Genomic DNA, 112,132 nt, shown 5'->3' with positions numbered 1-112,132 from the left:
AACTGATCAGCGAGTATTCTGAAGGCACGCTGCTCGGGTTCCTCGGCGAGCCTCGGGTCAACGTCCTGGCACTGAACCTGGCACTCGACGCCGCACATTGAGCGCTAACACACGGTGAGCTTGATGGCCGAACAACGTCCTGATCCGGACCAGCTACTGGCCCGGATTCGCGAAGAAGAAGCGCAAGCCAAACGCGGTCGGCTGAAGATTTTTTTCGGCGCCAGTGCCGGCGTCGGCAAGACCTACGCGATGCTCGCGGCCGCCCAGACCGCGAAGCTGCAAAACATCGATGTGCTGATCGGCGTGATCGAAACCCACGGCCGCGCCGAGACTCAGGCCCTGACCTCAGGGCTCGAACAATTGCCTCTCAAACAGATTGTCGACAAGAACCGCACGCTGACCGAGTTCGATCTGGACGCTGCCCTCGCGCGTAACCCCGGCTTGATCCTGATCGACGAACTGGCTCACTCCAATGCGGTCGGCTCCCGCCATCCAAAGCGCTGGCAAGACGTAGAGGAACTGCTCAGCGCCGGCATCGATGTCTGGTCGACGATGAATGTTCAGCACCTCGAAAGCCTGAACGACATTGTCGGCGGCATCACCGGGATTCGCGTCTGGGAGACCGTGCCCGACCATGTCTTCGACACCGCCGATGAAGTGGTCATCGTCGATCTGCCGCCCGACGACCTGTTGCAGCGCTTGAAGGAAGGCAAGGTCTACCTGGCGCAACAGGCCGAGCGTGCGGTGCAGAATTTCTTCCGCAAGGGCAACCTGATCGCCCTGCGTGAACTGGCGCTGCGCCGCACCGCCGACCGGGTCGACAGCGACATGTTGCAGTACCGCCAAAGCGGTGCGGTAAAACCGGTCTGGGGAACTCGCGATTCCCTGCTCGCCTGTATCGGCCCCGATGAACAGGCCGAAAAAACCGTACGCTCGACGGCACGCCTGGCCGCTCAGCTCAGCGTGCCGTGGCACGCCGTGTATGTCGAAACCCCGGCCTTGCAGCGATTGCCCGAGGCCAAGCGCCGTCGCGTGCTGGCGACTTTGAAGCTGGCCCAGGACATGGGCGCACAGATCTCGACCCTGGCCGGCCAGGACATTGCCGAGACGCTGATCAAATACGCACGGCAGCACAATCTTTCAAAAGTCGTGTTGGGCCGTGACGAACGTCCGCGGCGCCGACTCTGGCGGCAAGTGCTTGCGGATCGGATTGGCGCGCTGGGCGCCGATCTCGATGTGATTCAAGTCTCGCTGCCGGACAGCCGTCGCCCGAAAGCCGAGGACACCTCCACCGCCGGTGGAAGCCCGATCATCTGGCGACCCTATATCTGGAGCGCAGTGTTGTGCGCGGTGACGACCCTGATTGCCCTGCCTCTGGCCGGGCTACTGGAGCAGGCGAACATCGTCATGCTCTTTCTGCTGGCGGTCGTTGCAGTCGCGGTTCGCTTTGGCCGTGGCCCGGCCGTCATGGCAGCGTTTGTCTCAGTCGGCGCCTTCGACTTTTTCTTTGTGGCGCCGCGTTTTTCATTCGCCATCGCCGATATCCAGTATCTGGTGACCTTTAGCGTCATGCTCGTGGTCGCCCTGGTGATCGGGCAAATGACCGCCAGCCTGACCTATCAGGCACGGGTGGCGCAACGACGCGAAGACCGCATGCGCGGGCTTTACGACATGTCGCGTCTGTTGTCCGCCGCGCTGCTGACCGAACAGGTCGCGGAAATCGGCGCGCAGTTTCTGTCCGCCGAATTTGGCGCCCGGTCGGCGTTGCTGGTGGCCGATGACCACAACAAACTGCTGGCGCCCATGGTCACCGGAGATGCACCGCAAGTCGACGTTGCCATTGCCCAGTGGTCGTTCGATAAAACCGAGCCGGCCGGCTACGGCACCGACACCCTGCCCTCAAGCTCCACGCTTTACCTGCCCTTGTCGGCGCCGATGCGGGTGCGCGGGGTCCTGGCCGTACAACCGCGAGACACCACCCGGCTGGCGGTGCCGGAACAGCGGCGCCTGCTCGACACCTGCGCGTCATTGCTGGCCATCTCGCTCGAACGGATTCACTACATCAACGTCGCTCAGGACACGACCGTTCAGATGGAATCCGAGCGGTTGCGCAACTCGCTGCTCTCGGCCATCTCCCACGATTTGCGAACCCCGCTGTCAGTCATGGTCGGGCTCGCCGAAGCGCTCAAGCTGACCAAGCCGCCCCTGACCGGCGAAGCCGCCGAGATCGCCACGGCGGTGGGTGAATCCGCGCTGCGCATGAATACGCTGGTCAATAACCTGCTGGACATGGCTCGCCTCGAATCCGGCAAGGTGGTGTTGAACCGTCAGTGGCAACCCATCGAAGACGTGGTCGGTAGTGCCCTGAGAGCTGTCCAGCCGATTCTGGGAGAGCGTTCGGTGCAGGTTGAACTGGAGGATGACTTGCCACCGGTGCGCATCGACGCGGTGTTGATCGAGCGCATCCTCATCAACCTGATCGAGAACGCGGTCAAGTACACCCCGCCCGACTCCCCCATCCGTCTGGGGGCGAACGCAACGCCCGAGAGCATCGAATTATGGGTCGCCGATGAGGGGCCGGGATTGCCCCACGGTCACGAAGAGGCGATCTTCAACAAGTTCATGCGCGGCAAAAAGGAAAGTTCGATTCCCGGCGTCGGTCTGGGCCTGGCCATCTGCCGAGCGATTGCCCAGGCGCATGACGGGACCATGCTGGGTATCACCCGCCCGGAAGGCGGTGCGCGCTTCACGCTACGTCTGCCCCGTGAAGAGCCACCGAACATTGAAGCGTTGTCGCAGCAGACTGACGAGGACTCACCATGAGCGAGCCTGTACTGCGTGTCCTGCTGATTGAAGACGAGAAGGAAATCCGCCGTTTTGTGCGCATGGCCCTGCAAGCCGATGGTCTGGAAGTGTATGAAGCCGAGACCTTTCAGCGCGGCCTGATCGACGCGGGAACGCGTCGGCCGGACCTGATCGTGCTCGACCTCGGGCTTCCCGATGGTGATGGTGTTGACCTTATCCGGGATCTGCGGACCTGGTCGGAGGTGCCGATCATTGTCTTGTCTGCCCGTGGCGCCGAGTCCGACAAGATCCAGGCCCTGGACACCGGGGCCGACGATTACCTGGTTAAACCCTTCGGCACCGGAGAACTGCTCGCCCGCGTTCGCGCCCTGTTACGCAGACGTGTGAAAGATGCCGAGAATCGCGCGGTGCTGAGCTTCTCCGACATTCAAATTGATCTGGATCGACGCGTCGTGGAACGCGCCGGCGCCCCTTTGCACCTGACGCCGCTGGAATACCGTTTGCTGGTTCATCTGTGCTCGCACCCGGACCGGGTGCTGACACACCTGCAATTGCTCAAAGCCGTATGGGGGCCTTCGCACACCACCGATACGCCGTACCTTCGGGTGTTCATGGGCGGCCTACGCAAAAAAATCGAAGCAGACCCGTCCCAGCCACGGCACCTGGTTACCGAAACGGGGGTGGGTTACCGTTTTATTCCTTGAATACTGAACGGCACGAGTTGAATTCAGATTTACACGCCGTCATCGGGCCAGTAGAACGTCTGAATATCCAACGCCTACCAGGAGGAAATCAGTGAGTCGTACCAGCCATGTCCGCCTTATGGCGACCTATAACGAGTGGATGAACGCCAAGGTCTATGAGGCTGCCAGAAGCCTGTCTGATGAAGAACTCTCAGCCGACAAAAAAGCATTCTTCGGCTCTATTCTCGGGACGTTGAACCACCTGGCCGCCGGCGACACCGTGTGGCTAAAGCGATTTGCCAGGCACCCAGCGAACCACTCGGCACTGGAGCCTCTGCAGCAGCTTCCTGACCCGAAAAGCCTCAGTCAATTGTTGTTCTCCACTATCCGGGAGCTCTCGGTGCATCGGGAATGGCTCGATCGGATAATCGTCGAATGGGCGTGCTCAATGACAGAGCCGGATTTAGATCACACCCTTCATTATGCAAACATGAAGGGCGTGGTGGCGGATAAGGACTTTTACAGCGTGGTCATGCATTTCTTCAACCATCAGACCCATCACCGCGGCCAGGTTACAACGTTGCTTTCACAAGCAGGAGTCGACGTAGGTGATACCGATCTGGTCCTTCTCATTCCATCCGAGCAACCCGCTCTACAAGGTGACAACGTTAGTAGATCAGACCAACCACACTGAACGATAAGGACATGGAATGTTGCGCATATTGGGTAAGGCATCGTCGATCAATGTACGAAAGGTTCTCTGGGCCTGCGCCGAGATTGGCATCCCCTTCGAGCGGGAAGACTGGGGTTCCGGCTTCCGGTCGACACACACATCTGAATTCCTGGCGTTGAATCCCAATGCAATGGTGCCGGTCATTCAGGACGATGACTTCATTCTTTGGGAGTCAAACTCGATCATTCGCTACCTGGCATCTCGCTACAACGGCGCTCACCTTTACCCGAGTGAAGCAAGAGCCAAAGCGCGGGTGGATCAATGGATCGATTGGCAAGCGTCAGATCTCAACAAGTCGTGGAGTTATGCCTTCATGTCGCTGGTCAGGCATTCGCCTGAACATCAGGACAGCCTCGCGTTGGCAGCCGCGTGCAGCAACTGGTCGAGGTACATGGAGATCCTCAATCGACAGCTCGATTCAACCGGGGCCTATGTCAGCGGCGATGAGTTTTCTCTCGCAGATATACCGATCGGCCTGTCAGTTAATCGGTGGTTTCAAACACCGCTTGCTCATCCGGACCTTCCTGCCGTGAGCGACTATTACGAACGCTTGAGTCGTCGACCAGGCTACCGTCTGTATGGAAGAAACGGGACGCCATGACCCAGTCTCAGCGGGGCGCATTGTGTCGATTTCGGTCAGTCGTAACAGGCAGAAATCGGCCAGAAGCGCACATTCAATGCGGACAAGGATAGAGCGGCATCTCGCTCTCATCTCCAGGAAGCGCAGTAGCAACACAACATTCGTTCCCGCGGTGCGGTCGCCCCCTCCCATCAGCCTTTAACTGGCCATCCAAAACCTGCACAATTGCCGGCTTTTTTCACGACAGGAAGTCCCCATGCAACGGATTGTGATTCTGGGCAATGCCGGTAGCGGCAAATCTACCCTCGCCCGCGCCCTCGGCAAGCGCCTGAGACTCCCCGTGGTCCACCTGGACACGCTGTTCTGGGAACCTGGCTGGGTCGAACCCGACGCTGAACAGTTCCGCGCACGGGTTCGCGAAGCGATCGCAGCGGATGCCTGGGTTTGTGAAGGCAACTATGCGCGGCGAACCTTCGACCTTCGCCTGGCCCGTACCGACCTGATCATCTGGCTCGATACATCCCGGCTCACCTGTTTCGCCCGAGTGATCTTGCGCAGCGTAATGAACCGCCCTCGCCCTGACCTCCCAACAGGCTGTAAAGAAAAGCTCGACCGAGCGTTCCTGACCTTTCTGAATTTCGTGTGGAATTTCGATCGCGGTTACCGCCAAGGTATCGAGAGGGTGCGCCTGTCCATAGGACCGGACATTCCTACGCTGCATTTGCGCGGTAACCGGCAAATTGCCGCATTTCTCGATAGCTTGCCCGCAACGCCTCAAATCTGCCTTGAGTAGAGGGTGACTTTCGCCATCCCGGCAGTCGATCCGCGCATTGAGCATTAACCCAGTGCTTGGGGCTCAAGAGTGGAAAGAACAACTTCACATGCACGTTACAAATAGGTCTGCGAACATGAAAAAACTAACCCGGCTCCCGACATTAGCCCTCAGTGCACTCGTGCTCTGCGCGGGACTATGGGCCGTTTCACAGTGGTGGGAAAAGGCTCTGGCGAAGCCCGTCCGCGCCGCCGAGATCAGCCCCAACGGCTGCTACCGAGTTCAGGAATTCAAACCTTTTTGGTTACTGCCCGGCTCCTTTCACCCCCAGTCGCACCCGGATGAGCCGGAGCAGCTAAAGTGGTTTGTTCGCTGGGAGATTCCGGCCTTTTTTCGCTTGTACGATAATCGCAACGGCCAGCTGATTGGCGAAAGCGCGATCTACGATCTGGTGAGTTATGGGGGGCCTCTGTCTTGGGGCTTCGGCAGCCTCCCCACAGTTTCCGTCGGCATGATCATGATTGGCACCGACCTGCCTGACTGCATCGGTAATCAGCCGGGCTAGCGGGGTCGGAGTAAATCGCCTCCGCGTTTGTATAAACACATTGGAAAGTTTACTTCTGGCCGATAACTGCCGGTGTCGGCCGGTTGAATCCACAACCAAAAACGGTCATTCATTCTTGAAGACCAAAAAATCGACAGGACTGAATATGAGCGAGCTACCGAGATCCGGCACGGGCCATGATGATGCAACACGGAAGAAAATCCATGCTGCCGTAACTGCGAGAAACTTGGCAAGTGCATCGAACAATACCAAGTGGGATGAGCTGATCAACCATTTCCGCCAGCTTCAGGGTTGGCGTCCGTCTTACCGATCCAAGTCCGTCACAGGATATGTCTCAGGGTGGGATGTCGAGTGGTTTTACCATCTGCCGTTTCCATTTGCGTCCGTCGAATGGTTAGACATTGGCTTGTCAGAAGCCGCCCCCTCAAAAGAAAGGCTGCTTGCACGTACAACCATTGACCATACAGACGAAATATCGAAGGTCGTCGCACACATTGGATTCGAGTTTGAGGTGCGCGCTGACGTTCTGAGAATTTGGGGGTACTTCCCAAAATCGTATGAAGATTTTCCGCCTGTATGACAGTCTGAGATCGGCCAAGAGCGACCACTCGAACACATCACCTGATTGACTGTTTTGTAGGACGAAGCGGTCACCCATGTTCCGCTGCCAACATTGACCTGAACTGAGAAATGATCTCTGAAGATAGCCCGGCACCTTCGAACACTGCGCAGGTGAAGCTAACGGGCGCAGGGCCTGGAGCAGTTATGATGCGGTCTGCAACCACAGCTACTGGACTGCTTCGATAAAGGGTGCGCCCTTCATAACCTATGGCATTCTGTTGTAAGAAGTCAGCGCTGTTCGAGGTATGAGGAACCGTGTCGAGAAGCCCGGCCCTCGCAAGTGCCAGCGTTCCCCCACAGATACCGGCAATTGTCGCTCCACTTGAACGACTGGCATGAAGAAAGTCTCGAATATCCGGTGCGTCTGCACGTTCCCAGACCATTCCTCCAATGACGACAACAACGTCCGGTTTCCAGTCCAGACATTGCTGCAAACTGCTATCAACCGTTACAGCCAATCCGCCCTGCGAGCGGAACTGCCCCGTAGCAGAAGCGAAAAACCTGACGTCGATCCCGTAAAACGGGGACGCAGTTCCAGCAATGAAAGCATATTCCCAGTCCGCAAAACCGGGTGTCAGTATCAAACCCACGCGTGCCATCAGTCAGAATCCTCCATGAATGCCAATAACATATGGCGACAACAAACAGACATCAAGGACTGCTTTGGGTTGTGGATTCAACCGGTCGATGCAACAGATTGGCTAAATCGCTCAGTCGTGACAGGCAGAAAACGAAAGCGGAAACTCAACACCAGCAGAACGAAACCCGCACAGACATAGAGTGCCCACGATGAGATCAGAGTCTCAGGCGTTCTTTTTTTGCAGACTTTGCAGACGCACGCTCGCTCGTTGCACGGCGGCCATCTTTTCGGGGCGTTTCATGCGTTTCCATTTTCTGATGTCCTCCTTGGTGCGACCACAACTCACACACAGCTCACCGCGCAGCTGACAAACGGCGATACACGGGTTTTCGATGTCCTTGGCCATGGTTCAACCTCGAGTCGAGCGCGTACGCGCCAAGCGTTGCTGCCAGTTTCCGGCATTCGCGCGCTGGCATTGCTCTTCAGTGTCAAATTGCACGTGGGCCGAAACCGGACTGACGAGAATGTCCGCTTCACTTAACGCCATGGCAGTCAGTTCGACCATGCGTTCAGCTTGCCCAGTGGCCAGGGCCGCGCTTTTGTTGGCCAGCGTATCGAAGACCCAGGTCACCATCAGGCTGGCGGGGAACGCCGTGTAATCCACTTCGTGGGTCAGCCAGGAGAACCCCACTTTTTGCGCTTTGGCCGTCTCACACGCCTCGGTCAGGGTAACCACCAGGCGACGCTCGATTCGCGCCTGATCGCGTTTGCTTAAAAGCATGGGTGATCCTTTTATGAGTATCTAAAGCCGGCCATGGGGGATGCATGGGCCGGCCATGTGTTCTTTTAGCGGATGAATCCGCGCCTACAGATGGTCGCCAGGGGGACCGCTGCGGGAGATCAATGACGGCAACCAGACCGAGACACACAACCCGCGTCTTGCGACCTCATCGCAAAACCCCAGGCGGATCTGTGCCCCGCTGCGCTCCGCTACCGCCTTGACGATGGACAGCCCCAGCCCGGACCCGACCTCATGGCTCCCGAGGCTGCGATAAAACGGATCGAACACCCGCTCCCGTTCCTCAGCCGCAATCCCGGGGCCGGAGTCCTTGACCTGCAACAGCGCCCCGCCCTCCTCCATGCCCACCGAAAGATCTACCCGCCCGCCCACAGGCGTATAGCGAATGGCGTTATCAACCAGGTTCTTGACCATGGCGAGCAAGTCGATCTCGTTGATCAGCACCTGCACATCCTGTTCGTCCTCGACACCGATGTCGATATGCTTGACCTCGGCCAGCGGCAGCAGGTCCTCCAACACGCGACGATAGACGCCATGCACGGAAACCGGGGTTGTGGGCAGCGTCGAGTTCGATTGTGCGGTGGCCAGCGCCAACAGTTGATCAATCAGATTTTTGCCGCGTTCGATCCCCCGCCGCAACGCAAACAGACGCTCCCGGGCCAACGTCGACATGTCTGCGACGGCCAGGCGTTCGGCTTGCAGGGACAGGGCTGTCAGGGGCGAGCGGAGTTCGTGGGCAGCGTCGGCGACGAAGCGGCGCTGGGTTTCCATCGACTGAGCCACACGGTTGAGCAATCGATTGATGGCCAGCACGAAGGGGCGGATCTCGGTGGGCAAATGGTTTTCGTCGATGGGGTGCAGTTCCTGATCGCCGCGCTGGTCGATCTCGGAAGCCAGTACCGCGATCGGCCGAAACAGCTTGTGCACCAGATCGGCAACCACCAGCAAGAGCACCGGAAACAGGATGAGAAACGGCAGCAGGCCGCGCCAGGCGCTCTCGCGGGCGTCCTTGTCGCGCGCGCCGGTTTCCTGCGCGACGGCGATCCGCTCGCCACTGGTCAGGGTCTTGACCAGCACACGAAACGGTTCGCCACCGACCTCAAGCGTCGACAAGCCGTCGGCCAGCGTGGTCGGCAGTGGCAGTGGTGCGCCGGCATCCACGTTGCCCGACGCCTTGTTGCTATCGGTCAGGTACTGAACGATGACCCTCGATTCTTCATCGTCGCCCTCGATACCCTTGCCTTGCGCCGGATAGGCCAGCGTCATCTTCTGACGCTCGAACAGCACGGCGACTTGATGCAGGGTGTTGTCCTGCATTTCCAGAGCTTCATCAAAGGCCGAGACGAAAGCGAAAATACCCGCCACGATAGCGACGATCAGGATGGCCAGCGACAGCGAAACGGACAGCCTGACCTTGACCGACTCGCTCAGTCGCTTTTTGAAACCATCCATCCCATACCCCTGACATTCTTGATGACGTGGCTACCCAGCTTGCGACGCAGCGCATGGATCAGGAACTCCACCGCATTGCTTTCCACTTCATTGCCCCAGCCATAGATACGGTCTTCGAGCTCGCTGCGCGAAAGAATCGCGCCCGGCCTGATCAACAGCGCCTGCAGTAGCGAGAACTCGCGGCTGGAGAGCTGGACATCTGGGTTTTCTTCGGTGCTGGCTTGTTTCGAGATCGGGTCCAGCGACACCACGCCGTTGCTGAACACCGGCAGCGCGCTGCCCCCTTTACGGCGCAGAACGGCACGCATACGCGCCAGCAATTCCGCCATTTCAAAGGGTTTGAGCAGGTAATCGTCAGCGCCGCCATCGAGACCGCGCAAGCGATCGTCAAGGCTGTCGCGGGCCGTGATGATCAACAGCGGAACGCCGTTGTTGCGGCCACGAATGCTGCTCAATACCGCAAGGCCGTCCTTGCCGGGCAGGCCGAGGTCAAGCAGCACCAGATCATAATGTTGGGTGTCCAGCGCTGTCAGGGCGGTCAAACCATTCGTGACCCAGTCGGCGGCGTAACTGGCATCCTTCAGTGCGCCCTGGATCGCGTCTCCGATCATCGGGTCGTCTTCGACCAGTAAAATCCGCATGTCCCTCTCCGGTGAATAAGTGAGGCTCGACACTCACGCGGGTTTGCACCTGCGTAAATGTCGAGCCTGCATTGAATCACCTGTTCCAGCGTGCGCGAAGCGATTTATTGGTATAGAACGCCATCCGCTTCGCGGCTTGCGGTCATTATCTCCCTTGCAGCGAGTTGAAGGTTTTCAGCAAAACATCCATTGCCGCCTTGCAGTCGCTCTGTTTCGGGCTGTCGGCGCGCAGGGCCTCAAGTGCACTGTCGATGGCCTTGTCCAGTACATGCCAGTCGCCGGCAGCACGCGGCTTGAGGCCGGCTTCGGCAGAGTCCCAGGCCAACTCCAGGTCCTTGATCCGGGTTTTCGCGCCTGGCAAGTCGCTCTTGTCGACGAGGCCGGCGACGCTTGTTGCGATGTTCTGGAACGCCGACAGGTCGCCCAGTTTCGAGGCCGAGCTCTGGACCGCACCGGCCTGAACGCTGGCCGCGCCCGACGTCGCGTTCGCTTTAGGGGCATCGGCAGGTTTCGAACACCCGGCGGTCAGGCCCAACACGACGATGGCGGAAAGGATGGCGGCTTTACGAATGGCGGTTTGCACGTAGAACATGATTTTTCCTTGATAGGCTATTTGAACGAGTTATTCAGCGACGAGGTTGCGATTGCCGGCGTTCATCTGCGCGGCGGCGACCAAAATCAGGATGACACTGAGGAAAATCGCGCTGGTCCACATGGCGCCCATGCCGAGGCCGCCATAAGTCTTGGCTTGAGTCAGCAAGTCGCCCAGGGAGGCACCGAACGGACGGGTCAGGATGTAGGCGATCCAGAAGGTCAGGACCGCATTGCCACCCAGGCGCCAGGCAGCAAGCGTCACGGCGATCAATGTGCCGAAAATCACCGCGCCCAGTGTGAAGCCAAGGCCCAGTGCCTCGGTGGCCAGATCGCCGGCTGCCGTGCCCAGCGCAAAGGTGCAAAGCACCGTCGTCCAATAGAACAACTCCCGGCGCGGCGTGACGATTTCATTGATGGAAAGGCTGCGTTCCAACTTGAACCAGATCAGAAAATTGATCGCCAGCAATACGGAAAATACCGCCGTGCTGGCATACAGGCTGACGCCCAGCTTGTCGGTCAGCACATCGGTAATCTGCGTCCCGACGACACTCACCAACACCACCGTAAGCCAGTAAATCCAAGGGGTGTAGGCGCGTGTGCGAAGTTGGCCGAACAGTGCGATCGCCAGCAGTACGGCCATGCCGATACTGGTGACACTCTGCCCCAGACCCGCATCGACAGCCAGAAAGTCGGCGCCGGTTTCACCCACGGTAGTGGACATGATCTTGATGACCCAGAAGGACAGCGTCACTTCGGGGACTTTGTTGAGCAAGTCGGCTTTTGTAAGCGGCTTCATGTGGGTACTTCTCCTTAACGGCGCTGCAATTGGCGTTAGGAGAGACTACGCAGTCAAACTTAGCTGGGACTGAGGAGCGTCGATTGTCGTCGATGAACCGAACCTGAAACCACGGCCCGATCTATACACAAGGGTTTCGCGGGGGCTCTGGGCTAACAAAAATGATGTCAATAGCCGGTAGCAAACCGTTACAAATAAGGCGATCATTCAGCTCGCAGTCACCATGAACGACCGTCTGATAGAGCGGTTCAGTCCAGGATCTTTTGTCCACTGCCGAGCTTTCCGAACGTGGCTTCGGGGTAGTGGAGAAGCCTTACTTCTTAAGGAAAGTATTTTGACAAACGTCTGTTCCAGCGGCCTTGATATTGGCTTTGCTTCTCTGGATTACATGCAAATTGGCATCCTGGGCATCATTCAAGGCATCACCGAGCTATTACCCATTTCATCCACTGCGCACATGCGAATCGTACCCGCCCTTCTCGGCTGGCCCGATCCCGGCTCGGCGTTTTCCGCTGCCATGCAATTGGCCGCACTGGCCGCGGTCGTCAGCTATTTCTGGCGTGACGTACGGGAAGTCGTCACTGGAAGCATCGGTGCCGTGCGCCAGCGTGATTACAACAACCAGTCGTTCAAGCTGGCCGTTGCCATTGTGCTGGCGACCATCCCGATCGGCATCGCAGGCCTGGCGTTGTCCTCGCTGCTCAACACCTGCAATTCACCCTTGCGAGGCCTGATGGTGATTGGTATCTCCTGCGTGGTGATGGCCGTTCTGCTGGCCGCGGCCGAACTCAGCTGCCGTCATCAGCGTGTCGTGGGAGAGATGCGCCTGCGGGATGCATTGATCGTCGGCATTGCGCAGATTGGCGCGCTGATACCGGGCGTTTCCCGCTCCGGTTCAACACTCACCGCAGCGCTCTTTCTTAACTTCAAACGCGAAGAAGCCGCTCGCTTCTCGTTCCTGCTGGGGCTGCCCGCTATCGCGCTGGCCGGCTTGAAAGAGCTGTGGGTGCTGTTTCATGCACAGATCCCGGCCGAAGCCTGGTCGCACCTGATTTTCGGGCTGGTGATCGCCAGCGTGTCGGCATTTTGCGCCATCTGGGGCCTGATGAAGTTCCTGGAAAAGTTTTCCACCTGGCCCTTCGTCATTTACCGGGCGGCACTGGGTATTTTCCTGATTGTCGCGGTCAGTACCGGGCTTTTGAGCTAAATAACGTTCAAACGCCAATAGAGCCCGGCCGAGTGCCGGGCTTTTTTATTGGACGAGGGTCTGTTGATCGAATGCATCCGACATCGTCATTTACGCGCCAACTTGTACCTGACGCACTCTTCATAGAAGCTCTGCCGGACAGCACCGGGTTTCATCCGCGATGGACTGTCGTAGGTTTGCTCGGTGATGCCCATGGCCATCATGCGCATCCAGCCCTTGCTGAACTTGTAGGTCTGTAGCTTCTGGCGGGCGGCATACAGTGAAACCCCCGACAGTTTGAGCTCCTGGGCTTTTGCCGCAGTACCCGCGCCCCAGCTGCACATAAAGCGATCATTCGACATCAACTCTTTGGCCTCGACAGAGACTGCAACACTCGCCAGGGCCAGCGAGATCAATACATTGCGCATTTGCATTCCGACTAACCAACTGAAAATAAAGTGATTTTGGCGATAATTTTCAGGCTTCGGGGCCAGCAAAATGCCTGCTACGCGGCTGACTGAATGGGCTCAGTGACACCCGGCCGCATAATGATTCCTCGCCAACACGGCGAGGACAATTGACAGCAGCGCGAGGAAAATCAGAGCGACCAGATAGCGTCACGGGATCTCGAGGTTCTCGGGTGAAAAATCAAACGTTTGCATTCATGCCCGGTCGCCGGAGAAGATGAAAGCAGCACGATCGCTCTGGCACTGACTATCCTGATGCTACTGAGCCTGTCGGGCTCGATAACATCGTTCTCAGGGAATATCGAATGACCGCAAGACAAGTAATCAATGCTTCGGTGAGCCCAAAGGGCAGCCTGGAGACGCTGTCCCAACGCGAAGTTCAGCAACTGAGCGCCGCCGGATCGGGCAGCATCTACTCTCTCTTCCGCCAGTGCGCCCTGGCCATCCTCAATACCGGCGCCCATGTCGACAACGCCAAGACCATCCTTGAAGCCTATCGGGACTTCGAGATTCGCATTCATCAGCAAGATCGTGGTGTACGCCTGGAACTGCTCAATGCACCCGCGGACGCCTTCGTCGACGGCGAAATGATCGCCAGTACCCGCGAGATGCTGTTCAGCGCCCTGCGCGACATCGTTTATACCGAGAATGAACTGGACAGCCAGCGCATCGACCTGAGCTCGTCCCAAGGCATCAGCGACTACGTCTTCCACCTGCTGCGCAACGCCCGCACCCTGCGCGCCGGCGTGGAGCCGAAAATCGTCGTGTGCTGGGGCGGTCACTCGATCAGCAGCGAGGAATATCAGTACACCAAGAAGGTCGGCCACGAACTCGGCCTGCGCAGCCTGGATGTCTGCACCGGTTGCGGGCCTGGGGTGATGAAAGGCCCGATGAAGGGCGCGACCATTTCCCACGCCAAGCAACGGATCACCCACGGCCGCTACCTGGGGCTGACGGAGCCTGGAATCATCGCGGCCGAGGCACCGAACCCGATCGTCAATGAACTGGTGATCCTGCCGGACATCGAGAAGCGTCTGGAAGCTTTCGTGCGCGTTGGCCACGGCATTATCATTTTCCCGGGCGGTGCCGGTACCGCCGAAGAGTTCCTCTACCTGCTCGGAATCCTGATGCACCCGGACAACCGCGATCTGCCCTTCCCGGTGATTCTGACCGGACCGAAGAGCGCGGAACCGTACCTGCAGCAGCTGCACGCGTTCGTTGGCGCGACACTGGGCAAAGACGCGCAAAGTCATTACGAGATCATCATCGACGACCCGGCCCAGGTGGCCCGGCAAATGACTCAAGGGCTCAAGGACGTCAAACAGTTCCGTCGCGAGCGTAACGATGCGTTCCATTTCAACTGGCTGCTGAAGATCGACGAAGGCTTCCAGCGCCCGTTCGATCCCACCCACGAAAACATGGCCAGCCTGCAACTACGCCACGACCTGCCACCGCACGAACTGGCAGCGAACCTGCGCCGCGCGTTTTCCGGCATCGTCGCCGGTAACGTCAAGGACAAGGGCATCCGCCTGATCGAGAAACATGGTCCTTACAAGATCCACGGCGACGTAGCGGTCATGCAACCGCTGGACAAACTGCTGCAAGCATTTGTCGCGCAACACCGCATGAAACTGCCAGGTGGCGCGGAGTATGTGCCCTGCTATCAGGTCATCAGTTAAAAGCAGCCTGGTGTCGACAGGCTCGGGACCGTGCGGTTCCGGGCCGTCCCCGCAGACGTCAGGTCAAGGCTTCGCCCACTCGGCAACCTTCTGCGCACTGATGCTGATCCCGCCACACACGACGACAACCACATCATGGGCACCGACAATCGCCGGGTGATCCAGATACGCGACAGCCAGCGAGACACCGCACGCTGGCTCCACCAATTGGCGCAGGTCATCGGCATAGCGGACAACGCCCATGATGGCGTCGGCATCCGTCAGCACGACACAGGTGTGCTGGAAATTCTGGATGTGCTGAACCGGCCACTGCGCGACTTGCAGCGCACCGAGTGAGCTGGCAACGGTGTTGATTTCGGGGAGTTTGACCGGATGCCCGGCTTTGACCGCGGCAGCGAATGAGGCTGCGCCCTCGGTTTCGCAAGCGATGATCCGGCAATCCAGTCGAGCATGGCGTTCCAGACCGGTCAGGATCCCGGCCAGCAAACCACCCCCGCCAACCGACGCCACCATCGTGTCGACCTGAGGGCAGTCCTGGAGGATTTCATCGATCATCGTGCTGTGCCCTTCCCAAAGCGTCGGGTGGTCGAACGCGGGCACGTATTCGGTATCAGGCTCCTTGGCGAGTTCCAGCGCCAACTGGTTGGCTTCATCCCACACCTGACCGTGCACGATCACTTTCGCCCCGGTTTTGGCGATCCGCGCTCGGGTGCTTTCCGGGGTGGTGTGCGGCACGATGATGCTCGCTTCCAGACCCAACGCCGCAGCGGCCACTGCCGTCGCATAGCCGGCATTGCCACCGGAAGGACAGACCACTTTCTTCATGCCCTGCTCGGCCGCTCGAGTACAGAGCAGGCCCATGCCACGCAACTTGAATGAACCGCTGGGTTGCAGGTTTTCCAGCTTGAGCCAGATGCGCCTGCTCGGCGTCGAGAGCCCCGGATGGAGTACCAAGGGTGTTCTGATATGCAGCATCGCGGGCTTCCTGATAACAATCGGATGAATGGAAACCCGGTTCCGGTGCTGATTCGAACAGGCAAAGACACATTCGAGGAGTGCCCCCTGGACCGGGCTGTACACCTGAGTTTAGACGTACGTACCTTCCTGGCTCGCCAGGGATATCAAGCCTGCTGACCGCACGGCTCGGCCCTTTTGCCGACGGTTCCGAATTCAACCGGCGCCTTGATGTAAAACAAGCTGATGTCTTCGGCCTCGAGTCGCTCGAACAGGCGCGTGCACTCTTCTTCGGTAATCGCCATACGGATCTCGGCGGGCTGATCGCCCATCTCGAAAAAATGCGCGGAATGGAGTTTTCCGGAATGCCCGAAACCTTCGATTCCGGTGGCCAGGGTGGCCCCGTGCAGGCCCATGTCTTTCGCCAGATCGATGAGCCAGTCACCGAGCATTTTTCCGTGATGACGGCGGTTCTGTTGGGTATAGAAAATCACCAGAAAACCTTGCATGGCGGATCTCCTCTCTATGGCTTCATTCACTCAACATAAACCGGGGATTTGTTCTAGCGGTGGGAAAGAAGATCAGCGGTCATACGCAGCGTTTGGGGGGCTGCTATGCCTTCTCATGGGAGCTGTCGATCAAGCCAGCCAACGGACAAGCTGCAAACCGATGCGTGGCCATGGTCGCGGCACCAACCTCGTGCGCGCAGAGAAAAACCGGTGCCAACCCCTGACAGGAGGTGGCAGATGCTCTACATCGTCAGTTGGTCAATCACTCCGGAACGTCGCAATAGCGCGATCGAACGTTTTCTCAAGACAGGTGGGGCTCCACCCGTAGGCGTCACGATGCTGGGGCGCTGGCATGCCGTAGGACGCATGACCGGTTTTGGTGTTGCAGAGGCCAGTGATGTCACGCTGATACAGAAATGGGTGCTCGAATGGAGTGACCTTTTGGCCATGGAGATTCTCCCTGCGCTGACGGATGAGCAGGCGGCTCCGCTGCTGGCAGCGGCGCTTGGCAAGTAACCGTCGGCGTCTATTGATCGTTCCCATGCTCCCGTGGGAACGATTGCCAGTCAATTCTGGCAAGCGAAGCAAATCCAGTGTGGGAGCGAGCCTGCTCGCGATGACGGTTTTACATTCGGCATCGATGTTGACTGTCACACCGCTATCGCGAGCAGGCTCGCTCCCACATTTGATCTTTGCTGTTTCGAACCAAGCGTTCGCTTAACTAACTGGCATTAGCCCGGGCGACTGCTCCGTTCAAGATGCCGAGCGGAGTTTACTTCGCGCCGTAAATATCGAAGTCGAAGTACTTTTTGTTGATCTTCGCGTACGTGCCATTAGCAAGGAATGGAGTGACCTTTTGGCCATGGAGATTCTCCCTGCGCTGACGGATGAGCAGGCGGCTCCGCTACTGGCAGCGGCGCTGGGCAAGTAACAGTCGGCGTCTATTGATCGTTCCCATACTCCCGTGGGAACGATTGCCAGTCAATTCTGGCAAGCGAAGCAAATCCAGTGTGGGAGCGAGCTTGCTCGCGATAGCGGTTTTACATTCGGCATCAATGTTGACTGTCACACCGCTATCGCGAGCAAGCTCGCTCCCACATTTGATCTTTGCTGTTTCGAACCTTGTGTTCGTTTAGCTGACTGGCATTAGCCCAGGTGACTGCCCTGTTCAGGTATCAAGCAGGGATTACTTCGCGCCGTAGATGTCGAAGTCGAAGTACTTTTTGTTGATCTTCGCGTACGTGCCATTAGCAAGAATCGTCGCCAGGGCTTTGTTCAGGTCTTCACGCAGTTCAACATCATTCTTGCGCACGCCGATGCCGTCACCGACGCCAAAGAATTCCGGGTTGTCCAGCGTGCCGCCGGCAAACTCGTAGTCCTTGCCCACCGATTTATTCAGAAACCCGTAACTGGCCTGAATCGAGCCCTGCAACGACGCATCGAGCCGCCCTACCACGAGGTCGGCGTAGACCTGGTCCTGATTCTGATAAGACAGAATCTCTACACCCTGCTTGCCCCAGACGGCTTTCGCAAACGCTTCCTGGGTCGAGCCCTGCTCCACGCCTATGCGCTTGCCTTTGAGCGACTCGAGGGTCGGTTGCAGGTCCGATCCCCGCTTGATGACCAGGCGTGCCGGCGCGTTGGAGACCTTGTCGCTGAACGCAATCTGCTCCTGACGCTTGGGGGTGACGGTCATCGACGAAGCGATAGCGTCGAACTTGCGTGCCAGCAGCCCCGGAATCATCCCGTCCCAGCTGCTTTCAACCCAGACGCATTTGGCGTGCAACTCCGCACACAGCGCGTCGGCGATGTCGACGCCAAAGCCGGTCAGCGTGCCATCCTGATTCTTGTACTCAAGCGGTGGGTACGTCGGGTCAATACCCAACCTCAACACTTTGCCGGACCAGTCGGCTGCGCCGGCCAGGCCGGATGCCGTCATGAAAACCAGTGAAACCGCCGCGATCATCTTATTCATTGTTATTTTCCTCCAGGGGTTCGCCGAGTCGGGTTACCGACAGCTTTTTGTACAACCGTGATGTTTAAAAACTTTGATATTCAAAAGCAGTGCGCCTCAACGCAGAAAACCCTCGGCCAACTTCACCCAATAGCTCGCCCCTATCGGCAGGCAGGCATCATTGAAGTCGTAACCGGGATTGTGCAGCAAACAGCTGCCATCGCCATGGCCATTGCCGATCACCAGATAACTGCCGGGGCATTTTTCGAGGATGAACGCGAAGTCCTCGCTGGCGGTGAAGGGCCGCAGGTCTTCGATCAGCTGCCCTTCTCCCAGCCACTCCCGCGCTACCTGATGGGCAAATGCGGTTTGCTCGGGATCGTTGATCAGCACCGGATGGCAGTGGAAATAATCGATTTCGGCCCGCGCGCCGAAACTCGCCGCCTGCCCGTTGACCAGCTCGGTGATTCTGCGCTCGAGCAATTGGCGAACTTCAGGCGTCAATGCGCGCACGCTCAGGATCATTTCGGCGGACGCGGGAATCACATTCGAAACGTTCCCGGCATGAATCGAACCGACGGTGATGATTGCCGTTTCCTGCGGATTGACGTTGCGCGAGACAATGCTTTGCAGGGCGATCACGATCGACGAGCAGACCACCACCGGGTCGACCGCCTTGTGCGGCACCGCGCCATGGCCACCGGTGCCGATGATTTTGATCGTGACCGTATCGGCAGACGCCATGAACGGCCCGCTGTAAAACCCCAACTGCCCGGCGGGATAGCCCGGTATGTTGTGCATGGCAAATATCGCATCGCACGGGAAACGTTCGAACAGCCCGTCCTCAAGCATCTTCTGTGCACCGCCCAGGCCTTCTTCGGCCGGCTGGAAAACCAGATTCAGCGTGCCGTTGAAATCCCGCGTTTGCGCCAGGTATTTAGCCGCCGCCAGCAGGGTTGCGGTATGACCGTCGTGGCCGCAGGCATGCATTACGCCGTCGATCCGACTGGCATAGGGCAACCCGGTGGCTTCCTGAATCGGCAACGCATCCATGTCGGCGCGCAGCCCAAGCGACCGCCCTTGACCATTTTTCAGGGTCCCGACCACGCCGGTCTTGCCCACCCCTTTGCTGACTTCATACCCCCACTGCGTCAAACACTGCGCCACCAGCTCACTGGTGGTGAACTCTTCAAACCCAAGCTCGGGGTGCGCGTGAATACGCTGACGCAGGGCGATCATTTCATCCTGCAGCGCAGCGATTCCCGGCAGGACGTGGTCAGCATTCATGGGTGTGCTCCTCGATAAGATTATTCAGCTGCCCGCGACTCGACCTGGGCGCTGCTGGATTCGATCTTAGGGAATGGGTCGTAGGCTGGGGAGGCTCAGTTTGGTTATGATGACAACCAACAGTTGTCGCCATGGTGAGCAGATGAAACTGCATCAATTACAAGCCCTGATCGCCAGCGCCGAGACCGGCAGCATCCGTGCCGCTGCGCGCTCGCTGGACATGTCCCAGGCCGCCGTGACCAAAGCCCTGCGCGAGCTGGAAACCGAACAACAGTTACCGCTGTTCGTCAGAACCCCCAGTGGCCTGAATTTCACCGAGTTTGGCAAGGTGCTGCTGATGCACGCCAGGCTGGTGCTCAAGCAACTGGAACATGCGCAGACCGAACTCGATCACCTGCGCGGCAAGGCCCAGGGGCGACTCTGCGTCGGGGTCACGCCCTGGGTCGCGCTAACCTTCTTGCCCGAAGTGGTATTGGCCTTTCGAGCACGCATGCCAGACATCCAGCTGGAATTGTTCGAAAGCCTGATGGCGGTGGCCCAGCCGCTGCTGCGCGATGGCAGCATGGACTTCGCCATTGGCCAGCTTCACCCCGCACAAGCGACCCCGGAATTTACCTGCGAAACCCTGCTCGATTACCAGACCTCGGTGCTGGTTCGCCAGGGTCATCCGCGACAGAACGCACGGTCGATTCACGAATTGCTCGATCAGGACTGGACCCTGAACTACGCGCCAGACGGCCACGATGCGCTGATGCAGGAGCTGTTCTGGAGGCACAACGCGCAGATTGATGAAAAACGCATCGTGCGCGCCCATTCACTGGCGATTCTGCAAATGATGCTCGAGCGGGCCGACATGTGCACCTGGGGCCCGACCATCCTGAGCACTGCCCCGCCCTTCCTTGGCCGCTTGGTTTCGCTGAACCTGACCGAGCAGTTCGAACCGAGACAGCTGAGCATCGTCACCCGACGCAACGGCTCGCTGAGCAATCCGGCGCTGTGTTTTACCGAGTGCCTGTTACAGGTGATTCGGCGTCATGCGCGTTCGGCGAAGCAGGAAGATCGACAGCTGTTTGAAACGCTGCAGTTGTTGGTTTGAGGGGCGATGTCGTTGCTCTGAGATTGCCTCACTCAACCGCCATACGCTCCAGGCTGTTGCTCAAATGCAGCAGCATGGCCGCTCTGGCCGCGTCGGGGTCCTGTCGGCGAATCGCATTGAAGATCGCTTCGTGCTCCAGATTGGCGGCCTGGCCCAGCTTCATCAGATCGGTGCTGCCACGTTCCTGCGCATTGATCCGCGTGCGAGGTATGACCGAGTTACCCAGCTGATAGATGATGTCGGTGAAGTACGTATTCCCGGTGGCTTCGGCAATCAGCCGATGAAAACGCACGTCGGGCTCAACGCTGCTGTCGTTATTGGCCAGTGAATTCTGGTAATCGTCCAGTGCCTGGCGCATCCGGACAAGCTGATCGTCCGTTCGGCGCTTCGCGGCCAGGGCGGCGGCTTGCGTCTCCAGCCCCATGCGAAGTTCGAGAATCCCCCGCACGCTGATCGCGGTGTCGCTGCTCAGGCGAAAACCCTGATGCTGGTCACGCTCCAGGGCAAACGTTCCCACGCCATGCCGGGTTTCAACCAGCCCCGACGCCTGCAACTTGGAGATGGCCTCGCGAACCACGGTGCGACTGACGCCGTGCTCACGAACAATCGTCGACTCCGAGGGCAGTTTTTCACCGGGCGCGATCTGCCCGAGCAGGATGCGTTGAGTCAGCTCGGCGACAATATCGTGCGCCAGACCGGGCGCACGCTTGCGGCCTGAACCATTGGATTCGTTTTGCATGTGGTCCGACCCGTTCAAATGAGGCTCCAGAATACTACTACCGTCGTTCAGTGGGCTGCCCTTGCCCCCCTTCCGAATGCTGATTTTTCACCTCAACACGTCAGACAACATAGCTGTTTCAGCAGTTTTATTCGACTCCATCGTCCGCATGACGACCCAAACACTCATCTTGAAAACTGAAACGCCGAGTAAAAATCGAGCTTAAACCGCTGAAAACCCGTCAAAAACGCACATTTAAATCTTATACCCCCAGTTTTTATAGCCATTTGGTCGCAAGACTCGTATTGCGAGGTAAAAATCTCACTTGTATGATGACTGGCAACTTAAGTCGCAAAACAACACTGCAGCACCACACCCGCATAACAATAATCAGTGGGAGTCATGAACCGTGAGCAACTCAAGCAACGCACCTGCCGTCTCGCCGGACAATCCTGTCCTGGCGCGCGCCATTTCGAAAGTGAAGAGCCATGTGCTCCCGCTCTTCGTCATCATGTTCATCGTCAATTACATCGACCGCGTCAACATTGGCTTCGTCCGCACCCACATGGAACACGACCTGGGCATCGGTGCCGCGGCTTACGGGCTCGGTGCAGGTTTGTTCTTCATTGGTTATGCGTTGTTCGAAGTGCCCTCGAACATGCTGCTGCAAAAGGTCGGTGCGCGTTTCTGGCTGACCCGGATCATGTTCACCTGGGGCATTACCGCCACGCTGATGGCCTTCATCCAGAACGAAACCCACTTCTACATCTTGCGGTTTCTGCTGGGCGTGGCCGAAGCCGGCTTCTTCCCGGGCGTCATCTACTACTTCACTCGGTGGTTGCCCGGTGTCGAGCGCGGTAAAGCCATCGCGATCTTCCTCAGTGGCTCGGCATTCGCCTCGCTGATCTCGGGCCCGTTGTCCGGCATGCTGCTGCAAATCGACGGCCTCGGCATGCACGGCTGGCAGTGGATGTACATCATTGAAGGCATGGCGTCGGTGTTTCTGTGCTTCTTCGTCTGGTTCTGGCTGGACTCCAAACCGCACGACGCGAAGTGGCTGAGCCGTGAAGAGCAGGACGCACTCGTCGACGAAATCGAGCGCGAACAACGTGAGCGCGACGCCGCCCACACGGTCAAACCGACCTTGGGCAAACTGCTCAAGGACCGTCAGATCATGCTGTTTTGCGCCCTGTACTTCTGCATTCAGCTGACGATCTATGCCGCCACCTTCTGGCTGCCCAGCATCATCAAAAAGATGGGCGACCTCAGCGATGTTCAGGTGGGTTTCTACAACTCGATTCCCTGGCTGATTTCGATTGTGGCCATGTATGCCTTCGCCGCACTGTCGGGCAAGTTCAAGTTCCAGCAGGCCTGGGTCGCCGCTGCGCTGCTGATCGCCGCCACGGGCATGTTCCTGTCGACCACGGGCGGGCCGATCTTCGCCTTTATCTCCATCTGCTTTGCAGCCATCGGCTTCAAGTCAGCGTCTTCGCTGTTCTGGCCGATTCCCCAGGGCTACCTCGATGCCCGAATCGCCGCCGCGGTCATCGCCTTGATCAACTCCATCGGCAACCTCGGCGGGTTCGTCGCCCCGACGACCTTCGGCTTCCTGGAGCAAACCACCGGTTCCATTCAGGGCGGGCTGTATGGCTTGGCGGGCACCTCGATCATCGCTGCGCTGCTGGTGTTTTTCGCCAAGACCAAACCCACGGTAACGGACGCAGCCGACACGGACATTCACCAACCCGCGCTGGGTAAATCGCACTGATCGGCGATTGGGTCGAACTGACAAAAACAGGAAATGAACATGAATACCGAACACCTTTACCACACCGGAAAAGCCCCGCTGATCACCAGCCTTCAGGTCATTCCTGTTGCCGGCCACGACAGCATGCTGATGAACCTCAGCGGCGCCCACGGCCCATTTTTTACCCGCAATATCGTCATTCTCAAGGACAGCTCCGGCAACATCGGCGTCGGTGAAGTCCCCGGCGGCGAGCGCATTCGTGAAACCCTGGAAGACGCCCGCAGCCTGGTGGTCGGGCAGCCGATCGGCAAATACCAAAGCATCCTGAACGCCATGCGCAGCGCTTTCGCGGCCCGCGACTCGGCCGGCCGTGGCCTGCAAACCTTTGACTTGCGCATCACCATCCATGCGGTGACCGCCATGGAGGCCGCCCTGCTGGACTTGCTCGGCCAGTTCCTCGAAGTCCCGGTGGCCGCCTTACTCGGCGAAGGCCAGCAACGCGATGCGGTGAAGATGCTCGGTTATCTGTTCTACATTGGTGACCGCAACCAGACCGATCTGGCGTACCGCAGCGAACCCGATGCGGATGACTGGTTCCGCTTGCGTCACGAACAGGCGATGACGCCTGAAGCCATCGTGCGCCTGGCCGAGGCCGCCAAGGCCAAATACGGTTTCAACGACTTCAAGCTCAAGGGCGGCGTGTTGAGCGGCGATGAAGAAATTGAAGCTGTTACTGCTTTGGCCGAGCGCTTTCCTGATGCGCGCATCACCCTCGACCCGAATGGCGCATGGTCGCTTAAAGAAGCCATCCGTTTGTGCCGCGATCAGCATCACGTTCTCGCTTACGCCGAAGACCCGTGTGGCGCTGAAAATGGCTATTCCGGCCGTGAGGTGATGGCCGAATTCCGCCGAGCCACCGGTCTGCCGACGGCGACCAACATGATTGCCACTGACTGGCGCGAAATGGGCCATGCCATCCAGCTACAGTCGGTGGACATTCCATTGGCCGATCCGCACTTCTGGACCATGCAGGGCTCGGTACGCGTGGCGCAGATGTGTCATGAGTGGGGGCTGACCTGGGGCTCTCATTCCAACAATCACTTCGACATTTCGCTGGCGATGTTCACCCAGGTCGCGGCAGCTGCACCCGGCGAGATCACCGCAATCGACACCCACTGGATCTGGCAGGACGGGCAACGGCTGACCAAGGAGCCACTGCAAATCGTCGACGGCCACATCGAGGTTCCAGCCAGACCCGGTCTGGGCGTCGATATCGACATGGACGCCGTCGCCAAGGCCCACGAACTCTACAAAGGCATGGGCCTGGGCGCGCGTGACGACAGCGTGGCCATGCAGTTCATGATTCCCGGCTGGAAGTTCGATAACAAAAAGCCCTGCCTGGTGCGCTGAGTCCCGGCTGCTACGCAGAGTGATGCCTTGAAGCAAGCGAGGACAGGTTCATCTCCCTATAAGAACCTGTCCTCCGCTCTCTCGAATAGATCTATCCCCCCTCGCCCGCCTCCCCGCTCATCAGAATCAGAAACAGAAACAACCCTGTCAAAAAATTTATCCATGTGGGAACAGGCCGAAAGTTTGCCCTCTCTAGGATGAGCGCAAGCCTGAAGTTCAGGCAGCAACCGAGGCTCACCCACTCATGACGCATTCACTGACGACCCAGGCCAACTACAGCATTGCGTTGGTCAACTATAAATCGCTTGAACTGACCAAAACCTGCCTGGAACTGCTGCGCGAGCATGTGCAAGAGGCTGGCGTGCCAGTGTTTGTGGTGGACAACCATTCGAACGATGCGAGCAGCGAATACCTGCGCACGCTCGACTGGATCAACCTGATCGAGCGTAAAAGCAACGGCCCTGAAGCCGGGAGTATGGCTCACGGCCGGGCCCTGGATCTTGCCCTGGAGCAGGTTGAAACCGAGTACCTGTTTTTGTTGCACACCGATACGTTCATTTACGACTCGGCTGTTTTCGGCCTGATGCTCAGCCAGTGCACAGGCCCGCAAGAAGTAGCGGCGGTCGGCTGCCTGGAACAGCTGAATCGAGGCGTGGCCCGATCGGCCTGGCGCCTGACTTCACGGTTTTTCAAACACTACACACGGCGTAGCCTGCTGGCCTTGGGGTTTAATGCAAAGACGCCGAAACCGTTCAAAGAAGTTCACTTGAAGAGCTTTTGCACCCTGTGGAATGCTCGACTGATCAAACAGCACGGGCTGCACTTTCATATGGATGAGCGCAATCCCGGTTATGAGCTGCAAGATCGAATGGCGGCGTTGAACTACAAGATCGGCTTTATTTCGCCACGCACGATATTCCGTTATCTGGACCATATTCAAAGCGGGACGGTTTCAGCGATGGGCGGTTATGCGAATAGCCACCGCAGGGTCAAGATGTACAACCAACTGACCGGAGCGAGCCCCCTATTCTCCTGACCCGGTCATTGATAACAGAGGCCATTCAGCCAGCGCCCGATAACGACCTTTATGCGATTCGAACAGGGCGAAATGCCTGGCACTCAGGTGAAAGTCCGGTGGCGTCTCCGACTCCGGGACAAGCTCTCGAAAGTCCCGCATCAAGGTCAAATGAGGACGATATTCCCGGGGCTCGTCGACAAACCCAAGCGGCAGCATCGCCTGTTGCAAGGCGTAAACCAGCTGACGCAAAGGTAGCGGTGTCTGCGTTGGCGCGAGTAACAAAATGCCGGCTCGACGCCATGCATCCAGACAGTCGAGCGATACATTCAACGGCTCGCCTGGCGTTCGTACTTGCGCGGCAGCCGCGCAGATAGCCGGAACCTGCGCCACCGCCACAGCCCCCAGAAACATCAGCGTCAGATGAAAGTTTTCCGCTGGCACCGGACGCCCGCTACCCAGCCCAAGAGCGCTTCGCCATTGGGCGATGGCTCGGCGTTGCGCAATGGCGCAGGGCAGCGCGAAGAACAGTCGCTTGAACGGTTCGCCCTGCTCACGCGGCTCATTATTCATGTTTTGTACCTCCAAACCGGGGTGAGAGTCCTGCTCAGGACTTGCTGCCCAGCGCGGCCGACAAGGCTGCATCACGTCCATAAATATCCGGGGCATAGAGCAACTGGCCATGGCTGTCGGCTTGCACCGTCCAGTAACTGAGCAGGATCGGCACCGGTTTGGCCAGCCTGAATTCGTGGGTAAGCCCCGTCGCCAGCAACTCGTTGGTACGCACACGCTCCGCCGGACTCAACAACAGATCGCGCAGCTGCATCGCTTGCTCGACCCGCACGCAGCCTGAGCTGAAGGCGCGCGGCCCCTTGTTGAATAGCGCCTGGCTGGGGGTGTCGTGCAGGTACACGGAGAACGGATTGGGAAAGCGGATCGCCATCTGTCCCAGCGGGTTCTTCGGTCCGGCATCCTGGCGCAAGAGGATGTTGCCAGGGTTATCCCAGTCGATATCGTCCGCCACCAACGGATGGCCGTCGCTATCGAGCACCTGCAGGTTTTGTTTACTCAGGAACGTCTGGTCCCGGCGAATTTCCGGCAGCTTGTCTTCACGCATGATGGTCGGCGGCACCGTCCAGGTCGGGTTCAGGGTCAGCCGCGTGACCGACGATTTCAGCAGCGGGGTCTGCCGCTCGGCACGCCCCACCTGGGTCCGCGTCTGCCAGACCGGCACACCGGCCTGATAGACGGTCAACTGCGCCGCGGCCACATTGATCAGCAGGCCATTGGGCTCCAGATCCTGCGCCAGCCAGCGAAAGCGTTCGAGGTTGATGCGCAGCTGCTCGCGCCGCGTCGCCGGACTGACGTTCAACTCAACCACCGTGTCCGATCCAACCATGCCATCCGCTTGCAGCGAATGGCTTAGCTGGAAGTTTTTCACAGCACTCACCAGCTCCGTGTTGTAGGCGGTGCCGAGACTTGCGGAAACGCTGGGCAGATAGCCCTCGCTGAACAACCGCCGCGCCAACACCGGTATTCGCGCATCATGCGCGCCGGGGCGCAACAAAGGCCCACTGGCGACTGCTGGCCAATGGGGCAACGCCTGCTGGCGCTGGCGGGCATAAACGCGGCGCAAACTCTGATAGAGCTCAAGGCTTGGACGGGCCTGCTGAAAAGCCGCCGCAATGTCCTGCAGACCCGGCCCGGCGATGGCAAGCACCTCGGCGTGTCGATCCTGTGGCAGCGCCTGCGCATGCCACAGCGGCTCGAAACGCGATTGCCGCAAGCGACCGTAGTGCAGGTCCTGCAAGGCTTGCAGGTAATGCGCACTGATGCCGATGTCGACGCACAACGCGTCACCCTCGGAATTGTCCGTGGGCAGGTTATAGCGGCTTGGGTCCAGCCCGTCATCGGCCAACTGCCGCAACTGTGCCTGCAATGCCGACAAGCGCCCGCTGACAGGCCAGATCAGGAGGTAATTTTGCTGCTGATAAAAAGCCTGCAACAGCATTTGCGCAGGTGCGCTCAGGTGCGCGGCCAGGCGTGGGCAATCGACCGGCAATTGAGTGAGCGCCAATTGCAACGGACTGTCGTGATCGGCCAGCTCGTTCTGGGCAGTCGCGACCAATGGCGCAGCGAGCAGGCAAAGGCTCAAGTAACATGCGAGCTTTTTGATCAACAGCTTTACTCCACTCCACGACCGTCACGTAGACGGTCAACCTCTGCAGCGGGTGCGGCAAGCAATTAGGCCAGCGTATCAACAGGCCTGCCGGGGAAATGACAGGACGTCGGGAGTCAACAATAACAATAACAATGAGACTCTCAACACATGCTGACCTTTATGCGCCGCCTCAGTCTGGCAGCGACGACCCTGAGTGCGCTTTGCACTCCGGTGCTCGCTGCCAGCACCCACAACCAAGCGTTGTATAACAGCCTCGCGCAGGTCGCTCCGGAACTCAATCCCCAAGCGCTACAAAGTGCCCTGAGCGCCATGCAATGTGCCGTCAACAGTGGCGCCAGACAAGCCGAACGCCTGGCCGTGATCGACTATTCACAACCTTCCACGGCACGTCGCCTGTGGATCTTCGATCTGCGCAAAAAGTCCCTGGTGCTGCGCGATCTGGTCGCCCACGGGCAAAAGTCCGGGGAAAATTTCGCCACGCAGTTCTCCAATCGCGTCGGCAGTTTTCAGTCCAGCCTGGGCCTGTTCCGCACCCAGGAAAGCTACCAGGGCAGCCACGGCTACTCGCTGCGCATGGACGGTCTGGAGCCGGGTTTCAATGACCGCGCACGCGACCGTGACATCGTGATTCACGCGGCCGATTACGTGAGTCCGTTGTGGAGCGAGCGTCAGGGCCGCATCGGACGCAGCCTGGGCTGCCCGGCAGTGCGACCACAAGTGGCGCATCAGGTCATCGACACACTCAAGGACGGCCAGTTCATGTTTTCCTGGTACCCCGACCAGCGCTGGCTGAAATCCTCGGCGTACCTCAATTGCCGGCCACACCAGGTGGCCATAAACCCTTAAGCCAAAGGTCGACTGGTAGTGCACAATCAGGCTAATAAAAAAGAGTCTGCGCCATGTTGATCGATGAAGAACTGACCTTGAAAAAACTGGAGGTGTTTCTGGCCTTCATGCGCACCGGCAACCTGGCCCGTGCGGCGGCCGAACTGCAGACCAGCAATGTCAGCGTGCACCGGGCCATTCACTCGCTGGAAAGCGCATTGCGCTGCCCGTTGTTCAAGCATGAAGGGCGCAGCCTGACACCACTGGAAAGCGCTTATGTGCTCGAAGAGCGGGCGCAGAAGCTGATTCAGGATGTGCTCGAGAGCGTACGCCTGACCCGCGAAGCCGCTGGTTTTTCGGCAGAACGCTTCAAGCTCGGCTCGCTGTATTCACTCACGGTGAAAACCGTGCCGCAACTGATCATGGGCCTGAAGATTCGCCGCAGCGAGCTGAACATCGACCTGATCCTCGGCTCCAACTTCGACTTGCTGTACAAGCTCAAAAACATGGAAGTCGATGCGATCCTGGTCTCTCTGGACGACACCGTCAACGACCCGGACTGCGAGCAGATCCCGCTGTTTTCCGACGACATCTTCCTCGCCACGCCAGCCGACTCACCGTTTGCCCAACGGAGCGAAGTCGACCTCGCCGAGGTGCGTAACGAGACCTTCATTACCCTGACCCAGGGCTTCGCTACGCACCAGGATGGCATTCGGGTCTTCAAGCAGGCAGGGTTCGAGCCGAAGGTCGCGATGCAGGTCAACGATATCTTCACCCTGCTGAGCATGGTCAGCTCCGGGGTCGGTTATGCGCTGCTGCCAGGGCGGATTGCCGCGGTATACGAGAACCGGGTGAAGCTGGTCCCGTTGCAGGAGCGCTATCGGTTGCAGCAGCACATTGGGGTGGTGTTTCTGAAGGCCAAGGAGCGTGATCCGAATCTGCTGGCGTTGTTGGCGGAGTGTCGGATGTATGCCCATCGGCATGCCTGAAACCGAGTCGCCCCCATCGCGAGCAAGCTCGCTCCCACAGTGGATTGATAGTGTTGCTGCAATCTGTGGCAGCTCACAAATCTAATGTGGGAGCGAGCTTGCTCGCGATAGCGTCAGAACAGGCTAATCAAGTCCTGAACCTAGCCGACAATCCCGCGAACAATGAAGTACAGCAAAGAAGGCCCAAGCAAACACCCAAGCCCGGTATGAAAGGTCGCCGTCAGCGCGCCATAAGGCACCAACCGTCGATCCGTCGCCGCGAGGCCCGCCGTCACGCCGCTGACGGTACCGGCCAACCCACCGAAGACCATCGCCGAGCGCGGGTTATCAAGCCCCATCCAGCGCGCGGCCATCGGCGTGCCAACCATCACCAGAATGGCCTTGATCAATCCGGTGGCAATCGACAGTGCGACCACATCGGAACTGGCGCCAATCGCCGCGCCAGTCACTGGGCCAACGATGTAGGTCACCGCCCCGGCGCCAATGGTGGTTATGCTCACTGCATCGCGATAACCGAATGCCCAGGCGATGCACGCCCCGACAATAAACGGCAGCACGGTCCCCAGCAGCAGCGCGAGTGCGCCGATCAACCCGGCCTTGCGCGCTTCGGTGGCCTGCACTTCGAAGGCCGTTGCGACGATCGCAAAGTCCCGCAGCATGGCACCGCCCATCAGGCCAATGCCGGAAAACACCGCGACGTCCGCCAGACCTTTCTGCCCACCGGTAAGCGTGCCGCCGACCCAGGCCAGCACCAATCCGATGACGATGGCAATCGCCGAGCCATGAATCCGTCCGAACGTCAGGCGTTTGGAGAGCACGACGGAGATCCACATGATCACGCCGACGAATGCGAACGCGGTGACCAGATCGTTATGTTTCAGACCCGCTTCCAAGAGATTCCACATATCAGTGTCTCCCGATCGAGGCGGCAACCGAGGTTATATCCTCAGGCTCATCCGGCAAGGGCTCGCCCTTGTGGATCCGGCTGATCAAGGCAATGGTGCAGCCGCAGGTCACTACCGAACCGATGGCGGCCAGCACGGCCACCGGACCACCGTGCAAGGCGGCGACGACGTTCTGTTGCGCGGCCATGGCCACCACCACCGGAATGTACATGGCACCCCAGAAGCCGACGCCCAGCTCGCATTCCGTGGTCATGCCGCCGCGCTTGTGCGTCCACAACTTCGCGAGAATAAGCAGGATCATCGCGATACCAACCCCGCCGACGTTGGACTTGACGCCCAACAACACGCCGAGCATGTCGCCCACGAACACCCCTGCCAGCGTACAGATCGCCAGCAGCGCCACACCGTAAATAATCATTGTTGTCGTCCTCAAAGTGCATCGTCGAAGTTATTGTTTTTGTCCTTCGTAGCCTGAGCGGTGTCTAGGGTTGGCGACTTCCCTCCTCACGCAACAGCGCTTGCAACGTATCCAGGCGCGCGCCATCGAAGGCGATGACCGTGCCTTGTTCGAACACCCGTCGCGCCAATCCGGTGAGCACCGCACCGGGCGGCAGTTCGATGTGCAACCGCACGCCACGCTCGTAGGCGCTTTGTACGGTGCCGCGCCAGTCCACCACCCGGCACATGTTGAATGCCAGGTCATCGCGCAACGCCTCGGCCGAACGGATCGGTCGGGCGCGGCTGCCACTCAAGTAGCCCACTGTCGGTAGCTGCAACGGCACGTTGGCAAACGCCTCGGCCAGCACCTGTGCGGGTTCATCGAGCAGCGGGCAATGCGACGGCACGCTGACCGCCAGCCGTTTGGCCAACCCCGCGCCACGCCCTCGGGCCAACTCGGCGACGGTTTTCATCGCCGAGTCGCTGCCGGCGATAACCAGCTGGTTATCAGCATTGATGTTGGCCAGGTAAACCGGCGTCGCGCTGCTGTGAACCTGCGCCAGCAAGCCTTCCACGGTCGCCAGGTCCAGACCGATGATCGCGGTCATGCCGTAGCCCTGGGGATAGGCCTGTTGCATCAGCTCACCCCGCAGACTGACCAGATGCAGTGCATCGCTGAAGCGCAACGCACCCGCCACCACCGCCGCCGGGTAGGCGCCGATGGACAGCCCGGCCACGTAATCCACTGTCGCTCCGTGCTGCAACAACAAACGCGCTGCAGCGACGCCTGCGATCAACAGGCACAGCTGAACCGCTCGGGTTGATTTCAGCGCCTGGGCAGAATCGAGTTGCAGAACATCCTCGCCCAGCACCTCGCTCGCCTCGATCACGCTCGCCTCGGGCAAACGATGGAGCATGCCCGGCTGCTGCGCACCTTGGCCTGGGAACACCAACAGGCTGCTCACGCTGTTTGCTCCTGTGGATGCCAAGGGTCGATCACCAGCCGTGCTTCGCGGGCGTTTTTCAGCAACACCCGCTTTGCCGGACCGGCCCATTCACGCAAGGCAACCGCGCCCAGCGGTGTTTGCAATTGCATGTCCACCGGGCACGCAGCGGCGTCCAGCCTCTTCAGCAGTTCCTGTGCCTGAACCCGGTCCATGGGTTGCGGCGTGCGCAGGATCAAGTCGAGGTCGCTGCGCTCATGCAATGCCGTCACGCCGCTGGCCAACTCAAACCCGGCGCTGCCACTGACACCCCAGACCCAACCGCAGGCATCAAGCATCGGCCGCAGTTGCGCCAGAACCTGCAAGGCCGGCAAATCGCGATTACCCTCGACATGGCAAAGATCTTCCGGCCGTACCCGACGCTGGATCGCCTCGACCGCCATCAGCGTTGCATAACGTTGCTCGCGCAACGCTCCACGAACGCCCACTGCAATCTGATCTGCGGCACTCAAGGCGCGTCGAACCACGACTGGCTGACCTTCGCTCATGACCTCGACCACCCACGGCGGCGCGTCCGCCGGCAACTGCTCCGGGGCCAGCCCCCAGAGCAGGTCATGGGCCAGAAACCCGTTCACCATTGCTCACGCAATAGTTGGCGAACCTTGCTCGATGCCGCACGGTTGGTCGCGCCCAGACGGGAGCTCAAATCGGTCCCAGTGGCTTCGACGTCGCTAATGGCGTGGAGCAAGCGGTCGCTGACCCGAGCCAGATCGTTCGCGCTCGGCTGCTCGACCTGCTCCACCGTCAGGGTTTCCCAGAGCAGGCCGAGGCTGGCATAGCTGTCGATGTCATAGGCCATAGGCGGCACGCTGGCGGCCAGGGCTTCGAGTTCTTCAACGCTGCGCAGGGTGACCCGCGCGGCCGACACCTTACCCATGGCGTGAACCATCACCCCTGGGTCACGCAGGGCAATCAGCCGGTTGGCCTGATAACCGTGGGCCAGAAACGCCCCGGACATCGCCTTGCCCACCAGCAAACCGATCACCGCATGCCCGGCCAGTCGTGCTCGGGCATAACTGTCCGCGGCACCGGCCAGGGCCTGATGGATACCCAGGGCTTCTTCGCGGCGGCCGTACGCCTGGCTTGGCACATCGACGATGGCGATCAGCGCGCGCTTCTGCGGTTTAGCGCGATCGGCTTCAATGACCTCATCCACCGCTTTGGCCAGACCCCAGCCCTCCAACAAACCGACCTCGCCGTTACGGGCACGAACAAAGCGGTTCTGCGGATCGGCCACCACCGCGATAAACCGCACGGGCTGCTCGCCCAACACGCCGTCGGCGACTTTCAACGAAGCGGGCAATCCGTCGACGATGGTGGAGCCGGCACTCAAGGCTTGAAACCAGTGCAAACCTCTCAGGGAATAACCGCTCATGAATGCGCTCCTTGATACAGATCGCGAACCGTCGCCGGTTCGATTTGTGGCTCGGCGTCCAGACGGGCGATGCGTTGCAGGAACCGATCTGCCTGGCGACTGCGCTGTTCAGCGGGCAGCCCTTGTTGCAGCAGCTCGCTGACGTGTTGCTGAATCTGCGCCACGTCATCGGCCACATACCGATCCACCAGCCCACTGGCGAACCGTTGCTCACCGCCGGTCAGGCTCCAGATGAAAGGACGGTCGCGCGAGTCGTATTCCTCGATCCCGGCTTCCTGTTCGATCACTTGCGGACCATTGAGGCCAAGTCGCGCTTCCTGAGTGACCAGCAGATAGCTGCACAACCCGGCGGCAATCGACATGCCGCCAAAACAACCGACGCTGCCGGCCACCACACCGATCACCGGCTGGTACTGGCGCAGGTCGACAATCGCCGCATGGATATCGGCAATCGCCGCCAGCCCGAGGTTGGCTTCCTGCAAACGTACGCCACCGGTTTCCAGCAACAGCACGGCGCGGGTGGGGATGCCCTTGCGGTTGTCCTCGGCTGCCAGTTCCAGCGCGCCGGCAATCTTCGCCCCGCCGACCTCCCCCAGGCTGCCACCCTGGAATGCGCCTTCGATGGCGGCGATCACCACCGGCAAACCGCCGATGCGGCCCTTGGCGATCACCACACCGTCATCGGCTTGCGGCACCACGCCCTGACGCGATAGCCACGGCGACATGACCCGCTGAAACGGGTCGAGCAATTCGCGGAAGGTCCCGGCGTCGAGCAAGGCTTTGGCGCGTTGCCGGGCACCCAGTTCGACGAAGCTGCATTTGTTGAGCAATGCTGCGTAGTCACTCATGGCCTATCTCCTCGAAGCCCTGTTCCAGACGCAAGCGCACCACACCAGGAGTGGCTCCGAAATCATGAATATCGATGGTCATCGCTGGCGGTGTCTGGCCGTCGAACATCCGTGCGAACAAATGCTGCCAGCGCTGTTGGCTGCCATTGACCGACGTCTGCACCTGGATCGTCAGCGTGCCGGCCTGCCCCGGTTCGAGCAGCACTTCGAGATCGCCCGAGCCGACACAGCCGACCAGCGCCCTGCCCCGTGCCGGCTGCCCGGCGGGGAATTCAAAGGATAAGGTTTCCATCAGAAAGCTCCCTGGATGACGCCGTCGCAAGAGGAGATGCGGTCGATAAACAGGCAGGCTGCGAGCAAATCCGCAGCGCCGCCGGGCGAGGCATTCAACGCAATTAATTGTTGGTCCAGCTCATGCAGCCGACGGCGACCGGCCAGGCTGGCACTACCGCCCGCCTCCAACACCGCCCTGGCGCCGAGTTGCATCGTTTGCAACCCCTGCTCGCCGGCGCGGTAAAGCACGCAGGTATCGGCGAGCGTGCTCATGATCGCCAGCAAGGCATCGAGCCGGGCATTCTGTTCGCCGCTGCCATCGGCGCGGCTACGTTGGAGTTGCGGCAGGCCGAATTGCATCACGGCCGGGAAGCCCAGTTGTGCTTCTTCCCGAGCGCCCCGAGCCCCGTAACGTTGCGCCACTTGGGCCCCGTGACTGAACGGACGCGGCGCATCACGATCCTCGAGTAACGCCAGACGTGCGGCGCGTACAGTGACCGAGCTGGCGCCACTGGATTCAGGTTCCAGCGCGGCGGCGGCGACCAACAGACCCAAGGCCCAGATCGCCCCGCGATGAGTATTCACGCCGTTGGTGGTCGCCAGCATCGCTTGCTCGCCCTCGCGGCCAATCCGCCCAAGGGCTTCGCGCAGCGGCACACCGACTTCGCCAAACTCGATGGCCGCTTCGGCCATTTCCTTGAAAGCCGGCCACAGCGACAGTGCCGAAGCGTGCATCAGCCCCAGGTGCAAATCGCTGTGGGCACCGCTGCCGCGACGGTCCACCAGCGCCGGTTTTGGTGACAGGTCGGCTTCGTCAATCAGGGCGTCTACCGCCAGGTCCGCCAGCCGTTCGGCCAGGGTCAGGCGCTTGGGTTGCAGATTGAGTGCGTGCATTACCAGCTCCTGAACTTGGCGGGCGGGTTGTACAAGCCACCCGACCATTCCACCAGATCGGCGACGCTTTTCGCGGCCAGCAGTTCGCGGGTCGCGTCGGTGCGGCGGATGCCGAGGTCTTCGGGCAACGCGATCAACCCTTCACGGCGCATGCGCGCGGTGTCTTTGGGGTTATGCCGCAGGCCGATGGCGGTGACTCCGGCCACGGCCGCGATCATTGCCTGACGCTCCTCCAGGGAACGCGCCTTGTACAAATAGGCGATGCCTTCTTCGGTGAGCAGGTGCGTGACGTCGTCGCCGTAAATCATGATCGGCGCCAAAGGCATGCCGCTTTTCTTCGCCACTTCAACCGCATCGAGGGTTTCAACGAAGGTCGGCTTACCGCCCTCCTGGAAGGTCTCGACCATTTGCACCACAAGCTTTTTGCCGCGCTCGAGCAAGGCTTCGGGGGCATCGCCGTGGCGCATGTCAAGCCAGGCCGGGGTGCCGTGACGGCGACCACGCGGGTCGTGGCCCATGTTCGGCGCGCCGCCGAAACCGGCCAGGCGTCCACGGGTCACGGTGGAAGAATGGCCGTCGCCATCCACCTGCAAGGTCGCGCCGATAAACAGGTCGACCGCGTACTGGCCAGCCAGTTGGCAGAACATTCGGTTGGAACGCAGGGAACCGTCGCGACCGGTGAAAAACACGTCCGGCCGTGCGGCGATGTAATTTTCCATCCCCAGTTCGGTGCCGAAGCAATGCACGCTTTCGACCCAGCCACTTTCGATGGCCGGAATCAGGGTCGGGTGCGGATTGAGGGTCCAGTTTCGGCAGATTTTGCCTTTGAGCCCAAGCGATTCGCCATAGGTCGGCAGGATCAGTTCGATGGCCGCCGTGTTGAAACCGATACCGTGGTTGAGCGACTGAACATTGTGTTTTTCGTAGATCCCGCGGATCGCCATCATCGCCATCAGCACATGCACGGGCTTGATGTGCCGGGGGTCGCGGGTGAACAACGGTTCGATGTAGAACGGTTTGTCGGCCACCACCACGAAGTCCACCCAGGACGCGGGAATGTCCACGCGGGGCAACTCGCTGACGTCGTCCACCAACTGGTTGACCTGGACGATCACAATGCCGTCGCTGAAGGCCGCCGGCTCGATCAGCGCCGGGGTGTCTTCGGTGCTCGGTCCGGTGTAGATATTGCCGGCTCGGTCGGCCATGAAACCGGCCGAGAGCACCACGTTGGGAATCAGGTCCACCACCAGCCGGGCGTAGAGCTCGATGTAGGTGTGGATCGCGCCGATTTCCAGCAAACCATCTTCGAGCAACTGGCTGATGCGCAGGCTCTGGGTGCCGGCGAAGGAGAAGTCGAGCTTGCGCGCGATGCCGCGCTCGAACAGGTCCAGGTGCTCCGAGCGACCGACGCTGGGCATGATCATGTGCAGGTCATGCAGCTTGGCCGGATCGGCCTTGGCCAGGGCGCGGGAAAGAAAGTCCGCCTGTTTCTGGTTGTTGCCCTCCAGCACCACACGGTCGCCAGGCAAAATCAGCGCCTCAAGTGCCGCGACGATCTTGTCGGTGGGCAACACCACACCATCGGCGAGACCTCGCACCTGCTCGAGGCGCCGCAGCTTTTCAGTGCGCCGCCGCGTCCAGCGCGAGTCGGGGGATATTGTTGTTGTCATGCTCACTCCACGGGTTCGCTGTCGTGGAGTTACCTTAGGAGCTAATGCTAGAGGCATCAATCAAGATGAGCGGTGAACTGTTACGCTCAGGGTAATGTTTTCTCCGAAAACGACGATGAGCGAGGTACGCCGCATGGATGCACGTCCGCTTCGATTGCTGCCTCGAAACCATTACCTGCTACTGTCTTTCACTCCTGTTCCGCCGCTTGTGGAATTATCAATGACAAAACTCATGCCTATGGATAATCAAACTCCTGATCCTCAATCCGTCTGTAGCCCCATTACCAGCAGCGCGATTTTCATGGTGGCAACGCTCAAACCTGGTGGTGAATCTGCTGTAAGGAACTGGTGCGCAGACGTCGCGGCCCTCACGCGCTCGGTCGGCAAACGTGTCCCCTCGGGTAATTTGTCGTGTGTATGCGGCATTGGTTCCAGTGCCTGGGATACGCTGTTCGGCAGCCCGCGCCCTGCCTCTTTGCACGCGTTTCGCGAGTTCGGTACAGAGGGGCGTCGAGCTGTCGCGACACCTGGCGACATTTTGCTGCACATTCGTGCGGATCAGATGGACCTGTGTTTCGAACTGGCGACGCAATTGCTCTCAGCGCTTGGCGATGCGATCTCGGTCGTTGATGAAGTTCAGGGCTTCCGTTATTTCGACATGCGCAGCATGGTCGGTTTTGTGGACGGCACCGAAAACCCGGTCGGTCGCCATGCTGTCGACTTCACGATCATTGGTGATGAAGATCCGTCGTTTAACGGGGGCAGCTATGTGCTAGTGCAAAAGTACCTGCACAAGATGAGCGCGTGGAACGAGTTATCCGTCGAGGCTCAGGAGCGCATTATCGGACGTAAAAAACTCTCCGATATCGAACTCGATGATTCGGTCAAACCGAGCTGTTCGCACAGTTCCTTGACGACCATCACCAAGGACGGACAAGAGGTGAAAATCCTGCGCGATAACATGCCGTTCGGTCGGCCAGGCGCAGGCGAGTTTGGTACGTACTTCATCGGCTATGCGCGTTCACCAGAACCGATTGAGCAGATGCTCGAGAACATGTTTGTCGGCAGACCCGCGGGCAACTATGACCGACTGCTTGATTTCAGCACGGCGGTCACCGGAGGCTTGTTCTTCGTGCCTTCAGCCGACCTGCTCGAAGAGCTTGCTGATCGCAAGCCTTAGGCCATTGGTACAAAAAAAGGCCCGGTGCGAAAGATCGCGCCGGGCCTTCATCATCTGAAATCTGCCATCAATGAGTGGTCATTCCGGCCATATGCATCATCAGCCGGAAAAAGCTCGCCACTGCCCCCAGTGCAATCACACTGCCGAACCAGATAGCGATCAACCAAAGCACCCGTCGATACCAAGGGGAGGATTGGTTTTGCGTAACCGACTCTTCACTGGTCCGAGCGTTTCTACTGTCAATGGTAGCCATCGCCGATCCTCACTTTTCCGCGGAACACGTAGTAGCTCCAGCAGGTGTACATCAGGATGATGGGCAGAATGAACAACGTGCCGATCAAGATGAACAGCTGGCTTGAAGGCGGCGATGCGGCCTCCCACAAGCTGATGGAGGGCGGTACGATATTCGGCCAGATACTGAAGGCCAGACCGATATAACCCAGAAATACCAGCGCCAACGTGAACACAAAGGGCCAGTGAGAGTGATATTGGCGTAGCGTCCCAAGCAGCCCGAACAGCGCCAGCACACCGAGGATCAACAACCCGCCAAAGACCACGATATGCGCGTGCGTGAACCAGCGAGTCGCAATCTCGGGATGCAGCAACGGTGTCCACACACAGAGCACCGCCACGACCGCCGTGAGGGTGAACGCCAGCGGCCGAGTGTAGTGACGCATGCGTGACTCAAGCATGCCTTCGGTCTTGACCAGCAACCAGGTACTGCCGAGTAACGCGTAGGCAACGATCAGCCCAAAACCGCAGAACAATGGAAAGGCTGACAGCCAGTCCAGGGTGCCGCCTGCAAACTGACGATTGACCACTGGAATGCCAGCGATATAGGCGCCAATCACGATGCCTTGGCAAAACGTTGCCAGGAGTGAGCCGCCGATAAAGGCCATATCCCAGATATGGCGTTTTTCAGGGCTGGCCTTGAACCGGAACTCAAACGCCACGCCACGAAATATCAACCCGGCCAGCATGAAAATCAGTGGCAGGTACAACGCCTCCAGAATCACCGAGTAAGCCAGGGGAAACGCACCGTAAAGTGCCGCCCCACCGAGTATCAGCCAGGTTTCGTTACCGTCCCAGACCGGCGCGACGGTGTTCATCATCACATCGCGCTCCTGCCTGTCCGGGATGAGCGGGAACAGGATGCCCAACCCCAGATCGAAGCCGTCCATGATCACGTACATCATCACCCCGAAGGCAATGATGACGCCCCAGATCAACGACAGATCTATACCTTGAATGCCCATGATCAATCCCCTTGCTCAGTTGACGTGATCGCCGGACGCGAACGTCTCGGCGACGGCGGACAGGGGGCGGCGTGGCGTACGCTCCTGACCGGGACCGCCCTGAGGCGGATGCTCGTGATGCGGCTGGGGGCCTTTGCGTACCAGCTTCATCATGTAACCGATGCCCACCGCGAACACCGAAAAGTAGATCAACACAAACAACGCCAGCGAAATGCTCAGTTGCGTGACCGTGTGATTGGACGCCGCATCGACGGTTCGCAGAAGTCCGTAGACGACCCACGGCTGACGGCCGACCTCGGTGGTGATCCAGCCCGCCAGCATCGCGATCAGTCCGGTCGGGCCCATGAACAGCACAAGGCGCAGGAACAGCCGATTGCGGTACAGCGCGCCATTACGGCGTAAGGCAAGACCCAGCAAACCGGTGAGGATCATCAACATTCCAAGCCCGGCCATGATCCGGAAGCTGAAGAAAATGATGGTCGCGTTGGGACGGTCCTCTTTAGCGAAACTCTTGAGCGCCGGGATCTGTTTATCCAGGCTGTGAGTCAGGATGAGACTGCCCAGGTAAGGGACTTCAATCGCATAACGGGTCTTCTCGGCCGCCATGTCCGGGATACCGAACAGCACCAGCGGCGTCGGCTCGTTACCGACGTTTTCCCAGTGTCCTTCCATGGCGGCAATTTTTGCCGGTTGGTGTTCCAGGGTATTCAGACCATGGGCATCACCGACCACGGCCTGGATCGGCGCCACGATCAACGCCATCCACAACGCCATCGAGAGCATCTTGCGTACTTGCGGCGTGTCATTTTTACGCAGCAAATGCCAGGCCGCGGAAGACCCGACAAAGAACGCCGTGGCCACAAACGCAGCGATGGCCATGTGCGCCAGGCGGAAAGGGAACGACGGGTTGAAGACGATGGCCAACCAGTCCATCGGCATGATCCGGCCATCGACGATCGAGAAACCCTGTGGCGTCTGCATCCAGCTGTTGGAGGCCAGAATCCAGAAGGTCGAGATCAACGTACCGATGGCGACCATCACCGTGGCAAAGAAGTGCAGCCCTCGCCCTACCCGGTTCCAACCGAACAACATCACCCCCAGGAAGCCGGCCTCGAGGAAAAACGCCGTCAACACCTCATAGGTGAGCAATGGCCCGGTAATGCTCCCGGCGAAGTCAGAGAAGCGGCTCCAGTTAGTGCCGAACTCGTAAGCCATGACCAGCCCGGAGACCACTCCCATACCGAAGTTGACCGCAAAGATTTTCGACCAGAAGTGATACAGGTCCTTGTAAACCGGGTTGTTGCTTTTCAGCCAGAGACCTTCGAGGACCGCCAGGAAACTGGCAAGCCCGATGGTGATGGCGGGAAATATGATGTGAAACGAGACCGTAAACGCGAATTGAATTCGCGCCAGGTCGAGCGCCTCCAGATTTAACATGACGATACCCCCATAGTGGCTCGATGCGCGCGCATACAAAGCCCGGCCGCCGTGAGCCTCACGGCTCGCGGCGAACAGATTTCCAATGATCTGGTGAGGCTGGGGCGGCAATCACGCCACCCCGGCCAGACTCAAGCGCCGAAGGACTGGATCAGGTTGCTGGCCTGTGCCTGTTCAAGGCGAATCGCGATGAACTTCGAGGTCGGTGTGAACGTGCGGTCGCCGTAGCTTTCCAGCGGCACCAGCGGGTTGGTTTCCGGGTAATAGGCGGCGGCCTGACCGGGCGGAATGTCGTAGGCGATCAAGGTAAACCCGCTCACTCGACGCTCACGACCATCGCCCCACAGCGAGATCATGTCGACCTTTTGCCCTGGCTCATAACCCAGCTTGCGAATGTCCTGCTCGTTGACGAACACCACATCACGCATGCCGTAGACGCCGCGATAACGATCATCCAGCCCATACAAGGTGGTGTTGTACTGATCGTGGGAGCGCATGGTTTGCAGGATCAGATCCGGCTTCACGTCGAGGTTGCGTACGCCTTCGCTGACCAGGTGTTCCGGCAGTTCGCTGGGGGCAAACTGCGCCTTGCCAGTAGCTGTATTCCAGATGCGTTTGGCGGCATCGTTACCCAGGTGAAAGCCACCGGGGTGCAACAGTTTTTTATTGAAATCCTCGAAACCGGGAATGGTGTCGGCAATCAGGTCACGGATGCGACTGTAATCGGCGACCGCCCAGAGCCAGTCAATCGGGTGCTTACCCAGGGTTGCGTTGGCAATCCCGGCAATGATCGCCGGCTCCGAACGCATCAGCGCGGATTTGGGTTTCAGCTGGCCGTGGGAAATGTGCACCATGCTGAAGGTGTCTTCCACCGTCACGCCTTGCGGACCTTCCTCTTGAATGTCGATATCGGTGCGCCCCAGACACGGCAAAATCAAGGCCTCACGGCCGGTGACCAAATGGCTGCGATTGAGCTTGGTGGCGATGTGAACCGTGAGGTCGCAGTTGCGCAGTGCGTCATGAGTGCGCGGGCTGTCGGGGGTCGCCTGGGCGAAGTTGCCGCCCAGGCCGATGAAGACTTTCGAGCGCCCCTCTTCCATCGCCGCAATCGCCATCACCGTATTGTGGCCGTGTCGGCGCGGAGCCTTGAAGGCAAAACGTGCTTCCAGCGCGTCCATAAATTCAGGCGGTGCCAGTTCATTGATGCCCATGGTGCGGTCGCCTTGCACGTTACTGTGCCCGCGTACCGGCGACAGCCCTGCACCTGGGCGACCGATATTGCCACGCAACAACTGCACGTTGATGATCTCCTGCACGGTCACCACCGAGTGAGTGTGCTGGGTCACCCCCATCGCCCAACACATGATGACCCGCGTGGCTCTGCGGTACATGCGGGCAGCCAGTTCGATGTCCGCCAGGGTCAGGCCGGACTGTTCGACGATGTGCTCCCAGGTCGTGGCGTCGACTTCGGCAAGGTAGGTTTCCAGGCCCGAGGTGTGTTCGGCGATGAACGCACGGTCGAACACCGCCTCGCTGTTGTTCGCGAGCGCCTCACGCTCCCACTGCAACAGAAACTTGGCGATGCCGCGCATCGCCGCCATGTCACCGCCCAATGCCGGACGAAAGTACGCCGACGAGGTCGGTTCGGAGCCGTTGGTGAGCATTTCCAGCGGATGTTGCGGATGCTGGAAACGTTCCAGACCCCGCTCTTTCAGTGGATTGAAACAGATCACCTGCGCGCCACGTTTCACCGCTTCGCGCAGTGGCTCAAGCATCCGTGGATGGTTGGTGCCCGGATTCTGGCCGATGACGAAAATCGCGTCGGCTTCCTCCAGATCATCGAACGTCACCGTGCCTTTACCCACGCCGACGCTGTCATCCATGCCCAGGCCGCTCGCCTCATGGCACATGTTCGAACAGTCAGGGAAGTTGTTGGTGCCGTAGGCGCGAACGAATAGCTGATAGAGGTAAGCCGCTTCGTTGCTGGCCCGACCGGACGTGTAAAATTCGGCCTGATCAGGCGACGTCAGCCCTTTCAGGTGTTTGGCGATCAAGGCAAAAGCATCGTCCCAGCTGGTTTCGACGTAACGATCAGCGGAGGCGTCATAGCGCATGGGGTGCGTCAGGCGCCCTTGGTATTCAAGCCAATAGTCACTTTGCGCCGCCAGCGACGACACCGTGTACTTGTTGAAAAACGCAGGGTTGACCAGACGGCCGGTGGCTTCCCAGTTGACCGCTTTGGCGCCGTTCTCGCAGAACTTGACCATGCCACTTTCCGGCGACTCGCCCCACGCACAGCCCGGGCAGTCGAATCCGCCGTTCTGGTTGGTCTTGAGCATGGCCCGAATGTTCTTGAACGCGTTTTCGCTGCCCAACCAGTTTTTGGTAACAGCAATCAGCGCGCCCCAGCCAGCGGCCGCCCCCTTATACGGTTTATAACGTTCAACTTCGCTCATGATACTTCTCCACGACGTGCACGTAGGCGGCAGCCTGATGTCAAGTCATTGTTAATGGCTGTTTTTAAGCGCCTGTAAAAAGGCGCCTTAATTTAGCGGCGGGTTATTCGCACTTAATCACTTCACGGGCCCAATTCAGGGATACGAACCCAGACTATTCCGCGCATGACATGCCTGTCTAATTGCAAATAATGACCAGATCATCGAAAGGCTCTATCAAGAAAATAATCACTGAAAATCAATCAATTACAAATTCAAGACAACATTAATCCGAGCCACTTTCCGCTCAATAGATTCCATCGATCAATCGGTTGTTAATAGTGATTAGACCGCCACTTTAAATGACCTTAGTCTTGGCTCAACAAGGCCCTATATAGCAGTGGCTTTGCAAAACCAGCGCCATGGCTGATGCACCTGGACCGCTGATGGAGGTTGAGATGTCAGATCGAATGTTGATGGATAGTTTTTCTCGGCGGGTCGACTATCTCAGAATGTCTGTGACCGACCGGTGCGATTTCCGCTGTGTCTATTGCATGGCCGAGGACATGAAGTTCTTGCCGCGACAGCGCGTATTGACGCTGGAAGAGATCTATCAATTAGCTGAAAGCTTTGTGGCTTTAGGCACTCGAAAAATCCGCCTGACCGGTGGCGAACCGTTGATTCGCCCCGGCGTTGTAGAACTCTGCAAGCGCATTGCGGCACTGCCGGGTCTAAGAGAGTTGTGCATGACCACCAACGGCTCACAACTGGGCAAGCTCGCGGCGCCGTTATTCGATGCGGGGCTCAAGCGCCTTAATATCAGCCTCGACAGCCTGGACGCCAATCGCTTCCGCGAACTGACCCGCACAGGTGATCTGGCTACCGTCATCGCCGGCATTGACGCAGCGAATGCAGCGGGTTTTCAACACACCAAACTCAACTGCGTCGTCATGAAAGGCCGCAACGATCACGAGATAAACGATCTCGTTGGTTTTGCGATCGATCGTGGACTGGACATCTCCTTCATTGAAGAGATGCCACTGGGTGTGATCAGCGAGCACAGCCGTGCCGACGCGTTCTTTTCAAGCGCGCAGGTGCGCGAGCGGATTGCCGAACGCTACACCCTTATCGAATCCGCAGAATCGACTCAAGGCCCTTCGCGTTATTGGCGCCTGGCCCAGGCACCGGATATTCGCCTGGGGTTCATCTCGCCCCACAGCCACAACTTTTGCGCTACCTGCAATCGTGTTCGGTTAACCGTCGAAGGCCGACTCCTGTTGTGTCTGGGCAATGAGCATTCCGTCGACCTGAAGGAAGTGCTTCGCCGCTATCCAGGAGAGCCGGAGCGCCTGGAGAAGGCAATCATCGAGGCGATGAAAATCAAGCCGTACCGGCACAACTTTGAACTCAATGATGACGTTCAAATTGTCCGTTTCATGAACATGACCGGCGGATAGCCTGCCCCGTTTTCAGATCATTACTTTCTAGAAGGCTGTTTCCGATGATCGTTAGAGCCAAACCTAATCTGATCAATGTGCTGATTTCACTCAAAGGCTCGATTGCCAAGCGTATCGCGCTGCGAAGCCTTCTGGTGACACTCCTGGCCTCTGCTATTGTCCTGGTCGAAACACTCCATCCCGCGTACTTCTCAAAGGTCAATGCCACGCCCTTCACGCTGTTGGGGTTATCACTTTCAATCTTCATGAATTTTCGTAACAACGCCTGCTACGACCGCTGGTATGAAGCGCGCAAGGCGCTCGGTGCGATGGTGATGGATGTGCGCTCGATGATCCGGGAAACCCAGGTCATCAAGGACAAACAGCAACGCAGCAAGATATTGCGCGACCTCTGCGGGTTCGCCCATGCGCTTAACGCCAAGCTTCGCAAAGAAGACGAGCTCAGTGCAGCAAGTACCTGGCTCAGCAAATTGCCCTCCGCCAACACACCCAACATCCCTGAAAGGGTCCTGCGCCAAGTCGGCCAACAGTGCTCAACGCTCGCCGAATCCGGTGAGATCAACGAATGGCGTTACACGCTGATGGCCCATCACCTGACCAATCTGACAACCACGCAAACGACCTGCGAGCGAATCAAAAGCACGCCTCTGCCGTTCCCTTACACACTCCTGCTACACAGGACCATTTACATATTTTGCATCTTGCTGCCCTTCGCGATGGCCGAGCCACTGGGCTGGCTAACGCCTGTGTTCACCGCGATTGTGAGTTATACGTTTTTTGGGCTGGATGCCATTGGCGACGAATTGGAAGACCCCTTTGGTCGCGATGAAAACGACCTTCCAACCAATGCCATCGTGCGCACCATCGAGCGTGAGGTGCTTGACGCCCTGGGTGCGACAGAACTCCCTCCGCTACTTCAGCCAGTGGACTTCGTGCTGGACTGATTCGCGCCCACTACCCATTAAGCACCCGCAGGGGTGAAGGATAAACATGAACGAATTCAATCAGCCCGATTCCGGGGCGCTGACGCATCTGGATGCTGAAGGCCGGGCCAATATGGTCGATGTCAGCGAAAAAGATCCGACCAACCGTGAAGCTCAAGCGCAGGCCTGGATACGGATGCAACCTGCTACGTTGGAACTTATCCAGCAAAACGGGCACCCCAAAGGCGACGTGTTTGCGGTCGCCCGAATCGCCGGGATCATGGCGGCAAAGAAAACCCATGAACTCATCCCGCTATGCCACCCATTGATGCTCAGCGCCATTCACATCGAACTGCAGGCCATCGAGCCCGATCGCGTAAGGATTGTGAGCACCTGCCGACTTAACGGCAGAACAGGCGTCGAGCTGGAAGCCCTCACGGCGGCGAGTGTGGCGGCACTGACGATCTACGACATGTGCAAAGCCGTCGACCGAGGGATGATCATCGAGAGCATCCAGCTGCTCAGAAAACACGGCGGAAAATCAGGCAACTTTGAAGCGAGTGACGCTCAATGATTCTTATCAACTACTTTGCACGCTATCGAGAACAACTCGGCATTGGCGGAGAGAAAATTGCTTTGAACGCGTCATTGCACAGCATTGACGATGTCAGAAAACTGCTGATCGCCAGAGGCGAGGTTTGGGAGCAAGTCCTCGGTGAAACCAGCCTCATGTGCGCGCTGAACCAGGAGTTATGTACGCTCGACGCCGCCATCGAAGCGTTCGATGAGATCGCCTTCTTCCCCCAGGTGACCGGGGGTTGAGGGATGAGGCTGAGGGGTGGATGGAGCGTTTAGAACAAGTCGCAGAACGGAATAAACCGCGCCGTGTCACCGGCCTGCAGCGTACAGCCCTCTGGAATCTCGACCAGTCCATCAGCCCAGGAGGCGCCCAGCAACACACCGGAACTCTGGTTCGGATAGAGTACGGCTCGACCCGCCTCCAGCTTCGCTCTCAGGTATTCCCTGCGGCCTCCCGCTTTGGGCCAATCAAAACCGACGCTAGTCTGGAAGCTCAAGGGCGTGACGTCTTCGACACCCTGGATACGCAACACGTAAGCCCGGGCCAACAGTCCAAACGTCACCAGCGCCGATGTCGGGTTTCCTGGCAGGCCAATGACCGGTACGGTGCCAAAGTATCCCACTGTCAGTGGCTTACCCGGCTTGATCGACAACTTCCAGAACAACGGTTTACCGCATTCACGCAGCACCTGCCCGAGACAATCGGCGTCACCGGCGGACACGCCACCGGTGGTGAGAATCAAGTCCGCAGCGTGTTGCAATTGTTCGAGTTTGAGCCGCGTCTGCTGCGGCCGGTCGGGCAGGATACCGGCATCGATGACCTCACAACCCAATGCACTTAACCAATGGCTCAACAAGGTGCGATTGCTGTTGTAGATGCAGCCAGGCTTCAAGGGCATGCCCGGTTCGGCCAGTTCATCACCTGTAGAGAGCAGCGCAACCCGTGGGCGCCGTACGACATGCATCTGCGTACATCCCTGCGCCGCTGCGATAGCCAACTCGAAAGGCCCCAGTCGTTTGCCGGCAGGGAGCAAAACCTGCCCGACACGGTTCTCCTGGCCTTGCGGTCGAATATTCTGACCCACCGTCAGCGACTGTTTGAAAACTACGCGACCGTCATCCAAAAGCTCGACGTTCTCCTGCATCTCTACACTGTTGGCACCCTCGGGTACCGGCGCCCCGGTAAAGATTCGGGCACAGGTTCCCGGTAGCAACGCTTCGGGGGCCTGACCGGCAAAAATGCGTTGTGACACGACTAACGGCTGTCCGCTCCAGTCGTCCACGTTCAAGGCATAACCATCCATGGCACTGTTCGGCCAAGGCGGAAGATCGAGGGTCGCCACCAGGTCACTGGCCAGCACCCGCTGCCGCGCGGCATTCAGCAGTACTGGCTCGCTTTCATGAAGACGTTGCTCTTCTGCCATCGCCAGCAACCTGTCGATGGCTTCCTCCACAGGCATCAGCGGTGACTGACTCATCCCCGTGTCCCGCAGGCTTGCACGGGCTTGAGGTGCGGCACGAAATTGCACGGTCTGTGGCGTGCATCCAACTGCTCGGCAAGAATGCCTTCCCATGCAGTTCGACAAGCGCCTGTCGAACCTGGCAGGCAGCACACCAGCGTACCGTTGGCCAATCCGGCCAAGGCCCGGCTCTGAACCGTGGAGGTGCCGATGTCGAGGATGGAAATCGCCCGAAACAACTCACCAAAACCGTCAATCTGCTTATCCAGCAAACAGCTCACAGCCTCAGGTGTGCTGTCGCGCCCGGTGAATCCAGTGCCTCCGGTAATCAGCACCACCTGAATATTTTCATCGGCAATCCAGATGGCTACCTGGGCGCGGATTTTGTACAGGTCATCCTTGAGCAAGTTTCGCTCACTCAGCGTGTGTCCAGCTTCCAGTAATCGACTGACCAGCAATTGCCCGGAGGTATCGTTGGCATATTCCCGGGTATCACTGACGGTCAACACAGCCATATTCAACGGTACAAATAACGCATCCGACTTAACACTCATGTCATTCTCCGGCAGGCAATAATGAAAACAATTGTCAGAGGCTAATTCGCTAAAACAGTCACTGTCTAATCGTTCTGGCCAACCGGTTTATCGAGCGCCTCTATCGAAAACTTTCTCACCCACCACGATGACTCATGCAGATTGAATTCGGTCGTGATAGAGCTAACCAATCGCTCGTTCAATACGTGTGATTGGACTGACAAGACAGACAGTGAGATCGTTTGCTCACCGCACTTTCGGTGTTTTTAATCATGAGACTTACCTGCTTTACTGACATCACTTTCATCCCTCAGCAGGTGCCATTGTGGACATCAAGCAACTCAAATTCCTGATCGCCCTGGAACAGACTCGACACTTCGGGCAGGCGGCTGCGCGCTGCCACATTACTCAGCCGACGCTGTCCATGCGCTTGCGCAATCTTGAGGATGAACTGGGTCTGGAGCTGGTCACCCGAGGCCAGCGCTTCGAAGGTTTCACCCAGGCCGGTGAACGCGTGCTGGCATGGGCGAGAACACTGCTCGCTGCGCATGACGGGCTGTTCGCCGAAGCCGCCGCGTGTCGCGGCCAGTTAGTCGGCAATTTGCGTCTGGGCCTGGTGCCTCTCAGCGGCTTTAATCCGATCAGCTACGTGCAGGGGCTTTCCCATACGTTCCCGGAGCTCAAATTCAGTCTGTCATCCATGAGTTCAGACCGAATCATCGAAGGGATCGGTAACAACCAACTGGATCTGGGCATCTGCTATCTCGATCACGTGAATCCCAATTATCTGGATTTTTTCGAAATAGGAGAGACCCGCGTCGGCTTGCTGTACGACACGCGCCACTTCCATTTCGAAGGAACGGAAATGAGCTGGGAAGATGCTGCCGAGCTGCCATTGGGGATGATCAGCAACGGCATGCACTATCGAAAATCCATTGACCTGAGTTTTCGCAGCCGCGGGCTGGACCCACAGCCGATACTCGAAACCGATTCGACTTATCAGTTGTTCCAGGCCATTCACGAAGGTTTTTGCTGCTCGGTCATGCCGCTGAACAGTGGCTTGGAAAACCCGATCGATAACCTGGCCTTTATCAACCTTCCAGATGCAAGTGTTCTCGCGCCCCTGGGTCTGGTGATGCGCAAAACCGAACCTCGCTCGGCCATCGCCGAAAAATGTTTTGCTGAAGCCCAAAAGCTGTTTGCTGCAAAGAGCTGATTCGAGGGTTTGGCACGCCGGGTCAGCTTGTCAGCGCCCACTGCATTGACCGTGCAGTGGGCGATCAAGCACCTTCAATCGCTAAACTCGCGTCCCAACTCGGTCGTCAGCCACTGGATGAACCACTGCGCATCCGCCGACAGTTCAGCCGACGGTGTCAGCACCCGGTAGCTTTCCAGCTTTACCTGATCCTCAAGCACCCGCACCAGGGTGCCGGCCTTGAGCTCCTCGCGCACCAGCACTTCATTCGCCAGCGCGATGCCTTGCCCGCTTTCAGCCACCGACAATGCGTGGTCGTTGTTGACGTACAACACGTCCGAGGTGAGGTGAACATCCAGGCCGTTAGCGGCGAACCAGGTGTTCCACCACTCGCCGTCGAAATGAATCAGGTTGTGTTTCAACAAATCGGCGAGCTGGGTGATCGGTTCGATACTGGCCAGGTAGCCTGGCGTACAGATCGGAAACACCTGCGGACAGAACAGTGTGGCCCGGGAATGGGCGTACTCCCCATCCAGGCCATAGACGATCCCCAGGTCAGCGGTCTTGCCGTCGACATCGGTGAACGTCGAGTTGGGTTCAATGGCGAACTTCAATCCAGGACGAAGACGCCGCGCGGCTTCCAGCCGCGGTGTCAGCCAGCGCTTGGCGAAACCCGGCACGACCATGATTCGCAGCCAGCGTTCGGAGGTTTTGGGTTGCAATTCCCTCCCCGCCTCGATGATCAGCTGTAACGCTGAAGCGATCTTGTGGTGGTACTTCTCGCCGGCACTGGTCAGCGTGACGCCACGCGAGGTGCGCTCAAACAGCTGGGTCCCCAGCCACTCCTCCAGCAGTTTCACATGTCGGCCAATGGCTGGCTGAGTCACGTGCAGCGCCTTCGAGGCTTCGACATAGCTGCCCAACCGAGCGGCTGCATCAAAGGCACGTACCGCGTTCAACGGCGGCAAACGGTGGTCAGGCATGGCTTGGGACGCCTTCTGCTATTAAATTATTTAACAGCTGCTATGTTAAAATTGAAGTTTCGCCCCCGCAACCCCTCACTGATAATCGGCTCACAACAGAACTACAAAAATAGCCAAGGAGCCCGACGAAGCGGCTCGCTGCACACCCGAACAGATCTCGATCCTGCCCAAAAAAATAATATCCATGGCCTGACGGCACGGCTGTCTACAGCATCCCGGCACAGGCGATGGGGGAATCGGAGGTAACGCATGAATGCCCTGCATTCGCTGCAAACGCTGGCTGTGTCAATTCGCGCTGTACGCAAAGTCTACGGTGATCCACAGAGCGGTCCGGTGGCGCTGAAAAGCATCGATCTGGATATCCGCGACAATGAGTTCTTCACCCTCCTCGGCCCTTCGGGCTGCGGTAAAACCACGCTCCTGCGGATGATCGCCGGGTTCGAATTTCCGACCCAGGGCGAGATCCTGCTCTACGGTGAAAACATCGCCGACCGTCCGCCCTACCAGCGTCCGGTCAATACGGTGTTCCAGCATTACGCACTGTTTCCGCACATGACTATCGCCGAGAACCTCGCGTTCGGCCTTGAGTCCCATCCGATGGGCAAGGTCTCGAGCAAGGTGCAGATCGCCGAACGGGTGCGCGAGATGCTGGCCCTGGTGCAGATGGAGCGCTTCGCCACACGGCGCCCGACGCAATTGTCCGGTGGCCAGCAACAGCGAGTCGCCCTGGCTCGGGCCCTGGCGCCGCATCCCAAAGTGCTGCTGCTCGACGAGCCGCTCTCGGCGCTGGACCTCAAACTGCGCCAGGCCATGCGTGAAGAGCTGAAGGCGATTCAGGCGAAGACCGGCATCACCTTTATCTTCGTCACCCACGATCAGGAAGAAGCCCTGACCATGTCCGACCGCATTGCCGTGCTGTCCGAAGGCGAGGTGCAGCAGGTCGGTCGGCCGGAGGATATCTACGAGCGTCCGCGCAATCGCTTTGTTGCGGACTTTATCGGCGAGACCAACTTCATCGAAGGTACGGTCACCCACGTGGAAGCAGGCCTGGCCTGGTTCGCCGGGCCTGCCGGTCACCCGCTCCCCGCGCAACCCTGCAGCGACGTGGCGGTGGGCGCAACAGTGGCGCTCTCGGTGCGTCCCGAGCGCCTGCATCTGTTGCCCGCCGACACAGCCAGTGCCTTGCCGTGCCGGATCGATACGCAAATCTACCTCGGCACCGACCTGCAATATCAGGTCAGCCTGAGCGACGGTTCGCGCCTTACGGTGCGCACGCCCAACAGCGTCGACCAAAGTCTGCGCTTCGCTGTCGGCAGCCAGGCCGGCCTGTTGTTCGACCGTGGTAGCGCCAGTGTCCTGCTGGATTGAGCACGAGGGTTTGTCATGCACGCTTTACCGATATCCAACACCCTGGCGCGGCGAAAAGCCTTCGGCAGTTTTCTCGGGGTCACTCCGGCACTGCTCGCCATCGGCCTGTTTCTGATCGTGCCGATCCTGATCGTCATCGGCTATTCGCTGATGGAGGCCAACCCTTATGGCGGGGTGAACAAAGTCTTCAGTAGCGACGCCTACACCTCATTGCTGTTCGAGCGGCAACTGGATGACAGTCTGGCCTTTGCCGACTCCTATCTGATCATTGCCCTGCGCTCGATTGGCATCGCCGGGCTGACCACCGTGATCACGTTGTTGATCGGCTTTCCGGTCGCCGTCTGGTTGGCCATGCAACCGGCTCACCGGCGTGGGCTGCTGATTTTCCTGATCACCGTGCCGTTCTGGGCCAACCTGCTGATTCGCACCTACGCCTGGATTCTGCTGCTGCGCAACACCGGGGTGATCAATAACAGCCTGATGGGGCTCGGCCTTATCGATCAGCCGTTGCAACTGCTCTATACCGACGGCGCGGTGCTGCTGGGCCTGGTTTACACCTACGCGCCGTTCGTGGTGCTGCCGATCTACGCGACCCTGGAAAAGATGGACATCCGCCTGCTGGAAGCGGCGCAAGACCTCTACGCCGGGCGCTGGCGAACACTGGTCAAAGTCGTGCTGCCGATCGCCAAGCCGGGGATCTTCGCCGGCGCCATCCTCACGTTCGTACCATGCCTGGGGGCAATGATCGCCCCGGAGCTGCTCGGTGGCGGGACCAAAATGATGCTCGGCAACCTGATCTTCCGACAGTTCAGCGATGCGCGGAACTGGCCGTTCGGGGCCGCCCTGTCGCTGGTGCTGATGGCGGCGGTGATGCTGGTGTTGACCGTGTATGCCCTGCGCGCCGAGCGCCAGCGCATCGCCAAGGGAGGTGAGTAATGCTGCGTCTATTCAAGCGAACCGGTCTCAGCGTTCAGGACTTTCCGGGCTTTGGCGGTTTCAGTTTTCTGTTCTACCTGTACCTCTACGCACCGATCGTGGTGCTGGTGGTGTTCTCCTTCAACGCCAACCAATCGGCCACGGTCTGGACTGGTTTGAGCCTCGACTGGTACCGCGCCGCGTTTGCCAATCAGGCCTTGCGCCAGGCGGCCAGCAACAGCCTGCTGATCGCCGTCTGCGCGAGCATGATCGCCACCGCGATTGCCACCCTCGCAGCACTCGGCACCTCGCGCGGCGCGAAGTTCAAAGGCATGCAACTGTCGATGGGCGCAATCATGCTGCCGCTGGTGTTGCCGGAGATCGTGGTCGGCGTCGCCACCCTGGCGCTGTTTTCAACCGTCGGCCTGTCGCTGGGGTACGGCAACCTGATCATCGCCCATACCGTGTTCTGCATCCCCTTCGCCTACCTGCCGATCCGCGCGCGGCTCAATGACATGGACCTGTCGCTGGAGCAAGCCGCGGCCGACCTGTACGCCGGCCCCTGGCGGACCTTTCACAAGGTCACGCTGCCGCTGCTGATGCCGGGAATCGTCTCCGGGTTGATGCTGGCCTTCATCGTCTCGCTGGACAACTTCGTGATTTCGATGATGGTCGCCCAGGCCGGCACCACCACCTTGCCAATCTTCATCTTCGGCCTGTTGCGGATGGGCGTGACACCCGACGTCAACGCCGTTTCAACGCTGATCCTCGGCGTCTCGGTGTTGTTCGTCAGCCTCTCTTATCTGCTGGGCAAAAAGAAAACCTGAACCTTCCAAACACCGTGGGGAAATAGCATGAGCAAGTTGATTGCAAGCATCGGCACCTCGTTGTTACTGACATTGCCACTGACGATGGCCGGCAGCGTTCAGGCCGCAGAAAAACTCAACGTGGTGAGCTGGAGTGGCTACTTCTCGCCAGAGATTCTCGCCAAGTTCCAGAAGCAGACCGGCATTGAAGTCACGGTGGACTCCTACGATTCCAACGAAACCCTGCTGGCCAAGCTCAAACAGGGTGGCGCCGGCTATGACGTGGCGATTCCTTCGCACCAGTTTGTGCCGATCCTGATCAAGGAACAGCTGCTGGAGCGCTTCGACCCGGTCAAGGAACCCTATTACGCCAATGTCGTCGACAACCTGAAAAAGCCTACCTGGGACCCGGAAGGTGCGTATTCGGTGCCCTTCATCTGGGGCACCACCAGCGTGGTGTTGAACACCGAACGCTACAAAGGCCCGACCGACAGCTACAAGGTGCTGTATGAGCCGCCAGCCGAGCTGCAAGGGCGTATCAACATGTTCGACTCGGTCAGCGACGTCGTGGACATGGCCAGCCTGTACCTGAACGTCCCGCTGTGCAGCGAAGATCCGAAACAGATGCAGCAAGTGATGACCCTGCTCAAGGCGCAGAAACCGTTCGTCAAAACCTACAGCTCCAAGGCCGGCTCGATCCGCGAGAACCTGGCCTCAGGTGAAATCGACATGTCGACCTTCTGGGGCGGTTCGTCGATGCGTGCGCGGGAGATGAAACCGAGCCTGAAATACCTCTACCCGAAAGAAGGCGTGCTGGCCTGGGTCGACAACATGGTCATTCCCAAGGGCAGCAAGAATCCGGCGAATGCCAAGGCCTTCATCGCCTTCCTCAGCCAGCCTGAAAACGCCGCAATGACCCAGAACTTCCTCAAGCACCAGAGTCCGATCAAGGGCGTGGAACCGTTCCTCGACGCCAGTCTCAAGGATGCGCCGGAACTGCACATCCCGGCGGGCACCCAGGTGGTCTTCAGCAAGACCTGCGGCGAAGGCGCGATCCGCCTGGCCGACCGCTTGTGGACCAACCTGATGCGTTGATATTTACCGCCCCGCTCGTGCGGCGGGGCGTTTCTCCAGTCGTCTACAAGGCAGCGTCGCAATGACTTCTACTACCATCAGCGAACTGGTCCTGTTGCAGGCCCATGAACTCGCCGACTGCATTCGCCTGCGTCAGGTCTCCTGCCGGGAAGTGATGCAGGCTTACCTGAGCCACATCGAACGCTTCAACCCGCTGGTCAATGCGCTGATCAGCCTGCAAGCGCCGGAAGACCTTCTGGCCCAGGCCGACAAGCGTGACGCCGAACTCGCAAGCGGCCTGTACCGTGGCTGGATGCACGGTCTGCCTCACGCGATCAAGGATCTGTCGCTGACTCGCGGCATTCGTACGACCTTCGGTTCACCGCTGTACCAGGATTTTGTGCCCGACCGCGACGGCATCATGTGCGAGCGGATCAAGGCTGCCGGGGCAATCATTATCGGCAAGACCAACACCCCGGAATTCGGCCTCGGTTCGCAAACCTACAACCCGTTGTTCGGTGCCACCGGTTGTGCCTACGACCCGAGTAAAACCGCCGGCGGCAGCAGTGGCGGTGCCGCCTCGGCGCTGGCCATGCACTTGGTGCCGGTGGCCGACGGTAGCGACATGATGGGCTCGCTGCGCAATCCGGCGGCGTTCAACAATGTCTTCGGTTTTCGCCCGTCCCAGGGCCGGGTGCCCTTCGACGACAGCGCCGACCTGTTCATCGACCAGCTCGGCTACGAAGGCCCGATGGGCCGCAGCGTCCGCGATGCCGCGTTGCTGTTGTCGGTCCAGGCCGGCGCCGATGCCCGGGCGCCCTTGTCCATCGCCGAGTCTGGTGCCGCCTTCGCTGCCCCGCTTGCGCGCGACTTCAGCGGCACGCGTCTGGGCTGGCTCGGTGATTTCAACGGCTATCTGCCGATGGAAAAGGGCATTCTCGAACTTTGTCAAAAAGCCTTCGTCGACTTCGAAGCCGTGGGCTGCAGCATCGAGCCGGCCGCTATCGACTTCGCCCCTGAACAGCTCTGGGACAGCTGGCGCACGTTGCGGCACTGGATGGTCGCCGGCTCCCTCGGCGGCGCCTACGCCAACCCAAGTCAGCGCGCACTGCTAAAGGAGGAAGCGTGCTGGGAAGTGGAAAACGGACTCAAGCTCTCTGCCAGCGACGTGTTCGCCGCCTCGGTGGCCCGCAGTCACTGGTACCGCGCCATCAGCAAACTGTTCGAACGCTTCGACTACCTGCTGTTACCGACCGCCCAGGTCTTCCCGTTCGACAAAAACATCCCGTGGCCAACCCGCATCGAAGGCGTGAACATGGACACCTATCACCGCTGGATGGAAGTGGTGATTCCTGGCACCCTCTCTGGTTGCCCAGTGGCGAACGTGCAAGCGGGGTTCAACCGGAACGGCCTGCCGATGGGGCTACAAATCATCGGCAGGCACCAGGCTGACTTCGCAGTGCTGCAAATGGCCCATGCCTACGAGCAGGCGAGCCGTTGGTTCGAACGCTGCCCTTCACCGCTGTTAGGGTCTGTTGACGCTTGGCGATGACCGCGATGGAGGCCCATCGGGTTGCGCGCCAACGTCATTGCTCGGGGGCGACCACTCGAAACTTGATGTTGATCTCGTTGGAGATAACCCCGTAATCGGCCCATTCGCCCTCACCGATCTTGAAGTCGCCGCGCTTGAGAATGAACTCGCCATCGAAGACGCCGATGGCGCTCTGCGGTTTCAAGGTGATTTGTGCACCGACCTCGCGGGTAATGCCCTTGAGCGTGAGCTTGCCCTTGACCTCGTAGCGGTTGTTACCGAGCGCCGTCACGCTGCTCGATACAAACTTCGCTTGCGGATAAGTTGCCGTGTTGAACCAGGCAGGCTTTTGCAATTCGCTGTTGGCGTCACTGTTACCGGCGTCGATGCTGGCGAGCTGGATGGTCAACCCGGCGTGGGCAGCCGAGGGGTTCGTCGAATCAAAATCGATGGTGGCCTCGAACTTGCCGAACGTGCCGTATACCCTCGCTCCCATCTGGTTATAGGTGAAGCTGATCTGGCTGGCGCTCGCGTTCACTTTTTTGTATTCGACAGCGTCGGCGCAGGTCAGCGTGCTGAGTGCAAGGACGGCAGCCAATGCAGTAGCGCGCGGGAATCGATAGTTCATAAGGTTATCCGGTCAGGCTAGTGTTTTGACGGCAGTATGCGCGTCAGCACGTCGTCGCGATCGATGAAGTGGTGCTTGAGCGCCGCGCCCGTATGGACGATCACCAGCGCCAGCAAGATGAAGTTAAGCACCTCGTGCAGATCCTTGAGACGGTCGCCCAGCGCGGCGTCCTTGGGCAGCAAATCCGGCAGCGGCAAGACACCGAACCATGACGTCTGAAAGCCCAGTGCCGAACTCATCAGCCAGCCGCTGAGCGGAATAGCAAGCATCAGTGCGTACATCAACCCATGCGAGACATGGGACGCGAATCGCGACAGGGCCGATACCGTCGACGGCAAGGGCGGTGCGGGATGCGCCAGGCGCCAGCCGAGTCGCAGCAGCACCAGGAAAAACAGGGTCACCCCGGCCCACTTGTGCCATGAGTACAGCTTCAGCTTGGTCGGCGAAAGCGCAAGTTCTGGCATGTAGAAACCCAGTGCAAAGGTACCGATCAGCCCAAGCGCCACCAGCCAGTGCAGGTAAATCGCCGTGCGGGTGTAACGATCATTCATGAGCGCTCCGTGTCGACCTGCGACGTGACCGGGTGAAAACCTCGCTGCCTGACAGCCGGTACATTGTTGATCTGGACCTGAGCTTGTGCAAATGCTTTGACGGCGGCTTGCTGGTAATCAATCGCCCTTTTGCACTGCAAAGCCTCTCTCGCTGTAATTGTGGTTAAAATGCCGCCCCTTCAAATTGCCGGCCCTGCCCGATGAACCCTGACGCACTCGCTACCCTCCGCCACCATTTATTGACGGCTCTGGCAGCTGTACCCGACGAAACCCGTCGCCTGTTCCATGGTCGGGGCCGATGCTGGCCGGGGCTGGAACAACTGACCGTCGACTGGTTGCAGGGCGTGGTGCTGGTCTCGCTGTTCAAGGAGCCAGACGCGGAGCAGTTGGAGGCATTGAAGCAGTTGCTGATGGCTATCACGCAGTCGCCTGAGTGGGAGAAATCCGCCGCTCATACGTTGCTGCTGCAACACCGTTACCTGCCGCAAAGCACCACCGAATGGCTGCTGGGGAAAACGATCGAAGAATTGACGATTACCGAGGGCGGCCTGCGTTATCGCGTGGACCTGGGCCAGAAACAGAACAACGGCCTGTTTCTCGACATGCGCTACGGCCGCAATTGGGTGCGGGACAATGCCCATGGCAAGCGCGTCTTGAACCTGTTCGCCTACACCTGCGGGTTTTCGGTGGCCGCCATCGAGGGTGGCGCAGAGCATGTGGTCAACCTCGACATGTCCCGCGCGGCCCTGAGCCGTGGCCGCGACAATCATCGGCTGAACGGACATGACCTGAGCAAAGTGAGCTTTCTCGGCCATGACCTGTTCAAGTCCTGGGGCAAGGTGATCAACGGCGGGCCTTACGATCTGGTGATCATCGACCCGCCTTCGTTTCAGAAAGGCAGCTTTCTGCTGACCAAGGACTACCAGCGCGTGTTACGCCGCCTGCCGGAACTGCTCAGCAGCCATGGCGTGGTACTGGCCTGCATGAACGATCCGGCCTTTGGCTCGGACTTCCTGATCGACGGCGTCACCCGCGAAGCCCCGAGCCTGCGCTTCGAACAGCGCCTGGAAAACCCACCGGAATTTCCCGATGTCGACGCAGAAAGCGGTTTGAAGGCGTTGGTGTTCAAGGCTGATTAAACTTGACTCAGAGCCCGCTGATGACTTTTGTCCATAAGCGGGTGACCTGGCGCATGACCTTGGGTTGCATGGCCTTCAAGGGGAACAAGGTACTCATGGTTTCCGCTGACGGATAGATCGCCGGATCGTTGCGCAAGCCGGGTTCAATCAATGGCGTTGCCGCACTGTTGCCGTTCGGATAGTGAATCGCATTGCTGATGTCGGCGATGACGTTGGGCTCCATCAGGTAATTCATGTAGGCATAGCCGTTATCCTGATTCGGTGCGTTCTTCGGCATGACCACCATGTCGACGGCCAGGGTCGAGCCTTCCTTCGGAATCGTGTACCCCAGCTCGATGCCGTTCTTCGCCTCATGCGCGGTGGAGGTCGCCTGCGCGATGTCGCCACTGAAACCGATAGCCACGCAAATGTTGCCGTTGGCCAGGTCACTGACGTACTTGGACTGATGGAAATACTGAATGTACGGTTTGATCTTCAGCAGCGCTGATTCAGCTTTCAGGTAATCCGCCGGGTCCTCGCTGTCGTGCTTCAAACCCAGGTAGTTGAGGGTGATCGGCAACATCTGCGTCGAGTTATCGAGGAACGCTACGCCGCATTGGCTGAGCTTCTCGATGTTTTTCGGATCGAACAGCAGGCTCCAGCTTTTGGTGACATCGGTGTTGCCGAAGATCGCCTTGATTTTCTCGACGTTGTAGCCGATCCCGACCGTAACCCACATGTAGGGAAACGCGTATTGGTTGCCGGGATCGTTGACCTCGAGGGTTTTCATCAATTGCGGATCGAGGTTCTTCCAGTTCGGTAACTTGCTCTTGTCCAGTTTCTGCAGTGCGCCTGCCTTGATCAGTTGAGCCAGAAAGTGGTTCGAGGGGCTGACCACGTCGTAACCGCTGCTACCGGTGATCAACTTGGCTTCCAGCATCTCGTTGCTGTCGATCAAGTCGTAGGTCGTCTGGATGCCCGTCTGCTTGGTGAAGTTACTCAAGGTGTCGTTGGCGATGTAGCTGCTCCAGTTGGAGATACGCACGGTATCTGCCGCAGCCGCCATTGCGCTTGAAGCCGCGCAGAATGCAAGGACGAAGTTTTTCAGCGTGTTCATTATTGTTATTCCTGGTGATAAAACGACGTTAACAAAGCCTTACGGGTCAGGATTCCGATTGAGCGCGACAGGCCTCGTACCGCAGGCGCACCGAGGCACCGATATCGAAAAAGGGGGTTGGCGGCAGCCAGCCCGGATCGGCCTGACTGAGCACGCTGCTGAGCAATGGCGATTCACTGCCGCAGGCCATCTCCGCCAGCAGACGCCCCCACAATGTGCCGCGTGCAACGCCAGAGCCGTTGCAGCCGGCCACGGTGTAAATGCCCCGCTCGACTCTGGCAAAGCGCGGCTCACCAGAGCGCGTTGCGCTCAGATGCCCGGTCCAGGTGAATTGAAGATGCTGTTCAGTCATCCATGGAAATCGACGTTGCAAGCCACGCAAGTGGGTTAACCGACGAGCACTGAGCGATGCACCGGCCAGGTCGCGATAGCGGTACTCCACGGTGTTGCGAATCAGCAGCCTGCGATCGGCGGTCAGTCGCAACGTCGCGCCGGCCGGTCGGGTCGACAGCACGCCCCACTGCGCCGGGCGACCCATTTGAGCGTACTCGTCGTCAGTCAGCGGGCGGCTCAGTGATGCGCTGAGTTCAAGGGGGAACACTGCCCGGTCAGTCAAGCCGACACGAGGCAAAAACGGACCGACGCAAATCAGTACCTGCGGGGCTTCAACACTGCCTTGGGTCGATGAAGCGCGGACATTGCCATTGGCCAAACGCTCCAGCCCGGTGATGTCGGTGTACTCGTACACAGAGACATTATCGGCCAGGGTGTCACGCAAGCCCTTGGCATATTTCGCCGGCTGCAGCAGGGCGTTACCACCACGGCACCAAATCCCCGCACGGTAAAAATCCGTTCCCAGGCAGCGACTCAAGTCTTGCCCCTGTAGAAACTGCGCATCGGCCCCCACTTCACGCAAGGTCTGCACTTTCAGCGCCGCGTCTTCGAGCTTGTCCGGATCGTGTACCGCGAAGAAATAACCCTGGTCATGCAGGTCACACTCAATACCCAGGCGGCTCACACGCTGGCGCACTTCTTCGTTGGCCGCGCGACTGATCTGCGTACTGTGCTGGTAATAGGCATTGTCCGGCCGACCGAGCAGTTCGTCACCGGCAGGATTTTCATGGGCGACCACGAACCCGGAGTTTCTCGCCGACGCCCCCTGTGCGGCACGTTGACGATCGACCATGACGATCCGCGCTTGAGGATGCAGTGCAGCCAGGGTGTGCGCGGCCGACAGCCCGGTGAATCCGCCGCCAATGATCAGCCAGTCGGCTTTCTGCGAACCCTGCAAGCAGGGTTGTACCGCAGACTCTCCCGCCTGGACGATCCAGCCACAGCTATTTTCAGTCATCTACCCACCTCACACCGCACAGATCTGTTGAAGGCTGCCGTCATGAACAATTAGCATGGTTAAATGCGTTCAATCCGGCTGTCATGACCAGAATCTAGGGTGATCTCGATGCGCAATCCAACGCTATTAATGCATTCATCCATTCGGTTTTCGCATGGATAAAGTCTTTCGCGTGCCCTCATTGCAGGCCCTTCAAGCATTTGCCGAAGTGGCCGAGTCCTGCAACTTCACCACAGCCGCGACAAAGCTGTGCCTGACCCAGAGCGCGGTCAGTCGAAAGATCCAGCAATTGGAGAGTCACTACGGCGTGCCGCTGCTGGTTCGCAGCAGTCGAAGCGTCACGCTGACGGCCGAGGGCAAGGAAGTCCTGGAAACCGCGCTCCGGATGCTCGACGAATTACAGGCCCTGGAAAAACGCCTGGCGCCCAGGGACACGCCCTTTCGCATCCGCATTCACGTGTCGCTCGCCGTGCGCTGGTTGCTGCCACGGCTGACCGACTTCTATGCACGCAACCCCGATCTATCGCTGTCGATAGAAACCGTGGCAACCGAACGGGTCGACCCTTCAGGCGATTGCGATGCCTGCATCCTCTACTTGCTGCAACCGCCGGCCGATCAGGCGTACCACGTGCTGTTCGAAGAGTTCCTGGTCCCGGTCTGCGCGCCTGTGTCAGTCAATGGAAAACCACCACCGGCCTCAGTCAACGAGCTCAACAAGTACCCGTTGATCCATGGTTCAACGGGTCAACAGGAGTGGGCAGCCTGGCTGAAAGCCTATGACGGGGGGCTGTCCAAAGACTGCAAACACATCACCTTCAACCTGGACGAACTGGCACTCGATGCCGCCGCACGCGGCCTGGGCATCGCCATGACCGACCGCACGCTCGCGCAAGAATTGATCAACCGCGGCGACCTGATCATTCCATTCGGCCCCGCCTTGAAAACCTCGGGCGCCTACACCTTGTGGCTACAACCCACCAGCGCCCTGCACCCGGCCCGACAAGCCGTATTGGAATGGTTTGCTCAGCAGTCGGTGTCCTGACGGAGCTCAGCGCCATCAGCAACTTCCTGCATTGGACTCGGACGGTTCTCAAACGCAAAGCGGACCCGGCTGATATTCATCGTGTGCTTAAACGAGTGAAATGCTGGGTAAGAACCCCTGTCGATGTTCGGGCTACGTCATAGGCTTTGAAACCGCTCATCAAGGTGACGTTGACCGAAAGTACCAGGCTCAACCACAATGCTGGAGGTAGCGCCAATGTAGCTACAAATTAACGATGAGGTCATTACCATGGGTGCATTGCTGAAAACCACTGACGTGCGCTGCCGCATTGATGAGGATCTGAAGATACGCGCCACTGAAGTCTTGAACGCCTGCGGGCTAAGCATCAGTGATGCCATGCGTCTTTTTCTTCGTCAGGTCGTTGCGACTCAGGGGCTCCCGTTTGAGGTACGCGTCCCTTCGGAAAAAACTGCCCGCGCCATGATGGAAGCACGAGGTATTCGCCAACAGTTCGACTCGATAGACGACATGCTGAGGGACACTGATGGCGAAACCGGAGAAAAAGCCAAAGCGCGCTGAACTGCCAAAACAGTGTGCTCAAACGTCGGAATTCAAGAAGTCCTGGGAACGTTACAAGCGGGCCGGACGCCGCGATATGAATGAAATTCGTCAGGTGATGGTCATGTTATTTCTGGGAGAGCAACTGCCGGCCGAGTACTTGGATCATGCTTTGACGGGTGATTGGAGTGGTTTTCGGGAGTGTCATATCGGTGGTGACTTCTTGATGATCTACGAGCACTCACGTTCCGACTTGATTACATTTGTTGATCTCGGAAGTCATTCTGAACTATTCAAGTAGGGTTGCACTGCCGCCTACCCAAGACGCTCGCGCACAAAAGCCTTGGCTTTGGCCGTCATCTGATCCAGGTGCCGGTCACGCTGTTTTTCGGCATCGAGCATCGCCCGCTTTCCGTGTCTTTGCAGAAGATAGGTATGGATCTGCCGCACTTCTGTCGAGCTGTAGATAGGCGCTGTATCCAGCACGCCCATCAAGCCGCTCGTGTTGTGGTCACGGGTATTCATCAGCACCTGTGGACCGCGCGCACCCAGCACTTGAAACCCCATCGATTCGAACCAGGCAACCTTGCCCACGGCGCACGTCAGTTCGGCATGCGGGTAGCGGCTGACCATTTCTTGCATCATCGCGCGGGCAACGCCCCGGCGCCGATGACTGGCTTGCACCGCCATATAGGCCACGCCGCACGCCTCGGGATCGTCCTTGACCGGCAGATACAGCAAAAAGCCGATGACCTTCGAAGGGTCCTCTTCGTCCATCGCGACGATCAATTCGACGGCAATCCCTTTCGACCCGCCGAGCGCTTGCAGATAGAGATGAACCTCGTAGCCAATCGCATATTGATACACGTTGAACAGCAGGTTGCTCGGCGCAATCGCCACCGTGCTGATATCGGTCAAATAGTCGACGACCATCTGCAGAATCTGGTCATTGATGTGCTCGGAGCACGGGGTTTCAAAGTGGGTAATGGTGAACATCGAACTCATGCCTCCTTCGCCTTCACTGCCGCCAGCCACTCAGGGTTCAACTGATTCTGCTCAGTGTCGATACCCAGCGCTTCCATGCTTGTCTTGTGCTGATCGATCTCGCGAGTCATTTGGCTGAGGCTGCTGGTATTGCCGTCGAGTTGGTGCATCTGCGTCAGCCCCAGGTGATAAAAGCGCAGCAACTTCATGGCGCTCGGGTTGCCGGCCTGCACCGCATCGGTGACGCGATGCATGACGTTGGTGACGCTCATCAGGCTACGCTTGAGTTGCCAACCGTAAACCGCCGCCGCCATCCACGGTTGGGACCAGCCTTTGATTTTCATCAGCGCCGCACTGACGATGACGGCGGCAATCACGCCGCCCAGGTTGAAGCGAAAGTTATCGCCCCCGGGTTCGCCGAACAACATCACCGCCAGGCCGGACAGCGTCATCGCCAGCAGGATGAACGTCACGGCGATGATCACGGTGCTGCGGCGCGTCTGCTGTCGATAGGTTTCGGGGTTCCACGGTTTGATCTCGAACATCACGGCAGGGCTCTTTTGCTAAGTTGAATACAGAATTGCGCGGCATTATCGCCCGTAGCGCCCGATACAGACACGCTTAATCAACAGAAACACAAACCAAGCCATAACGCGATCCGTAGCAGCTGGCGCAGCCTGCGTTCGGCTGCGTAGCAGCCGTAAAACCTGCGAATACGGTCTTCCTGAAGCACCGCGCCGTCTGATCCCACGACTGCTGCGCAGCCGAACGCAGGCTGCGCCAGCTGCTACGGAAAGAGTGCATCGCCGCAGAATTCTCTTAACGGGATAAAGGCGACAGATCTATTCAGGAAAGAACATGGGCTCGAAAAACAAACTATCTATAAAACAATGAGTGAGCCGCAGCGTAGACGGGTTTAAAGGCGCTGCATCAGATATTTGTATTCAATTGCCAGCTTAATAATATTTTACCAATACAGGGTCGATCCCTAGTCTTCAACCCAGAAAGAGATGGCAAGCCATGACCTGAATCCAACCGCTTTTTAGCAGGGTATAGAGATGACCATTGAGACAATAAAAATAGACACGCTGATTGTTGGCGCCGGTCAGGCTGGAGTGGCCATGAGTGAACACCTGAGCAAACTCGGTGTACCTCACCTCGTCCTGGAGCGCAATCGTATCGCCGAACGCTGGCGCACCGGGCGGTGGGATTCGCTGGTTGCCAACGGTCCGGCCTGGCACGATCGTTTTCCGGGTCTTGAGTTCGACGATCTGAGCCCCGACGGCTTTGCCCCGAAAGAGCGGGTAGCCGATTATTTCGAAGCCTATGCCAAAAAATTCAATGCCCCCATCCGCACCGGCGTGGACGTGAAAAAGGTCGAACGCAATGTCGGTCGGCCGGGCTTCACCATTGAAACCTCCGAGGGCGTGATCGAGGCCAACCGCGTGGTGGCCGCCACCGGGCCGTTCCAGCGTCCGGTTATCCCGCCGATCGCTCCGAAAGATCAGCCGTTCCTGCAGATCCACTCCGCCGAATACCGCAATCCAGCGCAACTGCCCGAGGGGGCCGTTCTGGTCGTCGGCGCCGGGTCGTCGGGTGTGCAGATCGCCGATGAATTGCAGCGTGCCGGCAAGCAGGTTTACCTCTCGGTGGGTGCGCACGATCGCCCTCCTCGCGCCTATCGCAACCGTGATTTCTGCTGGTGGTTGGGCGTGCTCGGCGAATGGGATCAGGCCGCCATGAAGCCCGGCCGGGAACACGTGACCATCGCCGTGAGCGGTGCGCATGGCGGCCGCACGGTGGACTTCCGCGGGCTTGCCCATCGCGGCATGACGCTCGTCGGCCTGACCCAATCGTTCAATGGCGCCGTGGCGACCTTCCAGCCAAATCTTGCCGACAACCTGGCGCGCGGCGACGAGAACTATCTGGCGCTGCTCAATGCGGCTGACGCCTACATCGAGCGCAATGGTCTGGACCTGCCGGAAGAACCTGAAGCGCGCATTACCTTTCCGGATCCGGAGTGCGTGAGCCATCCGATTCTTGAGCTCGACCTGGCCAAGGCCGGCGTGACCTCGATCATCTGGGCCACCGGGTTTGCAACGGATTACAGCTGGCTGAAGGTCGACGCCTTCGACGACAACGGTAAACCGCAGCATCAGCGCGGTGTGTCGAGCGAGCCTGGGGTGTATTTCCTCGGTCTGCCGTGGCAGTCGCGTCGCGGCTCGTCGTTCATCTGGGGCGTTTGGCACGACGCCAAGTACGTGGCTGATCACATCGCCATTCAGCGTTCGTACTTCGACTACCACGATGCCGCGCAACGCCAGGCAGAAACCGCCCCGGCCGCCCATAAAACAACCGTCAGCGCTTGAGATCCGCGCCGGCGCTTGAACAGCGCCGGGCCGAACTTTTCTTCAGGAGTTTCAGATGTCCACGCCAACCCATACCCGTATTCGCATGTTCAACACCAAAGAAACCTACCCGAACCAGAGCCTGGACAATGACTTGTGCCAGGCGGTCCGGGCCGGCAACACTGTTTACGTTCGTGGCCAGGTCGGCACCGATTTTGAAGGCAACCTCGTCGGTCTCGGTGATGCTCGCGCACAAACCGAGCAAGCCATGCGCAACGTCAAACAATTGCTGGAAGAAGCCGGCAGCGACCTCAGCCACATCGTCAAAACCACCACCTACCTCATCGACCCGCGTTACCGCGAACCGGTCTATCAGGAAGTCGGCAAGTGGCTCAAAGGGGTGTTTCCGATTTCGACCGGGTTGGTGGTTTCGGCATTGGGGCAGCCGCAGTGGCTGATGGAAATTGATGTGATTGCGGTGATTCCTGAGTAAGGAAGTAGACCGAGTCGCGGCTATCGCGAGCAAGCTCGCTCCCACATTTGATCGTCGTCGTACACAAATCCGTGACCACTGAAGATCTACTGTGGGAGCGAGCTTGCTCGCGATGGCGTCCGCGCAGACGACCCTTTCGCCAAGGTTAAACAAGGAGCAAAACCATGACTTTCTCCATCGCCGCACGTTGCCCCGAAACCGGTCAGTTCGGTATTGCGATCAGTTCCTCGAGCATCGCCGTCGGCGCACGCTGCCCCTGGTTGCTACCCGGTGTCGGCGCCGTATCCACGCAAAACATCACCCTGCCATCCCTCGGCCCCGAAACCCTCGCCCTCATGGAACAAGGCCTTGCGCCAGCCGATGCACTCGACAAGGTGCTGACCCGCAATGGCTACAGCCAATATCGACAGATCACGGCGATTGACCACCTCGGTCGGACCGCGCACTTCAGCGGCACGGAAACCCTGGGCAAGCACAATGCCGTGTCCGGCGAACAATGCGTCGCCGCCGGCAATATGCTGGCGGACCGTTCGGTGATCGAGGCCATGGTCAAGGCGTTCGAGCAAGGCGAGGGTCAACTGGCCGACCGCTTGCTGGCAGCGATGAAATCCGCCATCGCGGCGGGAGGCGAAGCCGGGCCGGTGCATTCGGCGGCGGTGGTGGTGGTCGGCGAACTGACCTGGCCGATTATCAACCTGCGGGTCGATTGGGCTGATCACGATCCGATAGGCCAACTGGAGAAATTGTGGGACGCCTATCGGCCACAGGTTCAGGATTACATCGACCGTGCCCTGGCCCCTGACAAGTCGCCGGGCTACGGTGTCGCCGGAGACGATCGATGAGCAACAGCCTCGATTTGCTCAAAGCACTGGTGGCGTTCGACACCACGAGCCGCGAATCAAACCTGCACCTCATCGAATTTGTCCGCGACTACCTCGAACGCTTCGATGTGCCTTGCGAGCTGGTCTACAACGAGCAGCGCAGCAAGGCCAACCTGTTCGCAACCATTGGCCCGGCGGACCGGCCGGGCATCGTGCTGTCGGGGCACACCGATGTGGTGCCCGTCGACGGCCAGCCGTGGAGCGTTGCGCCGTTCCAGCTCACCGAGCGCGACGGCAAACTGTACGGTCGCGGTACGGCGGATATGAAAGGCTACATCGCCTGCGTCCTCGCCCTGGTCCCGTCTCTGGTAAAAGCCCCGCTTCGGCTGCCGGTGCATATCGCGCTTTCGTACGATGAGGAAGTCGGCTGTCTTGGAGTCCGCTCGCTGCTGAAAGTGCTTGAGCAGCGCCCGGTCAAACCGATGCTGTGCATCATTGGCGAGCCGACCGAGCTGAAACCGGTGCTGGGCCATAAAGGCAAGCTGGCGATGCGTTGCGACATTCACGGTGAAGCCTGCCATTCGGCGTACGCCCCGCTCGGGGTGAACGCCATTGAATACGCCGCCGAACTGATCGGTGAACTGGGGCGGATTGGCGAAAGGCTCAAAGCGCCGGAGCATCACGACGCCCGTTTCGATCCGCCGTTCAGCACGGTGCAAACCGGGGTCATTTCCGGTGGCAAGGCTTTGAATATCGTCCCGGCGGATTGCCGCTTCGACTTTGAAATCCGCGCCCTGCCCTCGCAAGACCCGAGCGTGGTTGCGCAAGAACTGAAGACCTACGCCGAGCAGCAGGTGTTACCGAGAATGCGCGCCGTGAGTGATCAGAGCGCGATCCGCTTCAGTGAGTTGTCGGCGTATCCCGGTTTGGCGACCGATGCGCACAGCGAAGCCGCTGAGCTGATCGCTACATTCTCGGGCTCGCGGGAATTCGGTACGGTGGCGTTCGGAACCGAGGGCGGTCTGTTTGACGCAGCGGGTATTCCGACGGTGGTGTGCGGGCCGGGCAGCATGGACCAGGGTCACAAACCCGACGAGTTTGTCAGCCTGGAACAATTGAGCGGCTGCGACGACATGCTGCAACGGCTGCTGTCATCGATCTGCCGCTGAGTCGCCATGGCCCGACTGAAAACCTGGCGACAGCTAGTCGTGAAGCCGGGCCAGTTCTTCCTGGCAATAATCAACGAAGAGCTGCACCGGCTTGGTCAGTTGCACCCGACGCAGCCATGCCGCGGATAAACCTGAGCCGGTCACGGTTTCGGCCAGCGGTACACACACCACTTTTTGCCCGTCATAGGTGTATTCAGAAAAGGGCTTGGTCACCAGAATGGAGAACCCAAAGCCGCGTCCGACCATCCCCCTGACCATCTCGATCGACGGTGAACTGAACACGATGTGAGGCCGCAGCCCGCGCTCTTCGAAAATGCTGACGAAATAGGTCCGGCTGGGCACCACGTCCAACAAAATCATCGGCTCCAGCACCAGATCGTCCAACGACACCTTCGCCTGTTGCGCGAAGCGATGGTCCGCCGGCAGCAACGCGTAGGGCTGCTGGGGCGGCATCAGAGCAACCGTCTCGATCGTGCTGTCCAGGTCATGCTCGAACAGCATCGCCAGATCAATGCTGCCGGCGGTAAGGGCCTGCACCAGTTCCTGCTGCTCGCCATCGCGAATACGGATCTCCACACCCGGCCAGCGCTCGTTGAAACCGGCGATCAAGCGTGGCAGGTAGAGCGGCGCTACTGTTTCAAAACAACCAATATCGATCTGCCCCGCCACCACATCATTGTCTGCTAGCGCATTCTGCTCAAACTCGTGAGCGACCCGCAGCAGCTCAAGCGCTTTTCGGTAAAAACGCGAGCCGCTCGGCGTCAGTGAAACACCCTGCGCGTGATGCCGGATAAACAGCTGAACGCCAAAGCTCTCTTCAAGGTGTTTGATCGCGGTCGACACCGACGGTTGAGCGATATAGAGCTTGCGAGAGGCTTCGGCCACGCTGCCGCAATCGGCGGTGGTGACAAAATATCGAAGCTGTCGCAGGTTGTAAGCGGCCATGCGGACCTCCAGAAAACACAATATCAAGCGCAAAAGATCGGCAGCTCCGAGGATCGCGACGGCGCATGTAGCGATGCACGACCAAGCCTGAACATACCCGAGGCGGAAAACCCCGGGCATCTATTTTTTAAGGTTTGTAGCAACAAACTTAATAATTTATCTATCCCCACGCATTGCACATGATCACTCCAACAAGAAAAGCGTCGTTCGCGCGGCGCTCACTGAAGTACGTCCACGTACTCACTTTGCCTTGGAGTCCGTCATGGTCACCGCAACAACACCCAGTGCCCCACTCATCGAAAAACACACGATTGGATACGTGCCTCCCGAAGATCGCCACGGAAAAGTCAGGGACCTGTTCACCCTCTGGTTCGGCGGCAACATCGCACCCTTGCCCATCGTCACCGGCGCCTTGGGTGTGCAGCTGTTTCACCTGAACCTGGTGTGGGGCATCGTCGCCATTCTAGTCGGGCATCTGGTCGGCGGCGTGCTGATGGCCCTGCACTCGGCGCAAGGTCCGCAAATGGGCATTCCGCAGATGATCCAGAGCCGCGCCCAGTTCGGCTCGCTCGGCGCACTGCTGGTGGTGCTGATCGCCGGCATCATGTACATCGGCTTCTTCGCCTCCAACATCGTCCTCGCCGGCAAGTCCCTGCACGGCGTGGTCGACAGCGTGCCGGTGCCGGTGGGCATCGTCATCGGCGCCCTCGGTTCGGGCATCATCGGGATCATCGGCTACCGCTTCATCCATGTGCTCAACCGCATCGGCACCTGGGTACTCGGCGCCGGCATCGTGCTGGGCTTCGGCTACATCTTCACCCACGTGCAGACCGCCGACTTCCTCACCCGCGGCAGCTTCAACATCTCCGGTTGGCTGGCTACTGTGTCGCTGGCCGCGCTCTGGCAAATCGCCTTTGCACCCTACGTGTCCGACTACTCGCGTTACCTGCCGGCCAATGTGCCCGTGGCCTCGACTTTCTGGACCACTTACCTCGGCACCGTGCTCGGCTCCAGCCTCTCGTTCATCTTCGGCGCCGTCGCGGTACTGGCAACACCCGTCGGCATGGACACCATGGACGCGGTCAAACTCGCCACCGGTTCCATCGGCCCATTGATGCTGTTGCTGTTTCTGCTCAGCGTGATCAGCCACAACGCCCTCAACCTGTACGGCGCCGTGCTGTCGCTGATCACCCTGGTACAAACCTTCGCCGCTCGCTGGATTCCGACCGCCAAGAGCCGCGCCGTCATCTCGATCATCGTCCTCGCCGCCTGCTGCTTCGCCGCCGTCGGGGCCTCCGCCAACTTCATCGGCCACTTCGTCGACATGGTGCTGGTGCTGCTCGTGGTGCTGGTGCCGTGGACTGCGATCAACCTGATCGACTTCTATGCCATTCACAAAGGTGAGTACGACATCGACTCGATCTTCCACGTCGATGGTGGGATTTACGGACGCTACAACCCGCAGGCACTGCTGGCCTATGCGATCGGGATTGCCGTGCAGATTCCGTTCATGAACACACCGCTGTACGTCGGGCCGATTTCGGCGCACATCGACGGGGCGGATTTGTCCTGGTTGGTGGGGTTGCTGATTACTTCGCCGTTGTATTGGTGGTTGGCGAATCGTGACAGCGCCTACAAGCGTCGGTTGTCGGCCGGGAAACTGGCTACCGCCCTGTAAGGGACAGCGAGCAGCTTTTTAAGCTTAAAAACGCACGCGTCCGGCAAAGGCATCTACCGACACCGCGTTGGCACGGGTTGTTGCAGTATTCGGTGCCGCGTAGCCGCACTGTGCTTATCTGTTTGCCAATCGTCGCGCCACGTGCATCAAAGTGTTGGTGCACGACGGGTTGGGTATTTGGCCATGATCCGTATGCTTACCTGAAAGACCTTCTCACGCGCCTGCCGACGCAGCGGGCGAGTGAAGTTGCTGATCTGTTACCGAATAATTGGGCAACCAAATCACAGAATTAAAGGGAATTAACCATGGAAATAGATCACATTTTTATTTGCGTGAATGATGACGGTCGAGGCGCTGACGCACTGAAAGCCCTCGGGCTTGCTGAAGGGACGCCAAACGTACACCCAGGCCAAGGCACTGCCAATAGAAGGTTTTTCTTCCGAAACTCTTTCATTGAGCTTTTACATCTCACCGATGAGTTAGAAGCTCAAAGTCAGTTAACAGCGCCAACCCAACTCTTTGACCGCCTCAAGTGCGCAGATGGAGTCTCCGCGCCCTTTGGAATTTGCTTCAGACCATCCATCGTAGGCGAGAAGCCAATATTTCCGGTCTGGGAATATCGACCTGTTTACTTACCAGCTGCCCTGAAAGTCGACGTGGGGCATGCGCCTATATCCGAACCGATGTGGTTTTTTCTTTCGTTTGCCAAAAGACCAGATGAGGCTCCGATTGAGCGAGCACAGCCGTTTGAACATCCCAACGGCTTTCGCGACATTTCATCTGTGCGAGTTACCACTCCCAACAGCCAAGCTTTTTCTACCCCTGCCAACTGCGCAAACCAGCTGAAAGGATTTGAAATTGTTCGTGGTGATGAGCATCTGGTCGTATTGGAAATCGATCATGGCGCAAGCGGCCAGACACACGATTTCCGTCCAGGGTTGCCGATGATTATGAACTGGTGATGCATTGACCTAACCATTCAGCCAACATCTCGTTCTGATCCCAACGCTGGTGGCGCTGGTGTGTGCTTCATTGAGGTTTGGATTCAGAGGGGTGTTGGCCGGGCGCTTACTAAAAAACCCGCACGGTGTTGCTAATGCCGATCAGTTAAGCGAATTCCCACAGGTTCCGCACCTTAACTGACTGGCATTACACCCTGTTGCGGGTTTTTTCTGCTGTTTTTTGCTGGGTGTTCAATAGAATGCTCAGATTGAAAAGCCGGACACTGTCGCGTCATACAGTGCTACGAGCCCCCCTATGAACACCCATTTTGAGAGAGCAGCATGATCGAGGTCACCGAGGTTTCCATTGCCCAACTACGGGCTGCGCTCGAATCGGGCCAGACCACGGCGGTTGAACTGGTGCAGGCCTACCTCGCCCGAATCGATGCCTACGACGGCCCCGACACACCCACCGCCCTTAACGCGGTGGTGGTGCGCAACCCCGAGGCGCTGAACGAGGCGCAGGCGTCCGATGCCCGCCGCGCCAAAGGCGAAACACTGGGGCCACTCGATGGCATTCCCTACACGGCCAAGGACAGCTATTTGGTGAAGGGGCTGACCGCCGCGTCCGGCAGTCCCGCCTTCGCCAAGCTGATTGCCCATCGCGATGCGTTCACCATCGAACGGCTGCGCGCGGCCGGCGCCATCTGCCTGGGCAAGACCAACATGCCGCCCATGGCCAACGGCGGCATGCAACGCGGGGTCTACGGCCGTGCAGAAAGCCCCTACAACGCTGACTACCTCACCGCCCCCTTCGCCTCCGGCTCATCGAACGGCGCCGGTACCGCCACCGCCGCCAGCTTCGCAGCCTTCGGCCTGGCGGAAGAAACCTGGTCGAGCGGACGCGGCCCAGCCTCGAACAACGGACTGTGCGCCTACACGCCATCACGCGGGGTGATCTCGGTGCGCGGCAACTGGCCGTTGACGCCGACGATGGACGTTGTCGTGCCGTTTGCCAGAACCATGGCCGACCTCCTCGAAGTGCTCGACGTGGTGGTCGCCGAAGATCCCGACACACGCGGCGACCTATGGCGGATGCAACCCTGGGTGCCGATCCCGAGCGTCGCCTCGGTGCGTCCCGCGTCCTATGTGGCGCTTGCCGCCAATCCCGATGCACTCGCCGGAAAACGCTTCGGCATTCCCCGGATGTACATCAACGCCGACACCGAAGCCGGCACGTCTGAAGCGCCGGGCATCGGTGGCCCAACCGGGCAGCGAATCAACACCCGCGCCTCGGTGATCGGGCTCTGGGAACAGGCTCGCCAGGCACTCGAAGCCGCTGGCGCCGAAGTGATCGACGTCGACTTCCCGCTGGTCTCCAACTGCGAAGGCGATCGCCCCGGTGCGCCGACCGTGTTCAATCGCGGCATCGTGTCCAAAGAGTTCCTCCACCATGAACTGTGGGACCTGACGGCGTGGGCGTTCGATGACTTCCTGCAAGCCAACGGCGATCCGAAATTGAACCGCCTGGTCGACGTCAAAGGACCGCTGATCTTCCCGCACGACCCAGGCACCCTGCCCAACCGCGAAGGCGACCTCGCCGCCGGCATGGACGAGTACGTGCGGATGGCCGAACGCGGCATTACCCCGTGGGACCAGATCGCCACCGTGCCCAACGGACTGCGCGGGCTTGAACAGACCCGCAAAATCGACCTTGAAGACTGGATGGACCAACTCGGCCTCGACGCCGTGCTATTCCCAACCGTCGCCGACGTCGGCCCGGCAAATGCCGATGTCGACCCGACGTCGGCGGACATCGCCTGGAGCAACGGCATCTGGGTCGCCAACGGCAACCTCGCCATCCGCCACCTCGGCGTGCCGACGGTCACTGTACCGATGGGTGTTATGCCGGACATTGGCATGCCGGTCGGGCTAACCTTTGCCGGTCGTGCGTATGACGATTCGACGTTGCTGCGGTTGGCTTCGGCGTTCGAGGCGACGGGGACGAAGCGGATGATTCCGCCAAGGACTCCGGCGTTGCGCAAGTAAATGGCTATGTAGTGGAATGACAGGCGGATGCGACGTTGCGTCCGCCTTCTGCTAGATTTGCCACCCCAATGTCACAACAAGGAATGTTTGCACATGAAATTCGGCTACATGATCATCTACGTCCCGGACGTTGCAGCCTCACTCCAGTTCTTCTCATCCGCCTTCGGGATTGCCACCCGCTTCCTCCACGAATCCGCCACCTACGGCGAACTCGAAACCGGCGAAACCACCCTGGCATTCGCCGCCGACGAACTCGCGGCGATGAACTTCAGCACCGGCCACATCTCGGCCCACGCCTCCCCCAAACCACTGGGCATCGAAGTGGGCCTGGTGACCGACGACGTCCCCGCCGCCCATGCCAAAGCGCTACACGCCGGCGCCACTGAAATAGCCGCCCCCCTCATCAAACCCTGGGGGCAAACCGTCTCCTACGTTCGCTGCCCGGACGGGACATTGGTGGAGCTTTGCACGCCAGTGCAGGCGTGAGCGACAGGCGGGGCGAAAGGGAAATACCGGGACAGACCGCGATTTAAAAAAGCCCTTGAATTCGGGGTCTGCCCCAAATCCATTTCATTCTGGCGACGTACTAAAAAATGAAATCGTTGGTAAGCAAAATTAGAGGGCTGCATGACAGAATCCGCTTCTAAACCAAGCATGAGTGTCCAGATTGCTTATCTGAAGGAAGCGTTAGAACTCAATATCCTTGAGATTTCCGACATCATTCATTGGGCGGATGAAGAGATAAATCGCCAAGCGAGTCCTTCCTACGAACTGATAGAACTTGCCCTGATGGGCAAATCAAACCGCTATGACGTTGCGAACCAATTGCTCCGGGTCGTAACACCGTCCATGAGCAGCGCCGAGACACTGCCCTACGTCTTGGCGGCAGCACATAAAAAACTTCTTGATGCACCTGACTTCGGAAAGGTTTTAGCCGAAGGACTGTATCGGACTTGGGTAAAGGCCGACTGCAATTTTCCAGAGGCTCTTAGCCCGTGCGGATACTTTGACGATGCCTACAGCTTGGCCGAAAGCGGCACATTTGGAACAGTCGACCAGATCAACCAAGAGCTGCTTGAGTTCACAGCCGGGTTTCTGAGTTGGGATTGGGCAGCAAGGCGGGATGTGCAATAGGTACTTGCGCGCGCCTTCAGAACGGTAACTACTCTCCGCTTTCGGCTAACGTTGAAATCGTAGTTTGTCCCCGAATCCAAGCCCCCACTCGATCGATGTGAGCTACCGAAGGTTCGGGCCGCGTTCGGGCGATCTTTTGATCTTCAGCTCCGAAACTATCGTAGGAAACCACCCACCGTGGCGAGGGAGCTTGCTCCCGCTGGGCTGCGAAGCAGCCCCAAGCCCTCCCCCGCAATTTCCTCAGACACTCCGCAACGCCCGGTTTACGGTAAATACGCCGCCGAACATGGACAAACCACATCGCCGCAATGACCGCCCAGCGTCCTACCCCCCGGTTGCGGCGCCAGAAGCCGACACCTATATTTGAGTCGTCGCTGACATTGTTGGCGACAGGGTTTCGCAGCCCTAAGAAGAGCACCAACAGCGTCAGGCAAGACACAGCCGATTTCCGTCTGTGAATTGGTTCTGACGGTTGTGATTTATCTTTTTAGGATTAAAACCATGACAACTCAACACCCGCCCCACCGCTTCACCCCCATGTCCCAATTCGCCACCGACTGCCCAGTCCTGCATATCGACAGCGACGCCCCGCTCCGCGAACTCCACAACTGCGTCAGCGAACGCCTCAACGCCGTCCTCAAATACCTGAACCTGATGGCCTGCACCAGCCTCCCCGACTACGCCGAGAACGACATCAACACCGTTACCAACATCGCTCGGATCATGGTGCAGGATGTGGCTGATGTGTTTGGGGTGATTGAACAGCGTGGGTTTGATATGCCCAAGGGGCAGTGACCCGCATTTAGTCGCAAAAAAACCGCAATTGCTGCGGTTTTTGTTGCCTGCTTGCATTCCGTTTTTTTCCTGCGGACAGCGGTTAATCGATTACGACTGACCGCTTCCGGCCCAGAGTGTGTAGAAACGCTTCGCCAAAATTGAAGCGTGCGCGTCTATGTTAAATCTGAAATTTATCGGCACGTCAGCAGATGTGGATTTCGCGTAGAAGCGCGATTTCCAGTCCGGTTTTGAGTACCTGTCGCGCTCAAAAACGTTTTTACACAGCCTCGGCCAATAGCTGCCTGTCGGATCCGACTGAAATCGCCCCTTAGCTGCCGGTGAGCAACTGTAGAGTTCGGCCATTGAGGACGTGTGCGCTTCTCAAACGAAATCACACAAATCCACTTTGACCTTTGCCGAACTCTGTTCGCTTGCTGAAAGCCGTGTTGCCCGCAAATAGCGTCCTCCGTCTAAAACAAGCAATCCAACCGCAGTCCAGATTGGCATATATGTCAGCCACTGCTCAGCCTTGATCTGCTCGCCCAGGATCAATGCCACTGCGACCATCAGTATCGGCTCAACGTAACCCAGTAAACCGAACAGGCTGAATGGTAGATGCTTCCCTGCAACGGTGTAGGACATGAATGCCGCCGAACTGATGACTGCCAACAGTGCAAGCAACAAATACAGATTTGGCACCTGAGTGAACACACCCGGCGTCGACCTATCCCCCAACGCAAAATAGGCGGCAACCGGTAGCGTGAGCAAAATGTCAAACCAGAGGCCGCCGAGACTCGCCGTAGAGAGCTTACGCCGCAACATGAAATACAGAGGAAAACCGAAGGCAACCAACAGCGTTGACCATGAGATTTTCCCGACTTGATAAAGCTCATTGAGCGCGCCTAGTCCAGCGCAAAGGGCGGCAATTTTTTGTGTCGATGTTAGCTGGTCACCGTAGATAACCTTGCCGATCAGTAGCATTACAAGAGGCAGCAGGAAATAGCCAAGTGAAACATCAAGGCCATGCCCGTTGAGCGGTGCCCACATGAATAGCCATTGCTGTGTACCCAGCAGAGCGCTGCTCAAGCAAAGTCCGATGAGTAACCGTGGCTTATGCCTAAGGCGTTGCCAAACGGCCTTCACTTGGCACCATGCTCCGCTAATTATTAAAAAAGCGGTGATACAAGGCAGCATCAGCAGCATGCGCCAGCCAAAAATTTCCTCTCCATTGAGTGGGGAAAACAAGGTTACGTAGTAGTAAAGGGTGGCAAAAAGGCATGATGAAGTAATAGACAGAGCGACACCTTTGAACAAGGGGCCTCCATTTGTTTGAAGTGGGAATTAATCAGACGGTCAAATAGCCCATGGGGGCGCGGGGATAAATTTTGACTCGATCCATTGTTTGAAGGCTATTACTACGGCGCTGGGAAACTTAGCTGACGGCCTGACCAGGTAAACCCCTCCGGCGGTGTCCAGCTGCCAGTCCGGGAGAACATGAAGCAACTTTCCGGCCGCAATGTCATGACGCATCAACCATTCGCCAGCACCCAGTATTCCTGAATCAGCGCAAGCCGCGGCAAGTAATGATTCGCTGTCGTTGGCCGTCAGGTTTCCTTTTGGCGAGACGGTCTGAAATTCGCTGCCGCGATAAAGTCTCCACTGCGGAAAAGACGTAAGACCACTGAAGCGAAGGCAATTGTGCTCGATTAGATCGTGTGGGTTTTCGGGCATGCCGTGCTTTTCGATGTAAGCCGGCGAAGCACACAGAATCCGGCGATGGTCACTTAGTTGCATGGCTATTAGTCGGTTGTCTTCCAATTCTCCGATTCGGATCGCAACGTCAAATCCTTCGTCAATGATGTCGACCAGACGTTCGCTATAGTCTGCGAGAATCGAAACGTGCGGATGATCCCTGAGAAACTCCGGCAACATCGGGCCAAGCCAACGCCGTCCCATGGCTGCCGGCAGTGCGAGTCGCAATGTACCTCGAACTTCGCTGGCACCTTCCGCCGCCTGCTGCTGCGCTTCATCCATCAGGCCTATGGCCGCGCGCAGACGCTCCTCAAGCTTGGCGCCTACTTGCGTAATTCGAACCTGCCGGGTTGAGCGCTCGACGAGACGGACACCGAGGCGCTTTTCCATCGCGGCCAGTCGTTTCGAGACGATGGTAGGGTGTCGCTGCAGAAGCCGGCCTGCAGCGACAAAGGAGCCTTGCGAGGCAACTGCCAGAAACGCAGCGATTTCGTCACTGTGCTGATTATTCAGAACGTCAAGATTCATGGTTTTAGAATGATAGCCCCCGATGACCGCCCCGACTCCAACGCTGTATGCGCCTGCGATGCATCTTTCAGAGCGTAGCTGGCCCAGATCCGGGGCTTAATAATACCCGCACCTACGGCGGCCAACACATCCTGCGCCCGCTCTTGGTACTCAGTGACACTGGCGGTGTGCGCTGCCAGCGACGGACGTGTCAGGAACAGCGAACCTTTAGCGTTGAGCGTCGACAGCTCTACAGCCGAGGGTGCACCTGACGAAGCCCCAAACGATACCATTAGCCCTCGTGGCCGGAGGCTATCCAAAGACGCCTGGAAAGAAGCACGGCCGATTGGGTCGTAGACCACGTCGACCTTTCTGCCTTGGGTAATACGGCTGACCTCGGATGGCAGGCTGTCGGCATCGAACACCAGCACTTCATCACAACCCGACGCCTGCGCTTTTTCGATACTGGCCTTTTTGGAAACCACGCCGATTACTGTCGCCCCCAGGTGCTTGGCCCATGGCACCATGATTTCCCCCAGTCCTCCCGCCACACCATACATCAGGATAGTTGTGCCCTGAGCGACAGGATAGGTGGTTTTTAACAGGTACTGCGCCGTGATGCCCTTGAACATCACGGCGGCGGCATCATCGAACGACAAAGCGTCTGGTATCTTCACCAGCCGCTCGCCCGGATAAAGTCGGGCCGACGCATATGAGCCAATGGGGCCGGTGGCATAAGCGACACGATCGCCAACTTGCACGTTGCTGACACCTTCACCAATGATGACGACCCGTCCGGCTCCCTCCAATCCGAGTCCGGATGGCAGCGCAACAGGCACTACGCCCTTGCGGTGAGTCACGTCGAGGAAGTTGACCCCAACGGCCTCCTGTTCAATCCAAACCTCGCCTGGCCCTGGCAATTGTTCACTCAGCGGGTCCAGGTTCAATACCTCAGGCGCGCCGAACTGGTTAAAGCGGATAGCGGATACCATGGTCGTTTCCTCCAGAGTCAGAAGCTGTTTCCAAACAGATGCCGCCAGTGTGAGAACTGATCCTCTAATGAACAAGATGGGCTGATTGCAGAACATTAATGCATGGATTGCAGCAATAACATCCTTGAATTAGGTGCTGCGTAAAGCGATGAGGGACGAAGCAAAGCTGAAGATACCGAGGTAGTCGCTACGTGTCCGCAACGAGTCGAAGCAATCGTTCACGAACGGCTGGTATTGGCCGATGCTGTTGAAAAAGTCGGTCCGCCCAAACTGCCAGATCATTAACTGGTGAAAATGCCTTTTTTGCATGTCGCTACGTGAATTCTGAGTCCGGAAGCTCCTGCCAAAAGTAAAGATTTCAATCTCGGACGCGTACTTTTCTGCTGTGCAAACCATGGCCGACTTTTTCAACGGAATCGGCCGATTTCTGCCTTTGGCCAACGGCAGCTTTGGTGGCATTGGTGCCGCCACTACACCGGGTCAGGATGACGACCAGCAATCAAAGCCAAACGGTCTAAGCTCATCCGAACGGGACCTTATCGTGCTTCAGAAGACTCGCCATTTTGGTCGTATCGGCTTGCTGCTGGATGGGGCATGTCGATTATGCGCATCACGTTGCGCCGCCAACTCTCGCCGCCCAAGCGACACGCACATTGGCTCAAGGCCCCTTCCACGCCTACGTCCGGAGACACCATCATGATCCGCGCCCTGCTGACCGCTTTTATGCTGCTTGCTCTAAGCCTCCCGGCACAGGCTCAGGTGACGCCATTTCCTGCCTCCTTTCGTATTCAGGACATCCCTGTAGAAGGCGTCACACTCCATGTGCGCGTCGGTGGCAAGGGGCCGGCCGTGGTGCTGTTGCATGGCTTTGGCGATACCGGCGATATGTGGGCGCCATTGGCCGCCGATCTGGCCCGGGATCACACGGTCGTGGTGCCGGACCTTCGCGGCATGGGCTTGTCGTCGATCCCGGACGGCGGCTACGACAAGAAAACCCAGGCGGGCGACATCCGTGCGGTGTTGGCCGCGCTGGGTATCGAACACTCAGTGGTCATCGGCCACGACATCGGTACCATGGTCGCCTTCGCTTACGCCACGCGTTATCCGCAGCGTACTGATCGCCTGGTGGTGATGGATGCGCCCGTGCCGGGCATTCCGCCCTGGAACGACATTGTCCGCTCACCGATGCTTTGGCACTTCGACTTCGGCGGGCCGGATGCTGAACGCCTGGTGGCCGGTCGTGAGCGCATCTACCTGGACCGGTTCTGGAATGAGTTCGCGGGCAACCCCACCAAGGTGGATGAAGCAACCCGCCAGCATTACGCCAAACTCTATGCCCGCCCCGGCGCCATGCGGGCAGCCTTCGCCCAGTTTCGCAGCATCCGTCAGGATGAGGTGGACAACAAAGCGTCGATGGCGACACGACTGACCATGCCGGTGCTGGCCATTGGGGGTGAAAAATCCTTTGGAGCCAATGAAGCGATCGTGATGCGTAATGCAGCGGACAAGGTCACGGAAGTGGTGGTGCCTGGGGCAGGACATTGGCTGATGGAAGAGGCACCGACACAGACTATTCGGGCTGTTCGCGACTTTATTGCGCAGTGATGGGTCGAGATCTCGGAAAGTTTTTTGGAAGGCCCTGCACTCAGGGTCAGCCCCGCGGTAATTTAAGGGGCTAGACGATAGCTGTAAATAAATCTGAAAATCATCTAGCTAGCCTACCCACCTCTCGCCAGGGTCGATCAATGCCGCTGAGCTTTCATAAAATGCACGCCAATGGCGATGACTTCGTTATCGTGGACTCGCGAAACTCGTCCAATCCAATGACAAGTAACATGGCTCGGCGGATGGGGGATCGGAACCGGGGAGTCGGATTCAATCAACTCGTAGTGGTGCTCGATTGCGATGATGCAGATGCGCGCTTGATGTTTTGGAATGCAGATGGCTCCACGCTGGACACTTGTGGCAGCGCAACGCGGGGTGCCGCGGATATGCTGATGCGCGAATCAGATATTACTTCGCTAGCGCTCCGAACCAACCGTGGTCTACTAACGTGCGAACGAACCTCAACCGGCGCAATTTCTGTCGACATGGGAGAGCCGCTTTTCGGCTGGTCGGATATTCCTCTGGCTCTGGAAATGGATACTGCTGTTTTGCCACTTGCTGGCAGCCCAACAGCTTGCAGCATGGGAAATCCGCACTGCACCTATTTTGTGGATGATCTAACAGCTGTCGATATCGCGACAATTGGACCGACAATTGAAACCGCCCCCCTATTTCCCCTCAGGACGAACGTGCATTTCGTCCAGATCATTAACCGAAAGCACATTCGATTGCGCATTTGGGAGCGCTGGGGCGGTATTCCGCTTGGTTCAGGCTCCTGCTCATGTGGCGCCGCTATTAATGGAATACGTCGTGGCTTGTTAGACAATTCCGTTGAGGTTGAATGTGATGGCGGAACTGTAACGGTTCAATGGGATGGCGTGGGACCGGTCTTTCTCATCGGACCGGTAGAGACGATTTTTTCGGGAATAATTACAGATGGCCTGGTACAGGCTTTGTAGTTTCTATATCTGTGATAAACAGCGAAATTAATCATTCACAACCAAAAGTTGGTACTTATTGCGCAACAAAGGGGACACCCATTCGCGTCGCTTACTCGGAGCTGCACTCCGCAGCCCTCCCCTAAACCAAACATTAGGCTTCGTATGCATCCAGTAGCGAAAAAATATTTTGAGTTACATCCAGAGAAACAAAAAAAGGTCCAGATTGATCTTTGCAAAAAGGCTTATAAGCTTTGGCTTAACTACACCAGCAACAACGGAATCACTGAATACCGTGAAACCATTGCAGGAACAGTGCAAAAAATTGACTTTTCTTTACCCTGCGACGCAATAGAAGCAGTCATCCATGGTAAAGACGAATTAAATATTAATGAGCGATACTTAGAACCTGCTGCGGCCCTACAAGACGAAGATCTAAAATTTAGCGCCGACATGGAAATGGCATATTATTCAATTTACAACCTTTACCAGCACCACATAACAGGGAAGCTAGGTGATAGCTGGATTATAGTTAATCAGGCTCTATCAGCACTCGGAGAGCACAATACGATTAAACATTTAGAAGCTGCAATTAATAATGCAGCCTAACCCTATACAAAGGTGACAGATCTATTTACTCAAATAGATCTGTCACCTTTTTCCTAAGCAGATTTCCGGCCCGCTGATTAACCAAACGCTGGCAGATTTTACGTAGCAACGCCGACTTCAAAACGGCGCATGCGTTTTCACCCAGCCTGGGGCGAAAGTGGACGCTCGCATCACCTGTGCTAACGTACAGCGAAATTTTCAGGCTCGCTCGACCGAAATGAATACTTCATACCTCGATCCACTGCGTCAGACTATCGGCCAGCTTCCCATCTCCCCACCACCGTCCCCTTGGGAGATCGCCGCTCAGTTTGCCGTGGGAAGCCTTCTAGAAGTTGGTTTCGACCGCGACTCCGAACTGTTACTGGTGACCTCCAGCTCAGGACGTAGCGTTATCGATTGCCTGACAGGTCAGAAGATCGCAAGAGACTATACGGAGGATGTCGAAAGTAATCAGTACCTGGAGGCTGAAGGTATCGGTCCACTGACAGGCAAGACTATCCCCATGGCCGGTATCAATGGAGGCAGCCTGCCTGTGGGTGCTTTCGACGGTTGGGTGATCGAGAACGTTCCCTTGAATTGGCCGTGCCATCATTTACTTCTGGTCGAGCCGGGTTCATGGCTGTATGGCGCCCGATATAAACAGGCCAGTGCCTTTCACAAACTGGCGATCGAGATCGGACTGAGAGCTTTCGGGTTCTCCTATACTGGCCAAACCTTAATTATCGCTACATCGGACAGCCTGATCGTTTACAGGCGTAGCACAACACCAAACGCTGCTCTGTGAGTTCAATGTCCGTCTATAGAGAACAAAGGGGCCACAGATTTATTTTTGGGCCAAGATTTGTGCCTAGGAGCGGAACCCGCCAAGGCAGTAAATAAATCCCCCCCTTCCTGTTTTTGTATAAAAGGTAGACATCACTGTGGAGAGATTCTCAATTTATAGCGGAGATGTTTTGGTAGGGCACTCGACACTCGAACAAGGGGATCCACCCATGGGCGTAGTTTTTGGTCAGTTCGAACCTGCCGATGGGTATTCTGTAATCCAGAATGAATGTTGCACAAACCATCACGATCAGTCCGCACTAAATATTTCTGTTCAGACTGAAGCAGGTATGGTTATTCCATGCGCTGGCGTGAGCATCCTGGATTATTCGAAAGAGCTTCTGCCTCCTTGCATTGAGATAAATATACTCGGCGTTCCATATCACTTATATGAGAAATTATTTACTCAACACATTGCTTCGTACGAATACCAGTTTAGTTAAACGAATGTGAAGGCAGCCCCAATGACGTCAAACGGACTACCTATAAGGGAATTTCTTGCAAGGCCCTGTCTCCAGGGCCTGCCAGACAATAGCGGTCAGTAAACCTGCACCCGCCACAGCTCCCGCGAGGAGGAAGCCGCCGACATCGGCAGTCGGCCGTGCAGCGTCCGATAGTTGTCGACCAGCACCAGATCACCTTCGCTCCATTGATGGGCGATCAGGCAGTCCGGGTCATAAACCAGCGCGTTGACCTGTTCAAGCAGCGCCTGTTGGGCCTCCTCGTCATGGTCCTGCACAGACTGGCTCAGGGTCTGCAATGCCGAGTCGGTGCCCTCTTGGTAACGCAGGATGAGTTCGCCGCTACGGGGGTTATGATCCACCAGGCTGTACATGCGCGGCGAACCACCGAAGTAGGTCATCTTGGTGTAGTAGGTGATGTTCACCGCCTGCCATTGTCGGGCGACTTGCTGCCCGACTTTTCGCAGCACGTTTCGGCTGTCGACGATGGTGGTCTGCCCCTCGCCCGGTTGCGGCGCTGTCTTGCAATACAGCATGAATTTGCTGGCGCAGAATTTCGGATTGCGCTGAACCTGTGCGTCGCTGTCGGGCAGCATGTTCAGGTCCCAGTGCAAAGGCGTTTTCTCCAGCGAGTGCACCACGCCTTGAGGTTTGTCCGCGGGCTTGACCACATGCACAGCACCGAAGGCCCACTCGTACAGCGTGCCAAAGCGTTCGCAGCTGCGAGCAAAACTGTCCTGGTCGTCGAAGCGACAGCCCTTGAGACAGACGAAACCAAAGGTTTCCACCAATGCCTCCAGCAGGCCGCTGGACAGTCGCTCGAAACCCAGCCCCAGCGGGTCTCGCACCACCAGGCCAAATAGCGGAAGCTTTTGCAGTTCGTATTCGAAACCTTGGGCCTGCGGGGTTTCTGTTTGGTGGTAGAGCCATGGCCGCCCCTGCCAGGTGACCAGCACATGGTGGTCGAGGTCGACCTGGGCCCGTGCGCGAAGACGCTGGCTACCATCGATGTTGCACACCGGCACGGCATGCCAGGGGCTGTCGACACGGGTCAGCCCTTCAGCCAACCCAAAGGTAAATTTGGGCCCGGCATTGCTGTACTGATGAACCGATAATCGAATGTCATCGCCGAAGAAACGATCCACTGCCGCATTCAATGCCTGCCCGCGAAACATCATCTGGTAGGCTTTGAAGTTGATTTGCTGCAGGTACTCGTCCTCGCTCTGCCCGCCCTCACGGCACAGGCGCAGGTCGTTGTACAAATGACTACAGAGGTTGTCATGAGCCTGGCTGAGGGATTCATCGTGCCGGCTCTGCTCGATCAGTTCTCCAAGGTTTTTCCAGGGTAGACGGGCCTGCTTGACCAGGCTGGCGCGAACCGCCTCGGCACTACGGGCCTGCGGGAACAGGTCTTCCATGCTGACCCACTGAATCGTATGGGTGGTGCACAGTTCACGCAAAGCCCGGTTGTAGGCTGCGCGAACGTCGTCGGCCACCCCAACAATGTCATTGAACGTCGTCCCGTCGCTGAGGATCGACACCACACAGCCCGGTGCGTGCAACGCGGCGATGGCTTGTCCGAGCTGGTCGAGGCGCTCGATGGCCATCACCTCACCATAATCCGGCAACACGCCGAATGTCTGGTCACTGGCATTTGGCGACTTGCAGGGAAAACCTGGCAGTACCAGACGCACTGGCAGGTTCTGATCAAAGCACTGCCCCAGGCTGCGAGCCAGATGCGCTCTGCCTTGTGTTTCGAAACAATCATCCGAGCCTTTGAGCAGATAACCAGCCAGCAAATCGCTGACGGCAGCGATCCAGGCATCTCTATGTTCCATAGAACAACTTCCTTGAGGGTTTGTGTATCAATAGGATTTGACGGTATCGCCATGCTCGGTGAACGCATGCGCTGTCCCGCAGACTTGCTGCAGAATGCGCAACAACCCGGCCGGTTGCTCACAGCAGAAGTTCGGAGCTTGGGCCTTCAAAGTATGAGTCAGGCCATACCCCCAGGTGACTGCTGCCGAGTACATACCTGCAGCACGGGCGGTTTTCAGGTCGATCTCTGTGTCACCGACGAACAAACAGTGTTGCGGATCAACCGACAACCGCCGGGCGGCTTCCCATGCCACATCTGGCTGAGGTTTGAGTGACCTGCCCGTGCGATGCCCCAGAATCGGCCCGAAAGTATTCTGCGGCAGCAATGTTCTGGAAACCTGCAAGGCCATTTCCTCGGCCTTGTTGGTCACGATAGCCAGCGGCAGCTGTAACTGGCGGCAGCCTTCGAGCAATTCCAATACACCGCTGAATGGCCGGGAAAATTGAACCAGGTTGTGCTGATATAGCGTCACGTAGCGCTGGTGCAGGGCGATCGCATCAGCGATACCAAACTGCGCAGCAACCCGCTCAATCATCGCAGTGGTCCCGCCACCGATATACCCCCGCACTGTTTGCGCAGTCAGCGTCGGGTAACCGTGTTCGAGTAACACCTGGTTCAGACACCAGGTGATGTCAGGCAAGGTGTCCACCAAGGTTCCATCCAAATCGAAGAGTACGGCTTCGACCCGCAACCGAGACGTCATCATTGAGCACTGGCGTAGTGACAAGGACGCCCCTTGCGGAACACCAGACGGTGGTAGCGCTCATCGACATTACTGCGTTTTTCGAGGGTGACCACACCCCGTCGTTTGATTGCTACCGAATGCCAGGGAGTACGCCACAGGTCACTGGTTGGCACCAGCCGGATACCGATCTTCGTCGACACCGCCAGTTGCGGGTGAATCGACAGGCGCAGGCAATGCGGGTAGCGCGCCAGTAACAGCGCGCTCCAGGCTTCACTACGCTGAATCACCCGCTGGGAGGCCGGCTTGGCGACCTTCTTCACCGCATTCAGGCTCATGCCGGCGAATACCTTGAGCCCCGAGTAATCCTCGGAAAGAAAGCGGTGGATACCGCAGTACATCAACATCATGTGCGGTTCATCCTTGAAGCGCTGCTGCAACAGGATCAATGACTGGCCGTGCTCAATCATCATCTCCTCACGCATGGCGTCCAGACAATCAAGCTGAGGATAGGCATCCCTGAGGTCGAAATGGGCGAACGTACCGGGATAAAGCTGTTCGGCGTAGTCCTGGATAGCGTCGGTGTAAGCCTTGACGTCAGAATCGGGAACATGCACCAAGTCAGAGAACACATAGCCATCGGAGCAGATATGAATCAGCGCGCCCGGCGCATAGATCTCCTGGATCTCCTCACACAGGCGGTGTAACTCGTCGATTGCATGGTGTTCAGCAAGATCAGGGAGATGGCTGAGGGTTTTCTTGCGGCTGGGCGACTTGCCGGGAAAGGCTGGCAAGACCATTTCGACCTTGCGACCGCTCTCGACCGCCTGCATTACCTTCGCCAGATGGGGTTCCAGCACCTGCAACGAAAGCTCATGATCCTGTTCCGGGGCGAGACTACGACGCCGAAACAGACATTCGAGGATTTGCCGGGCAATGTTCATGTGCGGGGTGTTCTGATGCGCATGCACCAGCTGACCGCCCGCCTGTTGGGCAACGGTATTTGAACCTTGCATAGACAATCCTTTGTGTGGTGAATAATGGCTGTTTTTTGGCCATTAGCAGATATGCCTTATCTGCGGGGCGGCTAAACTCCTACAAGTCGTGAGAGTTTGTCAATCGTGGCCATCAGGAATATTACGTCCTGCTCGAGCCCCCGCCCTCAGCGGTCTGCCGCCAGTTAAGCAATCAACCCCTGCCTAGCCTACAAAAACCCTTTCACCATCGGTACACAAGCCAACTGAAGCCCGGAAGGTGAATAGTAAGTAGCAGGTTCGTCACCCACGAAACCGCAGCGCCGGTAAAAGTCAGCTGCGTTGCAATCATTCGGAGCTCTCCTGGAAACCAGGAACGATTTCCGCCCTGTTTCCGATGCTATCCACCCAGTGCTCCCTGACAGAAATCCGACCCAGTCATTTCAACGGGTCATACGTGACCAATGTCTTCGGTTCCAGATACGCGCTCATCCCCCACCTGCCCATTTCGCGCCCAAGGCCTGAATGCTTGAATCCACCGAAGGGGGCACGCGGTTCGTGGGCCAGGGTGTTGATGAGCACACGTCCCGAATCGATCTGACGGGCGATATTCACACAGCGTTCGGGGCTCTTTCCCAGCACCAGGGCGCTCAGCCCATAGTCCGTATCGTTGGCAATGCTGATCGCATCAGCGTCATCCTCGTAGGGGATGATAGTCAGCACGGGGCCGAAGATTTCCTCACGCGCGATGCGCATCCGGTTGTTGGCATCAGTGAAGATCGTGGGCTTCACGAACCATCCGGCGTGCAAGCCTTCCGGGCGACCTTCGCCACCTGCCAGCAACCTCGCGCCTTCTTCCTGGCCGATACGGATGTAGCGCTGCACCCGTTCCCATTGTTTCTGGCTCACCATCGGGCCGATGTCGGTGTCGGCGTTGCGCGGATCGCCCGATTGAATCTGTGAGACGCCCTCCTTCGCAACCCTCTCGAACTCTGCCAGCCGGCTGCGCGGCACAAGGATGCGAGTGCCCGCGATGCAAGCCTGGCCGCTGTTGAGAAATCCGGCTTGCAGCACCAACGGCATGACCGCCTGGAAATCCGCATCGTCAAGCACCACGGTGGGCGACTTGCCGCCCAGTTCGAGCGTCACGCGCTTCATGGTGTCGGCACCGGTTCTTACCAGATGCTGGCCGACAGCGGACGAACCCGTGAACGAGATCTTGGCAACGTCGGGATGGCGGGCGATTTCCTCGCCAACCACATCGCCCCGTCCGTTGACGATATTGAATACACCCGGTGGCAGCCCCGCTTCGTGCAACGCCCTGACCACGACCTGCGTCTGCAACGCGCTCATCTCGCTGGGCTTGATGACGGCGGTGCAGCCTGCCGCCAGCGCGGTGGCCAGCTTGTTGCAGATGAAGCCCGCATTGCTGTTCCAGGGCGTGATCAGACCGGTAACGCCCACGGGCGTCAGAATGACCCTGGCCATGCCGACCTGTTCCTCGAAATCGAACGCCTCCAGTGCATCGATCGCTTGCGCAATCACATCAGCCGGATAAGTCGCCATCCAGCGCCCGCGAACCGCAGGCGCGCCGTATTCCACGAGGATGGCTTCCAGCAGCTCTTCCTCCCTTGCCGCCACGGCCCGGTGCATGCGTTGCAGTGCCGCAATGCGCTCCTCACGACTGGTGCGAGCCCAGGCCGGGAACGCAGCCTTGGCGGCTGCGATGGCACGCTGTGCGTCCAGTGCATCGCCCAGCCGAACCTGACCGATGACTTCTTCGGTGCTCGGGTTATGGAGGTCGAACCATTCCTGACCGTGAGGAATGACGAACTCGCCGTTGATGTAGATGTGTTCAATGCGCTGCATGGCGACTCCTCGTTCAAAATGACTCGCCTGAATCGAGCCTCTGTGAAGCTAAGTCTAAGAAGGGTTCATTGTTCCGATAAGCTATCCTTTGGCTTATGAAGCATCCGCATTTTCAGGACACTCCATGCACAGAACAGGAATGACCGAGCTGGAAGTGGTTCTGGCCGTTGCGCGCCGCAGCAGTTTTCGTGGCGCGGCACAGGAATTGGGCATGTCCACCACCGCCGTGAGCAGCGCGGTGGCCGGCCTGGAAGCGCGCCTGAAAGTGCGCCTGTTCAATCGCTCCACGCGCAGCGTTGCCCTCACCGACATCGGGCAACGCTATGTGGAGCGCATTGCCCCTGCATTGGCGCAGATCAAAAGTGCCGGCGAAGAGGCCAGCGTCGGCCCCGACGAACCCAGCGGCACACTGCGCATCAATGCACCGCATGGCGCGGCCTACCTGCTGCTGGAGCCGCTGTTCAAGCAGTACGCTCAGCGCTATCCCGAGGTGCGCATCGACATCGTCAGCGAATCAAGCATGGTCGACATCGTCGCCGGGGGCTTCGACGCCGGGATTCGCCTGGCAGAGTCCATACCGCAAGACATGATTGCCGTGGCGCTGTCAGGTGACATCCGGATGCTTGTGGTGGCAACGCCCGAGTATCTCGAACGCCACGGCGTGCCCGAGCACCCGCGAGACCTGCTCACCCATCAGAGCATCGGCATGCGCATGGCCCACGGTGGCCTCTACCATTGGGAACTGGAGCGCGACGGCCAGAAGTTGCCGATGGATCTGCCGGTGCGCTTCGCGTTCAACGAGTTGCTGGCCATCAAACAGGCCGTGTTGTTGGGCCTTGGCATCGGTTTCATTTCCGAGTGGTTCATCCAGGAAGAACTGGCAAGCGGCGCCCTGGTGCCGGTGCTGATGCCGTGGTGCCCGTCGTTTGGCGGGTTGAGGCTTTATTACTCGGGTCATCGCTTCGTGCCGGCGCGATTGCGCGCACTGATTGATCTGGTGCACGAGTTGCGGCCCAATCTGGTTTGATTCGGGCGACGAGTCGGCACGGGATGGCGCTTAACCGCAATCGAATATCGTGACTATTCTTTTCGGTCATAGAGCCAACAGGAGTTGCTCACAAACTCTGCCGGACGTACCCAGAACGGACTCAAGCCGCCGTCCCTCGTCGATTGTTATTACTCACCTCAAACTGCCCCACTAGCTTTTGCAGTTTGTTGGCATTGAGCCTCACTGCTTCAAACATGAATAACAAAGAGGTAACAAAGGGGACAGATTTATTTTTGACTAAAATGCTTCCCTAGTAGCGGAACCCGCTTAGGTGGTAAGTAAATCCGCGCCCCCTTTTATCTAGTGAGATTTTGACTGCACTTTGCCATTCACAAAGGTAACCACCATATATACGTACACTTCAGTACCCCACGTATAGACCTGTACACTTCCACTGGTGCCAGCTTCTTTTCCTGGTATTTTGACTATACTCAACACCTGCTGATACGTCATTCCAGGCTTTATCGCGTCATACTGCTCATCACTGATATCGGGGCGTTGCGCCTTGATAGTTTCCAGATCAGGAAAGCCATTTTGATAGGTAACAGAATTCCCACTTCCAGATATGACTGGGCTGTTGGCGCCACTACTGCTCTGCGAAACTGCTTTGTCCGGCAGCACTAATGCGCCTACAGATGCTATTGCTCCCAAGATCCCTGCATACAGTGCTACTTTCTTGACATTGACCATGTAACGTCCTTGATTTTTCTATTGAAAGCGGATTGGATCATCTGATCGAAAAGCGATGGGGGCAGATTTATTTTTTGACTCCAGATGTCAGTCTAGCAATGAAACTTTCTTCAGCAGTTCGTAAAGCCCATGAGGCACCAACGGCGATTCGTCAGTGAAGCTTGCGCAAGAATGCCACTTCGCTATGAAAGCAGCACCATCGCTCTCTTGACCGTTCAAGTGCGACAATTCGTAGACACCTGAATCCACAAACTTCGCATCGTACACCTGTACTATTTCGTGCCCTGGAGTGCCGTTGTACGTGAAGAGACTTTCAAGCGTACCGAGCAAGCGAACTTCTGTGATCGCTAAACCAAGTTCTTCCTGTACCTCTCGCACAACGGCCTGGGCACTGGTTTCGCCGAACTCGATGCCGCCACCGACCGGGCGGAAGAAGGTCTGTTTTTTGATGGGGTCGTAAGCTTCGTTGACCAGTATCTTTCCATCGTGATGGAAGACGCAGAGTGCGAGGGGGCGGATGCGTTGTGCGGTCATGAAGTAAAGTCCATTTATTTTGAAGAATGCCTGTAGCAACTGCCAAAGGCTGCTACAGGTCGGCGTCCATTTTAGATATCAGAAGTTCGCCGGGGTGTTAGCGCTGATGATTTCAGCCTCATCCGCCCCAATATTCCGAAACCGATGCGGCAGCGTCGTCGGAAAGTAATACCCATCCCCGGCATTCAACACACTAACCTGCCCATCCACGGTCAACTCAACCGTGCCCCGCGTCACCAGCCCACACTCCTCCCCTTCCACATGCACAATCGGCTCTTCCCCCGAACTGGCACCCGGCGCGTATTGCTCGCGCAACAGCCGCATCTGCCGGCTCGGCACCGACGCGCCAATCAGCAGCAACCGCAGGCCATCACGGCCCAGGTCGGGCTGCTCGTTGGCGCGGAAGACGTATTTGTGCTCTTGGGGTGGCTGATCGAAGGTGAAGAAGTCCGCCAAAGACATGGGAATGCTTTCGAGGAGTTTTTTCAGGGAACTGACGGAGGGGCTGACTCGATTCTGTTCGATCAGGGAGATGGTGGCATTGGTGACGCCGCTACGCCGGGCCAGCTCGCGCTGGGACAGTTTGTAGCTTTCGCGTACTAATTTGAGTCGTGAGCCCGTGTCCATGACAGCCTTATGCGAGAAATACTTAAGGGTTATGGGGGTGGATGGCGGGCGACTTTTGGCCGCGAAAAACACCGCTTCCCTGTCCCAGAAACGTGAAAGGCGGGTATTAAATCACGTTTGTTCGTGTTGCTCAGCAGGTTCGATAAACGGCAGAAAAATAGAGCCTGCTGACGGTAATTGTCCATCAAGGCGCGAAACCTAATGTGGGAGCGAGCCTGCTCGCGATAGCGGTGTGTCAGGCAGCATCGATGGTGGCTGACATGACCTCATCGCGAGCAGGCTCGCTCCCACATGGATTGCATTTAACTGACTTGCATTGTCCGGCGGGACCTTTGGGGGTGGCCACCGGTAGGTGCAACCTAGATACCGAAGCGGTCACGCATGGCGTAGTACACGGCGCCCATGGCGGTCAGCGGGGCCTGGAAGGTGCGGCCGCCGAACATGGGCATGTGCGGCAACGAGGCGAAGGCATCGAAGCGTTCGGCGTCGCCGCGGATCATTTCCGAGATCAGTTTGCCGGCCAGGTGCGAACAGGTAACGCCGTGGCCGCTGTAACCCTGCATGTAGTAGGCGTTTTTCTCGATACGGCCGAATTGCGGCATGCGTGACATGGTCAGCAGGAAGTTGCCGGTCCAGCGGTAGTCGATCTTCACGTCCTTCAATTGCGGGAAGGTCTTGAGGATTTTCGGCTTGATCAGTTGCTCGATGTCATCCGGCTCACGCGCGCCGTAGACCACGCCGCCACCGTACAGCAGGCGGTTATCGGCGGTCAGGCGGTAGTAATCGAGCAGGTAGTTGCAGTCTTCGACGCAGTAGTTGTTGGTGATCAGGCTCTTGGCGACTTTGGCCGACAACGGCTCGGTGACCACGATCTGCGAACCGCACGGCATGCTCTTGCGGGTGACGCGGTTGTCGAGGTCCTGAGGCAAATAGGCGTTACCAGCGATCAGCAGGTACTTGGCCCGTACCACGCCTTTGGCGGTGCGCACGGTGATCGGCTCGCCGTAGGTGATTTCCACCGCCGCCGATTGCTCGTAGATCTTGCCGCCCAGGCCGATGATGGCCGAGGCTTCACCGAGTGCCAGGTTCAGCGGGTGGATGTGGCCGCCCTGCATGTCCAGCAGGCCGCCGACGTAGTTGTCCGAGCCGACTTCTTTGGCGATGTCCTTGGCGTCGAGCATTCTCAGGTTCTGGTTGCCGTAACGCTCCCAGCTGCTTTTCTGCTCGGCCAGGCCTTTGAGCTGCTTCTTGTTCAGCGCCGCGAAAATACCGCCGGGCTTGTAGTCGCACTTGATGTCGTATTGCTTGATGCGCGAACGGATGATGTCCGCGCCCTCGAAGATCATGCTGCCCAGTACTTCGGCAGTCTTGTCGCCATAACGCTGTTCGATGACATCGACGTCGCGGCTGTAGGAGTTGACCAGTTGACCGCCGTTGCGACCGCTGGCGCCGTAGCCGACTTTGGCGGCTTCCAGCACGGTAACGCTGTAGCCCGCCTCACTGAGGAACAGGGCCGACGACAAACCGGTGTAGCCCGCGCCGATGACGCAGACATCGCACTCGACCAGTCCTTCGAGCACTGGAAAATCGATAGTCTCGTTGCGGGTCGCGGCGTAGTAGCTGTTTACATGAGTTTGTTTAACAGAGTTTTGCTTCATAAATTTCTCCGATGGCCGCAGGCACACGCCTGCGACCGCCGCTGTAAAAGTGTTAGAGCTTGATCCAGGTCGCTTTGAGTTCGGTGTATTTATCGAACGCATGCAGCGATTTGTCCCGACCGTTACCCGACTGCTTGAACCCACCGAACGGCGCGGTCATGTCGCCGCCGTCGTACTGGTTGACCCAGACGCTGCCGGCGCGCAAACCGCGAGCGAAGGTGTGGGCCTTGCTCAGGTTGCTGGTCCAGACACCGGCGGCCAGACCGAAGATGCTGTCGTTGGCAATCGCCAATGCTTCTTCAGCCGTGTCGAAGGTGATCAGCGACAGCACCGGGCCGAAGATTTCTTCCCGGGCAATGGTCATGGCGTTGGTCACGCCGTCGAAAATCGCCGGCTCCACGTACAGGCCACCGGTGTCTTCGAGGGTGCGACTACCGCCCGCGATCAGTTGGGCGCCCTGCTCTTTGCCAATGCTGATGTAGCGCAGCACGTTGTCCAGTTGGCGCTGATCGACGACTGCGCCGACGGTGGTTTCTGGGTCCAGGGCATGCCCCGGTTTCCAGGCTTGCAGTGCTTCCACCAGCAGTGGAATGAACTGCTCGCGAATCGAACGCTCCACCAGCAAGCGCGAGCCCGCGGTGCAGACTTCGCCCTGGTTGAAGGCAATTGCACTGGCCGCCGCTGTAGCTGCCGCGCGCAAATCCGGCGCGTCGGCAAATACCACGTTCGGGCTTTTGCCGCCGGCTTCCAGCCAGACGCGTTTCATGTTGCTTTGCCCGGCATAGATCAGCAGTTGCTTGGCAATCGCCGTCGAGCCGGTGAAGGCCAGAACGTCGACGTCCATGTGCAGCGCCAGCGCCTTGCCGACGGTGTGACCGAAGCCCGGCAACACGTTGAACACGCCTTTCGGGATGCCCGCGTCCAGCGCCAGTTGAGCAATACGGATCGCCGTCAGCGGCGATTTTTCCGAAGGCTTGAGGATGAACGAGTTACCCGCTGCCAGGGCCGGGGCGAACTTCCAGCTGGCCATGATCAACGGGAAGTTCCACGGCACGATGGCCGCGACCACGCCTGTCGGTTCGCGAGTCACCAGGCCCAACTGATCGCGAGGCGTGGCGGCGACTTCGTCGTAGATCTTGTCGATGGCTTCGGCGTTCCAGCGGATCGCGTTGGCGGTCGCCGGAATGTCGATGGCCATGGAGTCGCTGATCGGCTTGCCCATGTCGAGGGTTTCCAGCAGCGCCAGCTCTTCCTGGTTCGCCAGAATCAGATCGGCGAAACGAATCAGGATGCGCTTGCGCTCCGCCGGGGCCAGCTTGGCCCAGACGCCGGATTCGAACGTGCGGCGCGCGACCTGCACCGCCACATTCGCGTCGGCTTCGTCGGTGCTGGCGACGTTCGCCAGAAAGCGGCCGTCCACCGGGCTCATGCATTCAAAGGTGCCGCGGCTGAGTGCCGAGCAGTATTGGCCGTCAATGAATGCACGACCTTCGATTGTTAAGGACTGGAAGCGTTGCTCCCAGTCGCTGCGAGTGTTTGTCATTGTTGTGACTCGACGCAGAGAAATAAGTAGTCGTCGGACTAAGGCCTGTCGGTTAAGGATCAGAAAACTGCGGTCACTGTGGGAGCGAGCTTGCTCGCGATGGGGCCATCACCTTCAGCATTGATGGCGACTGATCCACCGCTATCGCGAGCAAGCTCGCTCCCACAGGGGATTGGCGGTGGACACATGCTCTGTGTACATCACCAATCTCGCAGGTTTTTCACCTTAAATGACGGGCTTTAGCCAATCAGACCGTGTGCAAGTACCAGTTGTACTCAAGGTCCGAGATGGAGTTCTCGAACTCGGCCAGCTCGCTTTCCTTGCACGCCACGAACACGTCGATGTACAGCGGGTCGATGTACTTGGCCATGACTTCGCTGTCGTCCAGCTCGCGCAGTGCATCGCGCAGGTTGTTCGGCAGGCTCTGCTCGTTCTGCTCGTAGCTGTTGCCTTCGACCGGTGGGCCCGGCTCGATTTCGTTGGTCAGGCCGTGGTGAATACCGGCCAGCACCGAGGCCATCAGCAGGTACGGGTTGGCATCGGCGCCGGCAACGCGGTGTTCGATGCGCACGGAGTCAGCAGAACCGGTTGGCACACGGACCGCAACGGTGCGGTTGTCGATGCCCCAGCTCGGCGAGTTCGGCACGTAGAACTGTGCACCGAAACGACGGTATGAGTTGACGTTCGGGCAGAGGAAGGCCATCTGCGCCGGCAGGGTCTCGAGCACACCGCCGATCGCGTGACGCAATGCGGCGTTCTGCTCGGGATCCTCGCTGGCAAAGATGTTGTTGCCTTCTTTGTCGAGAATCGAAATGTGTACGTGCAGACCGTTGCCCGCCTGGCCCGGATACGGCTTGGCCATGAAGGTGGTGTCCATCTCATGGTCGTAGGCGATGTTCTTCACCAGACGCTTGAGCAGGACCGCGTAGTCGCAGGCCTTGATCGGGTCGGAGACGTGGTGCAGGTTCACTTCGAACTGCGCCGGCGCACTTTCCTTGACGATGGCGTCGGCTGGAATGCCCTGCTCTTTCGCGCCTTCGAGGATGTCTTGCAGGCAGTCGACGTATTCGTCGAGGTCGTCAATCAGGTACACCTGGGTCGACATCGGACGCTTGCCGGACACCGGCGAACGTGGCGACTGCGGACGACCGTTCACGTTGTCCTGGTCGATCAGGTAGAACTCCAGTTCGAACGCGGCGCAGATGGTCAGGCCCATCTCGTCGAACTTGCGCACCACATTGGCCAGCACTTCACGCGGGTCGGCGAAGAATGGCTGGCCTTCGAGTTCGTGCATGGTCATCAACAGTTGCGCGGTGGGGCGCTTCTGCCAAGGCTCGATGCTCAGGGTGCCGGGAATCGGGTAGCAGATTCGGTCGGAGTCACCGATGTCCAGACCCAGGCCGGTGCTTTCCACCGTGGAACCGTTGATGTCCAGAGCGAACAGTGACGCCGGCAGGTTAATGCCTTTTTCGTAAACCTTATGAAGACTGGTGCGCTCGATGCGCTTGCCGCGCACCACACCGTTCATATCCGCAATCAGAAGGTCGACGTACAAAACCTCAGGATATTTCTTAAGGAATGCGTTTGCTTCGTTGAGTTGAACGGCACGCAGAGGGACCGACATGATGCACCTATTAGCTGTTAATTATTATGTTCACCGCACTTTCACGAGCCCAGTCAATCCGAAAGGCAAAGTGAAGTCAATAGCGAACACTCGACCTTTCAACGTTATTTTTTGGGCCTTTTCAGGGCGCGAGAGTGCCAAATAAGCTTTTGAGCGAGCAAAAATCCTGAACATCGGACGTACGGCGTTGAGAATTTTTTACATGAGAGTTGTTAATTAAAATCAACGAGGCTAAGCTCCGGAAAAGCTCGTTCAAGTGTGAAACTTCGAGGTGATAAAAATGGCACTCAAGCCATTGATCGGCGTTACTGCGTGCGTCAAACAGATTGGCCTGCACCCCTACCACGTCAGCGGCGACAAGTACTTGCGTGCTGTCAGTGTCGCGGCTTTGGGGTTGCCGGTGGTCATTCCTTCCTTAGGCGATCTGACCGAGATTGATGAGGTGCTCGCGCATCTCGACGGTTTGCTGCTGACCGGCTCGCCGTCGAATGTGGAACCCTTCCACTATCAAGGCCCCGCCAGCGCACCCGGCACGGATCACGATCCTGCCCGGGACAGCACCACCCTTCCCTTATTACGTGCAGCGATTGCCGCCGGCATTCCGGTGCTCGGTATCTGCCGCGGTTTTCAGGAAATGAATGTGGCGTTCGGTGGCAGCCTTCATCAGAAGGTCCACGAACTACCCGGCATGCTTGATCACCGGGAAGCGGATCATCCGGATCTGGCGATGCAGTACGCACCGGCTCATGCGGTCAACGTGCAACCGGGCGGTGTGTTCCAGGCGCTGGCATTGCCGCCGGTGTTCCAGGTCAATTCGATTCACAGCCAAGGCATCGACCGACTTGCCCCCGGCCTGCGCGCCGAGGCCATCGCACCCGATGGCCTGATCGAGGCGATCTCCGTCGAACACAGCAAGGCCTTCGCCCTCGGCGTGCAATGGCACCCGGAATGGCAGGTCCTGGCCAACCCTCCCTACTTGAGTATTTTCCAGGCGTTCGGCGACGCGTGCCGACAACGGGCGGCGCTGCGTAATACGCGCTGACTTAACACTCGATTAATCAATTTACTGCCCCCGTGAGTCGGGCGGGTGCGCCCTCGCGCATCCGTGACTCACGAAAACTACAAACCGCAATAACAACAAGTACGACCAGGCAGCCAGGACGGCGGCGCCGAATTAGCCCGACCGACGCGGGTAACCCTGTAGGAGCCGAGCTTGCTCGCGATGGCGGCCTGACAGTCAGCATTGATGTCGACTGTCAGGGCCTCATCGCGAGCAAGCTCGGCTCCCACAAGGCCCGTACCCGGTGCGGGTTCGCAATCAACTATTAAGTCAGGCCGCATTGGCCCGACGACTGACACCTGTTGGGAGTTTCACATGGCAATCGCCTCCAGCATTTACAGGAAGGCTCTAGAAGGTAATCAGCAACCCAAGAAGGTTCTGGTGAGAGTCGACCGCGTAACCAAGAAGTTTGACGAAACCGTTGCCGTAGACGATGTATCCCTGGACATCTACCAAGGCGAAATCTTCGCCATGCTGGGCGGTTCGGGCTCCGGCAAATCGACACTCCTGCGCATGCTGGCAGGCTTTGAGCGACCGACCGAAGGGCGCATCTACCTCGATGGCGTAGACATCACCGATATGCCGCCGTACGAGCGGCCGATCAACATGATGTTCCAGTCCTACGCCCTGTTCCCGCACATGACCGTGGCACAGAACATTGCCTTCGGTCTCAAGCAGGACCGTTTGCCCGCCAGTGAAATCGAAGCCCGCGTCGAAGAAATGCTCAAGCTGGTTCACATGACCCAGTACGCCAAGCGCAAGCCGCACCAACTCTCTGGCGGTCAACGCCAGCGTGTTGCACTGGCCCGCTCGCTGGCCAAACGGCCGAAACTGCTGCTGCTCGACGAACCGATGGGCGCACTGGATAAAAAGCTGCGCTCGCAGATGCAACTCGAACTGGTGCAAATCATCGAGCGCGTCGGCGTGACCTGCGTCATGGTGACCCACGATCAGGAAGAGGCCATGACCATGGCCGAGCGCATCGCAATCATGCACCTGGGCTGGATCGCCCAGATCGGCAGCCCGGTCGACATCTATGAAGCGCCGGTCAGCCGCATGGTCTGCGAGTTCATCGGCAACGTGAACTCCTTCAACGGCACCGTTGTGGAAGATCTGGAAGGTCACGCGATCATTCACAGCCCGGATCTGGAACAGAAGATCTACGTCGGTCACGGCGTGAGTACGTCGGTGCAGGACAAGTCGATCACCTACGCCATCCGCCCGGAAAAATTACTGGTCAGCACCGTCAAACCCGAGACCCGTTACAACTGGTCCCAGGGCAAAGTGCATGACATCGCTTACCTCGGCGGGCACTCGGTGTTTTACGTGGAGCTGCCTGGCGGCAAGGTCGTGCAGTCGTTCATGGCCAACGCCGAACGCCGTGGCACACGCCCAACGTGGGACGACCAGGTCTACGTCTGGTGGGAAGACGATAGCGGCGTGGTACTGCGCGCATGAACACTCTCACTCAGCAGTTTCAGCGGTTTTTGCCGAGCGGCCGTAAAGTCGTGATCGGTATTCCATTCCTGTGGCTGTGCCTGTTCTTCATGCTGCCGTTTTTCCTGGTGATGAAGATCAGTTTTTCCGAAGCAGCCCTGGCCATTCCACCCTACTCCGAGATCTACAGCTTCGCCGAGCAGAAATTTCAGCTGCTGTTGAACCTCGGCAACTACGCCATGCTGGGCGACGATGAGCTGTACATCTCGGCTTATCTGGGCTCCTTGAAAATGGCCGCCCTCAGCACGGCCATGTGCCTGGTGATCGGCTTCCCGATGGCCTACGCGATTTCCAAGGCCAGCAAGGAAGCGCAGAACGTGTTGCTGCTGCTGATCATGATGCCGACCTGGACGGCGATCCTGATCCGTGTGTATGCGTGGATGGGCATTCTCAGCAACAACGGTCTGCTCAATGCGTTCCTGCTCTGGACCGGGCTGATTTCAGAGCCGGTTGAAATCCTCAACACCAACACCGCGGTCTACATCGGCGTGGTGTATGCCTACCTGCCGTTCATGGTGCTGCCGCTGTACGCCAACCTGGTCAAGCATGACCAGAGTCTGCTGGAAGCCGCATCGGACCTGGGCTCAAGCAACTTCAACAACTTCTGGAAGATCACCGTACCGCTGGCCAAGAACGGCATCATCGCAGGCTGCATGCTGGTGTTCATTCCGATAGTGGGTGAGTTTGTGATTCCGGAACTGCTGGGTGGCCCGGAAACCCTGATGATCGGTCGCGTGCTGTGGCAGGAATTCTTCAACAACCGCGACTGGCCGGTGGCGTCTGCCTTGGCGGTGGTGATGCTGGCAATCCTGATTGTGCCGATCATCCTGTTCAACCGCAGCCAAGCCAAAGAGATGGAGGGACGGGCATGAACCGTTTCGGTTTTTCAAGAATGATGCTGGTGTTCGGCCTGCTGTTCATCTACATGCCGATGCTGATCCTGGTGATCTACTCGTTCAACGCCTCCAAACTGGTGACGGTCTGGGGCGGCTGGTCGGTGAAGTGGTACGTCGGCCTGCTGGACAACACCCAACTGATGGGCTCGGTGGTGCGCTCGCTGGAAATAGCCTGCTACACCTCGATTGCCGCCGTAGCGCTGGGCACCCTGGCCGCTTTCGTGCTGACCCGCGTGACCCGCTTCAAGGGCCGCACGCTGTTCGGCGGCCTGGTCACCGCACCATTGGTGATGCCGGAAGTGATCACCGGTCTGTCGCTGTTGCTGCTGTTCGTGGCCATGGCGCAGATGATTGGCTGGCCGCAGGAACGTGGCATCGTCACCATCTGGATCGCCCACACTACGTTCTGCGCCGCCTATGTGGCGGTGGTGGTGTCGGCGCGTCTGCGTGAGCTGGACCTGTCCATTGAAGAGGCGGCCATGGACCTCGGTGCGCGGCCATTGAAGGTGTTCTTCCTGATCACCATTCCAATGATCGCGCCATCGCTGGCCGCCGGCGGCATGATGTCGTTCGCCCTGTCGCTGGACGATCTGGTACTGGCGAGCTTCGTCTCCGGCCCAGGTTCGACCACCCTGCCGATGGAAGTGTTCTCCGCCGTGCGTCTGGGCGTGAAGCCCGAGATCAACGCCGTGGCCAGCCTGATTCTGTTGGCGGTGTCGATCGTCACGTTCATGGTCTGGTACTTCAGTCGCAAAGCCGAAGCCAATCGTAAACGTGCGATCCAGGAAGCCATGGATCAGACCGCGAGCGAATCCTGGAAACAACCTGCTTCACAACGACCTGTTACCCAACCGATCGCTGCGACGGCTTAACGCCGTCGCGTTTCACCACGACTGCACTGAATAGACAACGGCGCGCCCTTGGGCGCACCGCGCAATTCCGTTCACGCAGCGCCTTACCACCGCTGCAGTTACACGAACGGCCTCACCTGGCTCCTCGGTTAAGGTGATTTTGGGCGCCCTCGGGCGCCCTTTTTGCTTTTCAGATTGCCCCCATGATTTGCCCGGCGCACGGAACATCGAGCTGTTACACCCGTGTCAGAGCTTGGCGATCGACACCTCGGTGGATTTGACGAAGGCGATGACTTCGCTGCCCACCACCAATTCGAGATCGCGAATCGAGCGTGTGGTGATCACCGAGGTAACAATCCCGGAGGCGGTTTGCACATCGACTTCAGAGACCACCGGCCCTTCCAGGATTTCCTTGACGATGCCTTTGAACTGATTGCGGACGTTGATCGCTTTGATGGTCATGACTACGCTTCCTGTCGAGTTGGGCTACGTGAGCACTGCTGTGCGAGCCCCTAAAATGCACCTGATCGAACACCAAACAAAGGAATAAATAACTAGATATTTATTCCTTTTAAATATATGCAATGGATTGCGTCGAGTGTGCGATAGAACCTCCTGGTTTCGCTGCGGCCCAATTTCTATTCATCAAGTCTCGTCTGGAGGTTGTCATGCGAACGCTCGAACTGGCCGGCGTACCCGTCCCTGTGATTGGTCAGGGAACCTGGCACATGGGTGAAGACCCACAACAACGAACCCGTGAAATCGCCGCATTGCGCACCGGCATCGAGTTGGGAATGACGCTGATCGACACCGCAGAGATGTATGCCGAGGGTGGTGCAGAGGAAGTGGTTGGCGAAGCCATTGCCGGTGTTCGTGATCAGGTGTTTCTAGTCAGCAAGGTCTATCCGCACAACGCCAGCCATCGGGGTATTCCCCAAGCCTGCGAACGCAGTTTGCGCCGTTTGGGCACCGACTACATCGATCTGTATTTACTGCACTGGCGTGGGCAATTTCCGCTGGAAGAAACCGTCGAAGCCTTCGAACGCCTGCGCGACGATGGCAAGATTGGCCGTTGGGGCGTGTCCAATTTCGATGTGGCGGACCTGCACGAATTGGCCTCTGAGGCCTGCGCGACCAATCAGGTGCTCTACAACCTCGAGGAGCGCGGCATCGAATTCGACCTGCTGCCCTGGTGCCAGCAACAGCGCATGCCGTTGATGGCTTATTGTCCGATTGCCCAGGCCGGGAGCCTCTTGGTCGAGCCGGCACTCAAGCAGATCGCCGCACGCCATAACGTCACTGCGGCCCAGGTGTCACTGGCCTGGCTGCTGCGTCAGGATGGCGTGATTGCCATCCCCAAAGCCGTACATCCTGAGCACGTACGATTGAACGCCGCCGCTGGCGAATTGAAGCTCGATGCTGAAGATCTTCAGGCGCTTGATCGAGCGTTTCGCGCCCCCACCCGCAAGCATCGGCTGGCGATGGTCTGAGGCTTAGAACAACCCCAATTGCCCGCCAATCAGCGTGCCGAAATCGTCGTCGACAAATGGTAGGATCGCGTCGGCCACCGGTTGCAACTGGCGACTGACGTAATGGTCATAGTCAATCGGCGCGTTTCGGGTTTCCAGCGGTTCGGGCCCCGCCACCGTGATCACGTAACTGATCCAGCCACCGCTCTGATACTGGCGTGGCCGGCCTTGTCGATCGTTGTATTCGTCGGCGAGGCGCGCGGCGCGCACATGGGGCGGTACATTGCGTTGATAGTCGTCCAATGGACGGCGCAGGCGCTTGCGATAGATCAGCAAGTCATCGTGCTCACCGGCCAATGTCGCGCGCACGAACTCGCGAACATAATCCTGATAAAGCCGACGGTGAAAGATTCGCAGGTAGAGTTCCTGTTGAAATTGCCGAGCCAGCGGCGACCAGTCGGTGCGCACGGTTTCCAGGCCTTTGTAGACCATTTCGTCAGTACCGTCGGCGCGCGTCACCAGCCCGGCATAGCGCTTCTTGCTGCCCTCCTCGGCGCCGCGAATGGTCGGCATCAGAAAGCGCCGATAGTGCGTTTCGAATTGCAGTTCGAGTACGCTGTGCAACCCGAACTCCTTCAGCAGATGGTCACGCCACCATTGGTTGACGTGCGCCACCAGCGCCCGGCCGATCTGCGCCGCTTCTTCCTGACCGTGGGCTCGCCGCAGCCAGACAAAAGTAGAGTCGGTGTCACCATAAATCACCACATGCCCTTGGGCCTCGATCAGTTGACGAGTCCTGAGCATGATCTCGTGCCCGCGCAAGGTGATCGATGATGCCAGGCGCGTATCGAAAAACCGACAACCGCTGGAACCGAGCACACCGTAAAACGCGTTCATGATGATCTTCAAGGCCTGGGAAAGCGGCGCGTTGTGCTCGCGCTTGGCAACTTCCCGCCCCTCCGATACACGGGCGACAATCGCTGGCAGGCAATGCCGCGTCCGCGAGAAGCGTGCACCACGGAAACCCGGCACCGACTCGCTGTCATCAGGGTGGCGCAGGCCTTCCACCAACCCAACCGGGTCGATCAAAAAGGTACGGATGATCGACGGGTACAGACTCTTGTAGTCGAGCACCAGCACCGATTCGTACAGCCCCGGTTGCGAGTCCATGACAAAACCACCGGGACTGGCCTGTGGCGGACGCTCGCCAAGGTTCGGTGCAACAAAACCCTGGCGATGCATCAACGGCATGTAGAGATGAGTGAACGCCGCCACCGAGCCGCCGCTGCGATCCGCTGGCAAACCGGTGACGCTGGCGCGCTCGAGCAAGAAGGTCAGCAGTTCGGTCTTGGCGAAGATTCGCGTCACCAGCTCGCAGTCCTTGAGGTTGTATCGCGCCAGTGCGGGCTTGTCCTCGGCGAACATGCGGTTGATTTCGTCCATGCGCTGGTACGGGTTGTCGATCGATTTGCCTTCGCCCAGCAAGGTCTGCGCGACGTTTTCCAGACTGAACGAGGGAAAACTCCAGGTTGCCGAACGCAGCGACTCGATGCCATCGATGATCAGCCGGCCAGCCGCTGCGGCAAAGAAGTGATTGTTGCCCGAACCGTGTTCGCGCCACTGCATTTCCTCGCCACCGCGCCCAAGGCGCAGCGGCACCGCCAGGCGCCGGGCATGCTCGTGCAGCACGCGCAAGTCGAACTGCACCAGGTTCCAGCCGATGATTGCGTCGGGGTCATGGAGCGCAAACCACTCGTTGAGTTTTTTCAGCAACAGGGTCCGGGAGTCGCAGTACTCGAGCGCAAAATCCACCCGCGAGTCATCGCCATTTGGCGCCCCGAGCATGTAGACCTGGCGCTGACCACAGCCCTCGAGTGCAATCGAATACAACTCGCCCTGCTCGGTGGTTTCGATATCCAGCGAAACCAGTTTCAGACGCGGACGATAGTCCGGCGCAGGTTTGAGATGGGCGTCGAGCAATAGGCCGGAGTCATCTGCCGTTCCAGTGAACGACACCGGAGCGGTGATGAAGCGCTCCATCAGGTAGCGTTCCGGCGGGCGAATGTCGGCCTCGAAAACATCGACACCGGCCCTGCGCAACAGGGTGTCGAGGTGCATCAACTGGCGGTGCTGCTGGCAATACAGCCCGAACACCGGTCGATGCTGAAAATCCTGTAGCCCCAATGGCCGTAACTCGACACCCTGCTCGCCACGCAACAGCAACTCGGCCTGCTCGCGCTGCTGCTCGGGAACGAACGCCACCGACGGCTGAACCGGCAGCCGGACAAGCCTTGGGCCTTGATCGGTCGCCAACCAGAACTCGACTTGCGTGCCGGCCGGGGTGTCGCGCCAATGCCGGGTCAAGACGAAGCCCTGCTGTAAATCCACCACTGCAACCTCGAAGACTATTTCACAGGGTGATTCTACGCGTCATCGGTGCTCACGGCTGCCTTTGCGTTTATCCCGCAAGTGATTGTAGGACAAGGCTCTAGGCCGACCCTGCAGGCGCCAAAGCGTTTTATGTAGTGATTTAAAATATTCACTACAAAACCGTTGACGAGTTGTTTTTCCCCTTGCATGATGCGGACGTCTCCCCGATCGGGAGCATTGGCAAAAGTGTTGTGAAAAAGCTCGACTGACCGCCGAGCTGTTCCCGGATGTGTACTGCCCACAAGGCAGATTGATGAAGCTGACCTGGCATGCGCGTCCAGTACAAGGACGAGAAGCGCTGGCGATCAATCCTCAAGATGCTTGTGGCCGACTGGTTTATGTCGGTAGCAACATCCAGGCAATCGCTGCTTCTCCCCGCTGTGCCGCAAGTGCGTAGCAGTTTCTCGGCAAGACTACATGCATCCTGCTCAAGGCCCTGCCGATATTCGGCAGACACCCACTGTCGCCCTGGTTTCGGTACCAGATATCAACTTACCGACGTAGAGAAGTGAATTAGCGAATCAACTAGACAGATCAAACACTGGTCAAGGGGCATACAAATGAATCTGAACAATCAACCGACTATTGATGAACTGGCTCGGATGTTCGCAGCGCACAAAGACAGCCATGACAGCCATATCCTGTGGATTGCCGAGTCTGGCCAGGTGCATATCGACTGCCTGTCGCCCCACGCCCATGAAGATGAGTTCGAAAAGAACACACGTGACTTGCGCGCCCGACTGAAGATGTACCGTCGCGGCCAGGGTTATGTTGGCAAGAAAGCCGCCGCCGACAAGGACTATGTCGGACGTGTTCTTGAAACTCTGAATCAGGCGTGGAGGAGCGCACAGAATCAGTCCGATGTGTGCGTGATCGATCGCTACTGCTAAGTGAGCGTGTCAGGACGCTGATAACCCGCCCGGGTTGTCAGCGACTGCCAGGAGCGCGGTCACTCTCGCGCCAAGAGCGAAACAGCACCATCGATAGCTGAAACCCCCTTCCATGACGCTTATAGAACTCCTGAATGCCGCTTTACCCTCTTGCTCTGTTGGCGTGCGTCTATGATTCTGTATAGGCGTCAGCGCGCTGGCGACGCCTAATAAATACAACACCGGAGAGGCCCTCATGAAGACCGTCGCGCAACTGCTCAAGCTAAAGGCTGAACAGAACCAGCAGGTTCATACCATCAACTCGCATCAGATGGTGCTGGAAGCCCTGATGGTCATGGCTGCAAAAAACGTCGGTGCATTGCCGGTACTCGAAGACGGTCGAATCGTTGGCGTGATCAGTGAACGCGACTATGCGCGCAAACTGGTGCTCAAAGGCCGTTCCTCGGTCGGTACGCCCGTCAGCGACATCATGAACTCGCCGGTGATCACGGTGGACTCCCATCAATCCGTGCAAACCTGCATGAACATCATGACCGACAAGCACCTGCGTCATTTGCCGGTGGTGGAAAACGGCCAACTGCTGGGCTTGCTGTCCATCGGCGACCTGGTCAAGGAAGCCATTGCCGAGCAGGCCGAGTTGATCCAGCAACTGGAGCAGTACATTCGCGGCGAATAGCGCCCCTCGCCCATCAGTCCATAACGTTGACTGCGCGTTCTTGATCATCAGGAACGCGCAGTTTTTCGTTGTGAAGTCCATGAACCGCTACCGTTCTCTCCAGTATCGTCTCAAGCCCTGCACTTTAAATTTGCTCTATCGCGAGGCACTTCTATATTCATTTAACTGCCTGCAGCTTCCGACTTCCCTTGAGCGCGAACCATGACCAGGACTGATCATTTGATCATCTGTGAACATTGCGATTGCGTGTATGAAAAAGTCGCGCTCGCAAAACATCAAACCGCCCTGTGCCCGCGTTGTGGTGGAGTACTTCAGCGCTACAACGGATTGTCGGTGGAACAACGTCTGGCCTTGAGTTTGACCGCCGCCGTGCTGTGGATGTTCGCCAATTTCTATCCGGTGATGAGTATCAGCCTGCAAGGCCTGAAGAACAGTGCCACCTTATGGGACTCGGTGCTGGCGCTCAGCCAGGGGCCGATCACCTTTATTGCCATGGTCGCAGCTATCGCCATGATCATCGCGCCGATCATTCAACTGCTGTTGTTGATCTGGGTCTTGAGTTTCGCCCTTGCAGCCAAACGTTCGCCGGCGTTCAAGCTGTGCATGCGCTGGATGGAAACCCTCAGGCCCTGGAGCATGCTCGAGGTCTGCCTGCTGGGGGCGATGGTCGCGGTATTCAAACTCGCGGGCCTGCTTGATGTACTGCCAGGCATCGGCCTGTTCGCCCTCGCCGCGCTGAGTCTGCTGCTGATCCGGATTGCCGGCCGCGATATTCGCGACCTGTGGGACAGCCTATGAACAGCGCACCCGAGGCCCGCGATCTCAACCTTTGCCTGTGCCATAGCTGCGGCAACGCCTGCGACATGACCGACCATCCCCACGAGTGCGAGCGATGCGGCGCACCACTGCATGTGCGCAAAGCCAACTCACTGACCCGGACCTGGGCCTACCTGCTGGCTGCACTGGTGTTCTATGTTCCGGCCAACGTGTTGCCGGTGATGAACACCAGCATGTTCGGCAGTGGCTCCGACAGCACCATCATCAGCGGCGTGCTGGAGTTCTGGGAGCATGGTGCCTGGGACATTGCACTGATCATTTTCGTCGCCAGTATCGCGGTGCCGGGCATCAAGTTCGTTGCCCTCTCGCTGCTGCTGATCACCGCACAACGCCGCAGCCTCTGGGCTCGTAGAGAGCGCTCAAAACTCTACCGTTTCGTCGAGCTGATCGGCTACTGGTCGATGCTCGATGTGATTGTCGTCGCGCTGGTAGCGGCACTGGTGAAGTTCCAGGCGCTGGGCGATATCGAACCCCGACCGGGGATTCTGTTCTTTGGCCTGGTGGTGGTGTTCACCATGTTGTCGGCGATGAGTTTCGACCCTCGCCTGATTTGGGAAAACCGAAAATCCGAGGAGGTCATGGATGAAGTCGCAAGCCACTGAGGGGCAGCCAGTGCCTGGCCATGCCGACATCAAGACTCGGCGCTGGAGTGTTTCGCTGGTATGGATCGTGCCGATTGTCGCGGTGCTGGTCGGGATTTCCCTGGTGGTGCACAACGTGTTGCAACAAGGGCCGACCATTACCCTCAACTTCAAGACCGGCGAAGGTCTGACGGCCAACAAGACCGAGGTCAGGTACCGCAACGTGGTGATCGGTCATGTCTCCGACGTCGAATTGAGCGACGATCAGAAGAGCGTCAATGCAACGGTAAAACTCGTTAAACAGGCTGAATCCTTCACTCGCGAAGACTCGAAGTACTGGGTCGTGCGGCCACGCATTGGTGCCGGTGGCGTGTCTGGAATTGACACCTTGCTCTCGGGCGCCTTTGTTGGCGCCGACGCCGGCAACGCCGATGCCCGCGCCAAAACGTTCATCGGCCTGGAGGCCCCGCCACCCCTCACCCTTGGCGAACCGGGCAAGCAGTTCATGTTGCACACTCAAGATCTCGGTTCACTGGATATTGGCTCTCCTGTTTATTACCGCAAGATTCCGGTCGGCCAGGTGGTCGCCTATGCCCTGGATTCAGAGGGCAAGGGTGTGGATATCCGAGTCTTCGTCAAGGCGCCGAATGATGCCCATGTCACCGAAAACACTCGTTTCTGGAACGTCAGCGGTATCGCCATCGATGTCGGCGCCAATGGCTTTGCGTTTAAAACCGAGTCACTGTCAGCCTTGCTGGTAGGCGGTATTACCTTCCGTGCTCCAGACTACAGCCCCAACGATCAACCAGCCGCCGAAGACAAGAACTTCGAGCTGTTCGACAATCAACAGACCGCCCTCGCCCCACCTAATGGCAAGGCGCAATTCCTGTCGCTGCGTTTCGATCAGGAGTTGCGCGGGTTGAAGGTGGATGCCCCCGTGGAATTCCGGGGACTGGAAATCGGCAAGGTGGTCTCGATAAATCTGGATTTCGACGAGAAGACCCGCAGCTTTCCTATCAATGTGGGCATAGTGTTCTACCCGCAACGCTTGGGGCAGGCCCATATCAAGATGCTCAAGGCCTTGAACCACAACCCCGACGACGAACAGGCTGCCATCCGGCTCATGGGCACGTTTGTCGAGCGTGGTTTGCGCGCTCAGGCCCGCAGTGGCAACTTGTTGACCGGGCAGTTGTACATTGCGCTGGACTTCTTCCCCAAAGCCGAAAAAGTCACCTTCGATCCCAACGCCCGGCCGGTCAGGATACCCACCGTTCCCGCCAGCCTCGAACAGTTGCAAGAGCAGCTCCAGGCGATGGTCGACAAGATCAACAAACTGCCGATCGAGCGCATCGCCAACAACCTGGATAACAATCTGACGGAACTGCGCAGTGGCCTCAAGCAGTTCAACAGCAAGACACTGCCGGGCGTACAGAACACCTTGCAGGACATGAGCAAAACCCTGCAATCGGCCAGCTCCACCCTCGCCGAAGACTCGCCACAACGTGAACAACTGAGCGAAACCCTGGACGAACTCGGGCGCGTGTCACGCTCGCTGCGTGAGTTGTCGGACTACCTGACCCAGCACCCGGAATCCTTACTGCGCGGGCGGCCCAAAGGTCTTCCTGTACTGAACCTGCAACCGTCTTCGAGCAACTGATCCCTGGAGCACGCCCATGCCTTTATCGCTGAAAGTTTCGTTACTCAGTCTGGCGGTGCTGCTCGCTGCGTGCCGCAGTGATCCGATTCATTACCACACCTTGACCCCAGCCCAGCCGGCCACGGGCTCGCGGGGCGGCGCAGATATCCAGATTGAGCGGGTCACCGTGCCACCTCAGGTCGACCGCCCGCAAATCGTCATTCGCCAAGGCAACAGTGGCCTGGCAATTCTGGAAACCGAATGGTGGGGGGCGAGTCTGTCCGACGAGTTGAAAAGTGCCCTGGTCGATCAGTTGTCCGGCACGGCGTCTCAGCGCAAAGTATCGCTGCGGGTCGATGTGCAGCGCTTTGATTCTGTTCCCGGTCACTACGCACTCGTCGATGTGAAATGGCGCCTGAAAACTGCGGGAACTGATGCAAGCAGCGCACCGCTGACCTGCCGTACAACGCTGCAAACACCGGCGGGCCCAACCATTGATGATCTGGTGGGAGCTCATCAGAACAACGTAAAACGACTGGCCAGCCTGATCAGTAAAATGGCCAGCGCGCCCCTCAATGGATGTCCGTCTGCTGAGTAGAAGGCGGGCTATTTTCCTGCTGAAGCGCCTGACCGCCTTGCAGAGGAGACTCTAGAGGTGCAGGTTCGGGCACGACCGGTAAGTTTTTAGCGAGACTGCCTTCTATCTGTCCCGATATGTAATAGACCCCCGCCATTACCCCATTGGCCTCGTTCTCCATCAATCCAAGCCACGCCTTGTCGAACGCGTCGCCCAGGCTTTTGCGTAGCTGCACTTCCGTCGCCGGTCGATCATGCTCGTTCGAGACGGCACCAATACTCGCCGATACAACGGAAATCACTGCCCCCGCCACTCGGCCAACTGCCGCGGCAACAGCACTGGCGGCACTACGGGTGGCAATCTGGGCTTCGAGTTTTTCACCGGCTCGCTTGGCCACCGACGATATACCGGCATCCGATAACCCGGCTCCCGCACCGCTGTTGGCGCTGCGGACTCGTTCGATCAAGGCCTGGTAGGCTGGCAGATTGGTAACTGGTTCGGCGTGAGCAATTTGATAGAGCGAAGCGTTGCGTGCGGGGGGAGGTGCCAGCGCAATGGCCGGAATGTCGTTGAGTCGACGGTCGAATTGATCTTGAGGCGCACTGTAGTGCTGCTGGATCTCCACGAGATGCGCGTCGAGGGTCTGTAAATAGAGGGCAATTGCGTCGACCATGATCGCGTTGGGATCGGTGACCTTGGCGACGGGATCCAGAACGCGCTCATGGTATTGCTCCTGCAGGTAGACCGTTAGCCGGTTTACCACAGGATCGACCTCTCCCCCGCTGCTCATCTTGTACCAACCGACCTTCGCAGACAGCCATTGCTGGGTCCAATAGTTGGTAAACCACGGGATGAAGTCTGTCTCGGTGCGCTGGTAGACCATCTCTCTCCAGCGCTCCATGGCGCCACGTGTGTAGCGTTTGACTACCCCTTTGGAGGCCAATGAAGCGGTGTCTATATCTTTATCAATCTGCTGCCAGGTCGCTTCCGGGATCACAACCGGCGCAGTCGGCTCGGAGGCGCGATGTACTGTGGCACACCCTGCCAACACCACCAGCAAGACAACGAGCAGGAAACGCAGATTCAAGATCGCAGTCCCCCGAGAAATGACACGACAGCGCTAGCCTATCCGCTGTCCGCATGGAACAGCCAGCATTTCCAACCACTGTATTTTGAGTATAGGTGGCGCAAGGAAGGACAAAGAATCACGATGGGAACGTAAGGTTTTGCTGACGTCGAGCAGTCTCACTTCAGCAAAACCGCATACCCGGATGCTATGGAAATACGTTAGAAGACGGAGTCGTCATGGTTTACCGAATCGCCGCCGACGGGCTGGTGCTATTTCATCTGCTGTTCATACTGTTCGTGCTCTTCGGCGGACTGCTGGCGCTCAAATGGCGACACTTGATCTGGTGGCACCTGCCCGCAGTCGTGTGGGGCGTGGTAGTCGAAGTCTTCCAGTTGACCTGCCCGCTGACCCGCTGGGAAAACTTTTTGCGCCAAACCGCCGGACAGGACGGTTACGGTGACAGTTTCATTGAGCATTATGTATGGCCGTTGATATACCCGGCCGGACTAACTCCGGCGATACAGCTATGGCTGGGCTGCCTGGTATTGCTGATCAATGTGATTGTCTATGTGCGTCTGGCCAGGCAGTGGAAGCTAGCGCGAGCAAGCTAGTCAGGTTGCTCGCGAACTTTCTCGCAGACAAAACAAAACCCCTACCTGCGGTCGCAGATAGGGGTTTCGGAATTTAATCTTGACGATGACCTACTCTCACATGGGGAAACCCCACACTACCATCGGCGATGCATCGTTTCACTGCTGAGTTCGGGATGGGATCAGGTGGTTCCAATGCTCTATGGTCGTCAAGAAATTCGGGTACTGAGTCGTGGCCTGTTGGCCTCGCTTCAGCAAATTGGGTAGGTGATAGATTTGTGTGTTTTTTTCCGAACTTTCGGTGTACTTCGTCTTCACACACCGCAATCTGGCGCTCTGTCGAGTCACTAAATTGCTTGGGTGTTATATGGTCAAGCCTCACGGGCAATTAGTATTGGTTAGCTCAACGCCTCACA

The 112,132-nt window shown here is 58.4% G+C and carries 114 protein-coding genes, 1 rRNA gene and 3 pseudogenes (1 of these 118 cut by a window edge); 61 read left to right on the top strand and 57 right to left on the bottom strand.

Annotation, left to right across the window (positions count from 1 at the left end; all coding sequences use genetic code 11):
* The 8 genes from kdpC to AC1RKH_RS00555 form a co-directional block, all read left to right on the top strand.
* A protein-coding gene (gene kdpC, locus AC1RKH_RS00590; RefSeq protein WP_493060657.1) for a potassium-transporting ATPase subunit KdpC crosses the window boundary here: on the top strand, positions 1-101 show its final stretch. Its footprint begins 472 nt before the window's first position; 101 of the gene's 573 nt are visible here — the last part of the coding sequence; its start codon lies off the left edge, out of view; its stop codon occupies positions 99-101.
* A gap of 22 nt (positions 102-123) precedes the next feature.
* Positions 124-2,823, top strand: a complete 2,700-nt coding sequence (gene kdpD, locus AC1RKH_RS00585; RefSeq protein ID WP_493060656.1) for a two-component system sensor histidine kinase KdpD — start codon at positions 124-126, stop codon at positions 2,821-2,823.
* Positions 2,820-3,509, top strand: a complete 690-nt coding sequence (gene kdpE / locus AC1RKH_RS00580) for a two-component system response regulator KdpE (RefSeq protein ID WP_493060655.1) — start codon at positions 2,820-2,822, stop codon at positions 3,507-3,509. Before kdpD ends, kdpE begins: the two co-directional genes overlap by 4 nt.
* Before the next feature lie 91 nt (positions 3,510-3,600).
* The gene (locus tag AC1RKH_RS00575) at positions 3,601-4,182 is read left to right on the top strand and encodes a DinB family protein (RefSeq protein ID WP_493060654.1); all 582 of its coding nucleotides are present in this window, start codon (positions 3,601-3,603) and stop codon (positions 4,180-4,182) included.
* 16 nt (positions 4,183-4,198) lie between these two features.
* Positions 4,199-4,822 (top strand): glutathione S-transferase family protein, encoded by a 624-nt coding sequence (locus tag AC1RKH_RS00570; RefSeq protein ID WP_493060653.1) that lies wholly within the window; start codon positions 4,199-4,201, stop codon positions 4,820-4,822.
* Between the two features lie 235 nt (positions 4,823-5,057).
* The gene (locus AC1RKH_RS00565; protein ID WP_493060652.1) at positions 5,058-5,594 is read left to right on the top strand and encodes a P-loop NTPase family protein; all 537 of its coding nucleotides are present in this window, start codon (positions 5,058-5,060) and stop codon (positions 5,592-5,594) included.
* Between the two features lie 115 nt (positions 5,595-5,709).
* Positions 5,710-6,138, top strand: a complete 429-nt coding sequence (locus tag AC1RKH_RS00560; protein WP_493060651.1) for a hypothetical protein — start codon at positions 5,710-5,712, stop codon at positions 6,136-6,138.
* 145 nt (positions 6,139-6,283) lie between these two features.
* Positions 6,284-6,718, top strand: coding sequence for a DUF6678 family protein (locus AC1RKH_RS00555; RefSeq protein WP_493060650.1), 435 nt, complete (start codon positions 6,284-6,286; stop codon positions 6,716-6,718).
* Between the two features lie 70 nt (positions 6,719-6,788).
* On the opposite strand, the gene AC1RKH_RS00550 is transcribed toward AC1RKH_RS00555, so the two are convergent.
* From AC1RKH_RS00550 to AC1RKH_RS00520, 7 genes are all read right to left on the bottom strand, one after another.
* Positions 6,789-7,358, bottom strand: a complete 570-nt coding sequence (locus tag AC1RKH_RS00550) for a DJ-1/PfpI family protein (protein ID WP_493060649.1) — start codon at positions 7,356-7,358, stop codon at positions 6,789-6,791.
* 204 nt (positions 7,359-7,562) lie between these two features.
* Positions 7,563-7,745, bottom strand: coding sequence for a DUF1289 domain-containing protein (locus tag AC1RKH_RS00545; RefSeq protein WP_493060648.1), 183 nt, complete (start codon positions 7,743-7,745; stop codon positions 7,563-7,565).
* Positions 7,746-7,748: 3 nt separating this feature from the next.
* Positions 7,749-8,120, bottom strand: a complete 372-nt coding sequence (locus AC1RKH_RS00540; RefSeq protein WP_493060647.1) for a hypothetical protein — start codon at positions 8,118-8,120, stop codon at positions 7,749-7,751.
* 84 nt (positions 8,121-8,204) lie between these two features.
* Entirely contained in the window at positions 8,205-9,590 is a 1,386-nt protein-coding gene (locus tag AC1RKH_RS00535; protein ID WP_493060646.1) for an ATP-binding protein, read from the bottom strand.
* On the bottom strand, positions 9,566-10,231 hold the full coding sequence (locus AC1RKH_RS00530; protein WP_493060645.1) for a response regulator transcription factor: 666 nt from the start codon (positions 10,229-10,231) through the stop codon (positions 9,566-9,568). Before AC1RKH_RS00530 ends, AC1RKH_RS00535 begins: the two co-directional genes overlap by 25 nt.
* A gap of 145 nt (positions 10,232-10,376) precedes the next feature.
* On the bottom strand, positions 10,377-10,823 hold the full coding sequence (locus AC1RKH_RS00525) for a hypothetical protein (protein ID WP_493060644.1): 447 nt from the start codon (positions 10,821-10,823) through the stop codon (positions 10,377-10,379).
* A gap of 30 nt (positions 10,824-10,853) precedes the next feature.
* A complete protein-coding gene (locus AC1RKH_RS00520; protein WP_493060643.1) occupies positions 10,854-11,621 on the bottom strand; it encodes a COG4705 family protein in 768 nt (255 codons plus the stop codon).
* Between the two features lie 334 nt (positions 11,622-11,955).
* On the opposite strand from AC1RKH_RS00520, the gene AC1RKH_RS00515 reads away from it, so the two are divergent.
* Positions 11,956-12,828 carry an undecaprenyl-diphosphate phosphatase gene (locus AC1RKH_RS00515; RefSeq protein ID WP_493061353.1) on the top strand — a complete coding sequence of 291 codons (873 nt, stop codon included), beginning with the start codon at positions 11,956-11,958 and terminating at the stop codon, positions 12,826-12,828.
* 86 nt (positions 12,829-12,914) lie between these two features.
* On the opposite strand, the gene AC1RKH_RS00510 is transcribed toward AC1RKH_RS00515, so the two are convergent.
* Positions 12,915-13,235, bottom strand: coding sequence for a hypothetical protein (locus AC1RKH_RS00510; protein WP_493060642.1), 321 nt, complete (start codon positions 13,233-13,235; stop codon positions 12,915-12,917).
* Positions 13,236-13,579: 344 nt separating this feature from the next.
* Here AC1RKH_RS00510 and ppnN point away from each other — a divergent pair, with 344 nt between their 5' ends.
* The gene (ppnN, locus tag AC1RKH_RS00505) at positions 13,580-14,953 is read left to right on the top strand and encodes a nucleotide 5'-monophosphate nucleosidase PpnN (protein ID WP_123425552.1); all 1,374 of its coding nucleotides are present in this window, start codon (positions 13,580-13,582) and stop codon (positions 14,951-14,953) included.
* 63 nt (positions 14,954-15,016) lie between these two features.
* Here the strand turns inward: ppnN and AC1RKH_RS00500 are convergent, their stop codons facing one another.
* Both AC1RKH_RS00500 and AC1RKH_RS00495 read right to left on the bottom strand, forming a co-directional pair.
* Entirely contained in the window at positions 15,017-15,928 is a 912-nt protein-coding gene (locus AC1RKH_RS00500; RefSeq protein ID WP_123425553.1) for a pyridoxal-phosphate dependent enzyme, read from the bottom strand.
* A 146-nt stretch (positions 15,929-16,074) separates the two neighbouring features.
* Positions 16,075-16,416, bottom strand: coding sequence for a DUF190 domain-containing protein (locus AC1RKH_RS00495; RefSeq protein WP_493060641.1), 342 nt, complete (start codon positions 16,414-16,416; stop codon positions 16,075-16,077).
* Positions 16,417-16,653: 237 nt separating this feature from the next.
* On the opposite strand from AC1RKH_RS00495, the gene AC1RKH_RS00490 reads away from it, so the two are divergent.
* Both AC1RKH_RS00490 and AC1RKH_RS00485 read left to right on the top strand, forming a co-directional pair.
* The gene (locus AC1RKH_RS00490) at positions 16,654-16,932 is read left to right on the top strand and encodes a DUF3303 domain-containing protein (RefSeq protein ID WP_493060640.1); all 279 of its coding nucleotides are present in this window, start codon (positions 16,654-16,656) and stop codon (positions 16,930-16,932) included.
* A 325-nt stretch (positions 16,933-17,257) separates the two neighbouring features.
* A pseudogene (locus tag AC1RKH_RS00485) lies at positions 17,258-17,347 on the top strand (DUF3303 domain-containing protein); the annotation flags it as partial.
* A gap of 255 nt (positions 17,348-17,602) precedes the next feature.
* Here AC1RKH_RS00485 and AC1RKH_RS00480 read toward each other — a convergent pair.
* Positions 17,603-18,391, bottom strand: a complete 789-nt coding sequence (locus tag AC1RKH_RS00480; protein ID WP_493060639.1) for an ABC transporter substrate-binding protein — start codon at positions 18,389-18,391, stop codon at positions 17,603-17,605.
* 96 nt (positions 18,392-18,487) lie between these two features.
* On the bottom strand, positions 18,488-19,657 hold the full coding sequence (locus AC1RKH_RS00475; RefSeq protein WP_493060638.1) for a M20 aminoacylase family protein: 1,170 nt from the start codon (positions 19,655-19,657) through the stop codon (positions 18,488-18,490).
* 106 nt (positions 19,658-19,763) lie between these two features.
* On the opposite strand from AC1RKH_RS00475, the gene AC1RKH_RS00470 reads away from it, so the two are divergent.
* Entirely contained in the window at positions 19,764-20,753 is a 990-nt protein-coding gene (locus tag AC1RKH_RS00470; RefSeq protein WP_493060637.1) for a LysR substrate-binding domain-containing protein, read from the top strand.
* A 28-nt stretch (positions 20,754-20,781) separates the two neighbouring features.
* Here the strand turns inward: AC1RKH_RS00470 and AC1RKH_RS00465 are convergent, their stop codons facing one another.
* Positions 20,782-21,492: a FadR/GntR family transcriptional regulator gene (locus AC1RKH_RS00465; protein WP_493060636.1), complete on the bottom strand. Its 711-nt coding sequence runs from the start codon at positions 21,490-21,492 to the stop codon at positions 20,782-20,784.
* Positions 21,493-21,880: 388 nt separating this feature from the next.
* On the opposite strand from AC1RKH_RS00465, the gene AC1RKH_RS00460 reads away from it, so the two are divergent.
* The 3 genes from AC1RKH_RS00460 (at position 21,881) to AC1RKH_RS00450 (ending at position 25,664) form a co-directional block, all read left to right on the top strand.
* Positions 21,881-23,239: an MFS transporter gene (locus AC1RKH_RS00460; RefSeq protein WP_493060635.1), complete on the top strand. Its 1,359-nt coding sequence runs from the start codon at positions 21,881-21,883 to the stop codon at positions 23,237-23,239.
* 39 nt (positions 23,240-23,278) lie between these two features.
* Positions 23,279-24,628: a glucarate dehydratase gene (gudD, locus tag AC1RKH_RS00455; protein ID WP_123427748.1), complete on the top strand. Its 1,350-nt coding sequence runs from the start codon at positions 23,279-23,281 to the stop codon at positions 24,626-24,628.
* Between the two features lie 244 nt (positions 24,629-24,872).
* Entirely contained in the window at positions 24,873-25,664 is a 792-nt protein-coding gene (locus AC1RKH_RS00450; protein ID WP_493060634.1) for a glycosyltransferase family 2 protein, read from the top strand.
* Here the strand turns inward: AC1RKH_RS00450 and thpR are convergent.
* Both thpR and AC1RKH_RS00440 read right to left on the bottom strand, forming a co-directional pair.
* On the bottom strand, positions 25,653-26,216 hold the full coding sequence (thpR, locus tag AC1RKH_RS00445) for an RNA 2',3'-cyclic phosphodiesterase (protein WP_493060633.1): 564 nt from the start codon (positions 26,214-26,216) through the stop codon (positions 25,653-25,655). The genes AC1RKH_RS00450 and thpR overlap by 12 nt on opposite strands.
* 34 nt (positions 26,217-26,250) lie before the next feature.
* Complete coding sequence (locus AC1RKH_RS00440; RefSeq protein WP_493060632.1) at positions 26,251-27,822, bottom strand: L,D-transpeptidase family protein; 1,572 nt, start codon at positions 27,820-27,822, stop codon at positions 26,251-26,253.
* Between the two features lie 150 nt (positions 27,823-27,972).
* On the opposite strand from AC1RKH_RS00440, the gene AC1RKH_RS00435 reads away from it, so the two are divergent.
* Both AC1RKH_RS00435 and AC1RKH_RS00430 read left to right on the top strand, forming a co-directional pair.
* A complete protein-coding gene (locus AC1RKH_RS00435; protein WP_493060631.1) occupies positions 27,973-28,671 on the top strand; it encodes a murein L,D-transpeptidase catalytic domain family protein in 699 nt (232 codons plus the stop codon).
* Positions 28,672-28,724: 53 nt separating this feature from the next.
* Positions 28,725-29,639 (top strand): LysR family transcriptional regulator, encoded by a 915-nt coding sequence (locus AC1RKH_RS00430; protein ID WP_123427737.1) that lies wholly within the window; start codon positions 28,725-28,727, stop codon positions 29,637-29,639.
* Positions 29,640-29,779: 140 nt separating this feature from the next.
* On the opposite strand, the gene madM is transcribed toward AC1RKH_RS00430, so the two are convergent.
* From madM to mdcA, 9 genes are all read right to left on the bottom strand, one after another.
* On the bottom strand, positions 29,780-30,544 hold the full coding sequence (madM, locus tag AC1RKH_RS00425; protein WP_493060630.1) for a malonate transporter subunit MadM: 765 nt from the start codon (positions 30,542-30,544) through the stop codon (positions 29,780-29,782).
* Position 30,545: 1 nt separating this feature from the next.
* Positions 30,546-30,962 carry a malonate transporter subunit MadL gene (gene madL, locus AC1RKH_RS00420; protein ID WP_123427733.1) on the bottom strand — a complete coding sequence of 139 codons (417 nt, stop codon included), beginning with the start codon at positions 30,960-30,962 and terminating at the stop codon, positions 30,546-30,548.
* Between the two features lie 64 nt (positions 30,963-31,026).
* Positions 31,027-31,947: a malonate decarboxylase subunit epsilon gene (gene mdcH / locus AC1RKH_RS00415; RefSeq protein ID WP_493060629.1), complete on the bottom strand. Its 921-nt coding sequence runs from the start codon at positions 31,945-31,947 to the stop codon at positions 31,027-31,029.
* Complete coding sequence (locus tag AC1RKH_RS00410; RefSeq protein WP_493060628.1) at positions 31,944-32,564, bottom strand: malonate decarboxylase holo-ACP synthase; 621 nt, start codon at positions 32,562-32,564, stop codon at positions 31,944-31,946. Before AC1RKH_RS00410 ends, mdcH begins: the two co-directional genes overlap by 4 nt.
* Positions 32,558-33,361, bottom strand: coding sequence for a biotin-independent malonate decarboxylase subunit gamma (gene mdcE, locus AC1RKH_RS00405; protein ID WP_493060627.1), 804 nt, complete (start codon positions 33,359-33,361; stop codon positions 32,558-32,560). Before mdcE ends, AC1RKH_RS00410 begins: the two co-directional genes overlap by 7 nt.
* Complete coding sequence (locus tag AC1RKH_RS00400; RefSeq protein WP_493060626.1) at positions 33,358-34,209, bottom strand: biotin-independent malonate decarboxylase subunit beta; 852 nt, start codon at positions 34,207-34,209, stop codon at positions 33,358-33,360. The genes mdcE and AC1RKH_RS00400 overlap by 4 nt, the downstream gene beginning before the upstream one ends.
* Entirely contained in the window at positions 34,202-34,501 is a 300-nt protein-coding gene (locus AC1RKH_RS00395; protein WP_427540191.1) for a malonate decarboxylase subunit delta, read from the bottom strand. Before AC1RKH_RS00395 ends, AC1RKH_RS00400 begins: the two co-directional genes overlap by 8 nt.
* Complete coding sequence (locus AC1RKH_RS00390) at positions 34,501-35,376, bottom strand: triphosphoribosyl-dephospho-CoA synthase (protein ID WP_493060625.1); 876 nt, start codon at positions 35,374-35,376, stop codon at positions 34,501-34,503. The genes AC1RKH_RS00395 and AC1RKH_RS00390 overlap by 1 nt, the downstream gene beginning before the upstream one ends.
* A complete protein-coding gene (gene mdcA, locus AC1RKH_RS00385; protein WP_493060624.1) occupies positions 35,376-37,046 on the bottom strand; it encodes a malonate decarboxylase subunit alpha in 1,671 nt (556 codons plus the stop codon). Before mdcA ends, AC1RKH_RS00390 begins: the two co-directional genes overlap by 1 nt.
* Before the next feature lie 238 nt (positions 37,047-37,284).
* Between mdcA and AC1RKH_RS00380 the strand changes: the two genes are divergently transcribed.
* Positions 37,285-38,226, top strand: coding sequence for a Dyp-type peroxidase (locus AC1RKH_RS00380; RefSeq protein WP_493061352.1), 942 nt, complete (start codon positions 37,285-37,287; stop codon positions 38,224-38,226).
* Positions 38,227-38,293: 67 nt separating this feature from the next.
* Here the strand turns inward: AC1RKH_RS00380 and AC1RKH_RS00375 are convergent, their stop codons facing one another.
* The 4 genes from AC1RKH_RS00375 to AC1RKH_RS00360 form a co-directional block, all read right to left on the bottom strand.
* Positions 38,294-38,479, bottom strand: a complete 186-nt coding sequence (locus tag AC1RKH_RS00375) for a DUF2474 domain-containing protein (RefSeq protein WP_493060623.1) — start codon at positions 38,477-38,479, stop codon at positions 38,294-38,296.
* Positions 38,466-39,482, bottom strand: coding sequence for a cytochrome d ubiquinol oxidase subunit II (cydB, locus tag AC1RKH_RS00370; protein ID WP_493060622.1), 1,017 nt, complete (start codon positions 39,480-39,482; stop codon positions 38,466-38,468). The genes AC1RKH_RS00375 and cydB overlap by 14 nt, the downstream gene beginning before the upstream one ends.
* Before the next feature lie 15 nt (positions 39,483-39,497).
* Positions 39,498-40,919 carry a cytochrome ubiquinol oxidase subunit I gene (locus tag AC1RKH_RS00365; RefSeq protein ID WP_493060621.1) on the bottom strand — a complete coding sequence of 474 codons (1,422 nt, stop codon included), beginning with the start codon at positions 40,917-40,919 and terminating at the stop codon, positions 39,498-39,500.
* 131 nt (positions 40,920-41,050) lie between these two features.
* Positions 41,051-43,375, bottom strand: coding sequence for an FdhF/YdeP family oxidoreductase (locus AC1RKH_RS00360; RefSeq protein ID WP_123427711.1), 2,325 nt, complete (start codon positions 43,373-43,375; stop codon positions 41,051-41,053).
* Between the two features lie 437 nt (positions 43,376-43,812).
* On the opposite strand from AC1RKH_RS00360, the gene moaA reads away from it, so the two are divergent.
* The 4 genes from moaA to AC1RKH_RS00340 are packed head-to-tail and all read left to right on the top strand — an operon-like array spanning position 43,813 to position 46,556.
* Entirely contained in the window at positions 43,813-44,811 is a 999-nt protein-coding gene (moaA, locus tag AC1RKH_RS00355; protein ID WP_493061351.1) for a GTP 3',8-cyclase MoaA, read from the top strand.
* A 44-nt stretch (positions 44,812-44,855) separates the two neighbouring features.
* Positions 44,856-45,755, top strand: coding sequence for a bestrophin family protein (locus AC1RKH_RS00350; protein ID WP_493060620.1), 900 nt, complete (start codon positions 44,856-44,858; stop codon positions 45,753-45,755).
* Positions 45,756-45,801: 46 nt separating this feature from the next.
* Positions 45,802-46,308 (top strand): cyclic pyranopterin monophosphate synthase MoaC, encoded by a 507-nt coding sequence (gene moaC / locus AC1RKH_RS00345; RefSeq protein WP_493060619.1) that lies wholly within the window; start codon positions 45,802-45,804, stop codon positions 46,306-46,308.
* Positions 46,305-46,556 (top strand): MoaD/ThiS family protein, encoded by a 252-nt coding sequence (locus tag AC1RKH_RS00340; protein ID WP_493060618.1) that lies wholly within the window; start codon positions 46,305-46,307, stop codon positions 46,554-46,556. The genes moaC and AC1RKH_RS00340 overlap by 4 nt, the downstream gene beginning before the upstream one ends.
* A 29-nt stretch (positions 46,557-46,585) precedes the next feature.
* Here the strand turns inward: AC1RKH_RS00340 and AC1RKH_RS00335 are convergent, their stop codons facing one another.
* Together AC1RKH_RS00335 and moaB are read right to left on the bottom strand one after the other, a co-directional pair.
* Positions 46,586-47,791 carry a molybdopterin molybdotransferase MoeA gene (locus tag AC1RKH_RS00335; protein WP_493060617.1) on the bottom strand — a complete coding sequence of 402 codons (1,206 nt, stop codon included), beginning with the start codon at positions 47,789-47,791 and terminating at the stop codon, positions 46,586-46,588.
* Positions 47,788-48,327 (bottom strand): molybdenum cofactor biosynthesis protein B, encoded by a 540-nt coding sequence (gene moaB, locus AC1RKH_RS00330; protein ID WP_493060616.1) that lies wholly within the window; start codon positions 48,325-48,327, stop codon positions 47,788-47,790. Before moaB ends, AC1RKH_RS00335 begins: the two co-directional genes overlap by 4 nt.
* A gap of 304 nt (positions 48,328-48,631) precedes the next feature.
* Between moaB and AC1RKH_RS00325 the strand changes: the two genes are divergently transcribed.
* Entirely contained in the window at positions 48,632-49,522 is an 891-nt protein-coding gene (locus tag AC1RKH_RS00325) for a LysR family transcriptional regulator (protein ID WP_493060615.1), read from the top strand.
* A 74-nt stretch (positions 49,523-49,596) separates the two neighbouring features.
* Here the strand turns inward: AC1RKH_RS00325 and AC1RKH_RS00320 are convergent, their stop codons facing one another.
* Positions 49,597-50,484, bottom strand: coding sequence for a LysR substrate-binding domain-containing protein (locus tag AC1RKH_RS00320; RefSeq protein WP_123427701.1), 888 nt, complete (start codon positions 50,482-50,484; stop codon positions 49,597-49,599).
* A 249-nt stretch (positions 50,485-50,733) separates the two neighbouring features.
* On the opposite strand from AC1RKH_RS00320, the gene AC1RKH_RS00315 reads away from it, so the two are divergent.
* From AC1RKH_RS00315 to AC1RKH_RS00295, 5 genes are all read left to right on the top strand, one after another.
* Positions 50,734-51,852, top strand: coding sequence for an ABC transporter ATP-binding protein (locus AC1RKH_RS00315; RefSeq protein ID WP_493060614.1), 1,119 nt, complete (start codon positions 50,734-50,736; stop codon positions 51,850-51,852).
* A gap of 15 nt (positions 51,853-51,867) precedes the next feature.
* Complete coding sequence (locus AC1RKH_RS00310) at positions 51,868-52,788, top strand: ABC transporter permease (RefSeq protein WP_493060613.1); 921 nt, start codon at positions 51,868-51,870, stop codon at positions 52,786-52,788.
* The gene (locus tag AC1RKH_RS00305) at positions 52,788-53,594 is read left to right on the top strand and encodes an ABC transporter permease (protein ID WP_123427695.1); all 807 of its coding nucleotides are present in this window, start codon (positions 52,788-52,790) and stop codon (positions 53,592-53,594) included. The genes AC1RKH_RS00310 and AC1RKH_RS00305 overlap by 1 nt, the downstream gene beginning before the upstream one ends.
* 27 nt (positions 53,595-53,621) lie before the next feature.
* Positions 53,622-54,668, top strand: coding sequence for an ABC transporter substrate-binding protein (locus AC1RKH_RS00300; protein ID WP_123427693.1), 1,047 nt, complete (start codon positions 53,622-53,624; stop codon positions 54,666-54,668).
* 61 nt (positions 54,669-54,729) lie between these two features.
* Positions 54,730-56,199, top strand: coding sequence for an amidase (locus AC1RKH_RS00295; RefSeq protein WP_493060612.1), 1,470 nt, complete (start codon positions 54,730-54,732; stop codon positions 56,197-56,199).
* 34 nt (positions 56,200-56,233) lie between these two features.
* Here the strand turns inward: AC1RKH_RS00295 and AC1RKH_RS00290 are convergent, their stop codons facing one another.
* Positions 56,234-56,806, bottom strand: a complete 573-nt coding sequence (locus tag AC1RKH_RS00290) for a YceI family protein (RefSeq protein ID WP_493060611.1) — start codon at positions 56,804-56,806, stop codon at positions 56,234-56,236.
* 17 nt (positions 56,807-56,823) lie between these two features.
* Positions 56,824-57,357: a cytochrome b gene (locus AC1RKH_RS00285; protein ID WP_493060610.1), complete on the bottom strand. Its 534-nt coding sequence runs from the start codon at positions 57,355-57,357 to the stop codon at positions 56,824-56,826.
* A 200-nt stretch (positions 57,358-57,557) separates the two neighbouring features.
* On the opposite strand from AC1RKH_RS00285, the gene AC1RKH_RS00280 reads away from it, so the two are divergent.
* Positions 57,558-58,496, top strand: a complete 939-nt coding sequence (locus tag AC1RKH_RS00280) for a class I SAM-dependent methyltransferase (RefSeq protein ID WP_493060609.1) — start codon at positions 57,558-57,560, stop codon at positions 58,494-58,496.
* Between the two features lie 7 nt (positions 58,497-58,503).
* Here AC1RKH_RS00280 and AC1RKH_RS00275 read toward each other — a convergent pair whose 3' ends face one another.
* Entirely contained in the window at positions 58,504-59,592 is a 1,089-nt protein-coding gene (locus tag AC1RKH_RS00275) for a polyamine ABC transporter substrate-binding protein (protein ID WP_493060608.1), read from the bottom strand.
* Positions 59,593-59,638: 46 nt separating this feature from the next.
* Positions 59,639-60,943, bottom strand: coding sequence for an NAD(P)/FAD-dependent oxidoreductase (locus tag AC1RKH_RS00270; protein WP_493060607.1), 1,305 nt, complete (start codon positions 60,941-60,943; stop codon positions 59,639-59,641).
* Positions 60,944-61,097: 154 nt separating this feature from the next.
* On the opposite strand from AC1RKH_RS00270, the gene AC1RKH_RS00265 reads away from it, so the two are divergent.
* From AC1RKH_RS00265 to AC1RKH_RS00255, 3 genes are all read left to right on the top strand, one after another.
* Positions 61,098-61,985, top strand: coding sequence for a LysR substrate-binding domain-containing protein (locus AC1RKH_RS00265; RefSeq protein ID WP_493060606.1), 888 nt, complete (start codon positions 61,098-61,100; stop codon positions 61,983-61,985).
* Positions 61,986-62,234: 249 nt separating this feature from the next.
* On the top strand, positions 62,235-62,525 hold the full coding sequence (locus tag AC1RKH_RS00260; protein ID WP_493060605.1) for a type II toxin-antitoxin system RelB/DinJ family antitoxin: 291 nt from the start codon (positions 62,235-62,237) through the stop codon (positions 62,523-62,525).
* Complete coding sequence (locus tag AC1RKH_RS00255) at positions 62,491-62,805, top strand: type II toxin-antitoxin system YafQ family toxin (protein WP_493060604.1); 315 nt, start codon at positions 62,491-62,493, stop codon at positions 62,803-62,805. The genes AC1RKH_RS00260 and AC1RKH_RS00255 overlap by 35 nt, the downstream gene beginning before the upstream one ends.
* A 14-nt stretch (positions 62,806-62,819) precedes the next feature.
* On the opposite strand, the gene AC1RKH_RS00250 is transcribed toward AC1RKH_RS00255, so the two are convergent.
* Positions 62,820-63,500 (bottom strand): GNAT family N-acetyltransferase, encoded by a 681-nt coding sequence (locus AC1RKH_RS00250; protein WP_493061350.1) that lies wholly within the window; start codon positions 63,498-63,500, stop codon positions 62,820-62,822.
* Between the two features lie 5 nt (positions 63,501-63,505).
* A complete protein-coding gene (locus tag AC1RKH_RS00245; protein WP_123427675.1) occupies positions 63,506-64,033 on the bottom strand; it encodes a DUF3087 domain-containing protein in 528 nt (175 codons plus the stop codon).
* 513 nt (positions 64,034-64,546) lie between these two features.
* On the opposite strand from AC1RKH_RS00245, the gene AC1RKH_RS00240 reads away from it, so the two are divergent.
* The 4 genes from AC1RKH_RS00240 to argE all read left to right on the top strand — a co-directional run bounded on the left by AC1RKH_RS00240 (position 64,547) and on the right by argE (position 68,319).
* Positions 64,547-65,857, top strand: a complete 1,311-nt coding sequence (locus tag AC1RKH_RS00240) for a flavin-containing monooxygenase (RefSeq protein ID WP_493060603.1) — start codon at positions 64,547-64,549, stop codon at positions 65,855-65,857.
* A 55-nt stretch (positions 65,858-65,912) separates the two neighbouring features.
* A complete protein-coding gene (locus tag AC1RKH_RS00235) occupies positions 65,913-66,329 on the top strand; it encodes a RidA family protein (RefSeq protein ID WP_071554911.1) in 417 nt (138 codons plus the stop codon).
* 164 nt (positions 66,330-66,493) lie between these two features.
* Positions 66,494-67,171: a DUF1028 domain-containing protein gene (locus tag AC1RKH_RS00230; protein ID WP_493060602.1), complete on the top strand. Its 678-nt coding sequence runs from the start codon at positions 66,494-66,496 to the stop codon at positions 67,169-67,171.
* Positions 67,168-68,319: an acetylornithine deacetylase gene (gene argE / locus AC1RKH_RS00225; RefSeq protein ID WP_493060601.1), complete on the top strand. Its 1,152-nt coding sequence runs from the start codon at positions 67,168-67,170 to the stop codon at positions 68,317-68,319. Before AC1RKH_RS00230 ends, argE begins: the two co-directional genes overlap by 4 nt.
* A 33-nt stretch (positions 68,320-68,352) precedes the next feature.
* On the opposite strand, the gene AC1RKH_RS00220 is transcribed toward argE, so the two are convergent.
* Positions 68,353-69,264 (bottom strand): LysR family transcriptional regulator, encoded by a 912-nt coding sequence (locus AC1RKH_RS00220; protein ID WP_493060600.1) that lies wholly within the window; start codon positions 69,262-69,264, stop codon positions 68,353-68,355.
* Between the two features lie 262 nt (positions 69,265-69,526).
* Between AC1RKH_RS00220 and AC1RKH_RS00215 the strand changes: the two genes are divergently transcribed.
* From AC1RKH_RS00215 to AC1RKH_RS00185, 7 genes and pseudogenes are all read left to right on the top strand, one after another.
* Positions 69,527-70,942, top strand: coding sequence for a purine-cytosine permease family protein (locus tag AC1RKH_RS00215; protein ID WP_493060599.1), 1,416 nt, complete (start codon positions 69,527-69,529; stop codon positions 70,940-70,942).
* 179 nt (positions 70,943-71,121) lie between these two features.
* Positions 71,122-71,235 (top strand): annotated as a pseudogene (locus AC1RKH_RS00210) (transposase domain-containing protein); the annotation flags it as partial.
* Positions 71,236-71,247: 12 nt separating this feature from the next.
* The gene (locus tag AC1RKH_RS00205; RefSeq protein ID WP_493060598.1) at positions 71,248-71,904 is read left to right on the top strand and encodes a VOC family protein; all 657 of its coding nucleotides are present in this window, start codon (positions 71,248-71,250) and stop codon (positions 71,902-71,904) included.
* Between the two features lie 321 nt (positions 71,905-72,225).
* Positions 72,226-73,932 (top strand): amidase, encoded by a 1,707-nt coding sequence (locus tag AC1RKH_RS00200; RefSeq protein WP_493060597.1) that lies wholly within the window; start codon positions 72,226-72,228, stop codon positions 73,930-73,932.
* Positions 73,933-74,025: 93 nt separating this feature from the next.
* Complete coding sequence (locus AC1RKH_RS00195) at positions 74,026-74,418, top strand: VOC family protein (RefSeq protein ID WP_123585271.1); 393 nt, start codon at positions 74,026-74,028, stop codon at positions 74,416-74,418.
* A gap of 141 nt (positions 74,419-74,559) precedes the next feature.
* Positions 74,560-75,066 (top strand): hypothetical protein, encoded by a 507-nt coding sequence (locus AC1RKH_RS00190; RefSeq protein WP_493060596.1) that lies wholly within the window; start codon positions 74,560-74,562, stop codon positions 75,064-75,066.
* A 501-nt stretch (positions 75,067-75,567) separates the two neighbouring features.
* Entirely contained in the window at positions 75,568-75,861 is a 294-nt protein-coding gene (locus tag AC1RKH_RS00185; protein ID WP_493060595.1) for a fructose-bisphosphate aldolase, read from the top strand.
* A 363-nt stretch (positions 75,862-76,224) separates the two neighbouring features.
* On the opposite strand, the gene rarD is transcribed toward AC1RKH_RS00185, so the two are convergent.
* From rarD to AC1RKH_RS00165, 4 genes are all read right to left on the bottom strand, one after another.
* Entirely contained in the window at positions 76,225-77,157 is a 933-nt protein-coding gene (gene rarD / locus AC1RKH_RS00180; RefSeq protein ID WP_493060594.1) for an EamA family transporter RarD, read from the bottom strand.
* Positions 77,158-77,196: 39 nt separating this feature from the next.
* Positions 77,197-78,123: a LysR family transcriptional regulator gene (locus tag AC1RKH_RS00175; RefSeq protein ID WP_493060593.1), complete on the bottom strand. Its 927-nt coding sequence runs from the start codon at positions 78,121-78,123 to the stop codon at positions 77,197-77,199.
* The gene (locus tag AC1RKH_RS00170; protein WP_493060592.1) at positions 78,120-79,094 is read right to left on the bottom strand and encodes a quinone oxidoreductase family protein; all 975 of its coding nucleotides are present in this window, start codon (positions 79,092-79,094) and stop codon (positions 78,120-78,122) included. The genes AC1RKH_RS00175 and AC1RKH_RS00170 overlap by 4 nt, the downstream gene beginning before the upstream one ends.
* Before the next feature lie 129 nt (positions 79,095-79,223).
* A complete protein-coding gene (locus AC1RKH_RS00165) occupies positions 79,224-79,553 on the bottom strand; it encodes a hypothetical protein (protein ID WP_493060591.1) in 330 nt (109 codons plus the stop codon).
* Positions 79,554-79,790: 237 nt separating this feature from the next.
* Between AC1RKH_RS00165 and AC1RKH_RS00160 the strand changes: the two genes are divergently transcribed.
* The 4 genes from AC1RKH_RS00160 (at position 79,791) to AC1RKH_RS00145 (ending at position 83,030) form a co-directional block, all read left to right on the top strand.
* Complete coding sequence (locus tag AC1RKH_RS00160) at positions 79,791-80,699, top strand: alpha/beta fold hydrolase (protein WP_493061349.1); 909 nt, start codon at positions 79,791-79,793, stop codon at positions 80,697-80,699.
* 140 nt (positions 80,700-80,839) lie between these two features.
* Positions 80,840-81,658 carry a diaminopimelate epimerase gene (gene dapF, locus AC1RKH_RS00155; RefSeq protein WP_493060590.1) on the top strand — a complete coding sequence of 273 codons (819 nt, stop codon included), beginning with the start codon at positions 80,840-80,842 and terminating at the stop codon, positions 81,656-81,658.
* A gap of 144 nt (positions 81,659-81,802) precedes the next feature.
* Positions 81,803-82,246 (top strand): hypothetical protein, encoded by a 444-nt coding sequence (locus AC1RKH_RS00150; RefSeq protein WP_493060589.1) that lies wholly within the window; start codon positions 81,803-81,805, stop codon positions 82,244-82,246.
* A 157-nt stretch (positions 82,247-82,403) separates the two neighbouring features.
* Complete coding sequence (locus tag AC1RKH_RS00145) at positions 82,404-83,030, top strand: hypothetical protein (protein WP_493060588.1); 627 nt, start codon at positions 82,404-82,406, stop codon at positions 83,028-83,030.
* Between the two features lie 576 nt (positions 83,031-83,606).
* On the opposite strand, the gene AC1RKH_RS00140 is transcribed toward AC1RKH_RS00145, so the two are convergent.
* From AC1RKH_RS00140 to AC1RKH_RS00120, 5 genes and pseudogenes are all read right to left on the bottom strand, one after another.
* Positions 83,607-85,367: an isocyanide synthase family protein gene (locus AC1RKH_RS00140; protein ID WP_493060587.1), complete on the bottom strand. Its 1,761-nt coding sequence runs from the start codon at positions 85,365-85,367 to the stop codon at positions 83,607-83,609.
* Between the two features lie 27 nt (positions 85,368-85,394).
* Positions 85,395-86,111: an HAD family hydrolase gene (locus AC1RKH_RS00135; RefSeq protein WP_493060586.1), complete on the bottom strand. Its 717-nt coding sequence runs from the start codon at positions 86,109-86,111 to the stop codon at positions 85,395-85,397.
* On the bottom strand, positions 86,111-87,106 hold the full coding sequence (locus AC1RKH_RS00130) for an L-tyrosine/L-tryptophan isonitrile synthase family protein (RefSeq protein ID WP_493060585.1): 996 nt from the start codon (positions 87,104-87,106) through the stop codon (positions 86,111-86,113). Before AC1RKH_RS00130 ends, AC1RKH_RS00135 begins: the two co-directional genes overlap by 1 nt.
* A gap of 188 nt (positions 87,107-87,294) precedes the next feature.
* Positions 87,295-87,408: pseudogene (locus tag AC1RKH_RS00125) on the bottom strand (GNAT family N-acetyltransferase); the annotation flags it as partial.
* Positions 87,409-87,502: 94 nt separating this feature from the next.
* Positions 87,503-88,933, bottom strand: coding sequence for an aldehyde dehydrogenase family protein (locus AC1RKH_RS00120; RefSeq protein WP_493060584.1), 1,431 nt, complete (start codon positions 88,931-88,933; stop codon positions 87,503-87,505).
* Positions 88,934-89,057: 124 nt separating this feature from the next.
* Between AC1RKH_RS00120 and AC1RKH_RS00115 the strand changes: the two genes are divergently transcribed.
* Positions 89,058-89,960, top strand: coding sequence for a LysR family transcriptional regulator (locus tag AC1RKH_RS00115; protein WP_493060583.1), 903 nt, complete (start codon positions 89,058-89,060; stop codon positions 89,958-89,960).
* 321 nt (positions 89,961-90,281) lie between these two features.
* On the opposite strand, the gene AC1RKH_RS00110 is transcribed toward AC1RKH_RS00115, so the two are convergent.
* The 6 genes from AC1RKH_RS00110 to AC1RKH_RS00085 form a co-directional block, all read right to left on the bottom strand.
* Positions 90,282-90,671, bottom strand: coding sequence for a hypothetical protein (locus AC1RKH_RS00110; protein WP_493060582.1), 390 nt, complete (start codon positions 90,669-90,671; stop codon positions 90,282-90,284).
* An 87-nt stretch (positions 90,672-90,758) separates the two neighbouring features.
* Positions 90,759-91,205 carry an NUDIX hydrolase gene (locus AC1RKH_RS00105; protein WP_493060581.1) on the bottom strand — a complete coding sequence of 149 codons (447 nt, stop codon included), beginning with the start codon at positions 91,203-91,205 and terminating at the stop codon, positions 90,759-90,761.
* A 78-nt stretch (positions 91,206-91,283) separates the two neighbouring features.
* Complete coding sequence (locus AC1RKH_RS00100) at positions 91,284-91,832, bottom strand: cupin domain-containing protein (protein ID WP_427543784.1); 549 nt, start codon at positions 91,830-91,832, stop codon at positions 91,284-91,286.
* A gap of 359 nt (positions 91,833-92,191) precedes the next feature.
* Entirely contained in the window at positions 92,192-93,490 is a 1,299-nt protein-coding gene (locus AC1RKH_RS00095; protein WP_493060580.1) for an NAD(P)/FAD-dependent oxidoreductase, read from the bottom strand.
* Between the two features lie 52 nt (positions 93,491-93,542).
* The gene (locus AC1RKH_RS00090) at positions 93,543-95,033 is read right to left on the bottom strand and encodes an aldehyde dehydrogenase (protein ID WP_493060579.1); all 1,491 of its coding nucleotides are present in this window, start codon (positions 95,031-95,033) and stop codon (positions 93,543-93,545) included.
* A gap of 247 nt (positions 95,034-95,280) precedes the next feature.
* Complete coding sequence (locus tag AC1RKH_RS00085; RefSeq protein WP_123427633.1) at positions 95,281-96,657, bottom strand: glutamine synthetase family protein; 1,377 nt, start codon at positions 96,655-96,657, stop codon at positions 95,281-95,283.
* A 280-nt stretch (positions 96,658-96,937) separates the two neighbouring features.
* On the opposite strand from AC1RKH_RS00085, the gene AC1RKH_RS00080 reads away from it, so the two are divergent.
* From AC1RKH_RS00080 to AC1RKH_RS00065, 4 genes are all read left to right on the top strand, one after another.
* Positions 96,938-97,699 carry a gamma-glutamyl-gamma-aminobutyrate hydrolase family protein gene (locus AC1RKH_RS00080; RefSeq protein WP_493060578.1) on the top strand — a complete coding sequence of 254 codons (762 nt, stop codon included), beginning with the start codon at positions 96,938-96,940 and terminating at the stop codon, positions 97,697-97,699.
* A gap of 333 nt (positions 97,700-98,032) precedes the next feature.
* Positions 98,033-99,175, top strand: a complete 1,143-nt coding sequence (gene potA, locus AC1RKH_RS00075; RefSeq protein WP_493060577.1) for a polyamine ABC transporter ATP-binding protein — start codon at positions 98,033-98,035, stop codon at positions 99,173-99,175.
* A gap of 29 nt (positions 99,176-99,204) precedes the next feature.
* Positions 99,205-100,086 (top strand): ABC transporter permease subunit, encoded by an 882-nt coding sequence (locus AC1RKH_RS00070; protein WP_493061348.1) that lies wholly within the window; start codon positions 99,205-99,207, stop codon positions 100,084-100,086.
* Positions 100,083-100,982: an ABC transporter permease subunit gene (locus AC1RKH_RS00065; RefSeq protein WP_493060576.1), complete on the top strand. Its 900-nt coding sequence runs from the start codon at positions 100,083-100,085 to the stop codon at positions 100,980-100,982. Before AC1RKH_RS00070 ends, AC1RKH_RS00065 begins: the two co-directional genes overlap by 4 nt.
* Before the next feature lie 225 nt (positions 100,983-101,207).
* Here AC1RKH_RS00065 and AC1RKH_RS00060 read toward each other — a convergent pair whose 3' ends face one another.
* The gene (locus tag AC1RKH_RS00060; protein ID WP_054598130.1) at positions 101,208-101,423 is read right to left on the bottom strand and encodes a TOBE domain-containing protein; all 216 of its coding nucleotides are present in this window, start codon (positions 101,421-101,423) and stop codon (positions 101,208-101,210) included.
* 206 nt (positions 101,424-101,629) lie between these two features.
* Here AC1RKH_RS00060 and AC1RKH_RS00055 point away from each other — a divergent pair, with 206 nt between their 5' ends.
* Entirely contained in the window at positions 101,630-102,451 is an 822-nt protein-coding gene (locus AC1RKH_RS00055; protein ID WP_493060575.1) for an aldo/keto reductase, read from the top strand.
* Between the two features lie 3 nt (positions 102,452-102,454).
* Here AC1RKH_RS00055 and AC1RKH_RS00050 read toward each other — a convergent pair whose 3' ends face one another.
* Entirely contained in the window at positions 102,455-104,818 is a 2,364-nt protein-coding gene (locus AC1RKH_RS00050; protein WP_493060574.1) for a DNA polymerase II, read from the bottom strand.
* Positions 104,819-105,420: 602 nt separating this feature from the next.
* Here AC1RKH_RS00050 and AC1RKH_RS00045 point away from each other — a divergent pair.
* From AC1RKH_RS00045 to AC1RKH_RS00020, 6 genes are all read left to right on the top strand, one after another.
* Positions 105,421-105,750, top strand: coding sequence for a hypothetical protein (locus AC1RKH_RS00045; protein WP_493060573.1), 330 nt, complete (start codon positions 105,421-105,423; stop codon positions 105,748-105,750).
* A gap of 235 nt (positions 105,751-105,985) precedes the next feature.
* A complete protein-coding gene (locus tag AC1RKH_RS00040) occupies positions 105,986-106,426 on the top strand; it encodes a CBS domain-containing protein (protein ID WP_071554753.1) in 441 nt (146 codons plus the stop codon).
* 201 nt (positions 106,427-106,627) lie between these two features.
* Positions 106,628-107,224 (top strand): paraquat-inducible protein A, encoded by a 597-nt coding sequence (locus AC1RKH_RS00035; RefSeq protein WP_493060572.1) that lies wholly within the window; start codon positions 106,628-106,630, stop codon positions 107,222-107,224.
* A complete protein-coding gene (locus AC1RKH_RS00030; RefSeq protein ID WP_493060571.1) occupies positions 107,221-107,865 on the top strand; it encodes a paraquat-inducible protein A in 645 nt (214 codons plus the stop codon). Before AC1RKH_RS00035 ends, AC1RKH_RS00030 begins: the two co-directional genes overlap by 4 nt.
* On the top strand, positions 107,846-109,501 hold the full coding sequence (locus AC1RKH_RS00025) for a PqiB family protein (RefSeq protein ID WP_493060570.1): 1,656 nt from the start codon (positions 107,846-107,848) through the stop codon (positions 109,499-109,501). The genes AC1RKH_RS00030 and AC1RKH_RS00025 overlap by 20 nt, the downstream gene beginning before the upstream one ends.
* 16 nt (positions 109,502-109,517) lie before the next feature.
* Positions 109,518-110,078: a PqiC family protein gene (locus AC1RKH_RS00020; protein WP_493060569.1), complete on the top strand. Its 561-nt coding sequence runs from the start codon at positions 109,518-109,520 to the stop codon at positions 110,076-110,078.
* Here AC1RKH_RS00020 and AC1RKH_RS00015 read toward each other — a convergent pair.
* On the bottom strand, positions 110,053-111,144 hold the full coding sequence (locus tag AC1RKH_RS00015) for a hypothetical protein (RefSeq protein WP_493060568.1): 1,092 nt from the start codon (positions 111,142-111,144) through the stop codon (positions 110,053-110,055). The two genes, AC1RKH_RS00020 and AC1RKH_RS00015, sit on opposite strands and share 26 nt — an antisense overlap.
* A gap of 218 nt (positions 111,145-111,362) precedes the next feature.
* Here AC1RKH_RS00015 and AC1RKH_RS00010 point away from each other — a divergent pair, with 218 nt between their 5' ends.
* Complete coding sequence (locus tag AC1RKH_RS00010) at positions 111,363-111,737, top strand: DUF2784 domain-containing protein (RefSeq protein WP_493060567.1); 375 nt, start codon at positions 111,363-111,365, stop codon at positions 111,735-111,737.
* Positions 111,738-111,814: 77 nt separating this feature from the next.
* On the opposite strand, the gene rrf is transcribed toward AC1RKH_RS00010, so the two are convergent.
* A 5S ribosomal RNA gene (rrf, locus tag AC1RKH_RS00005) occupies positions 111,815-111,930 on the bottom strand.
* Positions 111,931-112,132: the final 202 nt, after the last annotated feature.

The sequence above is a fragment of the Pseudomonas sp. GW822-FHT06B12 genome (assembly GCF_058799675.1).
This window is presented reverse-complemented; position numbering and strand designations above follow the sequence as displayed.

Bases quoted from the DNA above. Each gene is read 5' to 3' on its own strand.
- kdpD (WP_493060656.1), top strand. From the start codon at position 124: ATGGCCGAACAACGTCCTGATCCGGACCAGCTACTGGCCCGGATTCGC.
- kdpE (WP_493060655.1), top strand. From the start codon at position 2,820: ATGAGCGAGCCTGTACTGCGTGTCCTGCTGATTGAAGACGAGAAGGAA.
- AC1RKH_RS00570 (WP_493060653.1), top strand. From the start codon at position 4,199: ATGTTGCGCATATTGGGTAAGGCATCGTCGATCAATGTACGAAAGGTT.
- AC1RKH_RS00565 (WP_493060652.1), top strand. From the start codon at position 5,058: ATGCAACGGATTGTGATTCTGGGCAATGCCGGTAGCGGCAAATCTACC.
- AC1RKH_RS00560 (WP_493060651.1), top strand. From the start codon at position 5,710: ATGAAAAAACTAACCCGGCTCCCGACATTAGCCCTCAGTGCACTCGTG.
- AC1RKH_RS00555 (WP_493060650.1), top strand. From the start codon at position 6,284: ATGAGCGAGCTACCGAGATCCGGCACGGGCCATGATGATGCAACACGG.
- AC1RKH_RS00550 (WP_493060649.1), bottom strand. From the start codon at position 7,358: ATGGCACGCGTGGGTTTGATACTGACACCCGGTTTTGCGGACTGGGAA.
- AC1RKH_RS00545 (WP_493060648.1), bottom strand. From the start codon at position 7,745: ATGGCCAAGGACATCGAAAACCCGTGTATCGCCGTTTGTCAGCTGCGC.
- AC1RKH_RS00540 (WP_493060647.1), bottom strand. From the start codon at position 8,120: ATGCTTTTAAGCAAACGCGATCAGGCGCGAATCGAGCGTCGCCTGGTG.
- AC1RKH_RS00535 (WP_493060646.1), bottom strand. From the start codon at position 9,590: ATGGATGGTTTCAAAAAGCGACTGAGCGAGTCGGTCAAGGTCAGGCTG.
- AC1RKH_RS00530 (WP_493060645.1), bottom strand. From the start codon at position 10,231: ATGCGGATTTTACTGGTCGAAGACGACCCGATGATCGGAGACGCGATC.
- AC1RKH_RS00525 (WP_493060644.1), bottom strand. From the start codon at position 10,823: ATGTTCTACGTGCAAACCGCCATTCGTAAAGCCGCCATCCTTTCCGCC.
- AC1RKH_RS00520 (WP_493060643.1), bottom strand. From the start codon at position 11,621: ATGAAGCCGCTTACAAAAGCCGACTTGCTCAACAAAGTCCCCGAAGTG.
- AC1RKH_RS00510 (WP_493060642.1), bottom strand. From the start codon at position 13,235: ATGCGCAATGTATTGATCTCGCTGGCCCTGGCGAGTGTTGCAGTCTCT.
- ppnN (WP_123425552.1), top strand. From the start codon at position 13,580: ATGACCGCAAGACAAGTAATCAATGCTTCGGTGAGCCCAAAGGGCAGC.
- AC1RKH_RS00500 (WP_123425553.1), bottom strand. From the start codon at position 15,928: ATGCTGCATATCAGAACACCCTTGGTACTCCATCCGGGGCTCTCGACG.
- AC1RKH_RS00495 (WP_493060641.1), bottom strand. From the start codon at position 16,416: ATGCAAGGTTTTCTGGTGATTTTCTATACCCAACAGAACCGCCGTCAT.
- AC1RKH_RS00490 (WP_493060640.1), top strand. From the start codon at position 16,654: ATGCTCTACATCGTCAGTTGGTCAATCACTCCGGAACGTCGCAATAGC.
- AC1RKH_RS00480 (WP_493060639.1), bottom strand. From the start codon at position 18,391: ATGAATAAGATGATCGCGGCGGTTTCACTGGTTTTCATGACGGCATCC.
- AC1RKH_RS00475 (WP_493060638.1), bottom strand. From the start codon at position 19,657: ATGAATGCTGACCACGTCCTGCCGGGAATCGCTGCGCTGCAGGATGAA.
- AC1RKH_RS00470 (WP_493060637.1), top strand. From the start codon at position 19,764: ATGATGACAACCAACAGTTGTCGCCATGGTGAGCAGATGAAACTGCAT.
- AC1RKH_RS00465 (WP_493060636.1), bottom strand. From the start codon at position 21,492: ATGCAAAACGAATCCAATGGTTCAGGCCGCAAGCGTGCGCCCGGTCTG.
- gudD (WP_123427748.1), top strand. From the start codon at position 23,279: ATGAATACCGAACACCTTTACCACACCGGAAAAGCCCCGCTGATCACC.
- AC1RKH_RS00450 (WP_493060634.1), top strand. From the start codon at position 24,873: ATGACGCATTCACTGACGACCCAGGCCAACTACAGCATTGCGTTGGTC.
- thpR (WP_493060633.1), bottom strand. From the start codon at position 26,216: ATGAATAATGAGCCGCGTGAGCAGGGCGAACCGTTCAAGCGACTGTTC.
- AC1RKH_RS00435 (WP_493060631.1), top strand. From the start codon at position 27,973: ATGCTGACCTTTATGCGCCGCCTCAGTCTGGCAGCGACGACCCTGAGT.
- AC1RKH_RS00430 (WP_123427737.1), top strand. From the start codon at position 28,725: ATGTTGATCGATGAAGAACTGACCTTGAAAAAACTGGAGGTGTTTCTG.
- madM (WP_493060630.1), bottom strand. From the start codon at position 30,544: ATGTGGAATCTCTTGGAAGCGGGTCTGAAACATAACGATCTGGTCACC.
- madL (WP_123427733.1), bottom strand. From the start codon at position 30,962: ATGATTATTTACGGTGTGGCGCTGCTGGCGATCTGTACGCTGGCAGGG.
- AC1RKH_RS00410 (WP_493060628.1), bottom strand. From the start codon at position 32,564: ATGGTGAACGGGTTTCTGGCCCATGACCTGCTCTGGGGGCTGGCCCCG.
- mdcE (WP_493060627.1), bottom strand. From the start codon at position 33,361: ATGAGCGGTTATTCCCTGAGAGGTTTGCACTGGTTTCAAGCCTTGAGT.
- AC1RKH_RS00400 (WP_493060626.1), bottom strand. From the start codon at position 34,209: ATGAGTGACTACGCAGCATTGCTCAACAAATGCAGCTTCGTCGAACTG.
- AC1RKH_RS00395 (WP_427540191.1), bottom strand. From the start codon at position 34,501: ATGGAAACCTTATCCTTTGAATTCCCCGCCGGGCAGCCGGCACGGGGC.
- AC1RKH_RS00390 (WP_493060625.1), bottom strand. From the start codon at position 35,376: ATGCACGCACTCAATCTGCAACCCAAGCGCCTGACCCTGGCCGAACGG.
- mdcA (WP_493060624.1), bottom strand. From the start codon at position 37,046: ATGACAACAACAATATCCCCCGACTCGCGCTGGACGCGGCGGCGCACT.
- AC1RKH_RS00380 (WP_493061352.1), top strand. From the start codon at position 37,285: ATGGATAATCAAACTCCTGATCCTCAATCCGTCTGTAGCCCCATTACC.
- AC1RKH_RS00375 (WP_493060623.1), bottom strand. From the start codon at position 38,479: ATGGCTACCATTGACAGTAGAAACGCTCGGACCAGTGAAGAGTCGGTT.
- cydB (WP_493060622.1), bottom strand. From the start codon at position 39,482: ATGGGCATTCAAGGTATAGATCTGTCGTTGATCTGGGGCGTCATCATT.
- AC1RKH_RS00365 (WP_493060621.1), bottom strand. From the start codon at position 40,919: ATGTTAAATCTGGAGGCGCTCGACCTGGCGCGAATTCAATTCGCGTTT.
- AC1RKH_RS00360 (WP_123427711.1), bottom strand. From the start codon at position 43,375: ATGAGCGAAGTTGAACGTTATAAACCGTATAAGGGGGCGGCCGCTGGC.
- moaA (WP_493061351.1), top strand. From the start codon at position 43,813: ATGTCAGATCGAATGTTGATGGATAGTTTTTCTCGGCGGGTCGACTAT.
- AC1RKH_RS00350 (WP_493060620.1), top strand. From the start codon at position 44,856: ATGATCGTTAGAGCCAAACCTAATCTGATCAATGTGCTGATTTCACTC.
- moaC (WP_493060619.1), top strand. From the start codon at position 45,802: ATGAACGAATTCAATCAGCCCGATTCCGGGGCGCTGACGCATCTGGAT.
- AC1RKH_RS00340 (WP_493060618.1), top strand. From the start codon at position 46,305: ATGATTCTTATCAACTACTTTGCACGCTATCGAGAACAACTCGGCATT.
- AC1RKH_RS00335 (WP_493060617.1), bottom strand. From the start codon at position 47,791: ATGAGTCAGTCACCGCTGATGCCTGTGGAGGAAGCCATCGACAGGTTG.
- moaB (WP_493060616.1), bottom strand. From the start codon at position 48,327: ATGAGTGTTAAGTCGGATGCGTTATTTGTACCGTTGAATATGGCTGTG.
- AC1RKH_RS00320 (WP_123427701.1), bottom strand. From the start codon at position 50,484: ATGCCTGACCACCGTTTGCCGCCGTTGAACGCGGTACGTGCCTTTGAT.
- AC1RKH_RS00315 (WP_493060614.1), top strand. From the start codon at position 50,734: ATGAATGCCCTGCATTCGCTGCAAACGCTGGCTGTGTCAATTCGCGCT.
- AC1RKH_RS00310 (WP_493060613.1), top strand. From the start codon at position 51,868: ATGCACGCTTTACCGATATCCAACACCCTGGCGCGGCGAAAAGCCTTC.
- AC1RKH_RS00305 (WP_123427695.1), top strand. From the start codon at position 52,788: ATGCTGCGTCTATTCAAGCGAACCGGTCTCAGCGTTCAGGACTTTCCG.
- AC1RKH_RS00300 (WP_123427693.1), top strand. From the start codon at position 53,622: ATGAGCAAGTTGATTGCAAGCATCGGCACCTCGTTGTTACTGACATTG.
- AC1RKH_RS00295 (WP_493060612.1), top strand. From the start codon at position 54,730: ATGACTTCTACTACCATCAGCGAACTGGTCCTGTTGCAGGCCCATGAA.
- AC1RKH_RS00290 (WP_493060611.1), bottom strand. From the start codon at position 56,806: ATGAACTATCGATTCCCGCGCGCTACTGCATTGGCTGCCGTCCTTGCA.
- AC1RKH_RS00285 (WP_493060610.1), bottom strand. From the start codon at position 57,357: ATGAATGATCGTTACACCCGCACGGCGATTTACCTGCACTGGCTGGTG.
- AC1RKH_RS00280 (WP_493060609.1), top strand. From the start codon at position 57,558: ATGAACCCTGACGCACTCGCTACCCTCCGCCACCATTTATTGACGGCT.
- AC1RKH_RS00275 (WP_493060608.1), bottom strand. From the start codon at position 59,592: ATGAACACGCTGAAAAACTTCGTCCTTGCATTCTGCGCGGCTTCAAGC.
- AC1RKH_RS00270 (WP_493060607.1), bottom strand. From the start codon at position 60,943: ATGACTGAAAATAGCTGTGGCTGGATCGTCCAGGCGGGAGAGTCTGCG.
- AC1RKH_RS00265 (WP_493060606.1), top strand. From the start codon at position 61,098: ATGGATAAAGTCTTTCGCGTGCCCTCATTGCAGGCCCTTCAAGCATTT.
- AC1RKH_RS00260 (WP_493060605.1), top strand. From the start codon at position 62,235: ATGGGTGCATTGCTGAAAACCACTGACGTGCGCTGCCGCATTGATGAG.
- AC1RKH_RS00255 (WP_493060604.1), top strand. From the start codon at position 62,491: ATGGCGAAACCGGAGAAAAAGCCAAAGCGCGCTGAACTGCCAAAACAG.
- AC1RKH_RS00250 (WP_493061350.1), bottom strand. From the start codon at position 63,500: ATGTTCACCATTACCCACTTTGAAACCCCGTGCTCCGAGCACATCAAT.
- AC1RKH_RS00245 (WP_123427675.1), bottom strand. From the start codon at position 64,033: ATGTTCGAGATCAAACCGTGGAACCCCGAAACCTATCGACAGCAGACG.
- AC1RKH_RS00240 (WP_493060603.1), top strand. From the start codon at position 64,547: ATGACCATTGAGACAATAAAAATAGACACGCTGATTGTTGGCGCCGGT.
- AC1RKH_RS00235 (WP_071554911.1), top strand. From the start codon at position 65,913: ATGTCCACGCCAACCCATACCCGTATTCGCATGTTCAACACCAAAGAA.
- AC1RKH_RS00230 (WP_493060602.1), top strand. From the start codon at position 66,494: ATGACTTTCTCCATCGCCGCACGTTGCCCCGAAACCGGTCAGTTCGGT.
- argE (WP_493060601.1), top strand. From the start codon at position 67,168: ATGAGCAACAGCCTCGATTTGCTCAAAGCACTGGTGGCGTTCGACACC.
- AC1RKH_RS00220 (WP_493060600.1), bottom strand. From the start codon at position 69,264: ATGGCCGCTTACAACCTGCGACAGCTTCGATATTTTGTCACCACCGCC.
- AC1RKH_RS00215 (WP_493060599.1), top strand. From the start codon at position 69,527: ATGGTCACCGCAACAACACCCAGTGCCCCACTCATCGAAAAACACACG.
- AC1RKH_RS00205 (WP_493060598.1), top strand. From the start codon at position 71,248: ATGGAAATAGATCACATTTTTATTTGCGTGAATGATGACGGTCGAGGC.
- AC1RKH_RS00200 (WP_493060597.1), top strand. From the start codon at position 72,226: ATGATCGAGGTCACCGAGGTTTCCATTGCCCAACTACGGGCTGCGCTC.
- AC1RKH_RS00195 (WP_123585271.1), top strand. From the start codon at position 74,026: ATGAAATTCGGCTACATGATCATCTACGTCCCGGACGTTGCAGCCTCA.
- AC1RKH_RS00190 (WP_493060596.1), top strand. From the start codon at position 74,560: ATGACAGAATCCGCTTCTAAACCAAGCATGAGTGTCCAGATTGCTTAT.
- AC1RKH_RS00185 (WP_493060595.1), top strand. From the start codon at position 75,568: ATGACAACTCAACACCCGCCCCACCGCTTCACCCCCATGTCCCAATTC.
- AC1RKH_RS00175 (WP_493060593.1), bottom strand. From the start codon at position 78,123: ATGAATCTTGACGTTCTGAATAATCAGCACAGTGACGAAATCGCTGCG.
- AC1RKH_RS00170 (WP_493060592.1), bottom strand. From the start codon at position 79,094: ATGGTATCCGCTATCCGCTTTAACCAGTTCGGCGCGCCTGAGGTATTG.
- AC1RKH_RS00165 (WP_493060591.1), bottom strand. From the start codon at position 79,553: ATGCCACCAAAGCTGCCGTTGGCCAAAGGCAGAAATCGGCCGATTCCG.
- AC1RKH_RS00160 (WP_493061349.1), top strand. From the start codon at position 79,791: ATGATCCGCGCCCTGCTGACCGCTTTTATGCTGCTTGCTCTAAGCCTC.
- dapF (WP_493060590.1), top strand. From the start codon at position 80,840: ATGCCGCTGAGCTTTCATAAAATGCACGCCAATGGCGATGACTTCGTT.
- AC1RKH_RS00150 (WP_493060589.1), top strand. From the start codon at position 81,803: ATGCATCCAGTAGCGAAAAAATATTTTGAGTTACATCCAGAGAAACAA.
- AC1RKH_RS00140 (WP_493060587.1), bottom strand. From the start codon at position 85,367: ATGGAACATAGAGATGCCTGGATCGCTGCCGTCAGCGATTTGCTGGCT.
- AC1RKH_RS00135 (WP_493060586.1), bottom strand. From the start codon at position 86,111: ATGACGTCTCGGTTGCGGGTCGAAGCCGTACTCTTCGATTTGGATGGA.
- AC1RKH_RS00130 (WP_493060585.1), bottom strand. From the start codon at position 87,106: ATGCAAGGTTCAAATACCGTTGCCCAACAGGCGGGCGGTCAGCTGGTG.
- AC1RKH_RS00120 (WP_493060584.1), bottom strand. From the start codon at position 88,933: ATGCAGCGCATTGAACACATCTACATCAACGGCGAGTTCGTCATTCCT.
- AC1RKH_RS00115 (WP_493060583.1), top strand. From the start codon at position 89,058: ATGCACAGAACAGGAATGACCGAGCTGGAAGTGGTTCTGGCCGTTGCG.
- AC1RKH_RS00110 (WP_493060582.1), bottom strand. From the start codon at position 90,671: ATGGTCAATGTCAAGAAAGTAGCACTGTATGCAGGGATCTTGGGAGCA.
- AC1RKH_RS00105 (WP_493060581.1), bottom strand. From the start codon at position 91,205: ATGACCGCACAACGCATCCGCCCCCTCGCACTCTGCGTCTTCCATCAC.
- AC1RKH_RS00100 (WP_427543784.1), bottom strand. From the start codon at position 91,832: ATGGACACGGGCTCACGACTCAAATTAGTACGCGAAAGCTACAAACTG.
- AC1RKH_RS00095 (WP_493060580.1), bottom strand. From the start codon at position 93,490: ATGAAGCAAAACTCTGTTAAACAAACTCATGTAAACAGCTACTACGCC.
- AC1RKH_RS00090 (WP_493060579.1), bottom strand. From the start codon at position 95,033: ATGACAAACACTCGCAGCGACTGGGAGCAACGCTTCCAGTCCTTAACA.
- AC1RKH_RS00085 (WP_123427633.1), bottom strand. From the start codon at position 96,657: ATGTCGGTCCCTCTGCGTGCCGTTCAACTCAACGAAGCAAACGCATTC.
- AC1RKH_RS00080 (WP_493060578.1), top strand. From the start codon at position 96,938: ATGGCACTCAAGCCATTGATCGGCGTTACTGCGTGCGTCAAACAGATT.
- potA (WP_493060577.1), top strand. From the start codon at position 98,033: ATGGCAATCGCCTCCAGCATTTACAGGAAGGCTCTAGAAGGTAATCAG.
- AC1RKH_RS00065 (WP_493060576.1), top strand. From the start codon at position 100,083: ATGAACCGTTTCGGTTTTTCAAGAATGATGCTGGTGTTCGGCCTGCTG.
- AC1RKH_RS00060 (WP_054598130.1), bottom strand. From the start codon at position 101,423: ATGACCATCAAAGCGATCAACGTCCGCAATCAGTTCAAAGGCATCGTC.
- AC1RKH_RS00055 (WP_493060575.1), top strand. From the start codon at position 101,630: ATGCGAACGCTCGAACTGGCCGGCGTACCCGTCCCTGTGATTGGTCAG.
- AC1RKH_RS00045 (WP_493060573.1), top strand. From the start codon at position 105,421: ATGAATCTGAACAATCAACCGACTATTGATGAACTGGCTCGGATGTTC.
- AC1RKH_RS00040 (WP_071554753.1), top strand. From the start codon at position 105,986: ATGAAGACCGTCGCGCAACTGCTCAAGCTAAAGGCTGAACAGAACCAG.
- AC1RKH_RS00035 (WP_493060572.1), top strand. From the start codon at position 106,628: ATGACCAGGACTGATCATTTGATCATCTGTGAACATTGCGATTGCGTG.
- AC1RKH_RS00030 (WP_493060571.1), top strand. From the start codon at position 107,221: ATGAACAGCGCACCCGAGGCCCGCGATCTCAACCTTTGCCTGTGCCAT.
- AC1RKH_RS00025 (WP_493060570.1), top strand. From the start codon at position 107,846: ATGAAGTCGCAAGCCACTGAGGGGCAGCCAGTGCCTGGCCATGCCGAC.
- AC1RKH_RS00020 (WP_493060569.1), top strand. From the start codon at position 109,518: ATGCCTTTATCGCTGAAAGTTTCGTTACTCAGTCTGGCGGTGCTGCTC.
- AC1RKH_RS00010 (WP_493060567.1), top strand. From the start codon at position 111,363: ATGGTTTACCGAATCGCCGCCGACGGGCTGGTGCTATTTCATCTGCTG.